This is a genomic window from Pseudomonas sp. 3JA (genome assembly GCF_036961705.1).
In the GTDB taxonomy this organism is placed as follows: Bacteria; Pseudomonadota; Gammaproteobacteria; order Pseudomonadales; family Pseudomonadaceae; genus Aquipseudomonas; species Aquipseudomonas fluorescens_Q.
This window is the reverse complement of the sequence record NZ_JBAMDJ010000009.1, coordinates 57,672-169,680: the sequence shown is the minus strand read 5'-3', so window position 1 is coordinate 169,680 and position 112,009 is coordinate 57,672. Positions and strand designations below refer to the sequence as shown.

At 59.0% G+C, this 112,009-nt stretch carries 105 protein-coding genes and 1 tRNA gene (2 of these 106 only partly in view); 57 read left to right on the top strand and 49 right to left on the bottom strand.

The genetic code is table 11. The features are described from left to right. From V7773_RS09835 to cynS, 3 genes are all read right to left on the bottom strand, one after another. Nucleotides 1-40: the 5' portion of a carbonic anhydrase gene (locus tag V7773_RS09835; protein WP_336073220.1), read on the bottom strand. 620 nt of this gene lie to the left of the window's left edge; only the first 40 of its 660 coding nucleotides appear in the window; its start codon is at nt 38-40; its stop codon lies off the left edge, out of view. A gap of 42 nt (nt 41-82) precedes the next feature. After that, on the bottom strand, nt 83-331 hold the full coding sequence (locus V7773_RS09830; protein WP_336073219.1) for a DUF2790 domain-containing protein: 249 nt from the start codon (nt 329-331) through the stop codon (nt 83-85). Between the two features lie 94 nt (nt 332-425). After that, entirely contained in the window at nt 426-893 is a 468-nt protein-coding gene (cynS, locus tag V7773_RS09825; protein ID WP_336073217.1) for a cyanase, read from the bottom strand. A gap of 227 nt (nt 894-1,120) precedes the next feature. Here cynS and V7773_RS09820 point away from each other — a divergent pair, with 227 nt between their 5' ends. Then, the gene (locus tag V7773_RS09820) at nt 1,121-1,621 is read left to right on the top strand and encodes a GNAT family N-acetyltransferase (protein ID WP_336073216.1); all 501 of its coding nucleotides are present in this window, start codon (nt 1,121-1,123) and stop codon (nt 1,619-1,621) included. A 158-nt stretch (nt 1,622-1,779) separates the two neighbouring features. On the opposite strand, the gene V7773_RS09815 is transcribed toward V7773_RS09820, so the two are convergent. After that, nucleotides 1,780-3,009, bottom strand: a complete 1,230-nt coding sequence (locus tag V7773_RS09815; protein WP_336073215.1) for an MFS transporter — start codon at nt 3,007-3,009, stop codon at nt 1,780-1,782. A gap of 148 nt (nt 3,010-3,157) precedes the next feature. Between V7773_RS09815 and V7773_RS09810 the strand changes: the two genes are divergently transcribed. Further along, nucleotides 3,158-4,090 carry a LysR family transcriptional regulator gene (locus tag V7773_RS09810; RefSeq protein ID WP_336073249.1) on the top strand — a complete coding sequence of 311 codons (933 nt, stop codon included), beginning with the start codon at nt 3,158-3,160 and terminating at the stop codon, nt 4,088-4,090. Between the two features lie 23 nt (nt 4,091-4,113). On the opposite strand, the gene V7773_RS09805 is transcribed toward V7773_RS09810, so the two are convergent. Both V7773_RS09805 and V7773_RS09800 read right to left on the bottom strand, forming a co-directional pair. Beyond that, the gene (locus tag V7773_RS09805) at nt 4,114-4,512 is read right to left on the bottom strand and encodes a VOC family protein (RefSeq protein ID WP_336073214.1); all 399 of its coding nucleotides are present in this window, start codon (nt 4,510-4,512) and stop codon (nt 4,114-4,116) included. Between the two features lie 91 nt (nt 4,513-4,603). Beyond that, nucleotides 4,604-5,560, bottom strand: a complete 957-nt coding sequence (locus tag V7773_RS09800) for a DMT family transporter (RefSeq protein WP_336073213.1) — start codon at nt 5,558-5,560, stop codon at nt 4,604-4,606. Between the two features lie 74 nt (nt 5,561-5,634). Here V7773_RS09800 and V7773_RS09795 point away from each other — a divergent pair, with 74 nt between their 5' ends. Beyond that, complete coding sequence (locus V7773_RS09795) at nt 5,635-6,489, top strand: LysR family transcriptional regulator (RefSeq protein WP_336073212.1); 855 nt, start codon at nt 5,635-5,637, stop codon at nt 6,487-6,489. Nucleotides 6,490-6,653: 164 nt separating this feature from the next. Here the strand turns inward: V7773_RS09795 and V7773_RS09790 are convergent, their stop codons facing one another. Continuing rightward, the gene (locus tag V7773_RS09790) at nt 6,654-8,360 is read right to left on the bottom strand and encodes an amidase (protein WP_336073248.1); all 1,707 of its coding nucleotides are present in this window, start codon (nt 8,358-8,360) and stop codon (nt 6,654-6,656) included. Nucleotides 8,361-8,604: 244 nt separating this feature from the next. Between V7773_RS09790 and V7773_RS09785 the strand changes: the two genes are divergently transcribed. The 7 genes from V7773_RS09785 to V7773_RS09755 are packed head-to-tail and all read left to right on the top strand — an operon-like array spanning nt 8,605 to nt 14,899. Beyond that, nucleotides 8,605-9,282 carry a thermostable hemolysin gene (locus tag V7773_RS09785; protein WP_336073211.1) on the top strand — a complete coding sequence of 226 codons (678 nt, stop codon included), beginning with the start codon at nt 8,605-8,607 and terminating at the stop codon, nt 9,280-9,282. Beyond that, nucleotides 9,272-10,753 carry an AMP-binding protein gene (locus V7773_RS09780; protein WP_336073210.1) on the top strand — a complete coding sequence of 494 codons (1,482 nt, stop codon included), beginning with the start codon at nt 9,272-9,274 and terminating at the stop codon, nt 10,751-10,753. The genes V7773_RS09785 and V7773_RS09780 overlap by 11 nt, the downstream gene beginning before the upstream one ends. Next, nucleotides 10,750-11,424, top strand: a complete 675-nt coding sequence (locus tag V7773_RS09775) for a TenA family transcriptional regulator (protein WP_336073209.1) — start codon at nt 10,750-10,752, stop codon at nt 11,422-11,424. Before V7773_RS09780 ends, V7773_RS09775 begins: the two co-directional genes overlap by 4 nt. After that, complete coding sequence (locus V7773_RS09770; RefSeq protein WP_336073208.1) at nt 11,411-12,220, top strand: SDR family oxidoreductase; 810 nt, start codon at nt 11,411-11,413, stop codon at nt 12,218-12,220. The genes V7773_RS09775 and V7773_RS09770 overlap by 14 nt, the downstream gene beginning before the upstream one ends. After that, nucleotides 12,217-12,861, top strand: coding sequence for a tetratricopeptide repeat protein (locus V7773_RS09765; RefSeq protein WP_092141799.1), 645 nt, complete (start codon nt 12,217-12,219; stop codon nt 12,859-12,861). The genes V7773_RS09770 and V7773_RS09765 overlap by 4 nt, the downstream gene beginning before the upstream one ends. Nucleotides 12,862-12,872: 11 nt before the next feature. Continuing rightward, entirely contained in the window at nt 12,873-13,535 is a 663-nt protein-coding gene (locus V7773_RS09760) for a response regulator (protein WP_003201124.1), read from the top strand. After that, complete coding sequence (locus tag V7773_RS09755; RefSeq protein ID WP_336073207.1) at nt 13,532-14,899, top strand: sensor histidine kinase; 1,368 nt, start codon at nt 13,532-13,534, stop codon at nt 14,897-14,899. Before V7773_RS09760 ends, V7773_RS09755 begins: the two co-directional genes overlap by 4 nt. A gap of 246 nt (nt 14,900-15,145) precedes the next feature. Here V7773_RS09755 and V7773_RS09750 read toward each other — a convergent pair whose 3' ends face one another. Genes V7773_RS09750 through V7773_RS09730 form a run of 5 tightly spaced genes read right to left on the bottom strand, consistent with a single transcriptional unit; the run spans nt 15,146 to nt 19,472 of the window. Further along, on the bottom strand, nt 15,146-15,565 hold the full coding sequence (locus V7773_RS09750) for a DUF6691 family protein (RefSeq protein WP_336073205.1): 420 nt from the start codon (nt 15,563-15,565) through the stop codon (nt 15,146-15,148). Nucleotides 15,566-15,567: 2 nt separating this feature from the next. Beyond that, on the bottom strand, nt 15,568-16,002 hold the full coding sequence (locus tag V7773_RS09745) for a YeeE/YedE family protein (protein WP_092221922.1): 435 nt from the start codon (nt 16,000-16,002) through the stop codon (nt 15,568-15,570). 43 nt (nt 16,003-16,045) lie between these two features. Continuing rightward, nucleotides 16,046-16,849, bottom strand: a complete 804-nt coding sequence (locus tag V7773_RS09740; protein ID WP_336073204.1) for a sulfite exporter TauE/SafE family protein — start codon at nt 16,847-16,849, stop codon at nt 16,046-16,048. Between the two features lie 28 nt (nt 16,850-16,877). Further along, complete coding sequence (locus V7773_RS09735) at nt 16,878-18,548, bottom strand: TIGR01244 family sulfur transferase (RefSeq protein ID WP_336073203.1); 1,671 nt, start codon at nt 18,546-18,548, stop codon at nt 16,878-16,880. Nucleotides 18,549-18,593: 45 nt separating this feature from the next. Continuing rightward, entirely contained in the window at nt 18,594-19,472 is an 879-nt protein-coding gene (locus V7773_RS09730) for an MBL fold metallo-hydrolase (protein WP_063321572.1), read from the bottom strand. Nucleotides 19,473-19,701: 229 nt separating this feature from the next. Here V7773_RS09730 and V7773_RS09725 point away from each other — a divergent pair, with 229 nt between their 5' ends. The 6 genes from V7773_RS09725 (at nt 19,702) to V7773_RS09700 (ending at nt 24,493) form a co-directional block, all read left to right on the top strand. After that, nucleotides 19,702-21,024, top strand: coding sequence for a sigma-54 interaction domain-containing protein (locus tag V7773_RS09725; RefSeq protein ID WP_336073202.1), 1,323 nt, complete (start codon nt 19,702-19,704; stop codon nt 21,022-21,024). 165 nt (nt 21,025-21,189) lie between these two features. After that, on the top strand, nt 21,190-21,366 hold the full coding sequence (gene cydP / locus V7773_RS09720; RefSeq protein WP_014338536.1) for a cytochrome oxidase putative small subunit CydP: 177 nt from the start codon (nt 21,190-21,192) through the stop codon (nt 21,364-21,366). Further along, nucleotides 21,363-22,934, top strand: coding sequence for a cytochrome ubiquinol oxidase subunit I (locus V7773_RS09715; protein ID WP_336073200.1), 1,572 nt, complete (start codon nt 21,363-21,365; stop codon nt 22,932-22,934). Before cydP ends, V7773_RS09715 begins: the two co-directional genes overlap by 4 nt. Beyond that, on the top strand, nt 22,927-24,063 hold the full coding sequence (gene cydB, locus V7773_RS09710; protein ID WP_336073199.1) for a cytochrome d ubiquinol oxidase subunit II: 1,137 nt from the start codon (nt 22,927-22,929) through the stop codon (nt 24,061-24,063). The genes V7773_RS09715 and cydB overlap by 8 nt, the downstream gene beginning before the upstream one ends. A 23-nt stretch (nt 24,064-24,086) precedes the next feature. Further along, a complete protein-coding gene (gene cydX / locus V7773_RS09705; protein ID WP_092221934.1) occupies nt 24,087-24,209 on the top strand; it encodes a cytochrome bd-I oxidase subunit CydX in 123 nt (40 codons plus the stop codon). Continuing rightward, the gene (locus tag V7773_RS09700; RefSeq protein WP_336073197.1) at nt 24,206-24,493 is read left to right on the top strand and encodes a cyd operon YbgE family protein; all 288 of its coding nucleotides are present in this window, start codon (nt 24,206-24,208) and stop codon (nt 24,491-24,493) included. The genes cydX and V7773_RS09700 overlap by 4 nt, the downstream gene beginning before the upstream one ends. Nucleotides 24,494-24,585: 92 nt before the next feature. Here the strand turns inward: V7773_RS09700 and V7773_RS09695 are convergent, their stop codons facing one another. Genes V7773_RS09695 through V7773_RS09685 form a run of 3 tightly spaced genes read right to left on the bottom strand, consistent with a single transcriptional unit; the run spans nt 24,586 to nt 28,845 of the window. Then, nucleotides 24,586-25,071, bottom strand: coding sequence for a hypothetical protein (locus V7773_RS09695; RefSeq protein WP_336073196.1), 486 nt, complete (start codon nt 25,069-25,071; stop codon nt 24,586-24,588). 42 nt (nt 25,072-25,113) lie between these two features. Next, nucleotides 25,114-27,861 (bottom strand): cation-transporting P-type ATPase, encoded by a 2,748-nt coding sequence (locus V7773_RS09690; protein WP_336073195.1) that lies wholly within the window; start codon nt 27,859-27,861, stop codon nt 25,114-25,116. Between the two features lie 60 nt (nt 27,862-27,921). Further along, a complete protein-coding gene (locus tag V7773_RS09685; protein ID WP_336073194.1) occupies nt 27,922-28,845 on the bottom strand; it encodes a universal stress protein in 924 nt (307 codons plus the stop codon). Nucleotides 28,846-29,101: 256 nt separating this feature from the next. Between V7773_RS09685 and V7773_RS09680 the strand changes: the two genes are divergently transcribed. Beyond that, the gene (locus V7773_RS09680) at nt 29,102-30,352 is read left to right on the top strand and encodes an MgtC/SapB family protein (RefSeq protein WP_336073193.1); all 1,251 of its coding nucleotides are present in this window, start codon (nt 29,102-29,104) and stop codon (nt 30,350-30,352) included. A 100-nt stretch (nt 30,353-30,452) separates the two neighbouring features. Beyond that, nucleotides 30,453-31,364: a universal stress protein gene (locus V7773_RS09675; protein ID WP_336073192.1), complete on the top strand. Its 912-nt coding sequence runs from the start codon at nt 30,453-30,455 to the stop codon at nt 31,362-31,364. 51 nt (nt 31,365-31,415) lie between these two features. Here the strand turns inward: V7773_RS09675 and V7773_RS09670 are convergent, their stop codons facing one another. Continuing rightward, nucleotides 31,416-31,979 carry a GNAT family N-acetyltransferase gene (locus V7773_RS09670; RefSeq protein WP_336073191.1) on the bottom strand — a complete coding sequence of 188 codons (564 nt, stop codon included), beginning with the start codon at nt 31,977-31,979 and terminating at the stop codon, nt 31,416-31,418. Nucleotides 31,980-32,224: 245 nt separating this feature from the next. Here V7773_RS09670 and V7773_RS09665 point away from each other — a divergent pair, with 245 nt between their 5' ends. Beyond that, nucleotides 32,225-33,118: a universal stress protein gene (locus V7773_RS09665; RefSeq protein WP_336073190.1), complete on the top strand. Its 894-nt coding sequence runs from the start codon at nt 32,225-32,227 to the stop codon at nt 33,116-33,118. Here V7773_RS09665 and V7773_RS09660 read toward each other — a convergent pair. After that, nucleotides 33,108-34,091 (bottom strand): zinc-dependent alcohol dehydrogenase family protein, encoded by a 984-nt coding sequence (locus tag V7773_RS09660; RefSeq protein WP_336073189.1) that lies wholly within the window; start codon nt 34,089-34,091, stop codon nt 33,108-33,110. The genes V7773_RS09665 and V7773_RS09660 overlap by 11 nt on opposite strands. Nucleotides 34,092-34,261: 170 nt before the next feature. Here V7773_RS09660 and V7773_RS09655 point away from each other — a divergent pair, with 170 nt between their 5' ends. The 3 genes from V7773_RS09655 (at nt 34,262) to V7773_RS09645 (ending at nt 39,047) form a co-directional block, all read left to right on the top strand. Continuing rightward, a complete protein-coding gene (locus V7773_RS09655) occupies nt 34,262-36,634 on the top strand; it encodes a phosphoketolase family protein (protein WP_336073188.1) in 2,373 nt (790 codons plus the stop codon). Between the two features lie 66 nt (nt 36,635-36,700). Then, the gene (locus tag V7773_RS09650) at nt 36,701-37,591 is read left to right on the top strand and encodes a universal stress protein (protein ID WP_092141728.1); all 891 of its coding nucleotides are present in this window, start codon (nt 36,701-36,703) and stop codon (nt 37,589-37,591) included. Between the two features lie 100 nt (nt 37,592-37,691). Continuing rightward, nucleotides 37,692-39,047: an MBL fold metallo-hydrolase gene (locus V7773_RS09645; RefSeq protein WP_336073187.1), complete on the top strand. Its 1,356-nt coding sequence runs from the start codon at nt 37,692-37,694 to the stop codon at nt 39,045-39,047. Nucleotides 39,048-39,231: 184 nt separating this feature from the next. On the opposite strand, the gene V7773_RS09640 is transcribed toward V7773_RS09645, so the two are convergent. From V7773_RS09640 to ftsH, 4 genes are all read right to left on the bottom strand, one after another. Then, nucleotides 39,232-39,771: an Hsp20/alpha crystallin family protein gene (locus V7773_RS09640; protein ID WP_336073186.1), complete on the bottom strand. Its 540-nt coding sequence runs from the start codon at nt 39,769-39,771 to the stop codon at nt 39,232-39,234. Nucleotides 39,772-39,859: 88 nt separating this feature from the next. Beyond that, nucleotides 39,860-41,353, bottom strand: coding sequence for an arginine-ornithine antiporter (gene arcD, locus V7773_RS09635; protein ID WP_336073185.1), 1,494 nt, complete (start codon nt 41,351-41,353; stop codon nt 39,860-39,862). Nucleotides 41,354-41,483: 130 nt separating this feature from the next. Further along, a complete protein-coding gene (gene fnr, locus V7773_RS09630) occupies nt 41,484-42,236 on the bottom strand; it encodes a fumarate/nitrate reduction transcriptional regulator Fnr (RefSeq protein ID WP_063321558.1) in 753 nt (250 codons plus the stop codon). 232 nt (nt 42,237-42,468) lie between these two features. Next, nucleotides 42,469-44,295: an ATP-dependent zinc metalloprotease FtsH gene (gene ftsH / locus V7773_RS09625; RefSeq protein WP_063321557.1), complete on the bottom strand. Its 1,827-nt coding sequence runs from the start codon at nt 44,293-44,295 to the stop codon at nt 42,469-42,471. 258 nt (nt 44,296-44,553) lie between these two features. Here ftsH and V7773_RS09620 point away from each other — a divergent pair, with 258 nt between their 5' ends. Then, nucleotides 44,554-44,817, top strand: coding sequence for an Lpp/OprI family alanine-zipper lipoprotein (locus tag V7773_RS09620; RefSeq protein WP_092141710.1), 264 nt, complete (start codon nt 44,554-44,556; stop codon nt 44,815-44,817). A gap of 78 nt (nt 44,818-44,895) precedes the next feature. On the opposite strand, the gene V7773_RS09615 is transcribed toward V7773_RS09620, so the two are convergent. Next, nucleotides 44,896-46,239, bottom strand: a complete 1,344-nt coding sequence (locus V7773_RS09615; protein ID WP_336073183.1) for an OprD family porin — start codon at nt 46,237-46,239, stop codon at nt 44,896-44,898. Nucleotides 46,240-46,549: 310 nt separating this feature from the next. Between V7773_RS09615 and V7773_RS09610 the strand changes: the two genes are divergently transcribed. From V7773_RS09610 to V7773_RS09600, 3 genes are all read left to right on the top strand, one after another. Then, nucleotides 46,550-47,281, top strand: a complete 732-nt coding sequence (locus V7773_RS09610; RefSeq protein WP_072347413.1) for a GntR family transcriptional regulator — start codon at nt 46,550-46,552, stop codon at nt 47,279-47,281. Nucleotides 47,282-47,403: 122 nt separating this feature from the next. Continuing rightward, on the top strand, nt 47,404-48,693 hold the full coding sequence (locus V7773_RS09605; RefSeq protein ID WP_063321548.1) for an MFS transporter: 1,290 nt from the start codon (nt 47,404-47,406) through the stop codon (nt 48,691-48,693). A gap of 28 nt (nt 48,694-48,721) precedes the next feature. Beyond that, the gene (locus V7773_RS09600) at nt 48,722-49,552 is read left to right on the top strand and encodes an amidohydrolase family protein (protein ID WP_336073181.1); all 831 of its coding nucleotides are present in this window, start codon (nt 48,722-48,724) and stop codon (nt 49,550-49,552) included. A gap of 110 nt (nt 49,553-49,662) precedes the next feature. Here the strand turns inward: V7773_RS09600 and V7773_RS09595 are convergent, their stop codons facing one another. Then, entirely contained in the window at nt 49,663-51,015 is a 1,353-nt protein-coding gene (locus tag V7773_RS09595) for a S8 family serine peptidase (protein WP_336073179.1), read from the bottom strand. 540 nt (nt 51,016-51,555) lie between these two features. On the opposite strand from V7773_RS09595, the gene V7773_RS09590 reads away from it, so the two are divergent. From V7773_RS09590 to V7773_RS09580, 3 genes are all read left to right on the top strand, one after another. Next, a complete protein-coding gene (locus tag V7773_RS09590) occupies nt 51,556-53,739 on the top strand; it encodes a PAS domain-containing sensor histidine kinase (RefSeq protein WP_336073178.1) in 2,184 nt (727 codons plus the stop codon). Then, a complete protein-coding gene (locus tag V7773_RS09585) occupies nt 53,736-54,137 on the top strand; it encodes a response regulator (RefSeq protein ID WP_336073176.1) in 402 nt (133 codons plus the stop codon). The genes V7773_RS09590 and V7773_RS09585 overlap by 4 nt, the downstream gene beginning before the upstream one ends. Nucleotides 54,138-54,248: 111 nt before the next feature. Then, a complete protein-coding gene (locus tag V7773_RS09580) occupies nt 54,249-54,692 on the top strand; it encodes an HIT family protein (RefSeq protein WP_336073175.1) in 444 nt (147 codons plus the stop codon). A 34-nt stretch (nt 54,693-54,726) separates the two neighbouring features. Here V7773_RS09580 and V7773_RS09575 read toward each other — a convergent pair whose 3' ends face one another. Then, the gene (locus V7773_RS09575; protein WP_336073174.1) at nt 54,727-55,584 is read right to left on the bottom strand and encodes a LysR substrate-binding domain-containing protein; all 858 of its coding nucleotides are present in this window, start codon (nt 55,582-55,584) and stop codon (nt 54,727-54,729) included. Between the two features lie 242 nt (nt 55,585-55,826). On the opposite strand from V7773_RS09575, the gene V7773_RS09570 reads away from it, so the two are divergent. The 9 genes from V7773_RS09570 to metC are packed head-to-tail and all read left to right on the top strand — an operon-like array spanning nt 55,827 to nt 65,973. Next, nucleotides 55,827-56,669: a transporter substrate-binding domain-containing protein gene (locus tag V7773_RS09570; RefSeq protein WP_336073173.1), complete on the top strand. Its 843-nt coding sequence runs from the start codon at nt 55,827-55,829 to the stop codon at nt 56,667-56,669. A 53-nt stretch (nt 56,670-56,722) separates the two neighbouring features. After that, nucleotides 56,723-57,574, top strand: coding sequence for a transporter substrate-binding domain-containing protein (locus V7773_RS09565; protein ID WP_336073172.1), 852 nt, complete (start codon nt 56,723-56,725; stop codon nt 57,572-57,574). Then, complete coding sequence (locus V7773_RS09560) at nt 57,571-58,995, top strand: FAD-binding oxidoreductase (RefSeq protein ID WP_336073171.1); 1,425 nt, start codon at nt 57,571-57,573, stop codon at nt 58,993-58,995. Before V7773_RS09565 ends, V7773_RS09560 begins: the two co-directional genes overlap by 4 nt. After that, a complete protein-coding gene (locus tag V7773_RS09555; protein WP_336073170.1) occupies nt 58,992-60,203 on the top strand; it encodes an aminotransferase class I/II-fold pyridoxal phosphate-dependent enzyme in 1,212 nt (403 codons plus the stop codon). Before V7773_RS09560 ends, V7773_RS09555 begins: the two co-directional genes overlap by 4 nt. After that, nucleotides 60,200-60,934 (top strand): amino acid ABC transporter permease, encoded by a 735-nt coding sequence (locus V7773_RS09550; RefSeq protein ID WP_092141674.1) that lies wholly within the window; start codon nt 60,200-60,202, stop codon nt 60,932-60,934. The genes V7773_RS09555 and V7773_RS09550 overlap by 4 nt, the downstream gene beginning before the upstream one ends. Then, nucleotides 60,924-61,712 (top strand): amino acid ABC transporter permease, encoded by a 789-nt coding sequence (locus V7773_RS09545; protein ID WP_336073169.1) that lies wholly within the window; start codon nt 60,924-60,926, stop codon nt 61,710-61,712. Before V7773_RS09550 ends, V7773_RS09545 begins: the two co-directional genes overlap by 11 nt. After that, complete coding sequence (locus tag V7773_RS09540; protein ID WP_336073168.1) at nt 61,699-62,535, top strand: amino acid ABC transporter ATP-binding protein; 837 nt, start codon at nt 61,699-61,701, stop codon at nt 62,533-62,535. Before V7773_RS09545 ends, V7773_RS09540 begins: the two co-directional genes overlap by 14 nt. A gap of 27 nt (nt 62,536-62,562) precedes the next feature. Beyond that, entirely contained in the window at nt 62,563-63,162 is a 600-nt protein-coding gene (locus V7773_RS09535) for a cysteine dioxygenase (protein ID WP_336073167.1), read from the top strand. Between the two features lie 45 nt (nt 63,163-63,207). Continuing rightward, nucleotides 63,208-65,973 (top strand): cystathionine beta-lyase, encoded by a 2,766-nt coding sequence (metC, locus tag V7773_RS09530; RefSeq protein ID WP_336073166.1) that lies wholly within the window; start codon nt 63,208-63,210, stop codon nt 65,971-65,973. Nucleotides 65,974-66,087: 114 nt separating this feature from the next. On the opposite strand, the gene V7773_RS09525 is transcribed toward metC, so the two are convergent. The 5 genes from V7773_RS09525 to V7773_RS09505 all read right to left on the bottom strand — a co-directional run bounded on the left by V7773_RS09525 (nt 66,088) and on the right by V7773_RS09505 (nt 71,166). Continuing rightward, complete coding sequence (locus tag V7773_RS09525) at nt 66,088-66,807, bottom strand: sulfotransferase domain-containing protein (RefSeq protein WP_336073165.1); 720 nt, start codon at nt 66,805-66,807, stop codon at nt 66,088-66,090. Beyond that, nucleotides 66,800-67,759 (bottom strand): hypothetical protein, encoded by a 960-nt coding sequence (locus tag V7773_RS09520; protein WP_336073163.1) that lies wholly within the window; start codon nt 67,757-67,759, stop codon nt 66,800-66,802. The genes V7773_RS09525 and V7773_RS09520 overlap by 8 nt, the downstream gene beginning before the upstream one ends. Before the next feature lie 3 nt (nt 67,760-67,762). Continuing rightward, complete coding sequence (locus tag V7773_RS09515; RefSeq protein ID WP_336073162.1) at nt 67,763-68,674, bottom strand: hypothetical protein; 912 nt, start codon at nt 68,672-68,674, stop codon at nt 67,763-67,765. Between the two features lie 62 nt (nt 68,675-68,736). Then, entirely contained in the window at nt 68,737-70,035 is a 1,299-nt protein-coding gene (locus tag V7773_RS09510) for a hypothetical protein (protein ID WP_336073161.1), read from the bottom strand. Nucleotides 70,036-70,074: 39 nt separating this feature from the next. Next, nucleotides 70,075-71,166, bottom strand: coding sequence for a hypothetical protein (locus V7773_RS09505; RefSeq protein ID WP_336073160.1), 1,092 nt, complete (start codon nt 71,164-71,166; stop codon nt 70,075-70,077). Between the two features lie 767 nt (nt 71,167-71,933). Between V7773_RS09505 and V7773_RS09500 the strand changes: the two genes are divergently transcribed. Together V7773_RS09500 and V7773_RS09495 are read left to right on the top strand one after the other, a co-directional pair. Continuing rightward, nucleotides 71,934-72,452 carry a hypothetical protein gene (locus V7773_RS09500; RefSeq protein WP_336073159.1) on the top strand — a complete coding sequence of 173 codons (519 nt, stop codon included), beginning with the start codon at nt 71,934-71,936 and terminating at the stop codon, nt 72,450-72,452. Between the two features lie 109 nt (nt 72,453-72,561). Continuing rightward, entirely contained in the window at nt 72,562-73,743 is a 1,182-nt protein-coding gene (locus tag V7773_RS09495; RefSeq protein ID WP_336073157.1) for a (R)-mandelonitrile lyase, read from the top strand. Here V7773_RS09495 and V7773_RS09490 read toward each other — a convergent pair. Continuing rightward, nucleotides 73,731-74,624 (bottom strand): LysR family transcriptional regulator, encoded by an 894-nt coding sequence (locus V7773_RS09490; protein WP_336073156.1) that lies wholly within the window; start codon nt 74,622-74,624, stop codon nt 73,731-73,733. The genes V7773_RS09495 and V7773_RS09490 overlap by 13 nt on opposite strands. Nucleotides 74,625-74,824: 200 nt before the next feature. Between V7773_RS09490 and V7773_RS09485 the strand changes: the two genes are divergently transcribed. Continuing rightward, a complete protein-coding gene (locus V7773_RS09485) occupies nt 74,825-75,544 on the top strand; it encodes a DUF1353 domain-containing protein (RefSeq protein ID WP_336073155.1) in 720 nt (239 codons plus the stop codon). Between the two features lie 402 nt (nt 75,545-75,946). After that, nucleotides 75,947-76,288 carry a DUF6124 family protein gene (locus tag V7773_RS09480; protein ID WP_253474162.1) on the top strand — a complete coding sequence of 114 codons (342 nt, stop codon included), beginning with the start codon at nt 75,947-75,949 and terminating at the stop codon, nt 76,286-76,288. Between the two features lie 113 nt (nt 76,289-76,401). Here the strand turns inward: V7773_RS09480 and V7773_RS09475 are convergent, their stop codons facing one another. Both V7773_RS09475 and V7773_RS09470 read right to left on the bottom strand, forming a co-directional pair. Next, entirely contained in the window at nt 76,402-78,261 is a 1,860-nt protein-coding gene (locus tag V7773_RS09475; RefSeq protein WP_336073153.1) for an ABC transporter ATP-binding protein, read from the bottom strand. Nucleotides 78,262-78,408: 147 nt separating this feature from the next. Further along, the gene (locus V7773_RS09470) at nt 78,409-79,293 is read right to left on the bottom strand and encodes a LysR family transcriptional regulator (protein ID WP_336073152.1); all 885 of its coding nucleotides are present in this window, start codon (nt 79,291-79,293) and stop codon (nt 78,409-78,411) included. Nucleotides 79,294-79,406: 113 nt separating this feature from the next. On the opposite strand from V7773_RS09470, the gene argC reads away from it, so the two are divergent. Continuing rightward, nucleotides 79,407-80,336, top strand: coding sequence for an N-acetyl-gamma-glutamyl-phosphate reductase (argC, locus tag V7773_RS09465; protein WP_092141637.1), 930 nt, complete (start codon nt 79,407-79,409; stop codon nt 80,334-80,336). Nucleotides 80,337-80,364: 28 nt separating this feature from the next. Here the strand turns inward: argC and V7773_RS09460 are convergent, their stop codons facing one another. Continuing rightward, nucleotides 80,365-81,156, bottom strand: a complete 792-nt coding sequence (locus tag V7773_RS09460) for a helix-turn-helix transcriptional regulator (protein WP_063321525.1) — start codon at nt 81,154-81,156, stop codon at nt 80,365-80,367. A gap of 138 nt (nt 81,157-81,294) precedes the next feature. Here V7773_RS09460 and V7773_RS09455 point away from each other — a divergent pair, with 138 nt between their 5' ends. The 3 genes from V7773_RS09455 (at nt 81,295) to V7773_RS09445 (ending at nt 85,024) form a co-directional block, all read left to right on the top strand. Next, nucleotides 81,295-82,398: a polyamine ABC transporter substrate-binding protein gene (locus tag V7773_RS09455; protein WP_336073150.1), complete on the top strand. Its 1,104-nt coding sequence runs from the start codon at nt 81,295-81,297 to the stop codon at nt 82,396-82,398. Nucleotides 82,399-82,550: 152 nt separating this feature from the next. Then, on the top strand, nt 82,551-83,879 hold the full coding sequence (tssI, locus tag V7773_RS09450) for a type VI secretion system tip protein TssI/VgrG (RefSeq protein ID WP_336073148.1): 1,329 nt from the start codon (nt 82,551-82,553) through the stop codon (nt 83,877-83,879). A gap of 437 nt (nt 83,880-84,316) precedes the next feature. Then, complete coding sequence (locus tag V7773_RS09445; RefSeq protein ID WP_336073146.1) at nt 84,317-85,024, top strand: class I SAM-dependent methyltransferase; 708 nt, start codon at nt 84,317-84,319, stop codon at nt 85,022-85,024. A 20-nt stretch (nt 85,025-85,044) separates the two neighbouring features. On the opposite strand, the gene V7773_RS09440 is transcribed toward V7773_RS09445, so the two are convergent. Then, nucleotides 85,045-86,811 carry a S8/S53 family peptidase gene (locus tag V7773_RS09440; RefSeq protein ID WP_336073145.1) on the bottom strand — a complete coding sequence of 589 codons (1,767 nt, stop codon included), beginning with the start codon at nt 86,809-86,811 and terminating at the stop codon, nt 85,045-85,047. A 168-nt stretch (nt 86,812-86,979) separates the two neighbouring features. Next, nucleotides 86,980-87,273: a hypothetical protein gene (locus V7773_RS09435; protein ID WP_336073144.1), complete on the bottom strand. Its 294-nt coding sequence runs from the start codon at nt 87,271-87,273 to the stop codon at nt 86,980-86,982. Between the two features lie 217 nt (nt 87,274-87,490). On the opposite strand from V7773_RS09435, the gene V7773_RS09430 reads away from it, so the two are divergent. Continuing rightward, nucleotides 87,491-87,796 (top strand): NIPSNAP family protein, encoded by a 306-nt coding sequence (locus V7773_RS09430; RefSeq protein ID WP_039011797.1) that lies wholly within the window; start codon nt 87,491-87,493, stop codon nt 87,794-87,796. 97 nt (nt 87,797-87,893) lie between these two features. On the opposite strand, the gene arsH is transcribed toward V7773_RS09430, so the two are convergent. After that, nucleotides 87,894-88,628 (bottom strand): arsenical resistance protein ArsH, encoded by a 735-nt coding sequence (gene arsH / locus V7773_RS09425; protein WP_336073143.1) that lies wholly within the window; start codon nt 88,626-88,628, stop codon nt 87,894-87,896. Between the two features lie 206 nt (nt 88,629-88,834). On the opposite strand from arsH, the gene V7773_RS09420 reads away from it, so the two are divergent. Continuing rightward, complete coding sequence (locus V7773_RS09420) at nt 88,835-89,551, top strand: class I SAM-dependent methyltransferase (RefSeq protein ID WP_336073247.1); 717 nt, start codon at nt 88,835-88,837, stop codon at nt 89,549-89,551. Nucleotides 89,552-89,574: 23 nt separating this feature from the next. On the opposite strand, the gene V7773_RS09415 is transcribed toward V7773_RS09420, so the two are convergent. The 3 genes from V7773_RS09415 to V7773_RS09405 all read right to left on the bottom strand — a co-directional run bounded on the left by V7773_RS09415 (nt 89,575) and on the right by V7773_RS09405 (nt 92,115). Next, entirely contained in the window at nt 89,575-89,736 is a 162-nt protein-coding gene (locus tag V7773_RS09415) for a DUF2986 domain-containing protein (protein ID WP_072347460.1), read from the bottom strand. A 298-nt stretch (nt 89,737-90,034) separates the two neighbouring features. Next, nucleotides 90,035-91,501, bottom strand: a complete 1,467-nt coding sequence (locus tag V7773_RS09410; RefSeq protein WP_336073142.1) for an FAD-binding oxidoreductase — start codon at nt 91,499-91,501, stop codon at nt 90,035-90,037. Further along, nucleotides 91,498-92,115 carry a YebB family permuted papain-like enzyme gene (locus tag V7773_RS09405; protein WP_336073140.1) on the bottom strand — a complete coding sequence of 206 codons (618 nt, stop codon included), beginning with the start codon at nt 92,113-92,115 and terminating at the stop codon, nt 91,498-91,500. The genes V7773_RS09410 and V7773_RS09405 overlap by 4 nt, the downstream gene beginning before the upstream one ends. A gap of 112 nt (nt 92,116-92,227) precedes the next feature. On the opposite strand from V7773_RS09405, the gene V7773_RS09400 reads away from it, so the two are divergent. Then, entirely contained in the window at nt 92,228-92,962 is a 735-nt protein-coding gene (locus V7773_RS09400) for a helix-turn-helix domain-containing protein (protein ID WP_336073139.1), read from the top strand. 29 nt (nt 92,963-92,991) lie between these two features. On the opposite strand, the gene V7773_RS09395 is transcribed toward V7773_RS09400, so the two are convergent. Both V7773_RS09395 and V7773_RS09390 read right to left on the bottom strand, forming a co-directional pair. After that, complete coding sequence (locus V7773_RS09395; RefSeq protein WP_336073138.1) at nt 92,992-94,020, bottom strand: alpha/beta hydrolase; 1,029 nt, start codon at nt 94,018-94,020, stop codon at nt 92,992-92,994. 25 nt (nt 94,021-94,045) lie between these two features. Next, the gene (locus V7773_RS09390; RefSeq protein WP_336073137.1) at nt 94,046-94,492 is read right to left on the bottom strand and encodes a cyclophilin-like fold protein; all 447 of its coding nucleotides are present in this window, start codon (nt 94,490-94,492) and stop codon (nt 94,046-94,048) included. A gap of 125 nt (nt 94,493-94,617) precedes the next feature. Between V7773_RS09390 and V7773_RS09385 the strand changes: the two genes are divergently transcribed. Then, nucleotides 94,618-95,511 (top strand): LysR family transcriptional regulator, encoded by an 894-nt coding sequence (locus V7773_RS09385; protein ID WP_336073136.1) that lies wholly within the window; start codon nt 94,618-94,620, stop codon nt 95,509-95,511. Between the two features lie 189 nt (nt 95,512-95,700). Here V7773_RS09385 and V7773_RS09380 read toward each other — a convergent pair whose 3' ends face one another. The 4 genes from V7773_RS09380 to V7773_RS09365 all read right to left on the bottom strand — a co-directional run bounded on the left by V7773_RS09380 (nt 95,701) and on the right by V7773_RS09365 (nt 101,611). After that, a complete protein-coding gene (locus tag V7773_RS09380) occupies nt 95,701-96,126 on the bottom strand; it encodes a hypothetical protein (RefSeq protein WP_336073135.1) in 426 nt (141 codons plus the stop codon). A 348-nt stretch (nt 96,127-96,474) separates the two neighbouring features. Next, on the bottom strand, nt 96,475-96,915 hold the full coding sequence (locus V7773_RS09375) for a hypothetical protein (RefSeq protein WP_336073134.1): 441 nt from the start codon (nt 96,913-96,915) through the stop codon (nt 96,475-96,477). Continuing rightward, entirely contained in the window at nt 96,915-99,740 is a 2,826-nt protein-coding gene (locus V7773_RS09370; RefSeq protein ID WP_336073133.1) for an RHS repeat-associated core domain-containing protein, read from the bottom strand. Before V7773_RS09370 ends, V7773_RS09375 begins: the two co-directional genes overlap by 1 nt. 17 nt (nt 99,741-99,757) lie before the next feature. Next, complete coding sequence (locus tag V7773_RS09365; protein WP_336073132.1) at nt 99,758-101,611, bottom strand: DUF6531 domain-containing protein; 1,854 nt, start codon at nt 101,609-101,611, stop codon at nt 99,758-99,760. A 90-nt stretch (nt 101,612-101,701) separates the two neighbouring features. Here V7773_RS09365 and V7773_RS09360 point away from each other — a divergent pair, with 90 nt between their 5' ends. From V7773_RS09360 to V7773_RS09340, 5 genes are all read left to right on the top strand, one after another. Then, entirely contained in the window at nt 101,702-102,184 is a 483-nt protein-coding gene (locus tag V7773_RS09360; protein WP_063321514.1) for a formate dehydrogenase subunit gamma, read from the top strand. Next, on the top strand, nt 102,178-103,737 hold the full coding sequence (locus tag V7773_RS09355) for a formate dehydrogenase beta subunit (RefSeq protein WP_336073130.1): 1,560 nt from the start codon (nt 102,178-102,180) through the stop codon (nt 103,735-103,737). The genes V7773_RS09360 and V7773_RS09355 overlap by 7 nt, the downstream gene beginning before the upstream one ends. Continuing rightward, the gene (fdhF, locus tag V7773_RS09350) at nt 103,734-106,610 is read left to right on the top strand and encodes a formate dehydrogenase subunit alpha (RefSeq protein WP_092222001.1); all 2,877 of its coding nucleotides are present in this window, start codon (nt 103,734-103,736) and stop codon (nt 106,608-106,610) included. The genes V7773_RS09355 and fdhF overlap by 4 nt, the downstream gene beginning before the upstream one ends. Beyond that, a complete protein-coding gene (locus V7773_RS09345; RefSeq protein WP_072347469.1) occupies nt 106,607-106,828 on the top strand; it encodes a formate dehydrogenase subunit delta in 222 nt (73 codons plus the stop codon). Before fdhF ends, V7773_RS09345 begins: the two co-directional genes overlap by 4 nt. A gap of 99 nt (nt 106,829-106,927) precedes the next feature. Beyond that, nucleotides 106,928-108,598: a hypothetical protein gene (locus V7773_RS09340; protein WP_336073129.1), complete on the top strand. Its 1,671-nt coding sequence runs from the start codon at nt 106,928-106,930 to the stop codon at nt 108,596-108,598. 99 nt (nt 108,599-108,697) lie between these two features. On the opposite strand, the gene V7773_RS09335 is transcribed toward V7773_RS09340, so the two are convergent. From V7773_RS09335 to V7773_RS09320, 4 genes are all read right to left on the bottom strand, one after another. Next, entirely contained in the window at nt 108,698-109,216 is a 519-nt protein-coding gene (locus tag V7773_RS09335) for an AidA/PixA family protein (RefSeq protein WP_063321509.1), read from the bottom strand. A gap of 308 nt (nt 109,217-109,524) precedes the next feature. Beyond that, nucleotides 109,525-109,836, bottom strand: a complete 312-nt coding sequence (locus tag V7773_RS09330; protein ID WP_336073127.1) for an isochorismate lyase — start codon at nt 109,834-109,836, stop codon at nt 109,525-109,527. A gap of 60 nt (nt 109,837-109,896) precedes the next feature. After that, nucleotides 109,897-110,415, bottom strand: a complete 519-nt coding sequence (locus V7773_RS09325) for an isochorismatase family protein (protein WP_336073125.1) — start codon at nt 110,413-110,415, stop codon at nt 109,897-109,899. Between the two features lie 389 nt (nt 110,416-110,804). After that, a complete protein-coding gene (locus V7773_RS09320) occupies nt 110,805-111,098 on the bottom strand; it encodes a fructose-bisphosphate aldolase (RefSeq protein WP_336073124.1) in 294 nt (97 codons plus the stop codon). Nucleotides 111,099-111,514: 416 nt separating this feature from the next. Between V7773_RS09320 and V7773_RS09315 the strand changes: the two genes are divergently transcribed. Continuing rightward, a tRNA-Lys gene (locus V7773_RS09315) sits at nt 111,515-111,589 on the top strand. A gap of 25 nt (nt 111,590-111,614) precedes the next feature. Continuing rightward, on the top strand, nt 111,615-112,009 hold the 5' portion of the coding sequence (locus V7773_RS09310) for a hypothetical protein (protein ID WP_336073123.1). It continues 1,912 nt past the right edge of the window; only the first 395 of its 2,307 coding nucleotides appear in the window; it begins with the start codon at nt 111,615-111,617; its stop codon lies off the right edge, out of view.

Below are 112,009 nucleotides of genomic sequence, written 5' to 3'. Positions count from 1 at the left end.
CCTGCTGGAACTTCAGGAAACCTTCGATCAGCGCTTTCATGCTGCTTGCCTCCAATGAATAGGGTGGTTGCCCAGCCGGGTATCAGTTCGTGCAGCCGGTGCCGATCAGGTTGTATTCAAGAATGTGGGTTTCGCCTTTGGAATCGCGATAGGTCATTTGCACTGGCGTCGGACCGCAGACATCGGCGGGGGTGGTGATATTCAACACCTGGGCGATGTCCAGATGCATGCCGTAGGCATAGGAAACGACCTCCGCAGGTGCGGTGGATGGTTGGGCATGGGCCGACAGCGAGGCGGTCAGCGACAGGGTCAGAAACAGGAATTTTTTCATGAGTCATGCTCCACGCAAGAATGAGTAGTGAGTTCAAATCAGCAATAAGTTGTTTGCAGCGAAGCCCCAGGTTCGCCTGGGGCCAGCGGGACGATCAGAACGGACGCAGGGGCAGGAACTTGCCGTCCAGCGTGATCACCGCACGCGAGCCGCCTTCAGGGTCTTCGACTTTCTTGATGTCGAGCTTGAAGTTGATCGCGCTGATGATGCCGTCGCCGAACTGCTCATGAACCAGGGCCTTGAGAGTGGTGCCGTAGATCTGGATCATTTCGTAGAAGCGATAGATCGTCGGATCGGTCGGCACGCCAGCGAGGCTGCCGCGCAGGGGAATGATCTGCAGACGGGCGACCGAATCAGCGGTCAGGTCCAGCTTCTCGCCAATCACCTTGGCCGCGTGTTCCGGCAATGGATGCTGGCCGAGCAGGGCGGCGGTGACGTAGGCAAGGCTCAGGCCGGTGCCATCGGCCAAGTCCTGCCAGGACAGGTGCTGGCGCGCCTTGGCATCCAGCACTTCGGTGGTCAGGGCCAGGCTGATGTCGTTGTAGGCGTGGGACTGTTGCATGGCGTAGTTCCTATCGGTTTGGATCGGGTTGATGTCGCTTGGTTGAAGCCATCATCTGCCGCTTTAGCTATAGCGTCCAAGACCGATATGCAATGCAATGTATTGGTGTTGCCTATGGGTTGGGGCCCATGTTGTCGAGTGATAAATCCTGTAATTGTTGACCTGTACTAATCTGTTGGCAGGCACGGTAGAAGTAGTCATTTAACTAGCCAGCAGAGATATCACGAATGACGAATCATGAAACCGATGTAGGCAGAGCCAATGAGGCCGACCTAGACGGGATCCTGGAGCTTCAGGCCGCGAATCAGATGGCCCGCGGCGGCTCGCTTTCTGCGAGCCTGCCAAGGGCCCGTGTGGCAGCGATGATGCAGGAAATGCCTCTGATTGTTGCGCGTCGAGAGGGTCGTATCACCGGTTTCCTGATGACTACTACGCGGGCGATGAATGCCGACCTGCCGATCGTACAAGCGATGTTCGCCGCTTATCATGGAGCGCCGGATGCCTATGTCTATGGCCCGATTTGCGTGGGCGAGGCGGAGCGTGGCAAGGGTTTGGCCCAGCGAATGTTCGCGGAGCTCCGGCGACTCGAGCGGGGGCGTGAAGGTATTCTTTTCATACGCAAGGACAATGAACCCTCGCTCCGTGCGCATTTGAAAATGGGTATGAAAGAAGTTGCTTCCTTTCCATTCAATGGGTTCGATTTTGCCGTTTACTCGTACATCGGTTAGACACGGAAAGCACCGATAATCGATCACCTGAGCGGCAGAAAGAGCGCGGTAATGCCTTGATCGCTTCGCCGTTAGGCACGATGGGTTGGTCCCCGCACATAAATCCAGGCGATAGTGTTCCGATGGCGTGGTGCGCGGGTCGGCGTGAAAGACTTGTATCACATCTTGGCCGGCGACTTGATCAGCCGACAAGTTCCCAGGAAATAAAACACACCACCGGCAACAATGAACAGGGCGAGCATGTAGAAGATGTAGTGAGGTGGCTGCGTTGCCAATACGACGCCACACAGCACCGGCCCGGAGGCGGCGCCGAGGTTGCCGAGATTCTGCGCCGCGTAGTACATGCCGCGCAGGTGGTCGGGCGCGATGTTGTCGATGAACATGTATTCAGTGGGGAAGACGATGATCTCTCCAACCGTGAACACCGCCATGGCGATCACCCAGAGCAGGAGGGTGTCGGCCACCGCGAAGCCGGCCAGGCCGAGGATGAACAGACTCAGCCCCGCTGCCAGCCACAGGTTCAGATGACGGTGGGAAATCTTTCGGCCAATGACGTATTGCAGGCTGATCACCATCAGCGCGTTGGTCGTCACAAGGGCGCTGATGATGCGGTAGGTGGACTGAGCTGTTGTAGTGACCACCAGGTACTGGGAGAGATAGGCCGTGAACTGGCCGAAGACCACCGCGCTGAGCAGGCCGCCGAGGGTGAAGCACACTAAGCGGTAATCGCGCAGCAGAAGCTTGCCCACGGCCAGGAAGGGCACGGGTTTAGCGCTTTCGCGAGCCAGCTCGCTCCTACAGTGGCTCGCATCGACGACCGCCAGGTCTCTGTCGCCCCAGACAAAATAAACCAGGCAGAACCCGGCACCCAGCATGCAGGACAATAGAAATGGCAAGCTGATGTCCAGATCGGCTATTCCCGCCCCGAGAAATGGCCCAACGGCATAGCCGATGTTGGTCAGGGTGTATTTGATCGAGAACGCTTCGCTGCGCTCGGCCACCGCGAGCAAGCTGCCGAATCCTGCCTTGACCGCGATATCGATGACGGCATAAGCCAGGTTGATCAGCACCAGGCAGCTGTAGAACAGCCAGAGATCGCGAGCCAGAAACGTTCCGAGAAACCCCGCCGTGAATAATCCGCTGAACACCAGAATGAGTCGGTAACTGGACACGTTGTCCACCAGGAAGCCACCGTAGAGGCTCAACAGGGAACCGATGATCAATGTGCTGCCGATCACCAGGCCGATGTCGGCAACGTTCAATCCAAAGTTGCCCGACAGGTAGATGACCAGGTAGGGCAGTGTGATTGCCCGGGCCAGCGTCAGTATGAGTGACGCCGAGAGCAGCAGATTGACTGACGCGGGGTAGTTTTTAAGGGTGGCGAGCATCCTTGCCTCATACGACCGGAGATGTTTATAGGGACCAGCGTCGTCGCGCGGACGGACACACGGCAACCAAGCTTACTGAGGAAGCCAGTTCTGATTTATGATGCTTTTTCTCCAGTTGATTGAATTCAGTTCATGAATAAGGATGTCCATGTTTTCCTCGGAGCGATTGAAGGGGATCGATGTATTTGTCTGTGTCGCCGAGTCCGGCAGCTTCAAGGCTGCCGCTGAGCGGATGAGCCTGACCAGTTCTGCGATCAGCAAAAGCGTTGCTCGCCTGGAGAGCCGACTTGGGGTTCGACTGTTCGAACGTACGACTCGACGTGTTTCGCTGACGGATGCAGGACGCGCCTTTCTTCGCACTTGCACAGGCGTGCTCGCCGACCTGGAAGAGGCTGAGTGGTCGCTGCACGCTGAAAACACCGAGCCACGTGGCAGAGTTCGGATCGACCTTCCGGGCGCCTTCGGCCGATCCCAGGTGCTGCCTATCGTCTTGCGATGCCTGCAGGACTTCCCGCAACTGGTACCACACCTTTCCTTCTCCGACGGTTTTATCGATCCTGTGCAGGAAGGCGTGGACATCGTGATCCGTTTGGGAGGCGCGGACATTTGGCCGGCCACCTGGGGGCATCGCCACCTTGGCAGCGAATGGCATATTTTCTGTGCGTCCCCTGCGTATCTGGCCAGGCATGGCACGCCCCTGATCGACCTCGATCTGGAACATCACCAGTGCATCGCCTACGGTTGGCCGGATGGAAACGTCAGCCCCTGGAATTTTGCCGGGCATCGGGGCGAAACGCTCAGGAAACAGGTCTCGCCAACGCTGGTGGTGGGCGATGGCGAGGGCCTGGTGATTGCGGTATTGGCGGGTTGCGGTATTGCCCAATTACCGTCCTGGTTGGTCCAGCGGCAACTGGATGAGGGGACGTTGGTTGAAGTGCTGCCGCAGTGGGCAACCGATGGAATGGCGATCAATCTTGCCTGGCAGAAAAACCGTGGGACGCTTCCCAAGGTCGCGGCTTTATTGGACGTGCTGACGGTCAGTTTGACTCGGACGGCAGCAGGGCGGGCGCAACGACTCTAGAAGTTCTGCCTGTGGTGCCACGACTAAGTCGACACCGAATCATGGCAACAGACACAAAGCTTGTTGCCATCGAGATCTCGAAAGTAGGCGCCGTAATAGTCGGGGTGGTAGTGGGGTCTCAAGCCGGGCTCTCCCTCACATGTCCCGCCCAGTACCAATGCTGTCGCGTAGCTGTTCCTCACGGCTTCCCGGCTGGGGGCAAGCAGAGCCACCATTTGTCCGTTGCCGGGTTCGTGCATCTTGCCGTCAAAGGGTTTTCCAATCACGAAAATCGGACGAGGTGAATGCTCGGCAATCCAGCCCGCCCAGCCTTTGTGAGCGTCGCTAAATTTCAATGTCAGGCCCAGCCCGGTCATGACTTTTGAATAGAACACGAAGGCGCGATCAAAATCGCCGATACCTAGAAACACGTGCGAGATCATAATGGCTACCGTTTTGCCTGTGGGCGTGAGGGTTGTTTGAAATTCCAGCCTACGCTGCCACAGGCATCATCCCGCTGCCAAGTCCGGGCGGTTAGTGCTTCGGCTCAGACGCTGGACGCCTGGCCTGCCGGGCTTCGGTGCCAACGACCAGCCAGATGCCAATCCCGGACACCGCCATCCCCGACACCATCTGCCATGAAAGCGGTTCGTCGAACATGACCCAGGCCCAGAGCATCGTAATGGGCGGGCTGAGGTACAGGACGCTGGCGACCCGGGTGGCGGTCGCGCGGCGCAGACACAGCCAGTAGAGCCCATAGCCGCCCATCGTCGACAGGCCCGCAGTCCACAAGACGCTCAGTGCAAAGCCGGTGCTGGGTATCGGGGCGAGGCTGCCATGGGCGGCTTCGACCAGGGCGAAGGCCAGGCCCGAAACGCAACATTGCAGCCACAGGTTAGGCAACAGGCCCAGTGATTGCGCGCAGGGTAGGTATTTCTGCCACAGAGTCGCGACGGCGAGCGAGAGCATGCCAAGCAGCGGCAGGCCATAGGCCCACCAGGGCGCGTTGCCCCACGCCAGCGCGCCTTGGGTCACCAGCATGACGCCGAGCAGGCCGATAAGTAGGCCGGCCCAGACCTGCCAGGCCAGTCGTTGCTTGAGTACGCTCGCAGCCAACAGCGCCAGGCCCATCGGCAGCAGATCAGCGACTAGCGCGGCCAGGCCCGCCGGCACACCCAGCGCAATGCCTTGGGTGATACCGGCCAGGTAGCCCGCCATCGCCAGCAGGCCGATGCCGGCATTTTTCAACAGCACGACGGGCGAGGTTCGGCGCAGCGCTCTGGCGACGAAGGGCAACAGGACGAGTGTGACCACGACGCAACGCCAGAACACCACCAGCAATGCTGGCGCGTAATCAATGGAAAAACGCGCGCCAACGAAGCCGGAGCTCCACGTCAGCAGCAACGCGGCTTCGAGCAGTGGCAATGGAATCAGCCAGTGCCAGTCGGGCTTGGGCAGTGAAGGGCAGTTCATCGATTTAGTCGGGGTCATGACCACAGGCTACGAAACCGACGTAATCTAATAAATCAAAATGTAATGCATCAGTACTTCACGAAGATTGAATCATGACGGCCATACTCGATATCGACTTGATCCGTACCTTTCATGCGGTGGCGCGAATCGGCAAATTCAGTGCGGCGGCAGAACAACTGCACAAAAGCCCGGCGGCGGTCAGCGTGCATATTCAGCGCCTGGAGGCGGTCGCTGGCGGGCGTTTGCTCAACCGGGACAATCAATCGGTATCCCTCACGACGTTGGGCAAGCGTCTGCTCGTGGCGACGACGGAACTGCTGAGCACCCATGACCGGGTGCTGGCCGATCTGCACGGAGCCCGGCTGGCGGGACGCATTACGTTGGGGGTGCCGGATGAATACGCCGAGCATGTCATCCGCGACATCCTCCCGGCCTTCGCCGCCGCGTGGCCCAACGTGGTGCTGGATCTCAAGACCGCGCCAAGCTACGCGTTACGTGACCTGGTGCAGCGCGGCCAGCTCCAGGCAGCGGTCGTTGTGCAGCCGAAGGGGCAGGCCAGTGCTGGAGGGCAAGTGCTGGTTTCCACCACGCCGGTCTGGGTTGGTCCGGTCCACACGACGATGGCCCCGATGGCGCCACTGCCGTTGGCGGTGCATGCGGCGCAATGCCCTTATCGGCAAGCGATGATGGAGGCCCTCAGGCAAAGCGGCCGCAGGACCCGAGTCGTTCTGGAAAGCCCCTCCAACCAGGCCGTCAAGGCGTGTGTGGAAGCGGGGTTGGCGGTCAGCCTGATAGACCGCGCGCGTGTGACAGATGCCATGCAGATCCTCGAAGGCCTTCCGGTCATCAAGGAGCACGAGGTGGTGTTCATGCGAGCCCAGGCGTCACACGGCGATGAGGCCGTGAACCTGCTTTCCCGTGCGATGCAACAGTATTTCCGGCTGTAGAAGCGGTCTAGGGACTGCTGCGCAGCCCAGCGGGAGCAAGCTCCCTCGCCACGGGGTTGCGCCCGTACTCAAAAATGCAGTCGAACGCTGCTTTTTGTGGCGAGGGAGCTTGCTCCCGCTGGGCTGCGCAGCAGCCCCAAGACAAGACCGAGCCTACTAAACGATCAAGCCGACAGCGGCGGCGTCCGCGGCGGGATCAGGCGTTTTGAACCGATCGATTCGAACGCCGAAGCCAGTCGCAATAACGTCGAATCGTCATAGGCGCGGCCAGCGAATGTCAGCCCGACGGGCATGCCGATATCCGCCATGATGCCCATCGGCACGGTGACCGTAGGCACGCCCAGATGGCGGATGGCAAGGTTACCGTTGGCGACCCAGACCCCATTGCTCCAGGCGATATCGGCAGATATCGGGTTAACATCCGCATCCGCCGGCCCGACGTCGGCGACGGTCGGGAAGATCACCGCGTCCAGGCCCAGCCGCTCCATCCAGTCCTCCAGATCGATTCGACGTGTCTGTTCAAGCCCACGCAGGCCGTCGGGCAGGGTCGGGATCTGGTCCCACGGCGTGATGCCCCGCTGGGCCATCTTCACGTACTCATCCATGCCGGCCGCCAGATCATCCTCCCGGTTGGGCAGGGTGCCCGGGTCGTGGGGGAAGATCTTCGGTCCGTCGACGTCGGCCAGGCGATTCAACTTCGGATCGCCGTTGGCCCGCAGGAAGTCATCGAATGCCCAGGCCGACAGGTCCCACAATTCATGGTGCAGGAACTCTTTGGAAACCAGGCCGCGGGTGAATACCGTAGGTGCGCCAGGACGATCGCCCTCGCAGTTGGACACCAGGGGGAAATCCACCTCGACCACTTCGGCGCCACAGGCCTCAAGCGCCTTGCGCGCTTGCTCCCAGAGCTCGATCACCGAGGCGCGGGTGATGATTCGCTGCCCCGTCGGGCCGCCGATACCGGGGGCTTGGGCCGTGCCCGCCTCAGGGTCGGCGTTGATGTACATCCGAGGAACGCCGAACCGAACGCCTGCCAGCGCACTTGGGTTGCTGGCAAGACTCGGATACGAGGCCGGACGAACTGAATCAACGCTCGGAATCGGTACCCAGGGTTGCAGGCGCCACAGGTCGCCACGGGTGTCCGGGTCCTCGGCGACCACCACGTCCAGCACTTCGAGCAGGTCGGCCATGGTCCTGGCGAAGGGCACGACGACGTCCATCGTCGGCGTCAACGGCCAGTTGCCACGCACCGAGATCACCCCGCGCGACGGCGTATACGCGCACAAGCCATTGTTCGACGCTGGACCGCGCCCGCTCGACCAGGTTTCTTCGGCAAGGCCGAACGCCGCGAAACTGGCGGCGGTTGCCGTGCCCGCACCGTTCGAGGAGCCGGAGGCAAACGGCGCGGTGAGGTAGTCGCCGTTGTACGGGCTCTCGGCACGGCCATACACCCCGCGCTGCATGCCGCCGTTGGCCATGGGCGGCATATTGGTCTTGCCCAGGCAGATCGCCCCGGCGGCGCGAAGCCGTTCGATGGTGAACGCATCGCGATAAGCAAGCAGGTCCTTGAACGCCGGGCTGCCGGAAGCGGCAGTGAGCCCCTTGACCAGGTAACTGTCCTTGGCCGTATAGGGAATGCCGTCAAGCGGCCCCAGGGTCTGGCCGCTGGCCCGACGGGTATCGGAGGCCTGGGCCTCTTTCAATGCATCGGGGTTGCGCACCACCACCGCGTTGAGGGCTGTGGGCGTGTCGGGGCCGTCGTAGGCATCGATCCTGGCGAGGTAGGCCTGGACAAGCGCCACCGCGGTCGTCTGGCCCGACTCCAGCGCAGCGCGCAATTGGCCAATGGAGGCTTCGGTGATTTCGATCATGCTGTTAGCGCCGCGGCAGAGGGATTGCGGGGTGTTCGGTTCCATTGAAGCTGCTCCTGAGACTTCAGGTCATCTCAAAGTGGATATTTATCGGACTTGCGCACTGTACTACGGAATAGCGATCAGGGGCAGTCAGGTTTGACCGGACTGCGTCTCGAACGAGCCAAAAATTTGCCACCTTCAGACTTCGTTAAGAAACGGCCTCGATACTTTCTCCCAATAGCCCGAGGGAGAACGTTGACCCATGCCCGATTTCGACTGGAACATCCACCTGCCGCTGGCCTTCGGTGATGCCGGCCCGCCGGTTCGGCACTTGCACCGGGCCTTGCCGGGACAAGCCCGGCGAGCTGAGTTCGAGGCGTTCATCCAGCAGCGTTTTCGCCAGGTCCACGGTGCCGATATTCGTCACTTCATGCCGGAGCTGTTCGGGCTCGACGATGTCCATGGCACGCTCTGCGCAGCCGCTGGCGTGCGCCGGGCCGCCCAGGGGCCGCTGTTCCTCGAACATTATCTGGACAGTCCCATCGAGCCTTTGATCAGTGCCGCCGCCGATCGAATGGTGGACCGCGCTGGCATCGTCGAGGTTGGCAACCTGGCCGCCAGCGACACGGGCAGCGCCCGGCTGAGCATCATAGCGATCACTTATCTGTTGGCCATGGGCGGCCTGGAGTGGGTTGCGTTCACTGGCAACATCGGCCTGGTCAACAGCTTCCATCGCCTGGGCCTCAAGCCTGTGACGCTGTGCCCGGCAGACCCGCAGCGCCTCGGCGAGGACCGTCATCTCTGGGGCCGCTATTACGAGAGCCAGCCGTGGGTTCACGTTGGAAACATCCGCGCCGGTTTCATTCATTTGCGCAATACCGGCGTGTTCGATCGCCTGGGACTGCCGACGGACCTCGGAGAAACCAGCCATGTCGCCTGAAATGGAACGCTTCAAGCGCACTCTGCGTGGTCATGCCGAGCGCAGGGGCCATGCCGTGGCACTGTGGGGCGACGGCTCGCAGCTCGACTACGCGACACTTTATTCCGAAGTGGTGTACCGCCAGCAACGCTTGCGCGATGAACACATCAGTGTTGTCGCCCTGGCGCTGGATAACGGCATCGAAGCGATGCTCTGGGACCTTGCCGCACTGTTCGAAGGGCTGACCTGCGTCATCCTGCCCGGTTTTTTCAGCCAGGCTCAACGTCGACACTGCCTGGAACAGAGCCAGGCCGAGCGGGTGATTGCCGAGCCCGCGTTCGAAGCGCAACTGCAAGCTGCCGGATACCAACACAGTGGCGAGTTCTGGCGACGGCACTTCGACGGACCGAGCCGTCTGCCGGCAGGCACCGCCAAGCTGACGTTCACCTCCGGCACCACCGGCACGCCGAAGGGCGTCTGCCTGAGCGCCGACAGCCTGTTGCGGGTGGCCCGCGAACTGGAGCAGGCCAGCCAACCGGTCGAGGCCAGGCATCACCTGGCGTTACTGCCCCTGGCGATTTTGCTGGAAAACCTTGGCTGCTACGCGGCGTTGTATGCCGGCGCCATGCTGAGCCTGCCCAGCCAGAAAACCCTCGGCATCCAGGGCGCCAGTGGGGTCGACCCGACGCGGCTGCTGGGATGCCTGGCCGAGCGTCGGGCGCAGAGCCTGATCCTGGTTCCGCAGCTGCTGCTGATGTTGGTCATGGCTGCCGAACAAAAGATGTTCAACCCGCACATCGTGCGATTCGCTGCCGTTGGCGGGGCACGGGTGTCCCACGATTTGTTGCAGCGGGCCCAGCGTGTTGGCCTGCCGGTGTTTGAAGGCTATGGGCTGTCGGAATGCGCCTCGGTGGTCTGCCTCAATCGGCCACAGGCTCATCGCGCCGGCAGTGTCGGCCAGCCGCTGCCCCATGTGGAGATCCGCTTGGCCGAGGACGGCGAAGTCCTGATCAAGGGCTCGACGCTGCTCGGTTACCTGGGTGAGCCACCGCACGCCAGCGAATGGTGGCCCAGCGGCGACCTGGGTGAGTTCGACGAAGACGGTTTCCTTTACCTGCGCGGTCGCAAGAAGCATCAGTTCGTGACCAGTTTCGGTCGCAACGTGAACCCCGAATGGGTTGAAGCCGAACTCACCCAGGGCGGTGACATTGCCCAGGCCTTCGTCTATGGCGAAGCCATGCCGCACAACCATGCACTGCTCTGGCCCGCCCGGGCCGACTGCACGGATAAAGCGCTGGAGCTGGCCGTGGCCAAGGCCAACGACACGCTGCCCGACTACGCGCGGGTCCATCGCTGGACGCGCCTGGACCAACCCTTCAGCGCTGCCAACGGCATGCTCACCGCCAATGGCCGGCCACGCCGGGAAGCCATCGTCGAGCATTACCGCGCGCAGCTCACTTCATCTGTCTTGTCCGAGGAATCCCCAACATGAGTTTTTTTGACACGTTGCAAGAAGCCACCCAGCAAGAGCGCCAGACCCTGTTCAATCTGCCGATCATCCGCGACGCCCTCGACGGCCAGGTCAGCCTCGCCAGTTACCGGGGGTTCCTGATCCAGGCGTATTACCACGTGCGCCACACCGTACCGCTGATGATGGCTTGCGGGGCGCGCCTGCCAGCGCATCTGGAATGGCTGCGCAAGGCCGTGTGTGAATACATCGACGAAGAGTACGGCCACGAGCAATGGGTGCTGGATGACATTGCCGTGTGCGGTGGCGATAAGGAAGCGGTGCGCAACGGTCAGCCGTCGTTGCCCATTGAGCTGATGGTCAGTTACCTCTACGACTTGATCGCCCGAGGCAACCCGGTGGGCCTGTTCGGCATGGTCAATGTGCTGGAAGGCACCAGTATCGCTCTGGCGACCCATGCCGCTGACAGCATCCGGCAGCGCCTGGAGTTGCCACCCACGGCGTTCAGCTACCTCAGCTCCCATGGTTCGCTCGACATCGAGCATATGCAGACCTATCGCGGCTTGATGAACCGGCTGGAGGATCCGGCGGACCAGGCTGCGGTAATCCGTGCTTCCAAGGTGGTGTACCGGTTGTACACCGACATGTTCCGCGGCCTGCCGCGTGACGGGGAGCATGAACATGCGCTTGTGTGATGCCCGTGTCGTGCTGACCGGCGCCAGTGGCGGAATCGGCCAGGCCATCGCCGCCGCCTTGTGCGCCAGTGGCGCGCGGGTGCTGGCCGTGGCCAGGCATCACGAAGCCTTGCAGCCGTTGTTGGAGCGTTATCCGCAGCACTTGAGCTGGGTCGAAGCCGACCTGACCTTCCTCGCCGACCGGCGCAAAGTACTGGTCGCCGCCGAGGCCCAGGGCGGTATCAACCTGCTGATCAATGCCGCCGGCGTGAACCACTTCGCCATGCTCGAACAACTCGACGACAGCGAGATCAACGCCATGCTGGCGCTGAACATCAGCGCGCCGATTTGCCTGACCAAACTGCTCTTGCCACTGCTCAAACAGGCTGACAGTGCAATGGTGGTCAACGTTGGCTCGACCTATGGATCAATCGGCTACCCGGGCTATGCCAGCTACTGCGCCAGCAAGTTTGCCTTGCGCGGTTTTTCCGAAGCCTTGCGCCGGGAGTTGGCCGATACCCGTGTCGGGGTGCTCTACGTAGCGCCCCGGGCCACCCGTACCTCGATGAACAGCCCGGCGGCCGATGCGCTCAACCAAGCCCTCAAGGCCAACGTCGACGACCCGCAAACCGTGGCGGCGGCGGTGATCCACGCGATTATCGGCGACCGACGCGAGTTGTATCTGGGCTGGCCCGAACGCTTTTTCGTCGGCCTCAACAGCCTGCTGCCCAACCTGGTGGACCGTGGCCTGCGCAAGCAATTGCCACTGGTGCGCCGTCTCAGTCACAAACCCGAAAACGAGCATCTCAAGCCATGAAAAAAATCCTCGCTTGCCTGTTGATCGGCACCCTGAGCCAAAGTGTCTGGGCGTTGGAGGCGGCCGACCAGCAACGTCTCAGCGACATCCAGCAGAGTTGGGCCCATATTCAATATGAAGTGCCCGAAGGCCAACGTGCCGATGCGTTTGAAAAACTCGCCGTCCAGGCCTCGGCGTTCAAGCAGGAGCGCCAATCGGTGGCCGAAGCGTGGATCTGGTCTGGCATCGTCAACAGCAGTTGGGCCGGTGCCAAGGGGGGGATCGGTGCACTGGGCAAGGTCAAGGATGCCAAGGGCGACCTGGAAAAAGCCCTGACCCTGGACCCCAAGGCCCTGCAAGGCTCGGCCTATACCAGCCTCGGCGCACTCTACGACCGGGTGCCGGGCTGGCCCCTGGGTTTCGGCGACTCGGACAAGGCCGGGCAATTGCTCCAGCAGGCGTTGCAACTCAACCCGAACGGCATCGACAGCCTGTACTTTTGGGGCGATCACCTCTACCGTCAGAAGCGCTATAGCGAAGCCAAGGCAGCGTTGCAAAAAGCCTTGCAGGCAGCACCGCGGCCGGGTCGGGAAACGGCTGATGCCGGGCGCCGCAAGGAGATCGACGCCTTACTGGTGGATGTGAACAAGCAACTGAACTGACAGGAGCGGATGTGCGTTTATTACTGATCGAGGATGACGTGGCCCTGGGCGAGGGCATCCATCAGGCCCTGAGTCGCGAAGGTTATACCGTTGACTGGGTGCAGGACGGCAGCAGCGCCTTGCATTCGTTGCTCAGTGAAACATTCGACCTGGCGGTGCTCGACCTGGGCCTGCCACGCATGGACGGCCTGCAAGTGTTGCGGCGCTTGCGTGACAGTGGCTCCAACCTGCCGGTGCTGATCCTCACTGCCCGCGATGCCACCGAGGATCGTATCGCCGGGTTGGACGCCGGGGCCGACGATTATCTGGTCAAGCCCTTCGATCTGGCGGAACTCAAGGCCCGGCTACGGGCCTTGTTGCGTCGTAGCGCCGGCCGCGCCCAAGCGTTGATCGAACATGCCGGCATCAGCCTGAACCCAGGTACCCAGCAAGTCAGTTACCAAGGCAAGCCGGTGGCCCTGACGCCCAAGGAGTATCAGTTGCTCCACGAGCTGCTCTCGCCGCCGGGTCGCGTCATGACTCGCGATCATCTGATGCAACTGCTCTACGGCTGGAGCGAGGAGGCCGAGAGCAACACGCTGGAAGTACACATCCATCACCTGCGCAAGAAATTCTCCACCGACCTGATCCGCACCATTCGCGGGGTCGGATACCTGGTGGAGGAGCGTCGATGAGTTCGATCCGGCGTCGCACCCTTACGTTGATTCTTGGCCTGCTGTTCCTTGGCCTGTTGATCATCACCGTATTCAACCTGCATGACAGCAACCACGAAATCGCCGAGGTCTATGATGCCCAGTTGGCGCAGAATGCCCGGCTATTGCAGGGCGTGATGCGCATGCCGATGGCGAGCAAGGAGCACGCCGAACTGTATCAGGCGTTCAATTCGGCGTTGGGGCAGGCAGTGCCCAAAGTCGACGGTCATCCCTATGAAAGCAAGATCGCTTTCCAGGTCTGGAACTCACAGGGTTCGGTGTTGGTGCATACGTCCAGCGCACCGTCGTTCACCTCACCGCCGAGCGCGCCTGGCTTCAGTGAGGTCGTGGACCAGAAAAACCGTAAGTGGCGGGCGTTCGTCCTCGACGACGCGCAATACGGCTTGAAGATCTGGGTGGGCGAGCGTGACGACGTGCGTGCCGACCTGGTCGACCGCATTGTTCGTCACACCGTCGTCCCCAACCTGATCGGCAGCGTGGTGCTTGCGGCCGTGATCTGGCTGGCCATCGGCTGGGGGCTCAAACCCTTGGTCGATATGGCGGCGAAGTTGCGAGCCAGGCATCCCGGTTCACTGGAACCCCTGCAAATGATGCCACTCCCTACGGAGCTTGAGCCCATGCAGGCGGCCCTCAACCGCGTCTTGGCGCAGATCCAGGAGGTGATGGGCCGTGAGCGGCGTTTCATTGCCGACGCCGCCCATGAAATGCGTACGCCGTTGGCGGTGCTGCGGGTGCATGCGCAGAACCTGATGGAGGCGGGGAGCGAGCAAAGCCGTTGCGAGTCCCTGGAACACCTGATCGCTGGCGTCGATCGCACCACGCGTTTGGTCAATCAACTGCTCACCATGGCGCGGCTCGAACCGCAGGCAGGTGTGCCGACGCCTGCGGTCATCGACCTGGCCGCCACGGTTCGGGCGAGCCTGGTGCAAATGACACCCTGGTTGTTGAGCAAGGGGCTCGAGCCGGTGCTGGATGTCAGCGATGACATCGGCCCGGTTCGAATCGACCCGGTGGCCATCGACATCGCCTTGAACAACCTGGTGACCAATGCGGCCAATTTTTCGCCGGCCAACGGCACGATCACCGTACGCCTGGCCAGGAAGGGCGATCACTACGAGCTGTCAGTCGAAGACCAGGGGCCGGGTATCGACGAGGCCGAGCGTGAGCGGCTCTTCGAGCGGTTCTACAGCCGCGGCAATGACCAAGGGGCGGGCTTGGGGCTGACGATCGTACGCACCATCGCGGATCGTCTGGGAGGGCACATACGCCTGGAGAATCGCACCGAGGGTGGGCTGTGCGCGACCTTGGAAATAGGGCGCATTTAAATGACGTTCCCGCCGCCATGACTTTTCTCCGGGCCAGAATCGGCGCCCCTGAATGATTGCCGCCCACCACCAGTAATGCTGTTCACTTAAGGCTTGTGTGAGTCATTGTGGCGAGGGAGCTTGCTCCCGCTGGGCTGCGCAGCAGCCCTTTTTTGTGAGCGCTTCGCACTCAAGCGGGAGCAAGCTCCCTCGCCACGGATTTATCTACTTTCTTACTGTGAGCGGGGCATAACGGTGAATTCACGATCAGCGGTGGCGCCGGGTTTCCAGCACGGTGAACAGCAACATGCCCGCCAACATGGCCAGCATGAACACAATGGCTTGCCAGTGTCCGGTCAGCAGGATGGCCACGGCGGGGCCAGGACAGATGCCGGCAATGCCCCAGCCGATGCCGAACACCAGGCTGCCACCGATCAGGCGTCGGTCCAGTTCTCGCTTGACCGGCAACTGCATGGGGCTGCCCAGCAGCGAATGAGTCTGTTGGCGTGCCCAAGCCAGGGGGACGATGGCGGTGCCGATCGCTCCGATCATCACCAACGCCAGGGACGGATCCCAGGTGCCGGCCAGGTCCAGGAAATCCAACACCTTTTTCGGGTTGGCCATGCCCGCCAGGAGCAGCCCGAAACCAAAGAGCAGGCCGGCGATGAATGCCGTCATTTTGCGCATGTTCAAACCCCCATCACGTGACGCAGGACAAATACCGTGGCGAAACCGCTGAGCATGAAACACGCCGTGGCGACCATCGAGCGCGGTGAAAGGCGTGATAGGCCACACACGCCATGGCCACTGGTGCAGCCCGAACCGTAACGAGTGCCGACACCCACCAACAGGCCCGCGACAGTGAGGCCGAACCAGCCGTTCTGGAACTCGATCGGCGGCAAGGTGGCAAACACGCCCCATACCAGCGGGGCGACGAGCAGGCCCAGGAGAAACAGGGCTTTCTCGCCCACCCCTTCGCTGCCTCGCTGCAGCAGGCTGCCGATCAGCCCGCTGATGCCGGCGATCCGGCCGTTGGCGACCACGAACAGGCCGGCCGCCAAGCCAATCAACATGCCGCCGGCCAGGGATGACCACGGCGTAAAGTTGAGCCAGTCAAGATTCATCAGCGTTCTCCAATGCACAATCATTGATATTCCACCAGGCGATTCAACCCAGGGCTTTTACCAGCAGCGCGACCGCTACCAGCGTGGACACCAGGGCGAAGCCTCTTTGCAGATAGGGTTCCGGCAACCTCGCGGCGACCAGGCGCCCGCCGAGCATGCCGACGATGGCCCCCATGGAAAAGGGTAGCGCTATTGGCCATTGCAGGTGCCCCATCGCCGAACTCGCCAGCACCCCTGACATGGAAACCAAGGCGATGACGGTCAGCGACGTGGCGAGCACCGACTGCGTGGTCAAATTGGTGTACCGCTGGAGCGCCGGAACCATGACGAAACCACCGCCCACGCCGAGCAGTCCGGAAAGCACCCCGGCGACCATGCCCGACGCTGCGAGCGCCCACGCACAAGGGCCGGTCCAGTTCAGCTTGCCGCGATTTTCGTCCAGGACACAGGGGGGCGGTTTGCGCGCGGCGGATGCCTTTGCCCCGGCACGAGCGGGCAGTGATTTTTGCAAGGCCCGAAACGCCACGTACATCAGCAACAAGGCAAACAGGATCGTCAACGGACGGTTGGGCGTGCGCTGCGCGAGCCAAAGGCCCAGCGGCGAGCAGATGACGCCGGCACTGGCCGTCACCAGTGCCGCCTTGTAGCGCACGATGCCATTGCGCAGGCCCATCACGGCGCCCAGAGTGGCGGCCAGGCCCACCGCCAGCAAACCAATGGGCCCGGCTTCGGCCATGCTCAAGCCCACGCCAAAAACCAGGAACGGGACGGCGAGTATGCCGCCGCCGGCTCCGGTCAGCGCCAGGATCACGCCCACCGCAAAGCCCAGTACCAGGACTGCAATCATCTCGGTCTCCTGGAGCAGAGGTTCGATTTCATAGGTCCGCCAGTTCAGGTTTCGCCAGCCACTCACGGCCCTTGAGCATGGCTTTCCAATACAGCGGCGGAAGAATTCGCTCTTTAAGTAGCCAGGCGAGTCTCGAAGGCCGAGTACCGTCGATCAGCCAGGACGGGAAGCTGGGGGCAAGCTTGCCGCCGTAGGTGAATTCAGCGAGCACGACCTTGCCTCGTTCCACGGTCAGCGGGCAAGAACCGTAGCCACCGTAATGGGCGCTGCCCTTGGCCTTGCCCATGGCCGCCAGCACATTATGGGCGACCACGGGCGCCTGCTTGCGCGCCGCCGCTGCGGTTTTTGCGTTGCTGGTATTGGTTGCGTCGCCCAGTGCGTGAATATTCGCCCAGGTTTTATGCCGCAAGCTGTCGGGATCGACATCGATCCAGCCCGCCCCATCGGCCAGCGGGCTTACGCGGATAAAATCCGGCGCGACCTGAGGGGGCACCACATGCAGCAGATCGAAGTCGTGCGTCACCCGGTGAGTACTGCCATCGGCCTTGACGCAGCTGAAGGTCGCCGTTTGTGCCGGTCCATCGACAGAGGTCAGCGTACTGCCGAAATTCAGGTCGATCTCATAGGCGCGGACGTACTCCATCAAGGCCGGCACGTAGTCGGGAACACCGAACAGGACTGCCCCGGCGCTGCAGAAGTCGATCTCGATATCGCCGAGTACGCCTTGGCGTTTCCAGTGGTCGGCGCACAGGTACATCGCTTTTTGAGGGGCTCCGGCGCATTTGATCGGCATGGGGGGCTGCGTGAAAATGGCCCGGCCACTGCGCAGTTGCTGCACCTGTTCCCAGGTGTAGGGGGCCAGGTGGTACAGATAGTTCGAGGTGACGCCGTTGCGCCCCAGTGTCTGCGGTAAGCCTTCAATGGCATGCCAGTCCAGTTTCAGGCCCGGGCATACGATCAACTGCTCGTAGCGGACCACGCGGCACCCATCGAGAATAATGGCGTCGTTTTCAGGTTCGAAAGCCGCGACAGCCGCTTTGATCCAATGCACGCCCCGGGGAATGGTCGCACCCATCGTGTGGGCGGTTTGTTGTGCCTCGAACACGCCACCGCCGACGAGGGTCCAGCCGGGCTGGTAATAATGCACATCCGCCGGATCGATGATAGCAATGTCCAGGCCTGGCTCGCGGGCCAACAGGCTCGAGGCTGTGGCGATGCCCGCCGCGCCGCCGCCGACAATCACCACGGCATGTCGGGCCTCGGCCACGCCAACAGGCGTGCGTCCCTCATTGGCAATTCTGCGAATGACGCCTTTCATGTCGAAGCCGGCTTTCCTGGCGGCTTCGACAATCTGTGGCAAGGGCTGCTGGCCGGCCTGGGACAGTGCCCACATCGTCGTCGAACGCATGCCGGAGCGGCAGTACGCCAACACTGGCTTGGGCAAGGACTCGAGCAATTTGCCGAAGGCAACGCCTTGCTCATCGGTCACCTTGCCGGACTCTGCGGCAAGGTAGTGCGCCTCGATGCCCATCGCTTGTGCCGCGCGCTGGATGTCGGCAAACAAAGGTTGATCGCTGCCTTCACCATCAGGGCGGTTGCAGATGATGGCGCGAAAGCCGCTGGTTTTGATCTCACTCATTTGCTCGGGTTGAATCTGCCCCGAGATCGAGAGGCCGGACGCAAGGTGGCGGATGTCCATGACTGTCTCCGTGATGACGGTTTTTCTTATAGGGGGGGCGGGTCTTCAGAGCCGATTGAGTGGGATTTTCAGGTAGCACGTGCCGTTCGATTCCGGCTCCGGGAAATGCCCGGCCCGCATGTTGACCTGGACCGATGGCAGGATGAGCGTCGGCATGTCCAGCGAGGCATCGCGCTGGGTGCGCATTGCCACGAATGCTTCTTCACTGATGCCGTTACGGACATGGACATTGTCGGCGCGTTGCTCGGCGACGGTGCTGGAAAATTGCACCTCGCGGCCACCGGGTTGGTAATCGTGACAGGTGTAGAGCAGGGTGTTGGCCGGCAGGCTCAAGACCTTGTTGATGGACCGGAACAATGTATGCGCGTTGCCACCGGGGAAGTCACACCGTGCGGTGCCGTAGTCGGGCATGAACAAGGTGTCGCCAACGAATGCAGCCGTTTCCTGGCCGTCGCTGATGACATACGTCATGCAGGCGGGGGTGTGGCCCGGCGTGTGAAGCGCATGGCATTGCAGCGTTCCAATAGTGAACGACTCGTCATTGACGAACAGGTGGTCGAACTGGCTGCCATCGCGGGGCATCTCCCCACCGGTGTTGAACAGCGTGCCAAAGACTTCTTGTACAGTCGCAATCTGGCTGCCGATCCCTATCGTGCCACCGAGCTTTTCCTTCAGGTACGGGGCGGCGGTGAGGTGGTCGGCATGGACGTGGGTTTCAAGAATCCATTGGACCTTCGCCTCCAGCTCGAGCACCCTGGCCATCAGCTTGTCGGCCGAAGTGGTTGTGGTACGGCCGGATTTGGGATCGAAATCCAGGACGCTGTCGATCAAGGCGCACTGGCGCGTCGTTTTGTCCAGCACCAGATAGCTGACAGTGTGGGTCTCCGGATCGAAAAATCCTTCGACGTACGGTTTTACGGTCATGAACGGTCTCCTTTGGGCTCTCATCGAACCGCTTGAAGAACAGACAGAGCAATAATGCTGCCAGGTGGATGCTGGGTCGTTTTAAAAGGCTAACCTTATGATTTTATTGATTTAACTTCATGAGTCCGCGAGGGTGCGGGCCGATGCCCAGATAATTTAACTGCCATTGGCAGTGTTTGTTGGCATAGTGGCAGTGCCACCTGGGCTGGATGAATTCACTGGAGCCGCGATGACACACCGCCTGCCGCCCACCCAAGACCCGCTTCCACGTGCAGACCAGGTGCAGTCCCTGGTCTCGTTTCTGGAGCATGAGCCCCAGCCGATGATCGTCCTCGATCCTGATTACAACATCCTGGCGGCGAACACGGCTTACTTGCGTCAGTTTGGCAGCGCCGACAAACCCTTCATTGGCCATAAGTGTTATCGGATTTCCCACCACTACGATGTGCCTTGTGACCAGGCCGGCGAGAACTGCCCGATGAAAAAGGCCAGGGAGATGCGCAGTCCGGACCGGGTCTTGCACATCCACCACACACCGCGCGGGCCGGAACACGTCGATGTGGAACTGCGCCCGATCCTCAATGAGCACGGCGTCATCACCGCTTATGTAGAGCGCCTTACCCAGGTGCGGAGCGCCTCGGCACGGCCCAGTAATGAAGGGCTGGTGGGCAGTTCACCGGCCTTTAATCAGGCGCTGTTGGAACTGCAGCGGGTAGCGCCCTCGATGTTACCGGTGCTGTTGCTGGGAGAGTCCGGCACAGGCAAGGAGCTGTTTGCCCGCGCCGTCCATGAAACCAGTGAGCGGGCAGCCGGGCCTTTTGTCGTGGTGGATTGCTCCGGCTTGACCGAAACGTTGTTCGAGAGCGAGCTGTTCGGCCACGAAAAGGGGGCATTTACCGGCGCGACCACGCGCAAGGTGGGCCTGGTGGAGACGGCCCAGGGCGGTACGCTGTTTCTCGATGAGATAGGCGATGTTCCCCTGGCCATGCAGGTGAAACTGTTGCGACTGATCGAGTCTGGAACCTATCGCCGTGTTGGCAGTGTAGAAACCCAGCACGCCGATTTCAGGCTGGTGGCCGCGACCCATAAGCCCTTGGAAAAGATGGTGGAGAAGGGTGAGTTCAGGCAGGACTTGTACTACCGCATCAGCGTTTTCCCTATCCATTTACCGCCCTTGCGGCATCGCCTTGAAGACATCGGCTTGCTGGTGGATTCATTCCTGCAACGTTCCGGGATCGGTAAGCGTCGGCTGACCATCGATCCAGAGGCGCTGATGCAATTGCAGCGGTTTGCCTGGCCGGGCAATATCCGCGAGCTGCGCAATGTCCTGGAAAGAGCCGCACTGTTTGCCGACGACGGCGTCATTCACGCCTTGCATCTGCCCGCGCCCCCCTTGGCGTTGTCCGCCCCAGCCTTGACGCCTGCCCGCGATAGCAGAGACCTGGAACAGCTCGTGGCCACTTTCAAAGGCACCCGCAGCGAACTGGCCAGGCACCTGGGCGTGAGTGAGCGCACGTTATACAGGCGGTTGAAAGAACAAGGCCTGGCCTGAACGTCATCGAGCCTGCACTGCCAATGACTGCCAGCCCCTGGCAGTTTGGCAGGTTTTATTCTCGCCAAACCAGGCAATGAGCTTCGTGCATCTCAGTAACTAATTGTTTTATCAGGATAAAAAATATATCCAGGCGTTGGCATGCGCCGTGCTAAAGCATGTCCCATGACTATTTCCGATAAACGATTGCGTCGCCATCTGCTCACAGCCGTGCTGATCAAACTGGTCGTGCTGACGGTGCTGTGGTGGCTGTTCATCAAGGATTCGCGCGTCAGCGTCGACTCGAACACCATCAGTGACAGGTTCGGCGTACCCACCTCGGCTCAAGGGGCAAGCAAGTGATCTCAGAACAACTGGTGGATCTGTCACGGCTGCAATTCGCAGCCACAGCGCTGTACCACTTTCTATTTGTACCGCTCACCGTGGGGATGGTGTGGCTGCTGGTCATCATGGAAAGCGTCTACGTGATGACAGGCAATGTCATCTGGAAAGACATGACTCGCTTCTGGGGCAAATTGTTCGGCATCAACTTCGCCTTGGGCGTGACCACCGGCATCACCTTGGAGTTTCAGTTCGGCACTAACTGGGCCTACTACTCGCATTACGTCGGGGACATCTTCGGGGCCCCGCTGGCCATCGAGGGTCTGATGGCGTTCTTCCTTGAGTCGACCATGATCGGCTTATTCTTCTTCGGTTGGGATCGCCTGAAGAAAGAACATCATTTGCTGGTCACGTTGTTGATGGCCATCGGTACCAACCTGTCGGCGCTGTGGATTCTGATCGCCAATGGCTGGATGCAGAACCCGGTGGGCTCGGAATTCAGTTACATCACCATGCGCATGGAAATGGTGGATTTCTGGGCCGTGGTCTTCAACCCGGTAGCGCAGGCCAAGTTTGTCCACACGGTGTCTGCCGGTTATGTCACCGGCTCGATGTTTGTGTTGTCGATTTCCAGTTGGTACTTGCTCAAGGGGCGTGATGTCGAGTTCGCCAAGCGCAGCTTTCGGGTGGCGGCCGCCTTCGGCCTGGCCTCTGTGCTGAGCGTCATCGTACTCGGGGATGAGTCGGGTTATACGGTGGGCGAGGCGCAGCAAACCAAGCTGGCGGCCATGGAGGCCATGTGGGAAACCAAACCCGCACCGGCGGGCCTGACGCTGGTGGCCAGCATTAATGAAGCCGAGTCCAGGAATAACTGGGAGTTCGATGTGCCGTGGGTGATGGGCTTGATCGGCACGCGCTCGGTCAGCAAGCAGATCCCAGGGATTCATGACATCAAAGCAAAAAACCGCGCGCGCATTCTGCGGGGCATTACCGCTGTCAATGCGCTTGAAGCGCTGCGCGCCGATCGCACCGATAAGGCCGCGTTCGATACCTTCGAAGCGTACAAGGCCGATCTGGGCTTTGGCCTGCTGCTTAAAAAGTACGTCGAGGATGTCAACCAGGCCACGCCGGCCATCATCGACAAGGCTGTGAACGATACCGTACCGCGGGTGACCCCGATGTTCTGGGGGTTCCGGATCATGGTCGGCCTGGGCTTTGCCATGCTCGTGCTTTTCGGGCTGGCATTCTGGAGCACCTTGAAATCCAGCGGCGCACATCATCGCGGGCTGCTGCGCTGGGCGCTCTGGATGCTGCCTGCGCCATGGCTTGCCTGCGAATTGGGCTGGTTCGTCGCCGAGTACGGCCGCCAACCCTGGACCATCTACGGTGTGTTGCCGACCCACATGAGCGTTTCCACCCTCAGCGTCGATAACCTGTATGGCTCTTTGGCTGGGTTCGTCGTTTTCTACACGGTGCTGCTGGCGGTGGAAATGTTCCTGATGGTCAAGTTCGCCCGCCAGGGCCCCGGCAGCCTCGGTACAGGTCGTTATGTCCACGACGCCAAGTTGAAGGAGCTTCACCATGCTTGATTACTTCACGCTCAAGATCATCTGGTGGGCGCTGGTCGGCGTCCTGCTCATAGGTTTCGCCATCATGGACGGCCACGACATGGGCGTCGGCTCACTGCTGCCGTTTGTCGGTCGCAATGACATGGAACGTCGCATCGTGATCAACACCGTGGGCCCGCACTGGGATGGCAATCAGGTCTGGTTCATTACGGCCGGCGGCGCCTTGTTCGCCGCATGGCCGGTGGTCTATGCCACGGCGTTCAGCGGGTTCTATTGGGCGATGATCCTGGTGCTCTGGGCGTTGTTCTTCCGCCCGGTGGGTTTCGACTACCGCAGCAAGATCCACAACCCGGTGTGGCGCAGTACCTGGGATTGGGGGCTTTTCGTGGGTGGGGCCGTGCCGCCGCTGGTGTTCGGCATCGCGTTTGGCAACTTGTTGCAGGGCGTACCGTTTCACTTCAATCAATACCTGGTGTCAACCTATACCGGCAGCTTCTGGCAATTGCTCAACCCTTTCGCGTTGCTGACCGGCCTGGTCAGCAGCGCCATGATTACGCTGCAGGGGGGCACCTACCTGGCCCATCGCACGGAGGGCGGCATCCAGTCCCGGGCGATAAAAGGCGCGGTAGGCGCTGCGATCGTACTGGTGTGTTCGTTCATCGCAGCGGGTATCTGGTTGCAATGGATCGAGGGTTATCGCATCACGTCGCTCGTCGATACCGCCGGGTTGCCTGACATTCTCGGCAAGTCGGTCGTGAGGGAGGCGGGGGCCTGGATGGCCAACTATGGTCGCTATCCTTGGCTGTGGCTGCTGCCCGCGCTTGGACTGGCCGGCGCAGCCGGTGCGGCGCTGTTGCTGATGAGGCGCCGTACCCTTTGCGCGTTCGTTGCGTCATCGCTTGCGGTGGTCGGTGTCATCGGTACGGCAGGGGTATCGATGTTCCCCTTTGTCATGCCGTCGTCATCGATGCCAGCGGCCAGTCTGACCGTGTGGGACAGTGTTTCCAGTCACCTGAGCCTGGCCATCATGTTCTGGGCCACGTTGTTCTTCATGCCGTTGATCGTGATCTATACCGGTTGGGCGTATCGCGTCATGCGCGGCAAGGTTACGGCCACCCAGATCAACGCCAACGAACACTCGGCGTACTAGTGTCGACAGAGGAGTGAAGCAATATGTGGTATTTCGCCTGGATGCTGGGAGTCGGTTTCGCACTGCTGCTGGCGATACTCAATGCGATGTGGGGCGAGAACGAGACCGGTCGAGCCATGAGCGACCGTGACGAGGCGCAGCCATGACGCTGAATGTCGCGGGTGTCCAGCCCACGTCACGGCTGCATCGCCTGAGCCTCGTCGTTGCGGTGACGATCATGTTGGCCTGCTCGCTCTACCCGCCACTGATGACGGCGCCGGACGGGAAAGCCGACCATGCCTTGGCAACGGCCTTGTTTATCGCCATGAGCGTGGCGTTTGTCAGGGGCGTGGGGTTCATTCCCCGCAGGCCTGTCTGGCGAAGGATGTTTTCAGGTTGGACCTGCCTGGTGGCTCTTGCGCTTGCCGGTGGGTTGAAGTTGTTGCACTGAAGCCTGATGAGAAGCCCGGCGATGGCCGGACGGTGATCAAGAAAACTCACCTGCCGACGCGGCAGGTGAGTAGGGCAGTCCTGGAGGCCGGCCTAGCGAGCTGGCGGGCTCATTTGCTGTTGTTGCATCATCTGCTCCATCATCATCTGTTGCATGCCCATGTACCTGTCCATCATGTACTGGTGCTGCTTCATCTGCTCAGGCGTCATCCGGGAATAGTGGCTGCCCATTTGTTTCCAGCCCATCATCGGGCCGTTCCCCTTCATGTGGCCGCCCATCATGCCTGCCCCGCAACACCCCATCATCCCATTCATCATCTGCATGCTTTGCCGCATCGTGGCCTGGTGATCTTGCATGAGCTTCTGGCGTTGCGCCGGATCGCTGGTGTTCTGGATCTGGGTCATCTGTTCCTGCATTTTTTTCAGGTTTTCCTGGGCCGTCGCCATCTGCTGGTCGAATTGCTCAACGCTCATTGACGGTGGGGGCGCCTTGGCGGCGTCGGTGGCTTGCTGGGCAAAGCTCAGCGTGGGGAAAAGCACCGCGGTCAGGGCGAGGGCGGCGAGTCTGGATGCGTTCATGATTCAGTTCCTTGCTGGCTGGTGGAGCGGGGAGTGGGATCGTCACGGTTGACGATCGGACTCGGTTAAACGCAGTCGAAGCTGTTTTTCAATTTCGATGATGGCGAACAGCGCAATGCCCACCGCGATGATCAGCAGTCCATCCATGAAGGGCACCGCTTGGGTCGCGAACACGGTTTGCAGCGGCGGCGCATAGGTGATGGCGAATTGAGCGACGGTCACCACCGCGATGGTCGCCCACACAACCTTCGTACCCCGAAGGCCCTTCCAGGTCAGTGACGTGCCGTAGAGATTGCGGATAAAGAACAGGTGGAAAATTTCCATCACGACCAAGGTGTTCACTGCCAGGGTGCGGGCCAGTTCGACGGAGTAGCCTCGGTCCAGGGCATAGGTAAAGATGCCGTAGACACCGCACAGGAACAGAATGGAAACGAGCACCATATGCCAGACCAATGCGCCGCTGATCAACGGCTCCTGTCGTGAGCGCGGTGGCCTGCGCATGGTGTTGTCTTCGGTTGGTTCGAACGCCAGCGCGATACCCAGCGTGATGGCGGTAATCAGGTTGATCCACAGGATCTGTATCGCCGTGACTGGCAATGTAAGGCCAAACAGCAGCGCGACAATGAGGGTCATTGTCTCGCCCGCGTTGGTGGGTAACGTCCAGCTCAGCACTTTCTTGATGTTGTCGTAGACCGTCCGGCCTTCACGCACAGCGGCCACGATGGAGGCGAAGTTATCGTCCGCCAGTACCAGGTCCGCGGCTTCCTTGGCCGCTTCACTGCCTTTGCAACCCATGGCGATGCCGGCATCTGCGCGTTTGAGCGCTGGCGCGTCGTTGACGCCGTCGCCGGTCATGGCTACGGTCATGCCGTTGAGTTGCAGCAACGTCACCAGCCGCAGCTTATGTTCGGGGCTGGTACGCGCGAAGATGTTCACTTGCTTGAGTGATTCCCTGAGGGTGGCATCGTTCATGGCGTCCAGGTCGCTGCCGGTCAGTACCTTGTCGGGGTTGTCCAGGCCGATCTGATCACCGATGGCGCAGGCGGTGCCGGCGTGATCCCCTGTGATCATCTTCACGACAATGCCGGCCGCCTGGCATTGCTTGATCGCCTGGATCGTTTCCGGGCGGGGCGGGTCGATCATCCCGACCAGGCCAAGCAAGGTCAGTGTTCCTTGCACATCGGCAAACTCCAGGATGGCGTGTTCGGGCGGGACGGATCTGACGGCGAGCGCCAACACGCGTTGGCCCTTGCGGGCGATGGCATTGGCCTGCGCGTGCCAATAGTCGGCATCGAGCGGGGCCGTTGCCCCCGTGTTGCTGCGCTGGTGCGTGCACATGGTCAGAATCTGCTCCGGCGCACCTTTGACATAAATGGCGGCTTGCCGGTCATGGTTGTGATGCAGCGTTGCCATGAAACGGTGTTTGGCGTCGAACGGAATGGCATCGGTGCGGGCCCAAGTGCCGCGTTCCTCTTCGCCGTTGATGCCGGCCTTGGCGCAAAAAACCAGCAATGCACCCTCCATGGGGTCCCCTTCGACTTTCCAGGTGTCTTCGTGCTGCCTCAAGCGTGCGTCATTGCAAAGGCTCGTCGCGCGCCCCAGTTCGGCCAGCACCGGGTGGTGGGAGGTGTCGATCAATTGATCGGCAAGGTTCATGTTGCCCGAAGGCTGGTAGCCGACACCGTCGACGGTGAAGGTCAGGTCACGGGTGACGACGGATGCCACCATCATCTCGTTACGGGTGAGGGTGCCGGTCTTGTCCGTGCAGATGACCGATACCGAGCCCAGGGTTTCGATGGCCGGCAGGCGCCGAACGATGGCGTTGCGATGGGCCATCGCCCGCACGCCCACCGCCAGGGTGATGGTGAGCACGGCGGGCAATCCCTCGGGTATGGCTGCGACCGACATGCCCACCACGACCATGAATATCTCGGTGAAGACGTAATGCCCGACAAAGTGGCCATAAGCGAGTAGCAGACCGGCGATCAGCAAAATCAATAGCGTCAGCCAGCGGGCGAAGACATCCATTTGCTTTATCAGGGGCGTCGTCAGCGGCTCCACTGCCGACAGCAGGTTGCTGATGCGCCCGATTTCAGTCGATGTCGCGGTGGCGACAACGACCCCTGTCGCTTGTCCGCAGGTCACCAGGGTGCCACTGAAGGCCATGCAGGCACGATCACCCAGGGCCGCTTCGATGCGCACCGGCTCGGTATTTTTTTCGGCCGGTGCGGATTCTCCGGTCAGGATGGCTTCCTGGACCTGGAGCCGGTTGGCATGCAGCAGGCGCAGATCCGCCGGGACCTTGTCGCCGGCCTCCAGCAAGACGATATCGCCGGGCACCAGTTCCTCGCCTGCGATGCCCAGGCGTTCGCCGGCACGTATCACCGTTGCCCGGGGCGCGAGCATGTTGCGGATGGCGTCCATGGCCTGTTCGGCCTTGCCTTCCTGGACATAGCCAATGATCGCATTGGCCATCACGACAGCGAGAATGACCACCGTGTCCCACAGGTGTTGCAGCGCAGCGGTGATTGCAGCGCAACCCAGCAGCACATAAATCAGGATGTTATGAAATTGCAGCAGAAATCGCCGCCACGCTGGCCGTCGGGCTGACGCCGACAACCGGTTGAAACCCGTACGCTCAAGCCGGGCCTGGACTTCGGCGATGTCCAGCCCGGCTTGCTCATCGACATCAAGGTGTTTGAGCGCCTGTTCGGCGGGCAACGTGTACCAGGCCAGGCCCTGCGAGGGCGTTGTCGGGTGCGCCGCTGGTAGGTTGCTCGGTCGGTTCATCAGCCGCGTTCCTGTGGATACGGAGCGGTTGTTCTACAGGCCATCGGCACAGGACTGCCCTCAGCCCATCTGCTGCGGCGCAATCACCCACAAGCTGCAGGGCAGCTTGTACAGCAGGCCTTCGACGGTGCTGCCGATCAGCTTGTCCAGGCTGCCGTAGCGCACGCGCCCCATGACGATGACATCAATGTCATGGGACGCGGCGTAGCTCGCCAGCACCTTGGCCGGGTCACCCATGATCATGCGTCGCTGGTCCGCGGCGATGCCATTGCGTTCGGCCAGTGCATTGAAGGCGGCGCCCTGGGACTCGTAGAGCTGGCGGGCCAGGGTCGAGGAGAAGAACATCGAACCGTTGCCGAAACCGTATTCAGCGGCGGTAATGGACGAAAGGTCATAGGCGTAGATGACTTCCAGCGTCGCGTCGCAGCGGGTGGCCAGCTTGTTGGCTTCGCTCAGGATCCGATCATTGAGGCCTTCGTAGCGTCCGTCCTGATGGAACGGGTCGATGGCGGCCAGGATCTTGCGCGGGCGGGCGTGGGCGACCTTGTTGACGAAGTGCAGCGGGACCTCGCATTCGCGCAGCAGATGCACGTCCAGCGGCGTGAACATCAGTCGGGAAAACCACGACTCAGGGTCCACCGACTTGATCAGCGCAGCCATCGGCGCTTCCTTGAGGTGGACCAGGATTTCCTGCAAGGGGCGCTCGACCCACGTCACTTCTGTCGTGACCTCAATGCCGAGGTTGCGCAGGGGCCTGGCCTGTTCCTCCAGCCACTGCCGGTGGCGCTCGATGTAGCCCAGGCGCATCTGCTCCAGCGCCTGCTCGTTGACCAGGCCCGCCGTGGCCAGGCCTTCGAGGTAGTCAAACGCGACAATATGCAGCGCCGCGCCTTCGGCCCTGGCCAGTGCGGCGGCCCGGTCGAACGCCGGGCTGTGTTCCATCAGGGGCGAGACGACCAGCATCAATCGTGATTGCGTAGACATGACAAACCTCCCGGGCAAGGACCTGTTGGCGCCGGGCGACGTTTCGCGCGGCGTGGTGTCTGTCATCGATCATGAACGTCATGGAGGCCGGTAACTTGATTTGCATCAAACACGCTTCAAAGCGTTGCATCGAAGGCGGCAACGGCGCGGCAATCGCGCTATGTTTGAGCATGATCAGTCGCCCCAGGGCACGAGCGCAGCCGGCTCGGCCCTCTGGATTGAGTGACAACCGCAGACAGTGCCAGAGAGCCGAACCATGACTGAAAGCCTGGCCTTCGCCAATGCCGCCGCCGCGCTGGGAATCGGCCTGTTGGTGGGGCTTGAGCGCGAACGACGCAAAGGCGAGGGCGACCGGCGCGACTTCGCCGGCCTGCGTACCTTCGCCATCACGTCCGTGCTCGGCTACCTGGCGGTCCAGGCGGGCGGTCCCTTGTTGCTGGGGGGCGTGACGCTCGCCCTGGGCGCATTGGTCACCGTGGCCTATTGGCGAAACCTCGACAAGGATCCGGGGATCACCAGCGAGGTGGCCTTGTTCGCAGTATTGGCACTGGGCGCGCTCTGTGCGAGCGCCCCAGGCCTGGCGACCTCGATTGGGGTGGTGATGGCCGGGCTGCTCGCCAGCCGCCAGACGTTGCACCACTTTGCCCGCAACCAATTGACGGCCACCGAGATGCGCGATGGCCTGGTGCTGTTGATCGCCGCGCTGGTCGTGCTCCCGCTGGCACCGGATCGATTCCTCGGGCCTTATGACGCCATCAACTTGCGCAACCTGTGCACCCTCACTGTCATGCTGATGGCGGTGGGTGCGCTGGGGCATGTCGCGGTTCGAACCCTGGGGACCCGCTATGGCTACGCCCTCAGTGCGATTGCCTCGGGGTTTGCTTCTGCCACGGCGACTGTCGCGACCATGGGCGGTATCGCGGCCAAAGAGCCGATCAATCTCAAGGTGGTGAGCGCTGCGGCGATGTTATCCAATCTGGCGACGGTGACTCAAATGGGCCTGATTCTCGCAGCCGTGGACCCCGCGCTGCTGCGTTGGATGTGGGGGCCGTTGGTGTGCGGGATGCTGATGGTATTGCTCTATGCCGGCGTGCTGATGTTTCCCCGGCCAAGGGCGCGGGCCGATGAAACCATCAAGCACAGCGGCGCCTTCAGCCTCAAACTGGCGATGACGATGGTCCTGGCGATGGCCGCTATCACCGTCCTCTCGTCGGCGATGCTCGATGTGTTTGGCCAGGCCGGGGTGACCGTCACCGCGATTTTCAGCGGGTTGCTCGACGCCCATGCCTCGACGGCCTCCATCGCTTCCCTGGCCAAGGGCGGGTTGTTGCCCTTCGACGGCGTCGCCGTACCGGTGCTGATGGCGCTGAGCAGCAACTCCCTGAGCAAATGCGTCGTCGCCTGGCTCAGTGGCGGGCGAAGGTTCGCCGGGTATGTGATTCCCGGCCAGGTGCTGGTCACGCTGGCGATGTGGGCAGGGCTGTTGCTCCCGAGTTTGTCAGCCTGAATGATGGCTGTTTGATGAAGATCAAGTCCTGTCTCGGGCAGGCGTCCATTCTGGAAACCTCAATCCTTTAAGTGGCTGTCGCCACGTGCCGAGGTGTTCCATGTCCCAGACTCAACGTTTATTGCTAGTGGCGCCTGACGCCATGATCCGTACGCCGGCGTTCGACCGCGCCACCGAGTTGGCCCTGGCGCTGGACCTGCCCCTGCACATTGTGGCGTTCGACTACCTGGAGTTGCTCTCGGTGGCCGGCCTGTTCGCCCCGGAACAGGTCAAGCAAGCGCGTGAGGGCTATCTGGAAACCCATCGGCATTGGCTGTGGCAACAGGCCGAACTGGCACGTCGGCACGGCGTCGAGGTGACCTGCGAGGTGGTGTGGAGCAAGGATGCCTTCCAAGCCTTGCAGCAATACGTCAAGGAGATGCCGATGGCGTTGATCATCAAGGACGCGCAGCCGGAACCGGCGATGAAACGGGTGTTTTTCACGCCCCTGGACTGGCGCTTGCTGCGCGACTGTCCGGTGCCGGTGCATCTGGTCACGGACGCTCGTAACCCACGGCCTCGGCGGGTCCTGGCGATTGTCGATGTGCTGCGCAGCGAGGAGCAGGACCTGGTGTTCAACGACCGGATCGTCGACGCCGCGGTCAAACTGGCGGAACAATGCAACGCCCAGGTCGAGTTGCTGCACGCCTTCGATTGGACGGCTGTCTACGCCTCGGATATGGGCATTGGTGCGCTGCCCCTGGCCACCGGGCTCTATGAAGCGTTGGGCCAGGCACAGCATGAGGTGTTCGAGTCCCTGGCCGAGCGCCACGGGGTCGCACCGCAGCAGTGCCACTTCATCGAAGGGGCGCCGCTGAACAGCATTTGCACGTTCGCCACCGATCACCAGATCGATGTCATCGTCATGGGCACCACGGCGCATCATGGCCTGGACAAGCGCCTGGGCACCACCGCTGAGTTCCTGCTGCAACGGGCGCCCTGCAGCGTATTGGCGATCAAGCCGCAAGCGTGATTGGCGCAACGCTGCGCGAGGCCATGCCAAGGCCTCGCGCCGCGTCCGGGATCAAAGGTAGAGCCGGTGGATGACCTGCCGGGTATCGTCGGGATCGCTGCGGGTTTCAAAACCCAGGCTATGGGCCAAGTCCCGCATCGGGGCATTGCTGGCCGCATCGACGGAGTACATCTGGCGATAGCCGTTTTTACGCGCGGTGTCGATCAGGTGCTCCATCAACAACGTCCCCAGTCCCAGGTGTTGCCAAGGGTCGGCGACCGTCACCGCACACTCGCATTCGTGTTCCTGGGTCGCGCAATAGCGGCTGACACCGATCTCGATCAACTCGCCGTTGTCATGGACCAGGGCGATGTAGGCCATGCGCGTCTTGCAGTCGACGTCCATCAAATTGTCGAGCAGCGCCGCGCCCGGCTCATTGATCTGCGCCAGAAAGCGCATGTGCCGGGACTCCGGTGACAGGCGCATGATGAAGTCGTATTCGCGCTGGCGATCCTGCTCCCTGAGCGGGCGGATCAAGACATGCCGGCCGTCCTTGAGTGCCTGGATCCAGTGTTTGCCACTGATGCTGGCATACAGGGCAGCGGCGCGTTCGTTGTGGTCTTTGACAGTGAGCATGGTGCGATCCTCCCTCGGATGTGCACGTGCGGTGCGATAAAAAGCTACGCATTCGGTACTGTTCTACGCCCGCCACGGCGATCGATTCTGATCTGGATCAGTGCCCGCGTATCCGCCCGTCGATTGCCCGGCCTTTGATTCAGATCAAACCGTCCGGGGCCTTGATGGGCGCACGCTGAAGATCGCTCCGGAAAGGCCGGTGCAAGGTTCTGGATTTCGTGTGGGTAATCCGATGGAGGTGTGCGATGGGGCAATACCAGCGTCTGCTATTGATCGTCGAACCTGATCTGCACCCCTCCGCAGCGATGCGCAGGGCCTGTGCCCTGGCCCGGGCCAGCGGCGCCGCACTGCACTTGTGCGCGTTCGTCCAACCGCCGGCGCGCACCCACTTATGGGGTGAAAAAATCGATGAGGCGGGTGTGCAGCGCTATCTGCACCGCTACCGTCGCTGGATGGTGGAGGAGGCGGCGCTGCTCAAGGAGGAAGGCCTGGACGTGACGACTCACGTGGTATGGACGCTCCATCCGTTGCTGGACATCCTGCGCTATGTCGAGCAGTTCCAGCCTGACCTGCTGATCAAGGACGTTACCCTCGAACCTTTGCTCAAGCGCGTGTTCGCAACGCCGCTGGACTGTCATCTGTTGCGCGACTGTCCGGTGCCGGTGCATCTGGTCAACCAGGCGGTGCATGGCTTGCCGCACCGGGTCGTGGCGGCGGTGGACCCTTCGGACCCCGAGGCCAATGCCTTGAACGAGCACATCGTCCAGACTGCTGCCGCGATGGCCCGGCAATGCGATGCCTCGCTTCATCTGTTGTACGCCTGCGACCTGTCGCCGGCCTTCAACGGCGAAGCCTCGTTGCTGGCCGGGGCTTGGGATGACGACTTTGCCGACGCCCTGCGCGAATCGCTGCATGCGGCGTTTATCAGCCTGGCCGGGCGCTGTGGCGTACCGGCGGAGCGTCGGCACTTCGTCGTTGGCCTGCCAGTGCCGGTTATCCAGGAATTCGTCGACGAATTCGAGGCCGACGTGGTGGTGATGGGCACTGTGCACCGCGCCGGTCTTGAGCGTTTGATTGGCAGCACGACAGAACGGGCCTTGTACTCGGTGCCGGGCAGTGTGCTGGCGGTCAAGGGATGAGCACGATGGCCCCGTTGACCTGTCCGCTCCTCAGGTGTTCCAGCGCTTGGTTGGCTTGGACCAATGGGTAGCAGGTCACGTTGCAATGCACGGGTGTGCGCTGGAGCTGTTCGAAAAACGCCAGGCCGTCCGCGCGGGTCAGATTGGCCACTGAGCGCACGCTGCGTTCCTGCCACAACAGGCGATAGGGGAAGGCAGGGATGTCGCTCATGTGAATGCCGGCGCACACCACGCAACCGCCTTTGGCGGTGGCTTGCAAGGCCAGCGGCACCAGTTCGCCGACGGGGGCGAAGATCAGGCTGGCGTCCAGCAGATGGGGCGGGAGCTGATCCGATGCCCCGGCCCAGGTCGCGCCCAGCGAACGGGCATAGGCCTGGCCGAGGTCGTCACCGGGCCGAGTGAAGGCATAGACTTCCTGGCCCCGGCCCACGGCGACCTGGATCGCCAGGTGCGCAGCGGCGCCGAAGCCATAAAGGCCCAAGTGAGGGGCGCTTTGCGCCATCTGCAAGGCCCGGAAACCGATCAGCCCTGCACACAGCAGAGGCGCGGCTTCGGCGGCCTCAAGCGTATCGGGGAGGGGGAAGCAGAATCGCGCATCGGCGACGGTGTAGTCGGCATAGCCGCCGTCCAGCTGGCAGCCAGTGAACAGTGCCTGGTCGCAGAGGTTCTCCCGGCCCGAGCGGCAGAACTCACACACGCCACACGTCCACCCCAGCCAGGGCACGCCCACCCGTCGGCCGATCCAGTCCGGGGCCACCTGCGCGCCGACGGCGGTGACCTCACCGACGATCTCGTGGCCCGGCACCCGAGGCAATCGAGCCTGGGGCAGTTCACCGTCGAACAGATGCAAGTCGGTGCGGCACACACCGCAGGCTTGCACCTTGATCAGCAGTTGCCCGGCGGTAGGCGTCGGTTGAGGGCGTTCTTCCAGTCGCAAGGGCTGGCCAATCGTGTGCAGGACCATGGCGCGCATGAGCATTCTCCTGTGTGAGCGGGCGCTCGCCATGCCAGTGAGCGGCGCCAGGGCATCAAGCAATCACCTTGTATGACCTTAGCGTCCCTGGTTCTGATGTAAATCAAGTCACCCTTATTCCCGCGTTCCAGAATCAGGCATGGCAACCCTGTGTTTTTGCGGAGGACGTGATGAGCGATTTTCTCAGCCCCGACCAACTGGAAGGTATTGACGCCTACTGGCGTGCGTCCAATTACCTGGCCGTAGGTCAGATCTACCTCAAGGACAACCCGTTGTTGCGCAAACCACTGCAACAGGAGCACGTCAAACCTCGCTTGCTGGGCCACTGGGGCACGACGCCTGGGCTGAATCTGATTTACGTGCACCTCAATCACCTGATCAAGACCCGTGACCTGAACATGATCCTGATCACCGGCCCCGGTCATGGCGGCCCGGCCATCGTCGCCCAGAGCTACCTGGAGGGTAGCTTCACCCAGTGTTATCCCTCGGTGGAGCAGAACGAAAACGGAATGTTGCGCCTGTTCCGGCAGTTTTCCTGGCCTTATGGCTTATCCAGCCATGTCTCGGCGCAGATTCCCGGCTCCATCCATGAAGGTGGGGAGTTGGGGTATTCCCTGGCCCATGCCTATGGCGCGGCGTTCGACAACCCTGACCTGATCGTGGCCTGCGTCATCGGCGACGGTGAGGCGGAAACCGGGACGTTGGCGGCGAGCTGGCATTCCAATAAATTCCTCAACCCCAGGCGTGACGGCGCCGTACTGCCCATTCTTCATCTCAACGGTTTCAAGATCGCCAACCCCACGCTGCTTTCGCGCATCAGTGAAGACGAGCTGTCGGCGCTGATGTATGGCTACGGCTACGATCCTTATTTTGTCGAAGGCGACGACCCGCAAGCGGTGCACCAACAGCTGGCCAGGACCCTGGACGGCATGTTGCTCAAGATTCGCGAAATCCAGCGCATGGCCCGCGCGGATTCGTCGGGACGTACCCTGGAACGCCAGCTCTGGCCGATGCTGGTGCTGCGCACGCCCAAGGGTTGGACCGGTCCGAAATTCGTCGATGGCCAGCAGGTCGAAGGCACCTGGCGCGCCCATCAGGTGCCGCTAAGCCACTTCGAGCTGCCCGTGCATTTGACGCAACTGGAACAATGGCTCCAGAGCTACCGTCCGCAGGAGTTGTTCGACGACAACGGTGCGTTGCTGCCGGACATTGCCGCGTTGGCGCCGACGGGACATCGGCGCCTGGGCGCCAATCCTCATGCCAATGGCGGCGTGCTGCTCAAACCCTTGGAACTGCCCAGGTTCACCGATTACGCCGTGCAATTCAGCGCGCCCGGCAGCGTGCAGGCAGAGGCCACCCGGGTGTTGGGTGGTTTTGTGCGCGATGTGATGAAGCACAACCTGGGGGCAGCCAATTTCCGCCTGTTCGGCCCCGACGAAACCGCCTCCAATCGCCTTGATGCGGTGTACGAGGTCAGTGGTAAAGCCTGGATGGCGGCCCTGGAGACGGGCGATACGAACCTGGCGTGCGACGGCCGGGTGATGGAAATCCTCAGCGAGCAAGTGTGTGAAGGCTGGCTGGAGGGGTATCTGCTGACGGGGCGGCATGGGCTGTTTTCCTGCTATGAGGCATTCATCCACATCGTCGATTCGATGTTCAATCAGCACGCCAAATGGCTCAAGACCGCTGCCCAGATCCCGTGGCGCGCCTCGATTGCTTCGCTCAATTACCTGCTCACGTCCCATGTCTGGCGACAGGACCACAATGGCTTTTCCCATCAGGACCCGGGGTTCATCGACCTGGTGGCGAACAAGAGCGCCGACGTGGTGCGCATCTACCTGCCAGCGGACGCCAATTGCCTGTTGTCCGTGGCCGATCACTGCCTCAAGAGCCGCGATTACATCAATGTGATCGTGGCCGGCAAACAGCCGGAATGGCAATGGCTGGACATCGATTCGGCCGTTCGGCACTGCTCGGTCGGGATCGGTCGCTGGGCCTTTGCCTGCAACAACGACGAAGACCCGGACGTGGTGATGGCCTGTGCCGGTGACGTGCCAACGTTGGAAACCCTGGCCGCTGTCACGCTGCTGCGTGAATACGTGCCCGACCTGCGGGTGCGGGTGGTGAATGTCGTCGACCTGCTGGCCCTGCAACCGCCGCAACAGCATGCCCACGGGTTGCCGGACGCCGAGTTCGATGGGTTGTTTACCGTGGACAAGCCAGTGATTTTCGCCTTCCACGGCTATCCGTCGCTGATCCATCGGCTGGTCTACAAGCGTCACAACCACGATAACTTCCATGTCCGCGGTTTCATGGAGGAGGGCGCCACCACTACGCCGTTCGACATGACGGTCATCAATCACCTGGATCGCTACCAGCTGGCGCTCGATGTCATCCAGCGCGTGCCACGGTTGCAGCCGCTGGTGGACAGCGCTCGGGATCGCTACTGGGCAACCATGGAAAAGCATCAGCTGTACCTCATCGAGCATGGGCAGGACATGCCTGAAGTCTTGAACTGGCGCTGGACGCCGACGCCGCAATGACGGCCAACATGCCTCATGGCATCGACGCTGCGCCGTGGCGTTCGAGCCCGACTTTGGAGACCCATCATGAGCCAGTACCAACGCCTGTTGCTGATCCTCAACCCGGCACAACGCCATTCACCCGCCCTGCATCACGCCGCGGCCCTGGCGGCGGCCAGTGGGGCGCACTTGCATGTCACCGCCTTGATTCCCTCGCTGGACATTCTTTCGCTGCTCGAAGAGGGGCCTCGTGAGGAAGCGCGGCAGAACTATCTCCAGGACCATCGTCATTGGTTGGAGGATGAGGCGGACAAGTTGCGCCGCCGTGGCCTGCGGGTCACCACTGAGGTGGAATGGGCCCAGAAGATGGGCAAGCAGATCCTGCAACACGTTACGCAGATCCAGCCGGACTTGCTGATCAAGCAGGTACAACACGAGCCCATGCTCAAGCGGGCATTTTTCACCCCGCTGGACTGGCAACTGCTGCGCAACTGTCCTGTTCCGATGTACCTGGTGGGGGCCACCGGTCATGCGCTGCCGCGCACAGTGGTCGCGGCGGTGGACCCTTCCAGTGCGTTTGCCCAGAACAGCGGGCTGAATGACCGGATCATCCGCCAGGCCATGGGGCTGGCCTTGCAGTGCGACGCCGAGCTGCATCTGGTTCACGCCTATGAGGTGTCGTCAGTCTATCTGGGGGATGCGGGTGGTGGCGGCCTGTCGCTGTCGCAGCTCAGCAAGGAACTGCGCAGGAGCCTGGAAAAAACCTTCCTGGAACTGGCGAACCTGTTTGGTGTGCCGGCCGAGCGCAGGCATTTTCTACTGGGGCATCCGGTCTCGGCCCTGAGTGAATTTGCCCTGGAGCATGAAGTGGACGTGATCGTCATGGGGCGATTCCAGCACGACGATCTGTATGGGCTACTGGGCAGCACGACCGAGCACATCCTGTACCAGGTGTCGTGCAGTGTTCTGGCGGTGTGATGAATCGGACTTGACCGCTGGGTTGTTGACAAAGATCAACGGCAACGAGGTCAAACAATGTGACCAATAGGCTTATGATCGATTGTCCAGGAGCACCGCCATGCGCATGACATTTCTCGGGGCCGCCGGTACGGTCACCGGCAGCAAGTACCTGCTGGAACACGACGATCAGCGCATCCTGATCGATTGCGGCCTGTTCCAGGGCTACAAGCAGTTGCGCCTGCACAACTGGGACCCCTTCGAGCTGCCGATGCGTGACCTGGATGCGATCGTACTGACCCACGCTCACCTGGACCACAGCGGCTACCTGCCGGTGCTGGTGCGTAATGGCTATCGCGGCCCCGTCTATGCAACGCCGGCGACCTGCGAGCTGGTGAAGATCCTGCTGCGCGACAGCGCTCGCTTGCAGGAAGAAGAAGCCGAATACGCCAACCGCAAGGGGTTTTCCAAACATGCGCCGGCCTTCCCGCTGTACACCCGTGAACACGCTGAACGAGCGCTGAAACTGCTGCGCCCGATTGCATTCGAACACCCGGTGGAGATCGCCCGGGGGATCACCATCTTGCTGCGTCGCGCCGGGCACATCCTCGGTGCCGCGACGGTACAGGTCCAGGCTGGTGGGGTGACGCTGGTGTGTTCCGGGGACTTGGGGCGACCCGAGGATCCGGTGATGTTCGCGCCGAAAGTCATCGAGCAGGCGGATGTCCTGCTGGTGGAGTCGACCTACGGCGACCGTCGACACCCACACGAGTCGCCGGAAGATCAATTGGCTGAGGTGATCACTCGCACCGCGCTGCGCCGTGGCATCACGTTGGTGCCCTCGTTCACGGTTGGCCGTGCCCAGTTGCTGATGTACCACCTGTACCGCCTGAAACAACGCCGGGAGATCCCCGATATCCCGATCTACCTCAACAGCCCCATGGCCATCGACGTCACCCGGTTGTACCAGCGCTTTGGTGACGAGCATCGTCTCTCCAGGGAAGAGTGCGAAGGCATGTGCCACATCGCCCATCCTGTGCGCTCGGTCAAGGACTCCATGGCCCTGGACCTGCAACGTACTCCGGCGGTGATCATCGCCGCCAGTGGCATGGCCACCGGCGGGCGCGTGCTGCACCACCTCAAGAGCCTGGCGCCCAACCCCATCAACACCTTGCTGATGCCCGGTTTCCAGGCTGGCGGTACGCGAGGTGCGAGAATTGTGGCGGGTGAGCCTGCGGTGCGCATCCATGGCAAGGACGTGCCGATCAATGCCGAAGTGGTGCCCATGCAAACGCTCTCGGCCCATGCCGATGCCGACGAAATCATGCAATGGCTGCGCGGCTTCAAGACACCACCCCGGCACACCTATGTCGTGCATGGCGAACCCAATGCGTCCGACGTCTTGCGCCATCGCATTGGCGACGAACTGGGGTGGTCGGTGTCGGTGCCGGAGTACCGCGATAGCGTCGAACTCTGAACGACCGCCTTGGCGAGCAAGGGGATTTTCTGTGCCCACCGGATTTGTGCGCGCCACGCTCCAGAGTGGGAGCCAGCCTGCTCGCGAAGGGGCCGGCCGCGTCAACGACGCATTCGGCCTGAAATAAGCACAGGCGTGAAAAAGCCCCTCGTCGTTGGCCGGCGAGGGGCAGGGTTCAAAGCGATCAGTCGGCCTTGATCGGCACGACCTTTTCCGCTTTCAGTGCTTCCGGTTTTTTTGGCAGTGTCAGCGTCAGCAGGCCTTTGCTGAACTGGGCTTCGATCTTGTCGCTGTCGACGCCTTTTGGCAGGTTGAACACGCGTTCGAAGGAGCCGTAATGGCGCTCGGACAGGTGATAACCCTTTCTTTTTTCTTCCTTGGTGTCTTTTTTCTCCCCCTTGATGATCAGGTTGCCGTTGGCCAGACGGATTTCGATGTCTTTCTGATCCATGCCGGGCAACTCGGCGGTGATTTCAAAGCTCTTTTCCTTCTCGCTGATGTCAACGGCCGGCAGGCTGCTCATGGAGAACTCGCGACGCCAGAAGGGCTCGACATCGAACAATCCGCGACTGAAAGGAGAAAGCGCTGTGCCCCGATTGAAGTCATCGAACAGGCGATCCACCTGCTGGCGGAGCTTTTCAAATGGATGCCTGAGGTCAGTCTTGGCGGGATGCGGAGCGTTGTCTTCGGTTTTGACCGGCATCTTTTTCACTGAATTGGACATTTGATTTTCCTCTTGGGTGATGTTCGGGCGGGTACCTGAACAGATGACCAGATACCGTTGCCGAACGGGTCAATGCACGCTTGCGAACTTACAAAGACAGTTGGCCGGACCAGAGCATCCAGCCGGCGAAGATCGCCGCCGCCCAGATCACCAGCAGCAGGCCCCAGCCAAAACCAGTGAGGGCCCGGCCCGTCCTGGCCCGTTGAGCGCTCAGGTAGATCAGCGAGCCGGGCGCATAGAGCAGGGCACTCAGCAGCATGTAGCGGGGGCCGGCGGCGTAGAGCAGCCAGACGCAATAGCCCGTCGCGACCACAGCGATGGCCATGTCGCGCAGTTGCAGGCCGCGATGGCCGGCGTAGGTCTGGCCTTGCCAGGTCATTTTCAGTGCATACAGGCCACTGAACAGGTAGGGCAGCAGGATCATCGAGGTGGCAAGAGAAATCAGCGCCAGGTAGCTGGCACTCGAATACAGGGTCAGCAACAGGAACAATTGGATGCAGCCGTTGGTGATCCACAACGCGTTGGCCGGTGCGCCGTGTTGGTTTTCCGTGGCCAGCAGGCGCGGCATGACCTTTTCCTTGGCCGGGGTGAACACCGATTCGGCTGCCAACAGCGTCCAGGCCAGCAGCGCGCCGCCCACCGACACAATCAGGCCAATACTGATCAGCACCGCGCCCCAAGGCCCGGCTACCGCTTCCAGTACACCGGCCATGGAAGGGTTCTTCAGCGCCGCCAGTTCGGGCTGTCTGAGGATGCCCAAGGACAATAGGGAAACGGCGATCAGCAGCATCAATGTCAGGATGAAGCCAATCACCGTGGCGCGGCCGACGTCGGCCCGTTCGGCGGCCCGGGCGGAGAATACGTTGGCGCCTTCAATACCGATGAACACCCAGACCGTCACCAACATGGTGCTCTTGACCTGGTCCAGCGTACTGCCCAGCGCCGGCGTGCCCCAGAAATCCACCATGAAGGTGTCCTTGGAGAATGCGGCAATGACCAGCCCGATGAACAACAGCAACGGCAGCACCTTGGCGATCGTCGTCAGGGCGTTGGCCTTGGCGGCGGTGCGCATCCCGCGCAGGATCATCCAATGCAATGCCCACAGCACCACGGACGCGCCGATGATCGCGGCTTTGTTATTGCCTTCGCCAAACACGGGGAAAAAGTAGCTGAGCGCAGCGAACAGAATCACCAGGTAGCTGACATTGCCGATCCAGGCGCTGATCCAATAGCCCCACGCCGAATTGAAACCGAGGAATTCGCCACCCAGGGCACGGGCGTAGGCAAACACACCGTTGTCCAGTTCCGGTTGGCGGTTGGAGAGAGTCTGGTAGACCAGGGCCAGCGAGAGCATGCCCACCCCGGTGATGAGCCAGCCGATCAGGATCGCTCCGGCACCGGCGCTGGCTGCCATGTTCTGGGGCAGGCTGAAGATGCCGCTGCCGATCATCGAACCGACGACCAGAGCGATCAACAAACTCAGCGACAGGCGTCTGGGCTCGACCTTTCGCAAACTGCCGGCCAAAGGGTGAGGTGTGACGGTCGGGATGACCGGTTCTGTACCTTGCAGGTGCGTTGCCATGATCAAAGCCTCCATGAGACGGGAGGTTCGGTAACCTTCGTCGATGCAAAGGTTCGAACGCTGAGTCTTAATCTCGGCTTGAAGGCGTGGAGGGGTATTGACGTAGATCAGATGTCATGCAGAGCAGGCATCACAGTTCCGCATGACGATGACAACCGGCGACTTTTTGCTTGAGGCCGGGCAAGTCCAGAATCGTGACATTGCGCCCATGCATGTCCACCAGTTCCTCCTGGCGCAGGTGGGCGATGCCCCGGCAGATGGTTTCCAGGCGCAGGCCCAGGTAGGAGCCGATGGCTTCGCGGCTCATGCGCAGCACGAATTCCCTGGAGGAATAACCTCGCATGTTAAGCCGCTGGGACAGGTTCAATAGAAACGCCGCCAGGCGTTCGTCGGCGTTCATGTTGCCGAGCATCAACAGCATGCCGTGGTCGCGCACGATTTCCTGGCTCAGGAGTTTGTTCAGGTTGTGCTGCAACGACGGTAAGTCGTGGGCCAGTTTTTCCAGGAGGTTGAAGGGTAGCGGGCAGACTTCGCTGTCTTCCAGGGCAATGGCATTACAGGCGTAGCGATCGGTGCTGATGGCGTCCAGGCCAAGCATTTCGCCTTGCATCTGGAAACCGGTGACCTGTTCGCGACCGTCTACCGAAAGGACGCTGGTCTTGAAGAAACCCAATCGCACCGCATACAACGAGCGCAGCGGGTCGCCGGTGCGATACAGCGCTGCGCCTTTCTTGACCTTCACTCGCTGGGCGATCAGGGTGTCGAGGCGCTCGACTTCACCGCCCGTCAGGCCAATGGGCAGGCACAGCTCAAGCACGCTGCAGTTCGAGCAAGCGGTCTTGAGAGCATGCACGTGCAGAAGTCGCGGTTCGGACTCGGCCATGGGGAAAATTTCCTATAGTTGGGGCAAGCATAGAACAACAACTCAGCCGTGCCTGTTTTTTGTCACCTAAAGCCATACCGGCTATCGATAGACGCAGAACGGGTACAAAGGATGGGGGTGCAAACCTTCACTATGGGACTTGTAGATGACGCTATTGCGTCGTGGGTGGGCGTACAGGGGGGGGCGTTGGATTCGTTCACGCCGTGACCGATCGATCAACGGCCAGGCGCTGTCAAACCAGTCGCAAAGCCAGCGCAGCGCGTTTGAGTGGCAGGAGCGGGGCAAACTCTTCAGGTGTCAGGGTTTCCTTTTCCACCAGCAGATGGGCCCCGGCGTCGAGGTCTTCCCGATGGCTTTCCAGCAGTGTCCTGGCGCGTTGATAGGCTTCAGCGAGCAAGGCGCGGATACCCAGGTCGACTTCCCTGGCGGTTTGTTCCGAGTAGTCCTTGTCACCCATTTCCGTGCGCTCGCCCAGGTAACTGGCACTTTTGCGTTCCAGCACCGCCAGGCCCAGCTCTGTGCTCATGCCAAAGCGGGTGATCAACTGTCGGGCGATGTCCGTGGCGTGGGCCAGGTCATCGGCGGCCCCGGTCGAGACTTGGCCGTAGGCAAGGCATTCGGCGGCACGTCCCGCCATCAGCACGACCATGCGGTCCTTGAGCATCTGGCAACTGACGAGAAAATGATCTTCCGTCGGTCGCTGCAGGGTATAGCCCAGCGAGCCAATGGCGCGCGGCACGATCGATACCTTATGGACCGGGTCCATGTCCGGGAGGTTGCTGGCCGCCAACGCATGCCCCATTTCGTGGTAGGCCACCACTTGGCGTTCATCGGGATGTAACAGGCTGCTCTTGCGTTCGATCCCGGCAACGATGCGCTCCACGGCCGCGGTGAAATCGTCGAGGCTGACCGTTTCGGCACCGCGTCGAGTGGCGATGATGGCGGCCTCGTTGACCAGGTTGGCCAGGTCTGCGCCAGTAAAACCCGTGGTGATGTCGGCGATACGCTCGCTATCGAGGTCCTGGCCAGTGACGATCTTCTGCAGGTGAACCTTGAGGATCGCTTGCCGGCCTTTACGGTCGGGACGATCGATCAGGATCTGTCGATCGATCCGGCCGGCTCGCAACAGCGCCGGGTCTAATACCTCGGGGCGGTTGGTCGCCGCCAGCAGCACGACCCCTTCACGCGGGTCGAATCCATCCAGTTCTGCCAACAGCTGGTTGAGGGTCTGCTCTTTTTCGTCATTGCCGCCCAGGACGCCGACGCCGCGCATTTTGCCCAGCGCATCGAGCTCGTCGATAAAAATGATGCAGGGCGCGGCCTGTCGGGCCTGTTCGAACAAGTCATGCACGCGAGCGGCGCCGACACCCACGAACATCTCGACGAATTCCGACCCTGATATCGAGAAGAAGGGCACGCCGGCCTCTCCAGCGATGGCTTTGGCAACCAGGGTCTTGCCGGTGCCTGGCGGACCGACCAGCAATGTACCTTTGGGAATGTGCGCCCCCAAGCGTGCGTATTTCGCCTTGTCCTTGAGGAAAGAAACAATCTCCACCAGCTCGACCTTGGCTTCGTCGATGCCGGCAACGTCGGCAAAGGTCACGCCGGTATCGCGTTCGACGAACACCTTGGCGCGGGACTTGCCGATGTTCATCAAACCACCCATGCCCTGTTTTTCCGCCAGCCCACGAAACAGGAAATGCCAGATCACCATGATCAGCACGAAGGGCAGCAACCAGCCCAGCAGGCCACTCAGGAAGGTGTTTTCGTTGATGCCGGTGAACCCGACCCCCGAGTGGGCGAGATCCGCCGCCAGTGCCGGTTCCACCCTCACGGTCGCGAACTGGGTGTGGCCGTCGATGGGTTCCTGCAACTGGCCGCGGATCTGGTCCTTCTCTACCCGTAGATCGCTGACCTGCCGATTGTTCAGCAATTGCAAAAACTGGCTATAGGGGATGACCTGCACCGCGGGGCGTTCGAAAAACAGGAACTGCACCAGGCTGAACACGGCCAGTGCAATGAAGAAGTAGGACAGGTTCCATTGGTGGTTTTTTTTCATGGCCTCGACTCAATAAAAGGCCTCGGACGAACAGGCCGCGCATAAATGGTCGGGGAGATCGCCGGCTCCCTGGTTTGCTTTTTCTACGCCTGAGGGCTGCAAAGACATTGAGCTAAATCAACTCGGTTCAAGTGAGTCACGGTGTGGGCGTCGGACGAGCCATGCAGTTGACAAGGATCAGAGTGGGCAGGGGGTGTTGCCAGATACTCGAGCCAGTTGCTAGCCGTTTTCCTGCTGTGCTTAACCGAGGAAATAACCATGGCCTTGAATAGATACTTACCTGTCGTATTAATGAGCATTTTTCTGGCAACCACTGCCGGGTGCTGTAACAAGCTCGCCCAAGAAGTGGATGCCCGACTGGAATCGGCGGAAAATAACGCTGCAACGGCAAGGCTCAGGGCGGATGAGGCCTACAGGAAGGCTGAGCAGGCCGAGACAATGTCCGAGCAGGCCCAACGTACCGCCGAGGAGGCAAGCATCCGGGCCACTCGGATGACCGACGATAAGGCCTCGCGCAAGTAATCAGCGGATATATGGGGCATGGGCAACAGGCGGGCGCTGCGCGTGTTCGTCCACCTTCGGTTTCCTGACGCGCGAAGGTCAGAACGGCCCCAGCTTGAGCGGGTACTGGATGACGATATACAGCCGGTCGATGTCATCGCCGCCCTGGCTGCTGTTGGCGCGATGGGTGACGTGGGACAGTTGCAACGACAGGTCCTTGGCCGGGCCTGACTGCACGATGTAGTGCAGGTCCAGGTCGCGCTCCCAATGGTGTCCGCCAGCGCCTTGTTGCGGACTGTAAGTGCCGGTGTCGCTGTCGAACGGGTTGTAGGCGCCGCCTTGGGGGGCATGGCTGCCGTCGATCCCGCGTCCAGTCACATAGCGGGCCATGAAGCTCAGGCCGGGGATGCCCAAGGTGCCCAGGTCGAGGTCGTAGCGCGCTTGCCACGAGCGCTCGCCGGGGCCGTTGAAGTCGGCATATTTGATCGAGTTGGCCAGGTAGATGGAGTCGCCGCCGACGAAATCGAAGGGTGTGTCGCCGTTGATTTTCTGATAGGCCAGGGTGAACGCCTGGGCATTGAACCGGTACTTGCCGCTCAGGCTATAGGCTGTGGTGTCGATGGCCCCGGCAATGGCCTTGCCATCGTCGCGGGTGTGATACAGGTTGCCGTCGAGGAACAGTTCGCCAACGGTGGCATGCAGGTTGGCATAGTACTGGCGCCAGGTATCGCTCAGTTCGGAGGCGTAGAGCGCGCCGCCCAGGGCTTGGCCGCTGAGCAGGTCGGCGCCGATGAAGTCGATGACGCCGTGGCGCGTCGTCGCTCCATACCCGGAAAAATCACCCTTGCTGGTCGAGGCGTCCTGATTCTTGAACGCACTGAAGTGACCCGCTTGCAGGTCGACCCCTTCGAACTCGCGGCTGGAGAGTAGCAGGCCGCTGGCGTATTCGGGTTGCAGGCGCTTGTCTGCGGTATCGAATACCGGGCTCTGCACCGTCATTTCGCCGACCGCCAGGGTGGTGCGTGAGGCGTTGAATTTCAGCGCACCGCCGGCACTGGAGTAGTGGTCCTCGCTTCGCCCGTTCTCATCCAGCGGCAATAATCCCGTTCCGGAGTGCCCCTTGCCGCCGTCCAGTTTCAACCCCAGGAACCCGTGGGCATCGATACCTACGCCGATTGTGCCGGGGGTGAAACCGGACTCGAACGAGGCGATGAAGCCCTGGGCCCATTCCTGTTTGTAGCTTTTGCCTGCCGGGGTCGGGGCGCGATAGTCATTGTTGAGGTAGAAGTTACGGCTGAGGACTTGCAGCGTCGCCCCGTCGAGAAAGCCAGGCGTGCTTTGCGCGAGTTCCGCTGCCATCGCCGGTGCGGTGCCGCTTGTGAGCAGGGCAAGCAGCCAGAGCGGCTTCAGGGCGGCGGTTGAGTGGTGTGGTGCAGGCAACATGCTTCATTTCCATGTGAAATTGGGCGGGCGAAGGGGCGGCACTACGCGCAGCCAGGTGGGAAGCGTCCGGCGCGGCGCAGGGTGACCGAGCAGCTTGGCGCTTGAGAAACCAGGTCTGGGCAGAGGGCTTCATTCTTGGGCGTGGGGCGCGAGCGTGCGAGTTAAACGTTGTTAATTGCGGGCCGCTACATCATTGGCTTTACCATTCGTCAACGAGCCACCCTGGCATTTCTTGACAGCCATCGCGCCTAGGTAAATACTCGCCACTCATATTCATATATATGACTAGATAACAAGGTGAATAAGGTCGATGAAATCTCTCTCCAGTGATGCCCGCCTGCCGCTGTATCAACGTTTACGCGACCAATTGGCTGAGCAGATCGCCAATAACCGTTGGCGTCCGGGGGAGGCGATTCCTACTGAGGCGGCACTTTCAGCCGAATACCAGTTATCTACCGGCACGGTGCGCAAGGCCATCGATGCGCTGGTCAGCGAGGGCGTCCTGGAGCGCCAGCAAGGGCGCGGCACCTTCATTCGCCGGCCGCAATTCCAATCGTCGCTGTTCCGTTTTTTCCGCTTTCAAAGCGCTTCAGGCGAACGCCGGGTTCCCGAGAGCCGGATCCTGTCCGTGGAGCCGGTGGCCGCGCCTTCGGCGGTGGCCCAGGCACTGGGACTGCCGACGGATGCGCCGGTGATTCGCATCGTGCGGGTGCGTCTGCTGGATGTGGCGCCGGTGCTCGCCGAAGAAATCTGGTTGCCCCGTAGCCGCTTCCAAACCTTGCTCGAAATCGACCTGAGTCAAAAGGGCCCGTTGCTTTACCCCATTTATGAAGAGGTTTGCGGCCAGGTTGTCGCCTATGCCGAAGAAACCCTCACCGCCGAATCGGTGAATGAGGTGTACGCGCGATTGCTGCAAGTACCGGTCAACAGCCCGGTGGTGGTGATCGAGCGTCTGGCGCGGGACTACGCCGGCAATCCCCTGGAGTGGCGACGCTCGCGCGGGCACGCCGAGCATTTCCGCTACCGCGTGGAAATCCGCTGACTCCACCTGGCTAGCGGCGAGTCGGTCGCCGCTGTCCCTACCGTTTTGTTTGTCATGACTGGCCCTGTAGCGGCGCGGTTCGCTCTCGGCTGCCTTTCGTTCCACCCATAAGGATAACAATCATGTTCAGTTGGTATCGCCAAGTCACTGCGCGGGAGCGCAAAACGTTTTGGGCCTGTTTCGGCGGATGGTCGCTCGACGCCTTGGAAGTACAGATGTTCGGCCTGGCGATCCCGGCGTTGATCGCCGCGTTCGCCTTGAGCAAGGGCGATGCCGGGCTGGTCAGCGGCGTGACCCTGGTCACTTCGGCCATTGGCGGCTGGGTCGGCGGGACGTTGTCGGACCGTTACGGTCGGGTGCGCACGCTCCAGTGGATGATCTTGTGGTTTTCGTTCTTCACCTTTCTGTCGGCATTCGTCACAGGCTTCCACCAGCTGTTGATCGTCAAGGCGCTGCAGGGCTTCGGGATTGGCGGGGAATGGGCCGCCGGCGCTGTATTGATGGCCGAAACCATCAACCCCAAGTATCGCGGCAAGGTCATGGGCACGGTGCAAAGCGCCTGGGCGGTGGGTTGGGGGCTGGCGGTCGGCGTCTTCACGCTGATCTACTCCCTCGTGCCGCAAGACATGGCCTGGCGGGTGATGTTCGTCGTGGGCCTGCTGCCGTCGTTCCTGATCATCTGGGTGCGGCGCAACGTTGAAGAGCCCGACAGTTTCCAGCGCCTGAAAAAAGACAACGTCATCCCGCAAAGTTTCTTCAAATCCCTGGCCGGTATCTTTCGCCCCGAGTTGATCCGCGTGACCTTGTTTGGCGGGTTGCTGGGGCTCGGGGCGCACGGTGGTTACCACGCCGTGATGACCTGGCTGCCGACCTTCCTCAAGACCGAGCGCAACCTGTCGGTGCTCAACTCCGGCGGCTATCTGGCGGTGATCATCTTCGCCTTCTGGTGCGGCTGCGTAGTCAGTGGCCTGTTGATCGATCGCATTGGACGGCGGAAGAACATCGTGTTGTTCGCGTTGTGCTGCGTGGTCACCGTGCAGTGTTATGTGTTCCTGCCGTTGACCAACACCCAGATGCTGTTTCTGGGGTTCCCGCTCGGCTTCTTCGCGGCCGGTATTCCGGCGAGCCTCGGAGCGTTTTTCAACGAGTTGTATCCGGCGGATGTGCGCGGTGCCGGCGTGGGGTTCTGCTACAACTTTGGCCGGGTGCTCTCGGCGATGTTCCCGTTCCTGGTCGGTCACATGAGCGATTCCATGTCCTTGGGCTCGGCCATTGGCATCGACGCCGGGATCGCCTACGGCGTGGCGGTGATCGCGGCGCTGTGCCTGCCGGAAACCCGCGGCCGCAGCCTGGAAGCCACTGCGGCATCGGCGCCTGTGGTGGAGAGTGACGGCCAGGGCGCCCGAGCCTGATTTTCCTTATTTTCGATAGATGAAACCCATGCTTGATATCCGTACTACGCCGATCACCGGCATTGACTGCCACGCCCACGTGTTCAGCCGCGGGCTGGAACTGGCGGCTGTCCGGCGCTACACGCCTGACTATGACGCTACGCTCGCTCAATACCTGAGCCACCTGCACGTCCACGGCTTGAGTCATGGGGTGTTGGTGCAGCCGAGCTTTCTTGGCACCGATAACCGCTACCTGTTGGCTGCATTGCGGCAAGCACCGCAGCAGTTGCGCGGGGTCGTGGTGGTGGAGCGAGACGTCAGCCGGGCCGAGCTGGACGACATGGCCCTGCTGGGGGTGGTCGGTGTGCGCTTGAACCTGATGGGCAAGGCGTTGCCTGATTTTCGTGACGTTGCCTGGAACGTTTTTTTGCGTCATCTCGCCGAACTGGATTGGCATGTCGAGCTGCATGCCAACCTGGCGGACTTGCCGGGGCTGATCGGTCAACTGTTGCCGTTTGGCGTCCGGTTGGTGGTCGATCACTTCGGTCGCTCGGATGCGCGTCTGGGGTTGGATCAACCTGGCTTTGCCCAATTGATGGCGCTGGGGCAGGGTGGGCAGGTGTGGATGAAGGTGTCCGGTATCTATCGATTGGGTGCAACGGCCCCGCGAAACCTTGAATTCGCCCGCGCTTCGTTGGCGGTGCTGGAACGCAGTTTTGGCCCCGAACGCCTGGTGTGGGGCAGCGATTGGCCGCACACTCAGCATGAAGCGCATGTCGGCTTCGAGACGGTCATGGCGCAGTTGCGCGCATTGGAATGTTCGGCGTCGCTGATGCATGCGTTAATGCTCCAGGCACCCCAGGCGCTCTTCAAGTTTTGAGGCGCGCAGAAGTGTAGGGGGCGGCACTTGCCATTTCACCGTATTGCGGCACCAGCATCGTCCGCGTGGTCACGGCAGCCAGCGGATCGAGCTGGCTGCCACTGGTCTCTTTAGATCGCCGACGCCGGCAGTTCGGCCGCAGACTGTGAAGCAATGGCGTTCACGATATGGGGAAGTGGACCGATATGCCCACCTGTTCCTTGAGGTGACCCCGTCCGAATTAATAGCTCTCTCATGTGTCTTGGCGTTATTACCGTGCCCTTTCTTTTAAACCATGACTGCACCGCAATGACGGCCCCCGCTACAACTGCCGTGGCCGCAGAGGTTCCGGCAAAAAGTGAGGTGTAAGTCTTCGTCCGCCCCTCATTAAAAAGATCACCCACGCCGCAAGTAGCTACGTAGCCATCACCCCACCCCTGTAAATGTATCGGGCTGCCATATGTAGAAAAATAGAACCAATTACGGCCTGTCCGCGTTCCAGCGCCGACGCGAATGCTCCCATTATCCCCACGGCCTCTATATTCATCATAGAACGGATGGTCTAAATCTTCACCACTATTACCGGCGGCGGCGACAACAATAATTCCAGCATCGGTGGCCTGTTTCGTTATATCCCAAACACCTCTATTGAAATCAGCGGGTACAAGTTCGTTCTCACGGCCGCCAGTTTGCATTTCATATATAAATACGTCCCCGGCTCTTAAATGTCTCAAGCCCTCAGCTATACCGCCAACACGGCCAAGAGGCCCCTGCGAAATCCCGTAAAATACATCAATGTCATAGGCGATGCCCAACATGCCAAATGCATTGTTTCTAGCAAAGACGATACCAGCAACTGCAGTCCCGTGGTCATTAGTATTCTCACCGGGCATTGGAACGAGCTCTACAAAATTAGAGCCTTCCAGATCTTCATGGTCGTAAGCAAAATGGCCGTTTTCGATATCTGCACATCTAATTCCTCGCCCTGTGGCCTCAAATAATCGCCAGGCATTCATGGCATCTATACCGATAACATTTGATCCCGAATCACCTTGGAGATAATCTTGCCGATCAACAAAATTCGGCGTTGTACTCGTGGGGCCTGCTGACATGCATTCGCCTGACGGCGTCGGAGCAGGCTCGACTGGATCAGGCACAGGTTCGACTGGCTCGATCTCGACATATTCTACAATGGCCATATTCTTCAACGCGGTTGCGAGGCGCTGCACTTCTTCGAATGGCATGCAGGGGGCGTTTTTAATATAAACGAGCCCCTTGTATTGAGAGAAGTCAATGCTGTTTTCTTCGTTTTTTATTTCGCCTGTCTCTGCCAAATCCGGAATGGCATGGCGATATTCTAAGTTAGATAAAAAACTCGCATCCTTTGATATTTTTTCTGATTCATTGAAAAATATCTTTCCATTTACTACGTTGGAAATACTGGCTGGAGTGAACTTCACAAGCAAATTATAGGTTTTGTTCATCACGCACTCTCCATGGGGCTATCCTGAGAGGTGCTGTTGTGAAAACTACAACCAAGGCTGGGTATGTTCAGCTTCAGCCCGACTTCTGGTCCCACAGCAGTGGCGCTCTTGCCGCTCTCAACTGCTCGCTCGTTATCGTCATTTAAGCCCTTAGGTAAGAGGTAAGGGCGCGGATCATGGCCAATTCAGAGAATAGTAGAGGTTTGTCCGCCGTCAAGCGCCGTGAAGGCTCTCGATTTATGGCTTGGCGAGTTTCCGGACATCGCGCATCTGCGCGCCCGGAAGGAAGCTGATCGACTGGCCGTACAAGCGGCATGAAGCGAATATTGGTTTCGAAACGGCGATGGAGCAGTTGTGTGCGTTGGAATGTTCGGCGCCACTTATGCGCATGCGGATGTTAATGGTCCAGGAACCTCAGGCACTGTTTCAGGGTGCGAGGTTGTGACGTTGAGTTTTTCCTGAACTCGCTCGGTGAATAGGGATCTAGACATCCATTGATGCCCTGTGAAAGGTTTCAGCCAGGCGGCTTGAGGATGACTGATGTCGAACATTGAAGAGCTACCCAGGGAAACGCGTACACCAAGCGAGTACGAAAGCTTGATCGCGATGGGGACGAGCGCACTTGATGCCATTCCTGGTGCGGTGTACCTCTGTGATCGCGAGGGGTGGCTCGTCAGGTACAACGGTGAGGCGGCCGAGCTATGGGGAAGGGCGCCGGCACTTGGGGAGAACGGTGACCGTTTCTGCGGCGCCCATCGACTGTTCCTGACCGACGGTAGGCCGCTGGCATTCGAACACTGCCCGACAGCCTTGGCGCTCAATACCGGCATTGCCTCGCGCAATCAGGAAGTGCTCATCGAGCGCCCGGATGGCTCGCGGTTCGTGGCGCTGATGAACATCCGCGTGCTCAAGGATTGCCGAGGCGTCATTCAAGGGGTGATCAACTGCTTCCAGGACGTTTCGGCGCACCACGCCATGGCCGAGGAGCTTCGGCGCAAGAGCGCCGACCTGGAAGACTTTTTCGAAAACAGCGCGGTGGGCCTGCATATCGTCAGCGGCGAAGGCATTATCCTGCGCGCCAACAAGGCGGAGCTGGCGCTGCTGGGCTACTCGGCCGACGAGTACATCGGCCGCCACATCACCGAGTTTCATGTCGACGAACCGGTTATCGGCGACATCCTCGCCAAGCTGGGCAGCGGCGACTGCCTGCAAAGCTACCCGGCGCGGCTGAGAGCAAAGGACGGCTCAATCAAGCATGTCATGATCACTTCCAATGGCCGGTTCGAAGACGGGAAACTCTTCAATACGCGCTGCTTCACCATAGATCGGAGCGGTGTCCATGCAGCCGAGGCGGCGCGCCAGGACAGCGATGACCGACTTTCGGCGACCTATGAAGCGGCGACCATCGGTATTGCCGAGGCCGACGTCGACGGTCGCTTGCTCCGCGTCAACGACGCCCTGTGCAACATGCTGGGCCGCTCGCGGGAACAGCTCTTGTCGATGACGTTCCTGGACTATACCCACCCGGATTGCATCCCGCAGGACGCCGGGTTGTACGCCCGCCAGGTGGCCGGTGAACTTGATAACTACGTGCTTCGCAAGCGCGCGGTGAAGCCCGATGGCGAGGTCGTTTACCTCGACATCCACAGTTCCTCGGTGAGGGACGCCAACGGTACGTTTCGTTATGGCGTGCGAGTGCTGCAGGACGTCACGCTGGCGCGACGGATGGAAAACCAGGTCCGCGAAAGCGAACGGCACATGCGCAATCTTCTCGAGGCGTTGCCTGCTGCGGTGTACACCACCGACGCCGATGGCCGCATCACCTTCTACAATCGCGCCGCCGTGGAACTGTCGGGACGAACACCGCAGTTGGGCGACATGTGGTGTGTGACCTGGAAGCTGTTCAATACGGACGGAACCGCGCTGCCTCACGATCAATGCCCGATGGCAGTGGCCCTGAAGGAAAACCGGCCGATACGCGGCGTCGAGGCCGTTGCAGAACGGCCGGACGGTAGCCGCGTTCCGTTCACGCCTTATCCCACGCCTTTGCATGATGCCGATGGAAACCTGGTGGGCGCCATCAACATGCTGGTCGACATCTCCGAGCGAAAGCAGGCGGAAAATCGGCAGAAGACGCTGATCGATGAGCTCAATCACCGGGTCAAGAACACCCTGGCCACGGTGCAATCGCTGGCAGCCCAGACAGCACGCAACGCAGAGGATGCGAAAGACGGCTACAGGCGTTTCGAGGCAAGGCTTTTGGCCTTGTCACGGGCACACGATCTCTTGACGAAACGGCATTGGGGGCAGACGCCGCTCGACACCCTGGCCCACGAAGTGCTGATGCCGGTGTTTGGGCATGAGCCTGGCCGCATCGTGATCGAAGGCCCTTCTGCAGACGTCGGCACTCGCGTGGCGCTCAATCTTACGATGACCCTCAATGAATTGGCGATCAACGCGCTGAAATATGGTGCGATGTCGGTCGAGAGCGGGACGCTTGCCGTCACCTGGCACCTGCAAGCCCGGGCGGGCGGAACATTGCTGACCTTCGACTGGCGCGAACAAGGAGGACCACCCGTGTCACCGCCGGAACGGGAAGGGCTGGGTTCTCGCTTGATGCAGCGTTGCATCGAGCGCGACTTGGCCGGCAAGTTCGACCTTACCTACGCTCCGCAAGGCGTTTGCTGCCGCTTTTCGTTCCTGATTGGGGTAACCGGGGCATGACCCCATTTGTAGGCGTCAGGGTGCTGGTCGTCGAGGACGAAGGCGCGGTTGCCCTGTTGATCGAGGACATGCTGGAGGAGTTCGGATGCGAAGTGGTGGCCTCGGTCGCCCGGCTCGCGGCGGCACGTGACATGGCCGGCTCGGCGCAGGTCGATCTGGCGATCCTGGACGTCAACCTGGCTGGCGAGCGCGTTTTTCCGGTGGCCGAAATCCTTCGCGGTCGCCATATTCCCTTCCTGTTCAGCACCGGATACGGCGCCAGCGGACTGCCAGCCGAATACGCCGGCTACCCGGTCTTGCACAAGCCGTTTTCGCAAAGTGAGCTGCAGCAAAAAATTGCCGTTACGCTGACGGGGGCTCGTGAAAGCGGCTTGGCTGCCAGCACTGATGGCGGCTGAGCCGCGGCCATCGCGAGCAAGCCCAGCCCTTGGCTTCAAGTGGGCCTCTGACTGTGTTAAATCTCTTACCGGCAGCCCACCAACCTATCTAAACCCATTCAAGGAGTGATCATGAGTCTCCACGGTCATTACGATCCGCAGAACATCTTTGCGCTGATCCTTCGCGGCGATGCGCCGTGCTACAAGATTTACGAAGACGCCGATGTGTTGGCCTTCCTGGATCTCTTCCCTCAATCGCGCGGCCATGTCCTGGTCATCCCCAAAGCCTCCCAGGCGCGCAATATCCTCGAGGTCGAGCCCGCCGTCCTGGGTGCGATGATGTCTGCCGTGCAGCGCCTGACGCGGATCATCGTGGACGAATTGCAGCCGGACGGGGTTCAGGTCGCGCAGTTCAATGGTGCTGTGGCCGGGCAAACGGTCTATCACATTCACATGCACATCATTCCTCGTTGGGACGGTGAGGCGCCCGGTGTGCATGGCAGGGGCAAGGCCGATCCGGATGAGCTGGAAGCACTCCAGGCGCGTCTGGTCGAGCGGATTCGCTCGCAAGCCTGACGCTGGGCAAGAACTCATAAGGGGTAACGGCACATCAGTTCCCGTGCCCCTGGCTGTTGCGGATCAACTCATATGCCCGGCGCACTAATGGGTTGACGGTATTCGGTCGAATCCACAGGTGATAAGTCACGTCCGGCAGTCGCGGTAAACCATCGTTTTCGCCCAATACCCGCATGTCCGGACCGAGCATTTCCATGCTCCGGGGCGTGACACCCAAGCCTGCGCGGGTCGCGGCCTTGATGCCGATCAGGTTGGAGGCCAGGTAGGCCTGGCGCCAGGGAATCTTGGCGCGTTCGAGCGCCTCGAGGGCATAGCGGCGATAGATGCTGGGCTCATCCACCAGAATCAGCGGCAACGGTTCGCCGGGGTTGTGCAGGTACTGGGCCGAGCAGATCCACCACACCGGCGAGGTGCGCAAGGCGAAGCCTTCAAGGCTCGGATCCTGGCGGGTGGAAATGATCATATCCACCTTGCCTCGATGCAAGTCGTCCATCAGGAACGGACTGCGTCCGACATCGATTTCCAGGCGCAAGCGCGGGGCCGAGCGGGCGATGTGACTGAGGATCGGGGGCAGGATGGTGTCGGCGATGTCGTGGGGCGAACCGATGCGCAGCACGCCGCTGAGGCTGCTCTCACGCAGCGAACTGAGGACGTCGTCATTGAGCGATAGCATCTGTCGCGCATGCCGCAGCAATTGCTGGCCGGCTTCCGTGAGCTGTTTTTGCCGTCCGCGTTTTTCGAACAGGCTTACCCCGACCTGCTGTTCCAGGCGTTGCATGTGCTGGGTCACTGAAGATTGTGTGCGAGACAACTGGGCGCCGGCTTCGGCAAAGCTGTGGTGATCGACCACGGCGATGAAGGTGCGCAGTAATTCAAGATCGAGGGTCGACATGGCGGTTGCTTTACATCAAGGGGGCAAACCTAAACATTACAGATTTTTATGAGTTGAGGGGAGCATTGCGACGGGGTCATGACTTTAAGCCAGTAAAACAGCGGTTATAAGATTTTCGCCTGCAAACCAAACCCTGAGAGTTATAACGATATTAGATATTTGAATTTCCTTTGCCTCCAGGGGCTACCTAGGATGCCCACTCATCAGGTCGGGGGACGCCGGCCATCCATGAGGGGAAATCCATGTTGCTCGAGCGCTCACCCGTAAAACGATTGTTGCCTGTCCTGCTGGGCGTCTTGATTTCATTGTCAGCCGTCAACATCGCCCAGGCCGATGCCACCCTGGACAAGATCGAACAGCGCCACGAACTGGTGGTGGGTGTGCTGCTGTCCGGTGGCCCGTTCGGCGGCATCGACCCCACCACCCAGAAACCGCGCGGCTTGAACGTCGACCTCGCCCAGGAATTGGGCCGGCAACTCGGCGCCGAGGTGCAACTGGTGCCGGTATTGCCCGCCAACCGCGTACAGTTCCTGCAGCAGGGCAAAGTCGATGTGCTGATTGCCAATATGGAGTGGACCGCCGAGCGCGGTGAAATCCTCGGGTTCGTACCCACGCCGTTCTACCGCGTCGGTGGCACCGCGGCGGTGCTCAAGGACAGCACGATTAGCCGCTGGGAAGACCTGAAGAATCAACCGGTGTGCACTTCCCAGGGCAGCAGCTACATCAAGCCGCTCACCGAGTTGGGCGTCCAGATCAAGGCCTTCAAGAGCTCCTCGGAATCACTCCTGGCACTGCGTGGCAATAACTGCGTTGCGGCGGTGCACGACGCCACACTGATCAATCCACTGATTGCCGACAACGCCGAATGGCAGGGCTACCGCGCGCTGAGCCCGGAGCTTAACCCGGCCCCCTCGGTGATCTGGACGCGCAAGGGCGAAAGCGATACCCAAGCCAGGCTCGACCCGATCATCAAGCAATTGCACCGCAGCGGCTGGCTGATCGACGCCCAGACCCGTAACCGTATCACCCCGGCATCGCCGGCCCTGGTGGAGTTGCAGAAACAGTTCCAGGCCAGCGGCGCCTGAGGGGCATCACGCCTGCCTTTTCTCCCAACGACCGACGCTCAAGGTAATCGCCCATGACTTCATTTTTCGCCCGTCGAACCCTGATCAGCCTGTGCCTGGCGTGGTCCGTCGGCTGCGTTGCCAGCCTGGCCCAGGCCGATGCCACGCTGGACCGGATCGAGCAACGCCACGCCATCAGCGTCGGGGTGATGCTCAGTGGTGCGCCGTTCGGCACCATCGACCCCAAGACCGGCGAGCACCAGGGCTACAACGTCGAGTTGGCCCAGGGCATCGGCAAGGCGCTGGGCGTGGAGACCCAGACGGTGTCGGTGCTGGCGCCGAACCGCGTGCAATTTTTGCAACAGGGCAAAGTCGACATCCTGATCGCCAACATGCAGTTCACTGAGGAGCGTGGCGAGATTCTCGATTACGTGCCGACGCCTTATGAAGAGGTCGGTGGCGCGGCGTTGATTCGCAAGGGCTCAGGCATCAGCCAGTGGGCCGACCTCAAAGGCAAACCCGTGTGCGTGTCCCAGGGCAGCAACTTCATCAAGCCCCTGCAGGAAACCTACGGCGCGCAGATCAAGGCATTTCGCAGCCAGTCCGAGTCGCTGTTGTCGTTGCGCGGCAATGGCTGCGTGGCGGCGGTCCATGTGAGCCCGACCCTGCATGCGCTATTGAGTGAAGCCGAATGGGCAGGCTATGAAATCCCGCTGCCGGGGGATCTGATCCCGTCGAATTCGGTGATCTGGCTGCGCAAGGGCGAGCACGATACCCAGGCCAAACTCGATGCCATCGTGCGCGAGTGGCACCGCAGTGGCTGGTTGATCGAACTGGGCGAGCGCACCGGTATGGCGCCGTCCCAGGCCCTGCGGGATCTGCATGCGAAGTACAGCAATACCGCCCCCTTGGCCGCGCAGCCATGAGCCAGTCGTTGTTCGTGGCATTGCAGGCGCTGGTGGGCGCCAGGCATGTGCAGGACGGTGAAGAGGCCGCGCCGTACCTGACCGATAAGCAGGGCCGTTACGTTGGCCAGGTGATTGCCGCCGTACACCCGGCCAGCACCGAAGAGGTCGCAGCGGTAGTCCGGGCTTGCGCTGCGGCCGATACGCCCGTGGTGGTGCAGGGCGGCAACACTGGACTGATGGGCGGCGCCACCCCGGACGCCAGCGGCCGCGCCGTGTTGCTGTTGCTCGATCGAATGAATCGGGTACGCGCCGTGGACACCGACAACGACACCCTGACCGTCGAGGCGGGTTGCATCCTGCAAACCGTCCAGGACGTTGCCCGCGAAGCCGGTCGCCTGTTTCCCTTGAGCCTTGGCGCCGAAGGCAGTTGCACCCTCGGCGGCAACCTGGGCACCAACGCCGGCGGTACCGCGGTGCTGCGCTACGGCAACACCCGCGAACTGACGCTGGGCCTGGAAGTCGTGACTGCCCAAGGTGAAATCTGGAACGGCCTGCGTGGCTTGCGCAAGGACAACACCGGCTACGACTTGCGGGACCTGTTCATCGGCAGCGAAGGCACCCTCGGCATTATCACCGCTGCGACGCTGAAGCTGTTCCCACTGCCCAAGGCCCGGGCCACCGCGCTATTGGCGTTCGACTCGTTGGAGCAGGCAGTGGCCTTGCTGTCCCACGCCCGCGCCGGCTTTGGTGCCAGCCTGACGGCGTTCGAGTTGCTCAGTGCCGAGTGCCTTGCGCTATTGCGCGAGCAGTTTCCCGACGGGCCGCGACCTTTCTCTGGCACTCGCTGGCCTTGGTTCGCGCTGTTGGAACTGTCCGATAACCACAGCGAAAGCCGTGCACGGGAAGTCTTCGAACAGGTGTTGGGTGAGGCCTTCGAGCAGCAGCTGCTGGCCGATGCACTGATCGCTGAAAACCTCGTCCAGAGCCAGGCGTTCTGGCAATTGCGCGAAAACATGAGCGATGCACAAAAGCGCACCGGTCGTAACATGAAACATGACATCTCGGTGCCGATTTCCCAGGTCGTGGCGTTCGTTGCCCATACCGATGCGCTGCTGCAACAGCATTTTCCCGGCGTGCGGCACTACACCTTCGGGCACCTGGGCGACGGCAACCTGCACTACAACGTTGCCCATCCGCTGGACTCCACGGTTGATGCGCACATGGCCCATTACCCGGCGCTCAGCCAGCTAGTCCACGACAGCGCCCATGCCCACGGTGGCTCGATCAGTGCTGAACACGGTATCGGCCAGCGCAAGGTGAATGTACTGGGTCGCTACAAAAGTGCGGTGGAACTGGATCTGATGCATCGGATCAAGCAGGCGCTGGATCCGCGCAACCTGCTCAACCCGGGCAAGGTCCTGGAGGAAACGCGGCCATGACCCTTTACCTGTCCAAGCGCGTGCAGCGTGTCTCGCTGTCAGCCAATGCCGCTGCCAAGTCCCGGGCCACGGCCCTGCGCGAGGCCGGTCGCGATATCCTCGACCTGACCACCGGTGAGCCGGATTTCGATACGCCGACGCACATCAAGCAGGCCGCCCATGCGGCCATTGCCGCTGGCGCCACCAAGTACACGCCGACGCCGGGGGTGAAGGCCTTGCGAGTGGCGGTGCAACGCAAGCTGTGCACGGAAAACCAGTTGGACTATCCGCTGGAGTCCATTGTGATTGCCAACGGTGCGAAACAGATCATCTTCAATGCCTTCGCCGCGACCCTCGATGACGGCGACGAAGTGTTGGTGCCGACTCCGTACTGGCCGTCCTTCCCGGACAGCGTGCGCTTCAACGGTGGTGAGCCGGTGTTCATCGAGTGCGGGTTGGAGCAGGGCTGCAAGCTCACGCCGCAACAGCTTGAGCAACACATCGGCGAGCGCACGCGCTGGCTGATCCTCAACAGCCCCGGCAACCCCAGCGGCGCGGTGTACAGCGAGGCAGAACTGCAAGGCTTGGCCCAGGTGCTGCGCCGGCATGCCCACGTGCTGATTCTGCTGGATGAACTCTACGAACATATTCGTTTCGACGGGTGCGCGGCCCAGAGCCTGCTCAACGTCGCACCGGATTTGCAAGCACGCTGCCTGCTGGTGGGCGGGGTGTCGAAAACCTATGCCATGACTGGCTGGCGCATCGGTTTCGGTGCCGGGCCGCAAGCGCTGAGCGATGCCATGACCGTGGTGCAATCGCAATCCACCTCCGGGGCGTCCTCGGTCGGCCAGGCGGCGGCCTTGGCGGCGTTCGAGGGCGGGCTGGAGTTCTTGCCGGAACAGGTCGCGGCCTATCGTCAGCGCCGTGATGGGCTGGTGAGCACCTTGCGCACTGTCGAGGGCCTTGAAGTCCTCGAGCCTCACGGTGGTTTTTTCGTCTTTGTGCGCTGTGCTGGGTTGCTGGGGCGCTATCGCCCGGACGGCCTGCGCCTGGAGCACGATGCCGATGTCGTGGCGTACCTGCTGGACGCGGGCGTCGCCGGCGTTGCGGGCAGTGCCTATGGCTTGTCGCCGTGGTTTCGCCTGTCCATCGCCACGGCGACCGAAACCGTCGCCGAAGCAGGCCGCCGTATTGCCTTCGCCTGCGGGCAATTGAGGGGCGAGCCATGAGCCATTGGCTGGAACAATTCGTTCATTGGAGCGCCGGGCTTGGCCTCAATTACAATTTTTTGCTCGATGCCTATCAGCGCGGCACGTTGGAGCAGGGCGCGTTGACCACGGTGCTGTTGTGCCTGCTGACCATTGTCGGCAGCCTGCTGGCGGGCGTCGGCCTGGCGGCGCTGTTGACCTCGGGCAAGCCCTGGCTCGCCAGGCCTGCGCGGGTGTTTGTCGAAGTCACCCGCAACACGCCGACCCTGGTGCAGCTGTATTGCGCCTTCCTGGTGCTGAACATGTTGCTGACCGAGGCCGTCGGTGCGGCCAACCCACTGACACCCTTCGCCTGGGTGGTGATCGTGATCTCGCTGCACAAGGGCGCGTTCCATGCCGAGGCGTTGCGGGCCGGCATTGAAGCGGTGCCCGCGGTGACCCTGGAGGCGGCCAGTTCGCTGGCCTTCAACAACCGCCAATTGTTATGGAACGTGCAACTGCCCCTGGCCCTGCGTTTTGCCTTGCCGTCGCTGATCAACAACCTGATCGACCTGGTGAAAATGACCGCCGTGGCCTCGGCCATCGCCGTGGGCGACATCACCTACGCAGCCATCATGATCTGGACCCAGAGCGATAACGTGCTGGAACTGATGATCCTGATCCTGGGTTTTTTCGGCCTGTTGAGTTTCACCGTCAATTGCGTGGGCCGCTACCTCGAAGCGCGCCTGAGGATGCCCGGCTATGGCCATTGACTCGTCCGTCATCGCGCCGCTGACTTGGCCGCGTAGACATTTCGGTAAAGTGCTGCTGGGGGTGGGGGCGCTGTCCTGGCTGGTGTATTTCGCCCCGCACAGCCCGGTGTTCAAGGCGTTACTGCAATGGTCGCCGGCCCTGGCCGCAGGGTTCGGCCAGAACATTCTCATCAGCCTGCTGGCCATTGGGCTGGGTTCTGCGGCGGGGTTGTTGGTCGGTGCCATGGTCCTGTCGCCCCTGCGCTTGCTACGCTGGCCGGCGCGGATTTGGGTGCAGGTCTTTCGCAATGCACCCTGGCTAGTGCTGATCTACTTCACCACGTATGTGTTCCCGTTCGAGATTCGTATCGGCAGTGCCTATGTCGCGTTCCCCGACTGGGTCAAAGTCACCCTCGGCCTGGCTTTGCCGGCCAGCGCCAATGTCGCGGAAATCTTCCGTGGCGCCATCGCCTCGATCCCCAGCACCCAATGGGAAGCAGCGCGCTCCCTGGCGTTCACCGGTGGGCAGATTTTCCGCTCGATCATCCTGCCGCAGTGCTTCAAGCGCATGTTGCCGCCGTGGATGAACCTCTACGCGGTGATCACCATGGGCACCGCACTGGCTTCCCTGGTAGGCGTGCACGACGTGATCGACACCGCGCAGATCGCCAGCAACACCGTGAACCTGACCGGCTTCACGGTGGTGATCTACCTGAGCCTGCTGGTGCTGTTCTTTGCCTATTGCTACCCGATTTCCCGCCTTACCCAATACCTGGAGCGACGTTATGCCTTCTACTGAAACCGTCGCCGAACCCGTGGTCAGCCTGCGCGACCTGCACCTGTCGTTCGGCAGCAACCCGGTGCTCAAGGGCATTGACCTGGACGTGCGCCGTGGTGAAGCCGTGTCTATCATCGGCCCGTCCGGCTCGGGCAAGTCGACGATCCTGCGCTGCATCACCGGTCTGTTGCAGCCCCAGCGGGGCAGTATCCGCGTCGGTGCCACCGAGGTTCATGCGCTGGCTCAGGAAGCCCAGCGTATCGAACTGCGCAAGCGCGTCGGGTTTGTGTTCCAGCAGTACAACCTGTTCCCGCATCTGTCGGTCCTGGAGAACCTGGTGATTGCGCCGCGCAAGGTCCTAGGCCGCAATCGGGCCGCCGCCGAGAAAGACGCCCGTGCTTTGCTCGCCAAGGTGCGCATGGAGCACAAGGCTGACGCCTACCCGGGGCAGCTCTCGGGCGGCCAGCAACAGAGGGTGGCGATCGCCCGCGCCCTGGCGATGCGTCCGGAGCTGATTCTGTTTGACGAAGTGACCTCGGCCCTGGATCCGGAAACCGTTGGCGAGGTGCTGACGGTGATTCGCGAGCTGACCGAAGAGGGCATGACCTGCGTACTCGTCACCCATGAAATGCGCTTCGCCGAGGAGATCAGCGATGTCGTCTATTTCACCGAAAACGGCGTGATCGTCGAGCACGGTAGCGCCGCGCGGATTTTCCAGCACCCCACCAGCGAGCGCACCCGGGAGTTTCTGCGCCATGCCTTGGGTGACCCGGGGCGGCGGCCGCCCATCGCCGATGATCCTTACCTGTTGACCAACCTGAGTCGCTACAGCCTGTCCGTCTGACTTTTTGTAAAAAATGGAGCCCGCCTCATGAGTATTTTCAACCGCCCAGATGTCATCGAAGACTTTCTGCAGAAAGTGCGCGTCATCCACCAGCGCGATGTCGACCGCGCCGCGCTGACGGAGATCGTCGCCCTGCTGGAAGGCCTGGCCGAGCGCCGCGACCTGTTCAACTTCGACGCCTTCCCCGCACCAGTGCCGGGGCAGGGCAGCACTGCGTTTCGCTATCGCCTCAATGACGACGGCGACTCCCCGACGCTGTATTTGAACTCGCTGTTGCCGGGTAAAAGCACGCTGCCCCACAACCACGAAACCTGGGCGATCATCAGCGCCGTCGAAGGCCAGGAAATCAACTTCGTCTACACCCGCGACGATGAAGGTCGCGAACCTGGCTACACCACGTTGCACCTGGAAAAAGAAGTGGTGGTGCAGCCCGGTACGTCCATCGCGTTCCTGGGTGACGACCTGCATGGCATTCGGGTCGCAGGCGAACAACCGACCCTGCATTTCCACCTCTATGGCTTGCCACTGGAATCGCTCAACGGCCGTTACGGCGTCGAGGAAGACGGGCGCATCCTCAATTACAACGCCTCGCAAATGGCACCGTCGATCAAGGCCTACGCCCACTGACGCCACCTCGCGTTCCAGTCATTCCATTTTTCCAGCGGGACTCTCATGAGCCAGACCCTAACTCCCCAGCAACTGCAGCAGTGGCTGTTCGACGGGCAGGAAATCGCCCTGTTTGATGTGCGCGAGCACGGCCAGTATGGCGAAGCCCATCTGTTTTTCGGGGTGAACCTGCCCTATAGCCGTTTGGAGTTGGAAGCGCGGCGGCTGGCGCCGAACCTCCGAGTGCGGTTGGTGCTCCATGACCAGGATGGCGCAGGCCTGGCGGCACGTGCGGCGCAACGCCTGCAAGCGTTGGGCTACGCCAATGTGCACATCCTGGAGGGCGGCGCCGATGGTTGGCAGGCCGCCGGCTATCAGCTGTTTGCCGGTGTGCACGTGCCGTCCAAGGCCTTTGGCGAGCAGGTAGAGGCAGTCCGGCACACGCCTCACGTCAGCGCCCGCCAACTGGCGCAATGGCAGGCCCGGGGTGAACCGCTGGTGATACTCGACGGTCGGCCGTTGGAGGAGTATCGCAAGATGACCATTCCCGGTTCGATCTGTTGCCCCAATGGCGAACTGGGCTACCGTGTGCACGACCTGGCGCCGGACGAGCACACACCCATCGTGGTCAATTGCGCCGGCCGGACCCGCAGCATCATCGGCGCCCAGACGCTGATCGACCTGGGGTTGAAAAACCCGATCTATGCCTTGGAAAACGGTACGCAAGGCTGGCACCTGGAGGATCTGCAACTGGAGCACGGCAGCGAGCGTCGCTATGCCGATCAGGTGTCGAGCAGCACGCTGCCGGGGCAGCGTTTGGCGGCGACACGACTGGCCGAACGGGCCGGTGTGCCTACCGTCGAGGCTACCCAGGTCGAGCAGTGGGCGGCGGACGCTGGGCGCAGTCTGTTCCTCTGCGACGTGCGCACCGCCGAGGAGTTTGCCGCCGGCACGCTGCCGGGAGCGCAACACACGCCGGGCGGGCAATTGATTCAATCCACCGACCTGTATGTTGGCGTGCGTCAGGCGCGAGTGGTGTTGTTTGACAACGACGGCGTTCGCGCACCGATCATCGCCAGTTGGTTGCGGCAGTTGGGGCATGAGGCTTTTGTATTGTCGGGTGGGTTGAGCAGTGGCTTGGCATTACCGGTTCCAGCAACCGTCGCATCCGAAGAACTGCCGCTGATCAGCGTGCTGGCCTTGGCTGATGCCCTGAAGGATGACGCGGTGGCATTGATCGACCTGCGTTCGAGCAGGGCGTTTCGCAAGGGGCATATTGCCGGGGCGCGTTGGTCGATCCGGCCGTTATTGGCCCGTGAGCTGGCGGGGGAGCAGCGGCCGCTGGTGTTGGTGGCCGATGATCCCCGACTCGCGGCCCTGGCGGCCCTGGAGTTGCCTCACGCTGAGGTCCGTTTGCTGGACGGCGGTCCAGATGCCTGGCGCTCGGCGGGCCTGGCGCTGCAAGAAGGCGCCGACACATTGCCGGATGCACAGTGCATCGATTTCCTGTTCTTCACTCACGACCGCCACGCTGGCAACAAGGACGCGGCGCGCCAGTACCTGGCGTGGGAAATCGGTCTGCTGGCGCAAATGAGCGAGGAGGAGGTCGCCAGCCTCAAGCCATTGCAGGAGCTGCCTCAAAGCACTGTCGCTGGGCGGCTGCGGACTCGTCTGGTCCACGGCGCGCGCACTGAAAAGGGCACCGGTGCCAGGGCCGTTAACGTACCCGTCAGCCGCCTGAGCACGGTGCTGTTCGACAACCTGGCACAGATGCGTGACGCCCGCTCCCGGCGCGACAGCGAGCGAGTCCTGAGTTATGGCGCCCGGGGCAATCCGACGGCCTTCGCCCTGGAAGACCTCGTCACTGAGCTGGAAGGTGGTTATCGCACACGGCTGTTTGGCACCGGGTTGGCTGCCGTGGCGCAAACCTTCCTGGCCTACCTGCGGCCTGGCGATCATGTGCTGATCACTGATGCGGTGTATGCCCCGGTACGACGTGTGGCCAGGGACTTCCTCGAAGCCTTCGGCATACAAGTCGGCTACTTCGCCCCCGACGGCAGCGACCTGCCCGGACGGCTGCAAGCCAACACCAAAATGGTCTACACCGAAGTGCCCGGTTCATTGCTGTACGAACTCTGCGACTTGCCGGCTATCGCCGCACTCTGCAAGCCACGGGGCATCCTGCTGGCAGTGGACAATACCTGGGGTTCGGGCGTGCTGTACCGGCCGCTGACATTGGGCGCCGACATCTCGATCATGGCCCTGACCAAATACCTGAGCGGCCACAGCGACGTGGTCATGGGCAGCGTGTGCACGCGTCAGGAGGCTTGGCCGGCACTGGCGGCCATGAGCGACACCTTCGGCAACACCGTCAGCCCCGACGATGCCTACCTGGTCCTGCGTGGCGCCCGCACCCTCATGCCGCGCCTGGAGACGCATGAGCGCCAGGCCCTGGAAGTCGCCCATTGGCTGCAGGCGCAGCCGCAGGTGAAACGGGTCTTCCATCCGGCACTGCCCGAGCATCCCCGTCATGCGCTGTGGCAGCGGGATTTCAAGGGTAGCAATGGGTTGCTTTCCTTTGAACTACGTGAAAATGACGACGCCTATCTGCAGCGATTCATCGACGCATTGCAGGTGTTCGGGTTGGGTGCATCCTGGGGTGGGTTCGAGAGTTTGGTGACCGTCGCTGATACCAAGGACCGGCAAAGTGTCGAGGATCGGGCGTTGAATCCGGTGGTGCGCTTGCATGTGGGGTTGGAGGATGTGGATGTGTTGGTTGAGGATCTGCGGCAGGGGTTTGCAAAAGCAGTTGCCAGTGCATCAATGACTTGAAGCGCCGCGTGGTCAGGCTGGGGCGCCTTGCGAGCAGGCGCTCCCGCAAACCCCCGTCTTAGCGGTGCGCCGGACACGTCGCTGGACTGCTATGAGCAAGAGCGTCACCCGCTGCTAAACTGAAAAATTGCCAGACAACCGGGGTTTCAAGTTATGTAAGTTTTCATAATGCGACGCCGCAATCTTCAGCTTGTTTTTATCAAAAAAGAATTTTCTCTTTTCGATGTTTTCAGCCTTGTATTCCTGGCCGCTAAGCGCTTTCTTGAGTAGCCCGGATACTTGGAAGCCAGGCGGGTCGTTCGGTTTAATGTACTGGCCATACTGGTCAGGAAGTGGGACGCTGCCCATGGCCTTTCTGATCAGGTTTATTTTATTGCGGCAGTCTGCTTCGTCTTCCAGGATTAAAGAAACCGAATCCATTCGCTGAAGATATTTTGTATGCACCCGTACGGTGTTTTCATAGGCTTGCGATAGGCGTATTGCTGCCTCATCCGGAGTGACTTTAAAAGAGGCAAGCCATGATGAAAAACAGTCGACAGGGTTGCGAAGAATAGTGATCAGCAGGATTTTTTCAAGGTTGAGATTGTTCGCCAAAAGTTCTACTGGATCATAGGTTGCTTCCGAGGCAAGGTATGGACCAAAGGCCTCTTTGAGCACCAGCCGTTTGCCAGCAAAATCCCGGAGTGAGAGGGTGGGATCGATTTTCATGTGCTCGCATCTTAAGATGTGCTTTAAGGGTTGGAAAATTCCTATGTAATGAGAGGACGCCAGTGCGTTGAAGAGGAATGTAGTGCCGCTTCTGCAGGGGCCAAGAATCAGCACGCAATCATACATTTAATATCTCCTTCTCGATTTGTCGCGTTAAGCCCTCTAGATCAGAATAACGCCAGTGGATACAAACAGTGCTTACCTTCTCGAGCAGCGACGCAAGTGGGAAATCTTGAGGGGCGCTAAAGCCTAGCCATTTGGGGCGCTGAGGATCTATTGGAGAAAGCATCTGGCTTGCGACAATTTCCGCCGGTGATGAGTCGCTTTGGATACGGGTTGGAAGAATTATTTTCTTCAGGTACACAGGTTTTTTTTGTATGCGCGATGGATCTACGTAGTCGGTAACACGGACAACTTCTTTTTTTGTGCTGCCTGGGATGACTAAACGGATCTCCTCAAACCACCCTAGAACTTTGAATCCTTCCCCGCTTGGAATGATGGGTAACCTGTCATTGGTCAGGTAGCCAACGTCGGGTATCTGGAGAGATTGAAGCAAACTTGTTGTTTTTCCTTGACCTTTTTCCCCTACGAAGCAGAATCCGTAATCGCCGAAGGAGACGGCAGAGGCGTGGAGTATTGCGCCACCCTGGCGTTCTATCTCTGTAACAATAAGCTGTTTCAGTAAGCGTTGAAAATCTTTGGTGAATGAGCTGTTGTTGCGATACAAGACTTCAATGGTGTTCTTGTCTATTGAGAATAGTGTTCCGGAGTTGGGGTTGTAGATTGTGCGGGAAGTATCGGAGCTGTGCTTCACAAAGCCAGTACCAAAATCGCTTATGGCATTGTCGGTAAGGGGGTTGAAAAAAACAGTTTCTGACCAGTCAGAAAGGTCTGCTTTAAAGTCGGAGGTATTTTGGCGCAGGTTGATTTTATAGTCGAAGGTGTCGCGGGGAGACTCGCTAATGGATAGGAATGGAAAAAGGTTCGCTTCATAGAGGTCTAAAAAGGCTAGTTTTTCTGTGGGCGAATGAAAGGTTACCAGGAAAATAAACTCATCGTAGTAATTCAGGTATAACATGATTCACGCCACCTTGTAGTTGGATAGTTGGTCGAGATGCATATCTATGAATTGCATGAGGCAGGTGTCGGTGCAACGCAGATTTTTTCCCAGCAGTGGCACGCCAATGAAATAGGTGGAGCCACTCGGGGTTACAACGCAAACCTCAGCGTGAATCACGCTATGGATGTTTTCGTTTAAATTGGATAAGGTTTGCATAATCGCCAATGCGCATGAATAGGAAGAGCTATTGACGACAGTATGGTATCTCTGGATTTTCCACCATTTATGGATGTCATTCTCCAAGAATGTGGAATGCAATTTTTCAAAGTCGCCACTGCTCACGTAGTCGTCCTGCTGGTTGCGAGCCTCAGAGTAGACCTTTGTAGACTTGAAACCATCAAACAGAAGTTGTTGACTGTTATTGAAATAACACTGCTCATTCAGGTTGTGTGCCCCCATCACAAAGTCGACATGCGGGCACTGAAACTTCAGGCGATTGAAGTCATTTTGAACACCAACACCTACGATGAAGGCGTCAAGTCTCTGCCCTAAATAGGTGCCTAATAATGTCGTTGGATTGGTGACCAAAATTACGTTCTTGTGATTCAAGAAGTCCAAGTAAGGGTCAATGACTTCCTTGTTGAGCTGGTAGAGGTCGCTTTTTCCGCTTCCTCTACTGGTTCGTTTCCCAGCTATCAGGATAATAGTGTCAGCCTTCTGAATGGCTTGTGGAGATCTACAGATTTCAAAATCGACCAGATTGTCCTGGAAGCTAGCTCGGAGCTTGCATTCTTGCTCGTAGCTTTCAGCGTAAAATACGATCGAGAGTTCGTTGGCTGTTCTCAGGAAAGAAACCAGCGTTTGGCCTACTTTGCCCGTGCCACCGATGATGCAAACTCGTTTGACTGGGTATCCTTCCCTGAGTAACTTCATGTTTATCCTTTGTCACAGGCTGTAGATATGTGGATTTTTCAAACTTTTTCATTGGAAAATGTCTACAGCGATGGCTGTAGTTGTTTTGCCTGGAAATAGTGTACGTTGGCGCCTAGAAATAAGAAGCTCAATAGATAGCAGAGTGAGTAAGTGGTTAACAAGGTGGAGCCTGACATGCTTGAGTCGGCATACCTGAAAATGTAACCCACATACCCTATGTAAACGACGGCGTTCATGACTATTTGGGTGATGATAGTATTGCCCAGTGCTCGAATGTGAGCCGATACGAGCATCATCAGGCTTGTGCAGCAAAACATGAAAATCAGGCTAGGGTTCAACCAGGGGTCTGTCTTATACATGTGAGCAGTAACGCCAAAAAGCTGACCGATTTCAATGCCCCATGTCACAAGGATGGCGATAGGTATAAGCATGCTCAGCGCGAGGTAGCGAAAGACCATCGACGAAAGACCTGGTTGGCCATTTCTAGATACGTAGATGCTGTGAATCTGAGTAAATGCTGAAACCGGGATTATTAGTAGGGTTGTTATGCTTACTGCAATTGAAAAAATAGACACCAGGTCTTTGTCAATTAAGAATAGTTTTTTATTGGCCATGAAAAATGCGAATCGCTGGGATGCAAGGCCAAGTCCGTTGGGGCTGCCAATTATAAAAAGGTGCCGAAGTACCGAATAATTGAAGCAGAGTCGCCAAAGCTTGAGAGTGCTGCTTTTATAGATGTAGTAGGCCAGTTCCAGGCATTCACAGCCAAGCATGAGGTACGCAATAGTGAGCGAATAATTTTCTTTGTCGCTCAGCACAAACGCCGCGCCTGAAAAAAACATGAACGGGAAGAAGTTTATGAATCGGGCGATGCTGCTGCTGTTGCCTTTTACGTGAGCCTCAAAATATGCGTTAAAGAAGCTTGTAAGAATGTATATCGATATATAAATAAGGTACACATGGCAAAACGTCAGCGCCTTATAGCTTTTTGAAAGGCTGTCTATTTCACGATCGGATGTGATTGTGATCAGGTAACAAGCGGCTGCTACCAGGAATGAACAGGCAATGACCATAAGAAAGGATGACATGAAGATATTCTCACGTGTGCGTCCTCCCTCCAATGCCAGGTTTCCCACCGCCCTGAACATGAAGGTGACAACCGTCGCGGGAAATATAAATGCTGATGTGATGTAGCTGAAAAAGGCGAACTCATCGAAGTTTTTGTTTGCAACCAGAATTCCGGCAAATGCCATGCTGACAAAGGGGAAAAAACGATTTGCAGAAAACTTGAGTATGCTGGAATAGTAAAAGTTGGCGTAACTTTGGCGCGTCGCAGCTGCTTTCATTTGGCGAAAACCCATTTTCAAATGATCTGGTACCCATAAGCCGTAGGCAGGTAATTATATTGCTCTGTGGCTTTTAGGTATTTCAAATGAGTGCGAGCTGATTGCCTTGGCTGCGGCCAGTGCATCTAAATACTCAAGACAAACATTGTCGGTTATTTTCAGGTGCTCTTTTGCACGATCAATAATCATGTCCACTGATTGTGCGTTGTCTATTAATGCCCAAAAAAGCGCGGCCGAACTGGGGAGCTCCAGGATCGCTTTAGACTCGATCGTGAGGTACCATTTTGACATATGAAACATGACGCGGGCATCCGGATTTTTGAGAATCAGCGGTTCATCACTCAGTTGATCAGTATCAACCAGCCTGGATTCAACAAAAAAAATCTCTTCCGGTACGATGTCGGCAATGATTTTGTAATCGGTGATCATTTGGTGAAATTTTTTGACAGAGATCAAATATTTTTTACTTTCAACTGTCGATGAAACTGGAATGGAAGAGGCGAGTTCAAGAAATCTACGGAAGCCAAGATGGTGCTCTCCCAGGTATCGAACTGCGTAGCGTACATGCCATTTTTCCAAGACTGATGTCGATCCGCGTATTGCCAGAAGGACACTGAGACTGTGCCTGAGTGCTTTATGTGCACTGAAGAGTGCTGAGCGCAGGTCATTAACCAACTTGAACCCCTGCGATACCTTGAGTTCACGCTCAGCGTTGAGTAAAGACAAGTCAGCGAGCCGAGTCCTGAATGTAGTAACATCAAATTCTTTTTTTATGCTGTCGAACACTGATTCCCCGCTAAGGGCAATGCCGGAATACACTCGATGGCAAATTAACATTTCATAGGCGCCGACGGACGCGAGATTTTCACCCTTTGAAATGAATTCCATTATTGAGTGTATTTTTGCGAGCGAAATTTTCGTTAGTTCTACAGGACGATCGAGTTCCGAAATCAAGACTTCTTCTTCTGTACAGTTGTCAAATACTGCATAGATGTCGTAATCGGAATTGGGTGTAGAGATTCCCTCCGTGATGGACCCTGACAAAAAACTGAAAATGGGTTGTGCCGTTGAGTGGAAATAACCTTTGACTAAGTTTTTTAAGGTGTCGAGCTCTTCAGTAGAAAGGTCTGCTGATGTTTGTTGCATGACATACCTCCATGTATGACTCAGTCCATCATCCAACTATCGATGATTTTTAATGCGTGTAAGGCTGTAGGCTCTAACAGGAATCGTGCACTTCCATGTGCGCTGGCTATCCTTGCGTTACTATTGACTACGCCGTGGCTTATTAAGCCACGCCGCCACCGCCACCGCCGCCACCACTTTTGGTAAAGGCAGCAGATGCACTGATGGCTTTCTGCTCTTGTGCACTAAGTACACGAATTGTCGTCGTCATAGTCTAATTCCTTCTAGTAAAGTTTTGTTCGAAGCAAAATCACTTCGAGCCCAAAACCTAGTCGTGGAAGAAATATTTGTCAAACGTCAGTGTGGAAAAAAGTTAAAACTTTTTTTTGGCTGAAGTGAACTGGCGCGTTGGTCGATAATTATGATATGTGCCTGAGTGGTATTATCTAGCCATCATTTTTAATTGTATTTGATTTGTAACCGGCAGGTCCGCATGATTGTTATGTCTGGGCTCTCATGCGCCTTGATTTTTAAAGAATCAGGATCATTGCAATAAGGTATTTAAGGTCGTCAGAAAAAAACGTTGAGACACGTGATACAAATTACTGTCTTCAATTCAACGCTCGGGGTATTCGGCAGCGCGTCCAACCTCAATGCCCACTGGCCCAGCGCTTTTCGCGAGCAAGGTTGTGCACTCCACCGCAAAACCTATCAACAATGGGCTACCAAATCCCTGGCCAACCGCTACCATTGCGCGCTGATCTCCCAATACCCCGGACCTCACTTCCATGAAATTGCGCCTGTGGACCGCTGCCTTGTTTTTCACCTGCACCCTGACTCACGCCGTTGAATCGAAACCCGTTCCGAAAGCCCTGGAAGAACAGATCGGGCACTTGGTAGCGCTCATCAAGGACAGCTATGCCACCGGCTATCCTGAAGCGACGCTGGTGCAGACGCTGGACACCGGCGAGGACAGCCAGGTCACCCTTGCGGTCTTCACCGTCGAGGGTTTCGGTATGGGCAACAACTACAGCCAATACCTGGCGGCCTTTACGCCCGAAGAGAACGAAGAAGGTGCGCCGCACTACAGCCTGTTGGACGTGATGCGCATCGGTGGCGACAGCTGGCGTGCTATCGACAAACTGGACGCCAAGCTGGTCAGCGACCCGACGGGTGAGCAGACGCTTATCGACATTCCTGTGATGGAGAATACCGATGACGATGCGCCGAACTTCCCAAGCAAAGCCGCGGTGATTCACCTGTCGCTGGACGGATCACAGGCAGTGCGGTTGGTTGAGATCAAGTAAGTCGGATTTATGTGATTGCGATATGAGTGCTATGTAATTGGCATGGTTTATCGATTAATGCGGCAAGGTTAATTTGTTTCTCTACGATATCAATCGAGAGGAAAGCCAAATGACTCTGCGTTCAACCGGTAGCCTTTGTTTTGCGCTATGCGCAGCGGCGCCTTTTGTCGACGCCGCCAGTACAGAAAGCACCAGCGCGTCCCGGACTTCGCAACAGATTAGTCGGGCCGGCAGCCAAGCGTCGGACGCAGGCCCGGCAGACTCTTTCACCGGGCGCGTGCGGGTCGATCCGCTGTTCCTGGCAACCGATGAAATCAATGCGTTCGGCGCCTACGTCAGCTTCGAACCGGGCGCGCGTTCGGCCTGGCACACCCATCCCGCTGGGCAGCGCTTGGTGGTGGTTTCCGGTGTCGGCCTGACGCAGGAATGGGGCAAGCCCGTGCAGCAGATCCTCCCGGGCGACGTGATCGTCTGCCCACCGGGCGTCAAGCATTGGCATGGTGCCGCGCCGACAAACGCCATGACCCACCTGGCCGTCACTGGCACGGTGGAGGGCAAAAGCGTGGAGTGGCTGGAGAAGGTCAGCGAAGAACAGTACGGCGCCACTGGAGTGTCGATGCCATCGACCAAGCCGGAGGCCGTGGCAGTTTCGCCAACCCTATCGGCCAAGCAGCAAGCCATCCCGTTGATTGCCGCCGCCATGGCGACGAGCAACATGCCCGGCCTCAATACCGCCTTGAATCAAGGGCTGGATGCCGGCCTCACCGTCAGCGAGGCGAAGGAAATCCTGGTGCAGCTTTACGCCTACAGCGGCTTTCCCCGCAGCCTCAACGCTCTCGGCGAATTGATGGAAGTGGTGGAGGCGCGCAAGCAACGCGGCGTCCAGGACAACCCGGGGCGCGAGCCCGCTCGCCTGATTCCTACCGGCGATGCGCTGCTGGCGGCGGGCAGGGCCAATCAGACGCGCATTGCCGGTGCGCCCGTCCAGGGACCGTTGTTCGACTTCGTCCCGGTCATCAACCAGTACTTGCAGACGCACTTGTTCGGCGACATTTTCGAGCGTGACAACCTGGACTGGCAAAGCCGTGAGCTGGCGACAGTCGCCGCGCTGGTGGTCACCCCCGGCGTGGAGTCGCAACTGCGCTCGCACATGGCCGCCAGCCTGCGAGTCGGCCTGAGCGCTGCGCAACTGCGGCAACTGATCCAGCTACTGGGCGAGCAGAGCGACGCCGCGGCGGCCAAGCGTGCCAGTGAAGCATTGGACACCGTTGAGGCCAGTCAACCCTCGTAGCGCAAGGCTTCGCGCAGCAGCGTGAAGGCCGGTGAACTTTGGCGGCGACTGGGATAGTAGAGGTGGTAGCCGGAAAACGGCTCGCACCAATCTTCCAGCACCCGAATCAACCGGCCTTGCGCGACGGCGTCCTGCACCAGGTCCTCTGGCATGAAGGCCAACCCCAAGCCTTGAAGCGCAGCCTCCAGGCGCATCGCGATGGTGTTGAACACCAACTGGCCTTCCACCCGGACTTTCAGTTCCTGTCCGTTTTTTTCGAACTCCCAGACGTAGAGGCCGCCATGGGTCGGCATGCGCAGGTTGATACAGTTGTGCGCCGTAAGGTCGTCTGGGATGACCGGCTTGGCATATCGGCCGAAATACGCGGGCGAGCCCACTACCGCCATGCGCATGTCAGGGCCGATGCGCAGGGCAATCATGTCCTTGGCCACCTGCGGGCCCAGCCGCACACCGGCGTCGAAACCCTCCGCGACGATGTCGGTAAAGCCATAGTCGACGATGATTTCGATGTTGAGGTCGGGATGGTCAGGTAGCAGCCTGGCGAGAACGGATTGCAGGATCGTGATCGCGGAGTGCTCACCGGCAGTGATGCGCAACTTACCCGCCGGCTTATCGCGAAACTCACTGAGCATCGCCATCTCGTTATCGATCTCTTCGAACCGCGGCGCGACCACCCGCAGCAGGTGTTCACCGGCTTCGGTCGGGGCGACACTGCGAGTGGTTCGCGACAACAACCTGACCCCCAGCCGCTCCTCCAACTGACGCATCGCCCGGCTCAGCGCCGGTTGCGACATGCCCAGCTTGGCCGCTGCGCGGGTGAAGCTGCGCTCCTGGGCGACGGCGGCGAAGATGGCGAGTTGGTCGTAGCGTTCGGTGGTCATTGATCCGTCTCTGGTATGAGCAGGGAGGGATTATGGCATTTGCCGGATTAATTGGCTGGGCCATTTGGCGCGAGGATCTGCCTGGAAAATTGACTGCTATAGTCAACTGGCAGCCCTTATGTAAGTGAAGTTCTTAGCGCCAAGCGCCATAAGACGTGATGTGAGTTGGCTGATTGCTATATCGACAAGGATAGGGTGATATGCTTAAGGCAATAGCGCTTGTGGTGCTGTTAATGGGTGTCTCAAGTACACTTTTTGCGAGTCAGTTTACAGGGGAGCTGACATTGCTCCCTGAAGGTTGCCAATTGACCAAGGAGCGAAAGTGTCAGTTAGGCTCCATGCTTACGTTCAAGGCGCCAAATGGCTTGGTTTGGCAAACCGATATTTGGAAAGCAGGCAATCATGAGTCAGGAACCACGGATGGCGCTTCGATCCCGAAATGGGCGCAACCTATAATCGGCGATGCTTACGACGAGTCTTTCTTGAAGGCGGCAATTGTTCACGATCACTATTGCTATAAAGAGAATCGGGTTCGGTCGTGGGTTGAAACGCATCGGATGTTCTATTACGCGCTCATCGATCTTGGTATTGATAAAGCCAAGGCGAAGACCATGTACTTTGCTGTCTTTACTTTTGGACCTCACTGGAAGGATGTTGTCGCTGGAGAGGTGTGTGGGGAAAATTGCATCAAGACGTTAGCGCCTTCTGGACTGGTTTCAGAAGAAAGTCAGCTCAATTGGGAGCGCTCAATAACGACGACACAGAACTTCATGGCGGCTGTTGAGGCGGATCCGAACATGAGTCTCGATGAAATCGAAGCGTATGCCGAGGCGGCCAAGCCAAATGATTTTTACGTTGGTCAGGGGAGTACGTATGTCGCCGAGGGCGTGAATGATCCCAATTTGTTACAGAAGTACTAGCTTGGTCAGGATACACGTCACATCGCACCCGGCGCGCAGCGCTTCGGTGGTGGAAGGGTTGAACGAGCTTGTCGTAGCAATCGACGGAACGAATATTCCCCATTGACTTGCAGGACATTTCCTAGAAAATTCCAGCCTCTTGCGCCTGCCGATTTCGCTGCCTAGTCTTTGTCCACCGCCACCAATTGAGCGGTCGGGTTTAGCAGCTCGGAATCACGTTAGGCGCACGGCAACTGCCTTCAGTGCGGGCATTTTTATTGCTCGAATTCTTATGGCGGCTGTGCGCAGGGCATCCTCGGGTGCGCCGGTTTCCTAACGTACCGGTCTGCTAACCTGCGCACGGCTGCCACCCACTCGTTTAGCAGCGAACGTGGCGGCTCCCACTAACGTTAGGAGCATTCCATGGACAAACTCATCCCCGACCCACCCGTTCCACCGCTGCACCTGGACATCGCAGCCGACGCCAACGCCGAACGTGTCATCGATTCCTATCTGAACCCCAAACCCGCCCAGCCTGACAAGAAGCCACCCCCGGACCAGTTGTTCACCGTCGTGGAGGGCGTCGATGCTGAAAGCCTGCTGGCCAACCTCAGCGAAACCTTGGCCTCCGCCAATGCCATGGCCGGCGATTTGGCGTTCGACCTGGAGGATTCTCGACGGCATGTTGCACTAGGGCTGCAGCAGTTGATCGAACTGGGTCTGCTATTGGCAAACCGGGCACTGGATGTCATCGACCCTAGATAGACGTTCGTAACCGGTATGGGATAGACCACTTTTTTCCAAGATATATAGGGTCGGAAGCAGGGCTGCTTCCGACCCAAAACACCCACTTGAAGATCACCCCAGGCCATCCACGCTCATACCTGATCCATCGCCTCAGTCACCCACTGATCCTCACCCAGAAACCCGCCACTCTGATGCTGCCATAGCCGCGCATAGAGGCCGTTTTTGGCGAGCAATTCAGCGTGCGTGCCCTGTTCAATGATGCGTCCATCGTCCATGACAATCAGTCGATCCATCGCCGCAATTGTGGACAGCCGATGGGCGATGGCGATGACGGTTTTGCCCTGCATCATTTCATCGAGGCTTTCCTGGATGGCCACTTCGACTTCCGAGTCCAGCGCGCTGGTCGCCTCGTCGAGGAGCAGGATCGGAGCGTTCTTGAGCATCACTCGGGCAATCGCGATGCGCTGGCGCTGGCCGCCCGACAGCTTGATGCCGCGCTCGCCCACCAAGGTGTCGTAGCCGGAGTGACCTTGGCGGTCGCTCAGTTGGCTGATGAACTCGTCGGCCTGGGCATTGACCGCGGCACGGCGGATTTGTGCGTCGCTTGCATCGGGTCGGCCATAGGCGATGTTGTCGCCAATGGAGCGGTGCAGCAGGGACGTATCCTGGGTGACCATGCCGATGGCGCTGCGCAGGCTGTCCTGCGTCACATGCGCAATGTCTTGCCCGTCAATGCGAATCTGCCCGCTGTCGACGTCATAGAAACGCAGCAGCAAGTTGATGAGCGTGGATTTGCCCGCGCCGGAGCGACCTACCAGGCCGATTTTCTCGCCCGGGCGAATGTTCAGGCTCAAGCCATCGAGCACCTGGCGTTCACCGTTGTAGTTGAAGCTCACATTGTCGAAGGTGACCGCTCCGCCGGAGGTCACCAACACCCCGGCGTCCGGCGCATCCTGCACCTTGGGGCCGCGGGTCAGGGTGGCCATGCCGTCCTGCACGGTGCCGATGCTCTCGAACAGCGAGGTCATTTGCCACATGATCCAGTGCGACATGCCGTTGATACGCAACGCCATGGCAGTGATCGCCGCCACGGCACCGGCGCCGACTTCGCCCTGGTGCCACAGCCAAAGGGCATAACCGCCTGCGGCCATGATCAAGCCCACCACCAGCGCCTGGTTGACGATCTCGAACTGGCTGACCAGGCGCATCTGGCGAAAGCCGGTCTGTTTGAAGTCCTCCATGGCCGCGCGCGCGAAATGCGCTTCACGATTGGAGTGGGAAAACAGCTTTACGGTCGTGATGTTGGTGTAGGCGTCCGAGATGCGTCCGGTCATCGAGGAGCGCGCATGGGCCTGTTCCTGTCCGACTTTCCCCAGGCGGGGGACGAAGTAGAGCATGGCCAGCCCGAACAACACGATCCAGGCAAGGAAAGGCAGCATCAGTTTCAGGGCGAAGCCGCCGGCCAGTGCGATGATCGCGATGAAATACACGCCGATTCCGGGGGCGATCTCGATCAGGGTGAACAGCACGTCACGCACGGCCAGCGCTGTCTGCATCACCTTGGTGGTGACCCGACCGGAGAACTCATCGGAAAAAAACGACAGGCTTTGCCGCAGCATCAGACGATGAAAGTCCCAACGCAGGCGCAACGGCAGATTGATCGCCAATACCTGGTGCTGCACCATGGTACGCAACGCTACCAGTCCGATGCTGCCCAGCATGACGATGCCCATGCCCCACAGCACGCGACCTTCCTGCGCCGCCGCCTCACCACCGGCTTGCCAGGTCGAGAGCAGGTCTACGACCTGACCGAGGAAAGAAAACAACCAGGCTTCGTAGATCGACACTCCGGCGCTGAGCAGCGCAAAGGCAAGGATGTAGCCGCGGGCGCCCCGTGTGCACGCCCAAAGAAACCGAGCCAGGCCTTCGGGTGGCGGCGGTACCTCGTCGGGCGGGAAGGGGTCGAGTCTTTGTTCAAACACGCGAAGCATGGAGGGTCTCCGAAACGATCGATTAGGGAGATTCTGCCACTTAAAGGCTGCTTTGAGGGTTATGTGGCGCTGTGGTCGAATTGACCGCTCTCAGGAATTGGCTCTCATCCGGCGCCGGATCGCCGTGCGCAGACGCATTCGAGGGCATCACTGCGCACTCAATTCCCACAACACATCCAGCACATGTTGCGTAGACCGCTCGATGTCCAGACTGCGGTGGGCGATACCCAGTTGACGCCACAATAAGGGCTTCAATGGCCGCATGACGATCCTGTTATCAAGCAATGGCGTGGCCGCCTCATGGGGCAACAACGTCGCACCATATCCTGCCGCCACCAGGCTTTTTATCGCGTCGTTGTAGTTCAGTTGGATACGCGGCGCAGGCTGTTGCCCATCACTGGCGAACCACTCCGCCGTCAAGCGCGAAAGACGCGTGCTGGCGTCATTCAAAATCAACGGCTGGGCGGACAACCAAGTGGGGGTCACAACCTCCGGGGACTCCCAGCGAGCCGGCAGGAACGCCATGACCGGGTCCCGTCGCCACGGCTCGATCCGCAAGCCCTTCACCGGGGACTGCGGCAGCGCAACCAAACCAACCTCCAGGGAGCCCTCGGCCAGTTTCTGCAAGGTTTCCTGGGAGGTCAGCACCGCGACTTGTACGTCGATAGCGGGGTGGCGTTGGCTCAACGACTCCAAAGCATGGGGCAGCAACTGCGCGATGGCCCCTGTGGAGGCGCCTAGCCGCACACGCCCGGCCAACCCTTGCACCTGACGTTCGATGTCCTCTAGCGCCTGCTCTGCGTCTGCCAACAGGCGCCGCGCGCGTTCTACCAGCGTGTTCCCTATCGCTGAAGGCTGAACGCGCCCGCGCGTGCGCGACAACAGCTTGCCGCCCACGCGCGCCTCCAGGTCGGCGATATGCAGACTGACGGTGGGTGGTGCAAGGTGCAGCGCACGGGCGGCCTCGGCAAACGATCCCAGGTCGGCAATCGCCACCAACGTGCGCAGACGGTCCAGGCTGATTTCGCGCATGAAAATTTCCTTGTTCAGAAAAACTGAATTTCATCGTTTGTAAATTCAACTTTTCCTATCTTAGAGCCTCGCTGAAGATTGGGCTCCTGATTTCCAATGGCCGAGAGCACTCCATGGCAAGTCCCCTTGTATTCATCGATGGCGACCAAGGCACCACCGGGTTGCAAATCCATCAACGTCTGCGCGAACGCAACGATCTGCGGCTTTTCACACTCAGCCCCGAACATCGCAAGGATCCGCAACGTCGCGCCGAAGCCATCAATCACTGCGACATCGCGGTTCTCTGCTTGCCCGACCAAGCCGCACGCGACGCCGTAGCGACCATCGAAAACCCCGCCGTTCGGGTGATCGACGCGAGTTCGGCGCACCGCACCCAGCCAGACTGGACCTATGGTTTCGCAGAGATGAATCCGCAACAGGCCCAACGCATCGCCGCTGCGCGACGGGTCAGCAATCCCGGTTGCTATCCAACGGGGGCGATCGGGCTGCTGCGCCCATTGCTGGAGGCCGGATTGCTGCCCAGGGATTACCCGCTGAACATTCATGCCGTGTCGGGTTATTCCGGAAAAGGACGTGCCGGCGTGCAAGAGCATGAGGGAGTAGGCGCAGCACAGGCGTCGGCGTTTCAGGTCTATGGGCTGGGGCTGGCACACAAGCATATTCCGGAGATTCAGCAGCAAAGCGGACTGACGCAGCGCCCGATGTTCGTACCGGCCTATGGCGCTTTCAGGCAGGGGATCGTGTTGACCATACCCTTGCACACCCGATTGCTGGCGCCAGGCGTGAGCGCGGTGCAGTTGCATGGGTGTTTGATGCAGCACTACGCCGATGCGCGCCATGTACAGGTGATGTCGATGCAAGAAGCGAAAGCGTTGACGTCCCTTGATCCTCAAGCGCTTAACGGAACTGATGATTTGCGATTGTCGGTGTTTGATAACGATGAGGCCGGGCAGGTTTTGCTGGCTGCGGTGTTTGACAATCTTGGGAAGGGCGCCGCTGGCGCGGCGGTGCAGAATCTGAACTTGATGCTTGCAGGCGCATGACCGAACAAATCAGCCCGGTGTCCTGGCTTCAATGGGTAGCGGGAACATTCTGTTTGGGCATGAAGAATCGAGCAAATAGCTCAGATTGCGACTTGATATTCAATTTTGCATAAATGTTGCGGCGGTGAACTTTTATGGTCTCCGCCGAGAGGGACAGCTTTCCGGCTATTTCCTTATTGGAGAAGCCGCTGAGTAATAAACGGAGTACGTCACTCTCGCGTGCGGTTATTTGGGTGCCAAGCTGATTGACCGTTTCCGGCCACAGAGGCGGCTCAGTCAATGTTTTCTCTACGTCAACTTCAAAACCCATGCGCTGATGCATCAATGCTGTCACCCACGGTTTTATGATGTCCAGCATGGTTATTTGTTCTTGGCTAAAGCGGACTTTGCTGCCGATGGAAATGCATAACGTTCTGTCGGCGTCGAGTTGGACATTGAACTGTGCCTCATCCATGGAGATGTACTGTGCAAAGTACTGATGGTAATACTCAGTTTCAAGAAAGTATTCCGGTGCTATATCCAGTAGGTGGAAGAAACCACTCTGTGGATTTTCCCGATTGGCTATATAGAACGGATCCAGCAAGTAAAGACCCTTCACATAGCGATGAATGAATGCGTCGACTTCTTCCGCGTCTGCTATCTCGGGAAGGCTAACAACCTGCACGTGTTGATTGCTGAAAATCAATACAACCCAATTATCGATTTGTACATATTCATTTAAGGTGCGAACAAGTGAACTCCAGAAATCTGGACGATTCAGCTGCATGATCAGCTTTCCAATCGATCGATGCCAAGCCAGGCTGTGGAGGTCAAACGGCATTTTCTACCCCTTTAGGGTTAGGGATTCGCAGGTCAAAGGTAAGTATTCGTAGGTATTTACTATTCGGTAACACCCGGTATATTCGCTGCCAGGGTTAACGATGGCCATGAGGGCGTATCGTCTTGACAAGGATGTTGCATGAGAAAGTCACATTTGCGAACCATTTTTTCCGCCTCGCTTCTCTGTGCAGGGATAAGCACATCAGTAGCGGCCGTAGAGCCCGGGATGTATCTGTATAACTGGTTCGGGTTGCTTGCGCCGGAGACGCCAAAGGAGTTTGAACAGGAAACTGGCACGCGCGTGCATATGGATGCGTTCGACAGCGCTGAAATCATGCAAAGCAAGGTCATGGCCGGGCGCACCGGGTATGACGTGGTTGTGGCGACCTCCAATGTGTTGCCCAGCCTGATCCGGGCGGGAGTCCTTCAGCCGTTGGATCGTAGTCAACTGAGTAACTTTTCACACATCGATCCTGATCTCCTGTCCCAGCTCGCAGTCAATGACCCTGGTAACCGCTACGCCGTACCTTATCTATGGGGCACTACCGGCATTGGTTATGACGTTGACAAAGTCCGGGGCGCGTTGGGTGACAATGCTCCGGTGAATAGCTGGGACCTGATCTTCAAAGAGGAAAACATTAGCAAGCTACAGTCGTGTGGTGTGGCAATGCTTGACTCGCCAAGTGAGATCATTTCGATTGCGTTGAATTACCTTGGACTCCCTAGCAACAGTAAGAACCCGGATGATTACCAGAAAGCGCAAGCCTTGCTGTTGAAAATTCGTCCTTACGTCCTCTATTTCGACTCCTCCAAAATCGACGCTGACCTGGCCGATGGCAATATTTGTGCAGTTGTGGGATGGGCTAACGGTGCCCTTGCTGCGCAGGCCATCAACGAGAAAGCCAACACGGGGCGCAAGATCGCCTACAGCCTTCCTCGCGAAGGAGCGCTGTCCTGGTCAGAGAATCTGGTTTTGCTGAAAGATGCTCCCCATCCCAAGGAAGGCATAGCGTTCATTAATTATATGATGCGACCAGAAGTTATCGCCAAGACCTCAAATCACACGCTATACCCTAACGCCAATAAGGATGCCGCTGAGTTCGTCGAGCAGAAGCTGCGAGACAATCCTTGGATTTATCCAGACAAAAAAACGATCGCGACACTTATTCCACTTGAGCCACTGCCGTTGAAGTTGGAGCGGATCCGCACGCGAATCTGGACCAAAGTGAAGAGTGGTGTCTGATCTGACTTGATTTGTATGTCTGGAAAGTAAGACGCAAACGCCGATATACAGGAACGCTGGGCGGGTGGGTTAGTACTTGTTAATCCATCAGCCCAGTATTGTTCGGGGTCTTCCGGTCCATTGCGCCGCCTTATGTAAGAAGAGAACAGCGGATGTTCAGCCCAGCCAATCAAACGCACTTCAGTTTGACCATCGAAGGTTTTGAGCACGATTTTCAAGTGCTCGCATTCACTGGAAAAGAGGCGATCAGCAGGCCTTACCTCTTCAATGTGGAGTTTGTTAGCGAGCGGTCTGACCTTGATCTCAAGAGCCTCTTCGACGTAGAGGCTTTTCTGACCTTCGACTCGAAGGGCAACGGCATTCATGGACGGGTCTACCACATCGCTCACAGCAGTAACGGTGAGTGTTTGACGCGCTACAGGCTGGCCCTCGTACCGCACCTGGCCTACTTGCGCCATCGCATCAACCAGAGGATCTATCAACAGTTCTCGGTGCCGAAAATCGTCGCCTTGATACTGGAAGAGCACGGCATTCTGGGCGACGCCTATCGGTTTCATCTGGGGGCGACCTACCCCGAGCGTGACTACTGTACCCAGTACGACGAAACGGATTTGCACTTCATTCAGCGCTTGTGCGAAGAAGAGGGTATCCACTTTCACTTCCAACACAGCACTCAAGGCCACGTGCTGGTCTTTGGCGATGATCAGTCGGTTTTTCCCAGTATTGGCCAACCCACTGCTTATCGGCATGAGAGCGATAGGGTGGCCGACGAACCCCTGATCAAGCGCATCAACCTGCGTCTGGGACAACTCACCAGTCGCATTTCGCACCGCAACTATGATTTCGAGCAACAGCTGGACATTGAAAAAGATGACAGTCCGCAGCGTTTTACCGGTCATGAGCATGGCAAGCAGATACGTCTTCGGACTATGGAGCGCCGCCATGCGGCCTATCGACAAGCTGAAGGGCAAAGTGACCAGACTCGGTTAGTCAGCGGCCATGTGCTGGAAATCTCAGGCCATCCGCGCCAGGAGTGGAACACCCTATGGCTACTGACCCAAGTCATCCACGAAGGCCGGCAACCACAGGTATTGGGTGAGAACGTCGCCCGTGGCAACACTGTGAACGAAGATGACTTTCATCAGGGTTACCGCAACCGCTTTGTCGTTCTTCCGTGGAATGTTTCCTATCGTCCGCCGTTGGCTCACAAGAAACCTCAGGTGCCAAGCATGCAGACCGCTGTAGTCGTCGCTTCAGAAGGCGAGGAGATCCAGAATGATCGGTGCTTCGGGCGGATCAAGGTCAAGTTCCCCTGGGACCGTGAAGATAGATTTGACGACAAGAGTCATTGTTGGCTGAAGGGAGCCACCGACTGGCGTTGTGAGATTGGGCCGCCTCGGATGGGCATGAAAGTCGTGGTCACATTTCTTGAGAACGACCCTGATCAGCCGGTGGTCAGCGGTTGCCTGTGTTGTCGGTGAGGGGACCGTTTTTTACGTCTTAGGCATGGGTTGCCGATCCAGTAGATTCTACTCGAGGTTTATGCAGACCTGTTCGAACCAAACTGCAAAAGTTGGCCAGCTTTCGTTCGTGCTTGCGTTGTGTGACCTGTATCGAGCCACGCCAGCCTTTGATATGCAGTAGTAGTCGCTATTGGTTGCTGACACTTCGCCAGAAAGCACTCGTCATCGATAGGGTTTGTGCTCGCCCGGCGTGTGAATACGAGTGGGGGGGACATGTGATGGCCTTCGCACAGGCTGCCGGGCTTTCCAAAAAGGATGTGATCGTGAGGGCGCGCGGGAGCTATGAAAAGGTGCGGACCTTCGACACCTATGGGGCTTGACAGCCCTGGCATACTCAAAGCGTAGCCACATCCATCGCGGTACATCCCATCACGACGCAAAGGAAGGTGCTCTCCATGCGCAATGAAGAACTCAAGGCCTTATTCGACCAGCAGGCCGCCGGCTATGACAAGCAATGGGCGGGAATGGCGCCTATTCGTGATGCCCTGTACAGCCTGCTCGACGCCGTATTCGCTGACTTACCGGAGAATGCCCGGATTCTCTGTGTCGGCGTGGGCACCGGTGCGGAACTGGTCCACCTGGCCAAGCAGAACCGCGGCTGGCATTTCACCGCGGTTGACCCCTCGGACGCCATGCTCGATATCTGCCGGCAGAAGGCGGTACAAGAAGGCTTCCTGTCGCGTTGCAGCTTTCACCAAGGTTACCTCGACGCGCTGCCTGCCGAGCCTGAGCACGACGGCGCTACCTGCTTTCTGGTGTCTCAATTTTTGCTCGAGCCACAGACCCGCATAACTTTCTTCCACGAGATCGCCCGCCGGCTCAAGCCGGGCGCAATACTGGCAAACGCCGACCTCGCCGCCGACATCGAGTCACCTGCCTATGAGGCACTGCTGCGCAACTGGATGACGCTGATGTCCTCGGCAGGCGTACAGCCGGAGATGCTGGCCAGAGCTCGTGCCGCCTACGCCCGCGACGTGGCTATCTTGCCGACACAGCAGGTCGCCGGTCTCATCGAGACCGCTGGGTTCGAGGCTCCGGTACAGTTCTTCCAGGCGGGGCTGATGCATGGCTGGTTCTGCCCGCGCAAGCAGACATCGTCTTGAGTTGGACGGGACCTTGGCTTTTAACGCACGCGGTCGCGGCTTTGTGCGGCCAGGTCCAGGGCCTTTTGCATGTCCAGCCGCGCTGAGCGGCCGACGTCTTTGTCGTTGAGTTGATAGCGACGCTCCGACGGCAGGATGGGCGCGGTGAGGTCTTCGGCGTCCATCTGTTCGAAGTCGTGGTTGTCGCCGATGGTCATGGCGCTGCGGCGTAGCAGCATGCGCAGTTGCTCGGGTTGCAGTTGCGGGTTGATGGACAGCATTGCCGCCAGCAGTCCCGCGACCATGGGCGTGGCGTAGGACGTGCCGCAATGCACTGCGCCTTGCTGGTCGGCGTTGGTCGTCGAGGCGTGGGCGCATGCGGCGGCGGTGATGTCGACGCGCATGTCGATGTTCGAGGAACTGCGCTTGACTGCATAGGCCGGGTCGTCGACGGCGACGTCGGTATGCTCGCTGCGCTGGTGCCCGCCGACCACCAGTAATTGTTCGGTGATGAAGGAGGAGGGCAGGCGATATTCGTCGCTGCCCGAGAACGAAGCGCCATTGCCGGCGGAGTTCACCACGATGACGTCGGGATGTTCCTTGCGCAGCCAGAGGAAGAATTCCTCCAGCAACTCCTCGTATCCACCCATGGCGATGCCCGAGCGCAGCAGTGAGTCGACGTCATCGCCTTTGACGTCTTTGGCGCCGACGCGGTGGATGCCCCAGCTCCAGTTGAGCACGCGCGCACCGTCCTCCACGAGGTTGACGGAGGCGGCGATGTTGGCGGTGATCCCGGCATCGGAATTCCGCTCGACGATGACTTCGAAACCGCCGCTGGCTTTGTCCAGGCCACGGAGAAAACCAGTGTTGCCGTTGTCGTCCCAGCGCGCGGCGAGAATGCCGGCGACGGTTGTGCCATGGTTGTCCGGCTTGTCTGCATCGCGGGCGTAGACACAGGTGCGCGGCGGTGAGCAGGCGCCGAGGTAGTCTGCGAAATCCGTCGTGTCGAAATCCACATCACGCTCGATCAGGCCGATGCGTACCGGTTGCGGCTGGATGGGCGGCTGTCGTGCGGGGATGCGTCGTTGGTAATAATTCACCGCGTCGAGGAAGCGATTCGCGGCCCACTCATCGGAGTCCAGGGCAGGCTTCTTCGGTTCTTCAGGATGGTCTGCGGCTTGCTCGGTTTCTTCGGCCGAGGACTCTTCGATGACCACGGCGTCCACGCTGGTCTCGCTGCCCAGGCGCAACACCAGGGCGTCACGCTGCACCAGGTCCTTGGCCGGCAGGCGAAGTTGGTACAGGTTCAGCGGCGCGATGCTGCCGACCACCGTTGCCCCATACCTGCGGGCCAGGCGCTCGGCTTCCTGACGGCCGTCACGGTCTTCCTCGATCAGCACGCTGACCAGGTCGAGGTAGGTGGTCAGGCCATCCATGTTCTTCGCTACTTCGTGCGCTCCGGCGGCCAGTACGTGACTGTTGCGCAACGTCAGCCAGGCGGCATTGCTGGCGCGTGGGCCGTCCTGCAGCGAGAGCGGGCCGCTCTGGTAGTCGGTGCTGTCCAGGCGCAAGCGCAGGTTGTCCCCTTCGCGTTGGATCGTGTCTGCCGGTATCACCTTTGCGCCCAGTTTCAGTTGCGGCGTTGCGTTGCCCAGTCCGCGCACGGTCAGGCACCAATCCTGGCGCTGGCTTTGCAGCAGGTCGCCGCAGCGTTTCAGGCTTTCCAGGCACAGCGGTTCAGGCACTGCGACCGCCGCGCTGGCAGCCAAAGAGAACAACGTAGCGAGGGCAGCGGATCTTAGAGGCATGAGCCAGGTTTCTTTGCCGAGGGTCTTGTTGCTCCGACTGTTACCTTGCTCGCTTTGTTCAGCGGGATAACGCTTTCAGAAGCTATCGAGGCGCACTTTAACAGCTGCTTGCCGCGCCAGCTCGATCATGTTTCCTTTCCTCGATTTTTCCATTTTTCCAGCCAACCGTTACACGCGCTCAACATGAACTCGATACCTGATATCTCGATCAAAACTGTCTTCCGGGTTTTCATAAGCTTCCAGTGTTTCCAAGAACCCTGTGCACTCAAGACTCGCCAGATCCTCAAGGGTCCAATCAAAGGGGAAATCGCTGGAAAAGCTTTCACCCTGATATTCAACCCATCGGAAAACCGGGAAGGGCAGGTAACCGAGCCACTCTGACCGATAGGTAATCTCGTCGGATTCGCCGCTCGTCACCACGGCGTGGATCTTGTTCTTGATGGTTGCTTGGCGTTCATCCATGGTGTTTCGATCCTGGTTGATGATTGATCGCGGGCGTCAGGCACTGCGATAGCAAGCGCCGCATTTGTTTTTTGAGCGCTCGATCCTGACAGGGAAGTAATGATCCGGGGGATGAGCGGGAGCGAGCAACGAAGTTGTTCGGCCAATGGCAATCATCGACGACATGCCTCATATCCTGTGTAGAATCCGTTTTTTTAGTTTTCAAAGGATTGAGCCCATGATTACTTGCCATGTCAGGTATGTCATTGACCCCTACCAGATCCCAGCTTTCGAGAGCTACTCGCGCCAATGGATCGAAGTGGTGACCCGAATGGGGGGCGTTCATCATGGCTACTTTCTCCCCGCCGAAGGCGCCAACAACATCGCCTACTGCCTGTTCAGCTTTGCCAGCCTGGCCGACTACGAAAACTATCGAAGGAAAGCCGAACAGGATCCAGCGTGCGTTGAATTGGTGACCCAGGCGACGGAACAACGATTCATTCTGAGTTATGAGCGTAGTTTCCTGCGCCCTGTCCTGGATTGAGCGGGTGGATGCTTGAATCAATGCCAGATTTCAAGCCATGAGCCAACGTCCGTTAAAGTTCTACATCACACCGAAGAACCTATCACTATCGCTGCACCTAGATAGACCTCTGGTTAACGCGTTTGGAGAGCGCTTCGGCGCTTTCCTTGCGCTCGGAGTAGCGGTCGACCAAATAGGTTTCTCTGCCGCGCACCAGCAAGGTGAACTTCATCAGTTCCTCCATGACATCGACGACCCGGTCGTAATAGGGCGATGGCTTCATGCGCCCGGCTTCGTCGAACTCAAGGAAGGCTTTGGGGACGGAGGATTGATTGGGGATCGTGACCATGCGCATCCAACGCCCCAGCACACGAAGTTGGTTCACCGTGTTGAAGGATTGTGAGCCGCCGCATACCTGCATCACCGCCAATGTCTTGCCTTGGGAAGGACGAACCGCGCCCAGCGCGAGCGGGATCCAGTCGATCTGTGCCTTGAACACCGCCGACATCGAGCCGTGGCGTTCTGGCGAGCACCAGACCTGGCCTTCCGACCACATCACCAGGTCGCGCAGTTCCTGCACCTTGGGGTGATCGACGGGGGCATCGTCCGGCAATGGCAGCCCGGACGGGTCGAAGATCGCGGTTTCGGCGCCCATGAGCTCCAGCAGGCGCGCCGCTTCGCGGGTCAGCAACTGACTGAAAGAGCGCTCGCGGGTTGATCCATACAGTAAAAGTATGCGCGGTTTATGTTCTGGTTCTGCGCCCTTTGCGAGTTTTTCCGCTGTTGGTAAGTCGAAGAGTGACAGGTCAAGGTTTGGGAAGTCATGCGGGGTTTCGCTGGAGAACTCAGTCATTACACAGCTCCAATTCGGTCCAGAACATACGGAAAAAAGCATATTCGTATTTCCATATGTTTATCGCAAGTCGCAATTGGTTGGCCGCGCAAAATTTTGCCGATGGAAAACGATATTCCTTATGGGAATGCTGCGCATAAAATTAATGAATTTTTATTATTCCTAAGCGAGGTGTAGCTTGATTTCAGCACATGGAGAACTGCGCTTTGAAATCATCCTCGTTTAATTCAGCGGAAAAATTTGATACCTCACGGGCCAACGAGTACGGCCGGCAGAGCCGCATTGCGCTCGCGGGATACGACGCCTGCCAGGACCTGGCGGCGTGCATGCTGGCGGCGACCCTTGGGAACGTGGGTTCGGCGAAAATACTGGTGGTGGGCGCCGGCGGTACGGCGCAAGAGATCATTGCAATGGCCAAGTTGGAGCCGGGTTGGCACTTCACTGCCATCGACCCCTCCGAGCCTATGCTGGAGGCCGCGAAGCAGCAATTAGCCGCAAACAACTTGCTCGGAAGAACCGCCCTGCATCTTGGGCACGTTGAAGACCTGGTAGCCAACGGATCGTACGATGCTGCCACCTTGATCGGTGTACTCCATCATCTCGACGGGGATGAAGCCAAGTCGAAAATATTGCGGTCCATCCAGGCTCATCTAAAGCCGGGGGCGCCGCTGATTGTCGCCGGGAACCAATATGCGTATGCCAGTCAACCGTTACTCCTTGCGGCCTGGGGGCAACGGTGGCGACAGCATGGCGCCAGCCCGGAAGAAGTGACGGTCAAGCTTGGCAAGATTCTTCAAGGCGCCGATCCTCCACATTCCGAGGCTGCGGTTCAAAAACTGTTGAGTGATGCGGGATTCGGCAGTGCTACCCGGTTCTTCAGCAGTCTTTTCTGGAGCGCCTGGTTAACGTGCAAAACGGCCTGAGGATGGAACTTCAGCGACGTGGATCAGCTTTCCGGCGGCGTGATGGGGGCGTCGCTGGCTTCAGCCGCCAGTTTCAGTCGGTCGGCTTTGCTGATGTATGGAGTCTTGTTTTTGGGGGCGAGCTTGGCACTGGCTTTTTTGGCGTTAGCCTTCAATAACTGGTTTATTTTCTTGCGGCGATTCATGGTGTTCTGCTCAGCATGTCAATTTTCCGGATGGTATCAGCTTTCCGTTTTTCCAGGCTTTTTCCTGACTTGGCTATGGACTTCACGCGGTGCTCGATAATGATCGAGTTATTTGGGGCCTCTAAGCGGATCGCCGAAGTTTGAAGGTAAAAAACTTCTTGAAATGTCGGTCTTCAGACTGCCTTAAGACTTTGCCTGCAAGTTGGCAGCATCGGTTCCCAGCGACCGGATCGAGGCTGGCGAATGAGGTAGCAACCGGATTGCGCGTCATTGGCAGTAGTTGCCATTCGGCCGGACGCTACCCCACGTAGTACTTATCCCAAAGTTTGTTCCGGAATCGTTTGTCTGGATCGAACCGTGCCTTGAGTGCGAACAACTGTTGTGCACCAGGGTAGGCACGCGAGAATTGCTGTCGCGTCGCATGCAATTGATAGGGCAGGTAGTAAGTGCCCCCGAACGCCAAGGCAATATCGATCAGCTCGCGCGTCCATACGCCGACCTTCTCGCGGTCGGCCACGCCGACGTGTTGCCAGTAATAAAGTACGAATGAAAAGACTTCCTCCCGCGCCCAGGACAGGCACGTATGAGGGTCGGGCGGCGAGTGTCGGATGGAGATGTTGATGGCATCAACGTCATGGGCTTTCAGTAGATTGGCCATTTGTATTGCAAACGCGTTGAAGTGGGCTACTGGTACGAAATATTCCTGCAACGCGTAGGTACTGTTGTGGGTAGCGATCGGCCCGAGCGAGGCGACGTCCCTGCTGGCCTCGTAATTGCGGCGTACCACTGGGTGGCTGAGGTAGCGCAATGGGTCGACGACATCCTTGCGAATCAGCGGGCCAACGGGGAGTCTGGCCACGCCCCACATGATGGTTTGATCCAGGGTGTACGATTGTCCCGGTGCGACCAGCCGATCTTCGACGGTCAGCTCTTTTTCCGTGGTGCGCCAGGTGATGGCGGTGGCTTGGTCAAAGTGAGGCGGCGCCAGATCGGCGTTGTGCAAGATTGCCTGGTCGTTTCCGCGGATCTGGTCATTGAAGAACTTGGGGTAATCGGCAACCGGCATAGGATGTACTTGGCGCTCCATCGTGACGTTGGGTGCCAGGTCCAGTTCGATCTCTGTGATGACCCCCAACGCGCCATAGCTACCGATGGCTGCGTGAAACAGATCGGTGTTTTCGGAGCGAGAGGCTTCCACTACAGAACCGTCGGCGAGCACCAGTTGCAGGGCTCGTACCGAGTTGCTCAGCGGCCCGGCACCGACGTAACGCCCATGAGCATTGACTGACAGCGCCCCGCCGACCGTGAAGTTGGCATAGCTCTGCATGATCTTTACCGAAAGGTCATGGGGGTCGATGACGGTCTGCAGATCGCGCCAGCGTATCCCTGACTGCACGCGTATGACCTTGTTCTCAGGCGAATAGCGTATGACCTGATTGAACTGACGCATATCGAGGTGCAGGCTGTCCTCGGTGGCAATCTGTCCGCCCATGCTATAGCGACCACCACCGATGCTCACCGGGCCAGTCCACAGGGTCAACGCCTGACATATCTCATAGGTGGTACATGGAGCAAGCTGACGGCTCACCCAGACTGGGTTGAGCAATGTCACGTCGTTAACTAGCACACCCGAAGGTGCTGCCCATGACGACCAGGGAGACAGTACGCCGAAGGCAATCCCGGTCATGCCAGCCTGAAGCAGGCTGCGCCGGGTGAGACAGGGCGACGATCCTGAAAGGGTGGGTGCTCGCGCGTCGTTGATCATGCAGTGCCACTCAATTGGGAATCGAAGACCACGCGTACGTGCGGACTTCGAAGCAGGCTGGCCGGAGTGACAGTACGACGTCGCCACGGAATTCGACCGAAGTACCACAGTCGCCAGAAAGCGAGATTCGGATTGGCGTTATTTTGCAGCAAGGTCGCGAATGTCTCCTCTTCACCGAGCTGGATGTTCGTCGCTTCACCGATGACCTCACGAACGAAACGAGAACAGAACTGGCGCCGCGAGCTTAAGTTGAAGCCTGCGTCATAGAACGTACCTAAGCGATGACCAGCGGCGTTCTGGAGTGCTGTGCGTTGGGTGTCCGTGAGGGGTAACGCGAGCCTCGCGACTGCGCAGCGTCCATGCTCGGAGCGTTTGAGAAACTGGGTCATTGAGGTGGTTCGCGCAAGCGGAAACGTACTTTCCGCAATCAACGGTTCATCGCCAAGGTCGTCAACCACCACTCCCACATGATTCGTCCATGAGTTCGTCGCGCTGGCGACTTCGAGGAAGGGCCGGGCGGTGACGCGGATGAACACAATATCTCCAATTCGCAAATCGCCAGTGGGTGGTTCGCCGGGTGTGTGGGGAACGTGCGCTACGGTTTTGATAGACATGCTGACTTCTCGGCTCTTCTGAGTCTCAAGCATCGGAGGAGGTGGCGAAATTCGCAACTTGTTCGTTAATATTTCGCTAAGCTGATACTAGTAGTATCGGAAATCAATACTTATGACCCAGATTGCCCAGCTCATCTCCACCCTAAAACAACGCCTCAAGGCCGCCGGCATGACCTATCGCGACGTTGCTCAAGCGCTCGATCTGTCGGAGCCCAGCGTAAAGCGTCTGCTCACCAACGGTCGCCTGACGCTTGAACGCCTTGCCCAGTTCTGTGAGTTGCTGGGCCTGACGATGGCGGAATTGCTTCAGGAGGCAGAGCGATCGACCCCACGCCTGCAAATGCTGACATGTGAACAGGAAGCGCAACTGGTCTCGAACGAAAAGTTGTTGCTGGTGGCGGTGTGTGCACTGAATCACTGGTCGCTGGAAGACATCGTGTCCGCCTACTGCGTGTCAAAAGCTGAGTGCATCAAGAGTCTGTTGGTGTTGGAGCGGATGGGGCTGGCGGACCTGAAACCGGGAAATCGTATCAGGTTGCTGGTCGCGCGAGATTTTGATTGGCTGCCGGACGGCCCTATCCGACGGTTCTTCCTGCGGCAGGGGCTGCCGGATTTCATGGCGAGCCGATTCGACGTCCCCGATGAAACCCTGCACTTTGCCCATGGCATGCTGACCAAGCCCGCTTACGCCCAGTTGCAAGTCGAAATCCACAAGTTGCGCAGCAAACTGGCGGCGCTTCACAACGAATCGTTGAGCGCACCGCTGTCAGAGAAACGAGGGACTGCGCTGTTGCTGGCGATGCGGGTTTGGGAGCCGCAAGTATTCAGTAAGCTTAAGCGGGGGTAGGTCGATAGGCCACTCGACTGGGCCAGATATTACTTCAGATGGCTCTGGAAGAAGTTCGTCAGCTTATCGAACGGAATGAGGTCGACCCGATCATAAAGATCGATATGGCCTGCCCCGGGAATGATGACAAGTTCCTTGGGTTGACCGGCGAGCTTGTAAGCCTCCTCGCTGAACTCCCTGGAGTGCGCATCGGCGCCAGCAATGAATAACATCGGATGAGGCGAAATGGTCTTGATGTCATTGAGGGGATAAAAAATCATGAACTTGACGTTGCTTGTCAGCGTCGGGTGCGTGGTCAGGTCTTTGGACGAGCTCGATGGCGTGAACTCACCGCGCGGGGTGCGGTAGAAGTCATAGAACTCACGTTGGATAGGGTGCGTATTGTCGTCCAACTGATGCACCGTACCGCTGGTGTAAAGCGTTTCACCGCCCGCGAACTCCACATTACGCTGTTGTGTGGCCTGCGCGATGATAGCCCGGCGCTGTTCAAGCGTTTGGGAGTGCTTCAAACCGTTGCGATTGACGGCTCCCATGTCATACATGCTCACCGTTGCGATGGCTTTCATGCGTGGGTCAATCTTGGCTGCACTGATCACGAAGCTGCCACTGCCGCAGATGCCGATTGCGCCAATCCGCTCTTTATCGACAAAAGGCTGGGCGCTGAGAAAGTCCACTGCGGCGCTGAAGTCCTCGGCATAGATATCCGGCGAAACCGCATTGCGCGGCTGCCCCTCGCTTTCGCCCCAGAATGACAAGTCCAGGGAAAGGGTCACGAAGCCTCTTTCCGCCATTTTCGTGGCATAGAGGTTGGCGCTCTGTTCCTTGACCGCGCCCATCGGGTGGCCTACGACAATCGCCGGATTTCTGGCCTTGCCATTGAGTTTCTTGGGAATGAACAGGTTGCCGGCTACGTTCATTTGGTACTGGTTCTTGAAATTGACCTTTTGTACGGTCACGTCGTCGCTGGTGTAGAAGTTATCTGCGCCGTTGGACATATCGGCTCCTATTGCTGAGAGCGAACTGATAAGAAGGGTTAATAAAACGATGATCTTTTTCATTGGGAGTCCTGTCGATGTGGAGTAATCAGTTTTTGGAAAACGTCACTTGCACACTCCGCCGACCCAGCGCTTGAGCCAGTTTCGCGGTGTCATCCACTTGCCCCAGACGGGTGTAGGCGTAGGTAGAGTTGAAGTTCGTGTAAAAGACGACCAAGGTGTCCGGGCCGTACAGCATCAGGTCGCCATTGCGGATCGTTCCTGGCTGGTTTGCTTCGGCAGGTAGCGCTTGGGGCAAGGTGGCGTATTTCTCGTTATGGTTGAGATCGTTCATTTCCAACGTCAGCGGCAAAAACGTGACAAACGCGCGGGTAGCCGCGTTGTTGGCCAAGGTGATGGCGAAGCGTTGTTCGCCGACGGTCATCCACATTGCGGTTTGCTCCGTTTTCGAAGATGCCGACGCGGCACCATTCGTCGTTGCGTAGCTGCCAAGCACGAGCATCACCGCCAGCAAACCAAGCCGGACCGATTTCATCGCAGTTGCGCATTTATTCCTGTTCATGGCGTTAATGGTGACTTGGGAACGGTTATGCGACTATCTAATGAATGCTTAACAAGGTTATAAGCAAGGCTAATTAGTTGGCTTGGATGTGTTTCGCCATGATCAAAAGAAATCTCAATGACCTGCTGTCTTTCGTCACGGTCGCGCGCGAAGGCAGCTTCACGCGCGCTGCCGGGGCATTGGGTGTCACACAATCTGCACTGAGCCAGGCAATCAATGGCCTGGAAGCACGCTTGCAGATCCGGTTATTGACGCGGACCACTCGCAGCGTTTCGCCGACCATCGCTGGCGAGCGGCTGCTGCAAGCGATAGGCAATCGCTTCGATGAAATAGAAACGGAGCTGGATAGGCTGACGGAGATGCGCGACAAGCCCGCAGGCACCGTACGCATCACCTGCGGTGATCATGTCTTGCGCACGACCTTGTTACCCAAACTTACCGGGTTGCTGCACGACTACCCGGATATAAACGTTGAATTTGACGTGTGTTACGGATTTCGAGACATCGTCTCGGATCGGTTTGATGCGGGTGTGCGCCTGGGCGACACCATCGATAAAGACATGGTTGCCGTTCCGATAGGCCCTCCATTGCGGATGGCTGTTGTCGCTTCGCAAGCGTACTTCGCTGCCCACGCCATTCCCAAGGCCCCGCGCGACCTGATGAGCCATCGCTGTATCAACCAGCGCATGCAGACATCAGGCGGGCTCTATGTCTGGGACTTTGAGCGGCGAGGCAAACAGGTGAACGTGCGAGTGGACGGCCAGCTGATTTTCAATACGTCGACCCATATCGTGCAGGCGGCAGTGGCCGGGCTGGGCGTTGCCTACCTGCCAGAAGAAGAGTTTGAACCGTACCTGCAAGAAGGCCGGCTGGTGCGCGTGCTGGAAGATTGGTGCCCACCGTTTTCAGGCTACTATTTGTACTATCCCAGCCGGCGGCAACCTTCGCCTGCATTTACGCTGGTTGCCAACGCATTGCGCCAAGCCCATTAAGGACGAGTGCCGGTTCAAATAAGCGGATCCGGCGTATGTCTTGCTCGTTCAGGCAGCGCTGATTCACGGGTACGGCTTTCAAGTAGTCGCTTTCAGTGCTGTTGCATTGAAACCGGGCGCTCAAATACCTCTAAAGAAACGTTACGGCTTGGGGCAAGCCGTAACGTTTAGTAACTCACATGCTAGTCCTCATGAGAATCTCGATATCCACCAAGTGATATAGGTTTCAAGGTGATTGTTTGACCATGATATGTATTTCAATCCCTGGTGGTTGGTCAGGTGTTTTACAGTCAGCGTCTCGGATTTACTTGCTGGATGCCTTTCGAATACGGCGTCTGATGCTTTCGGAAAGTAGGATATGGCAAATAATCGTCCGTTTATAAAGCTGAATTGCGCAGGGCCGGTGCTATTGTTCATTTTGTAGTTGGGTACTTCAAGTATTTTTAAAGAGAATTTTTTTCGAAGAAGGCCGCTGTTCTTTTCTGAGCTTTCTAGGAGTACAGGTTTGTAGCCTTCCGCTTCAAGGAAATCCAATGTTTGATCAACAAGACTACAGCTATTGAAGTTGTTTATTAGTGGGGGTGGAGAGTCCTCGCAAACACGTTCAATGTTCACGGATTCCTGGTGTCTGAGTCCAGCGGCCGCAAAAAACACAGTTGCCAGAGCAATCAGTACTGCTAATGTTTTCGACAGCTTAAGAATAGTATTAATGGTATGCACCTTCAGAGCTTGCCTTTGTCCCAGGCTGCGTCGGGAGTTTCGTACCGCTTGGCCATCGTGGGTTCCTGCCTTTGATGGCCGCGGACTTTGAGTCCCGACGATTGCTGGGGTCAAATGAGTTTCAGCTGATTTCGTACAGAGCCTAGTCCGCCTTGTCTGAAGAGCGTGCACAAAGCTGTTTTAACGCAGATGAGTAATCGCAAAACTAAACTCTTGTCACAGGTTGCTGATTTTTAAATAGAATTAAGCACTACATTTGGCGGCAACTCGCTGCCGCCAAGTTACAGAGAGCGTGTAGAAGCCTAGGTCTGGGTTGAACTCAACCTCTGCATGCAATGCGCCCTTACAGTACTCGCTGATGAGGCCACTACCATTTATCGGATGCCATCCAGTTGACTCGAGACCTGATTTGTAATAATCAAAAACCTGGCTTTGAGTCAGTGAGGTCTTGTATCGTTTTGAAGCTATTGCTGTGCTCATCTTATGATTGCTCGATTCGTTTATGAGTGCAGCGCCGTCAGGAGGAGCTATTTTTTCAACTTCGCGAATAAGCACTGAAATATTAACGTAGCTATTTTTTTGCTCTCTTTGAGCAGTGGCCCAATAAAAAACAATGGATAGGACAATCAAGACAAGAATAGCTTTGGCCGACAGGATAAGGTTGTTGCTTGCTTTTTTCTTCATTATTTGTTTGTCTGGCTGTTAACTGACCCAGGAGTTATCGCACCACCAATCCCAACTCCGATATTAATTGCTGCGCCGGCAGCGTTTCCAGCAAAAGCGCCGCCAAAACCGTAGTAATAGCTAGTCGATGCTCCATAACCAGTCAAATAGTTATTCAACTGAAGTTTTGATGGTATGAGTGGAGATAGAAGAAAACCAGCTGATGCATTTATGCCAAACCCACTGCTCGGGTATCCGCGTGTAACACCGCAGCCACAAAATCCGTCACCGTATCTGGTATAAGTCACACTGCATGTCATCATGTAAGCACTTGCCTCGGCGGAGACATAGTCTGGTGCATAAAGATTCCGCCATGTTGAGGCTTCCCTTGCTTGTGCAGCCTGAACTGCAGGCGAATTCATAGTGAACTGCGCTTTCCCGTAGTTAGAGAGTTGATCAGCACTCATGCCACTTACTCCTGGGAATGCTGATTGCAGTCCCCAGAAATCGAACTTAGAAATTGGGTTCCCCTCTGCGTACATATAGGTATTAAGGCCGCCATTGAGTCCAATCGGATCACTCTGCACATAGCGCCCAGTCTCCGGGTCGTAATCCCGAAAATAGTTGTAGTGAAATCCAGTCTCTGCATCGTAGTACTGCCCGGGAAAGCGCAGGTTAATTGTTAAAGTTCCGCTGGCTGCTCTCCCACCGAATGCGGGGGAATTCCACTCCCATACCTCTAATCCCGCCGCGTTCGTTGCGCTACGCGGTGTATTGAGATGGTCACTGTGGAGATGGAACACGGTGCTGTTTGCAGGTGCGCCGTTTGCGCTGTAGGTCACACTGATTCCACCCAAGGGCATCCCTTCGAGCCAGATATAAAACTGACTTGTCCGCTTGTTACCCTGCTTGTCGAACAGGGTCTCCCCAAGAAGTTCTCCACTCAGTCCATAGATAAACCTGGTGGTACCCTGCGGCGTACTTTTTTCCGTTCGTTGTCCGAGAGGGTTGTAGCGGAACCAAGCCTTGTTTTCTCCATTGATTTCCACCCTGCTCAGGCGATTCTGTTCGTCGTAGAAAAATTGGCGGGTGACGCCGTAGGTGCGGTCTCCGGTCAGGTTGCCTGACGCATCGGTATCCACTGAATAGTGGCCTGCCTGCACCATCCGATTACTGTTTGCCCCATATTGATAAGACGTGCTTGCGGTGAGACCAACCTCGCCGTCAACCAGGAAATCGAGTGCTGTCCCAGTGCGGTTGCCTGTCGCGTCATAAACATGAGTCAGCCGTTGGGAAGCTGTTGCTACTTCTATCAGACGATCCAGCGCGTCATAGCTGTAATCAAGGTTGCCGAGTGAACCGCGCCGCATTTGGGTGATATTTCCATGGGCATCATAGGTGTAGATCTTGCTCTGGCCGGCAACGGTTTGAGCGGTCAGCCGGTAGTCCAGATCGTAGGTACGTTGAAGCGTAGTCCCGTTGGCCCAGGTCAGGCTTTTAAGCGGACCGAAAGGTTGATACGTGATGTTACTGGCAAACGTGGTCAGTTGCCCTGTGCCGCGCCGGATCTGCACTTGGCTGATCTGTCCAGCGGTGTTGCGTGAGTAGACGATGCCGAAATCCGCCGGATAGTCGATCTTGCTCAATCGATTGGCTACGTCGTATCCGTAACCTACTCGTTCTGGCTGAATCACTGTATTTGCGGGCGCTGTTTGCCGCTGGGCTGTAACGTTGCCTTGGGCGTCGTAGGTGTAATTCAGTACCCCCGTGGCGTCCTCCAAGGCGGTCAGTCGGCCGATGCCTTTGTTACCGGCGGCAATTGAATCGTAGTGGAACTGAACGTCCAGTGCCGGGTTCGTCGGATAGCGGCGGGCGGTCAGGCGATTGAGCGCATCGTAGGTAAAAGTCGAGACCACACCACGCGCGTCCACCTGTTGCGTCACGTTGCCTGCGGCATCGTATTGGTAGTCAGTGGCGCCGCTGTCAGGGCTGTTCACCCGCGTCAGGTTTCCCAGGCCGTCGTATTGATATTGAGTGGTTGCACCACGTGGGTCGCGGACTTGCGTGAGGTTATCTTGAACGTCGTACTCAAGTTGAGTGATGCCATTGAGCGGGTCAGTATTCGTCACCCATCGGTTCAATGAGTCAAAGGCCCGTTGATGGCTGTGATTGCGGGGGTTGGTCAGCATGATCGGATTATCGTTAAGGTCGTACTGGGTCCGGCTTGTCTGGCCGGCAGCACCCACTGAACGCAGCAAGCGACCCAGTTCGTCATACACCCATTGATGTTGTCTGGTCAGATGACCGGTCTTGTCCTTGATCCTTACCGCAGTCCGGTTCCCCATCGGGTCGAGATCAAATTCGATCTGTTCCCCTGCGTTATTGCTCACTCGAATGAGCCGCCTTGCGTCGTCCCAGGTGTAAGCCGACCAGCTATTGTCTGCGCGAATTATCTTTGTGATGTCGCCCACGGCATTGTGTTCAAGGCGAACTGTGCCGGTAGCGTTACTCAGTGATTTCACCCAGCCTTGTGGTGCATAGGTCAGGTTTGTAATAACACCATTGGAATCGACAACTGTCTTAGGATTGCCGGCGACATCAAAGTTGGAAAATCTGGTGGTGTGGCCGAGCGCGTTGATAATGCGTACCAGATGTCCTTTGGCATCGTATTCATAGCGGGTAATGTCACTTACATCTGTTCGGGGCCCATCTGACGACTCCAGCAGCCCCTGGGTATTGTAGGTGAACGACCAGCCACGTTCGGCAGCTTGGCAAAGGGGAAGGGTGGTAATGGTTCCACCGAAAGCGAGAGTGAGCAGAGCAACCCTGCATGTCAATATGTTCATATTCAGATCCTTCTGAATTAACGTGAGATTATTGTTTTACTGAGCTGGCGCCCTTGAGTGTCGTAGGTGTATTGAATGGAGCGATCCGGTTCGTTGATGCGCACTGGGGAATACAACGTCGGGTGCCATTCGGTGGTGATTGTTCTCGCTTGAGGAGTGCCGCTCGCTTCCGTGCGAGAGGTTTCCAGGCCACGGTCGTTGTGGAGATAGGTGGTTATATTGCCTTTGTTATCTGTTTTTGTTGTCAGCAGACCGCGGGTGTCGTAGGTGAAAGTTGAGTTGCTATCGGGACAGGTGGCCGATGGAAAACCTGTAATGGATTTGATGCGTTTGATGCCTTGAATCAATTCAAATTGATAGTGCGTCTGCTTGCCCAAAGCGTTAGTGACTGTGGACGATCCATCACTGTTGTAGTTGACCAGGACTTTTTCAGCTCCAGCAGCGTGCTCACCTGAAATGGCGCGTCCTTGTTCATCATAGGTCCATGTGGCGTAACGTACCCCGCGTTCATCGATAATGCCGGTCAGCAGTCTGCGGTCGTTGGGGTCTTGATAAAGGTATTGTTTGTTTTCTGTATGGTTTGGATGGTTTTTGATCATCGAAGTAAGCTGTTTGTAATCATTGTAGGTGTAGCTAATGTTTACGTTGTTCGCTGTGACGGTAAGAGGTTGCTTCTTTGCGTCCTCGGTAAACGTTAAGGTGTTGCCAAAGCCGTCAGTGACAGTTGCAATGGTATTTAAGTATGTGATGTTTAGTGCGATACCCGATTTGATGAGCGCTATGAGCCTTCCGTCGCTGTCAAACTCAAGTACGTGATTGTTGGAGGCATGATAGCTCCAGCGGTTTGACAGGCGGGTGAGCTTGCCCGTTTCTGGTGGTTTACCCTTATACGACGTACCTTCCTTTTCGAAATAGGAGAGGTTTCCATTATGATGAATAAGCGTGATCAGGTTCTCTTCGAAACTTAGTCTGGATGAATAACCATGTCGCCATATTCCATCGGTGCTTCTATAGGACTTTGAAAACTCGAGTGGATTTAAAGATGAATGTGAGTTCGAAACAGAGTAGTCACTTTCGAGTTGTATTTTATAGCCTGTTGCGAAATTTATCGGATTTCCCGTTAGGCTTGAAGGGCAGCTGTTGTCCACCCCTTGGGCTTCGCATTGTTCGGTGAAGTTATTAAAAGCTTTCCCGCCTTCGCATGAGTTGCCATGCCGGTATATCGATATGGCTAGATTATCATCGGGCCCGTCACCATAGAAAAGGTTACAGGTCCATTGGTTTTCCCTTGAGGTGGGAGTGGCAGAGCCGTATTCATACATTTCGTACTCAGTGTTTTCGTGCAGAAATCGACAGGCTAGTTCTGGGGATAGATGATTTTTCTGTGGTCCCTGCCAATCCCAAGCTTCCGGTTGAATATGCCAGTAATATTCCTCTGCTGTTGTGTTAAAGCTAGTGGCAAGCAGTGAGAGTGTCAGAGAGTATGAGGCGAGTATTTTGGGCAACATTGGGCGTCCTTGCGGTTTTTTAGGTTTTAAACTCCCTTGATGATCTCTTGGTGCGACGCTGTGAAAAAGATACATATATAGTGTGTTTGTAACCTTGTGTTGTGATCCAACAAAGCACTCGCCACGCTGCCAGTCAGGAAAACGACCAATAGCCACCGATCGCTGCGGGTCGCCTACACTCACTTGTGTATTTGACTTCCCGCGGACGCAGGGCAACTTTTCACGCCTAGTCGCTTTCAGAACACGTTTCGTCGTCCATGTGCAATCGCCAACCCCCGGGAGTGGCAAGCTGTGAGGATGCCCCGGATCAGGTGCGCCAAAGACACCTGGCCGGAGAGCGAGAATGGCGATCGGATGTGCCACGCGACCGTGACGTGGGCCGGCCGCCGCAGCCAAGACTCCGGACGGCTGCCGCTATGCGGTGGTGTCGTTCGAGATGCCGAGGTACGTTATATGCCCGATGAGACGCTTCACCTGCCTTTGATTCACAGCGTGCTTGCGCGCGAAAAGGACACCCCCGGTGCCTTGCTGCCTATTCTCCATGCCATCCAGGCAGGCTGCGGGTATGTCCCCGACAGCGCCGTCCCGGAGATCGCCCACGCCCTCAACCTCAGCCAGGCTGAAGTGCGCGGGGTCATCAGCTTCTACCACGATTTCCGCACCACGCCGCCGGCGCGCCATACCCTGCGCCTGTGCCGGGCCGAGTCCTGCAAGAGCATGGGCGCCGAGACCCTGGCTGCGCAGTTGCGCGAGCAATTGGCGCTGGACGATCACGGTACCAGCGCCGATGGAAGCATCAGCCTGCGGCCAGTCTATTGCCTGGGCGCCTGCGTCTGCTCGCCGGCCCTGGAGCTGGACGGGGAGTTGCATGCGCGGATCACGCCTGAGCGTCTGCGTCAGTTGGTTAATGATTGCAGGGAGGAGGGCGCATGCTGACGCTCTGTATCCCCCGCGATTCGGTAGCCCGTGCCGTGGGCGCGGACAAGGTGGCCGATGCGTTGGTCCTTGAGGCTGAGCGTCGACAGCTGCCGTTGACGGTGTTGCGCACCAGTTCCCGAGGCCTCTATTGGCTGGAACCGCTGGTGGAGCTTGAAAGCGCCGGCGTCCGGTTGGGCTTTGGCCCTGTCACACCGGCCGATGTGCCGGGCCTGCTGGATGCGCTGGCAGGCGATCCTGGCAGCCATCCGCTGGCCCTGGGGCCGGTGGAGGAGCTTCCCTATCTCAAGAGCCAGCAGCGCCTGCTGTTTGCGCGCGCCGGCATCACCCAACCGCTGTCCCTGGACGATTACCGTGCCCAGGGCGGTTTCCTGGGCCTGGCCCGGTCCATCCAGATGGATGGCGCTGACGTGGTCGCCAGCGTGCTCGATTCCGGCCTGCGCGGTCGGGGCGGTGCGGCGTTCCCGGCGGGCATCAAGTGGCGCACGGTGCGCGATGCCGTGGGTGCACAGAAGTATGTGGTGTGTAACGCCGATGAAGGCGACTCCGGCACCTTCGCCGACCGCATGTTGATGGAGGGCGATCCCTTCCTGCTGATTGAAGGCATGATCATCGCCGGCCTCGCCGTAGGCGCGACGATGGGCTACATCTACGTGCGTTCGGAATACCCGGCCGCCATCAGTACCCTGAACGATGCGTTGCGCATTGCTCGCGACGCCGGCTATCTGGGGGCGAACGTGAGCGGTAGCGGCCGCACCTTCGACATTGAGGTTCGTGTCGGGGCCGGCGCCTATATCTGTGGCGAAGAAACCGCACTGCTCGAATCCCTCGAGGGCAAGCGCGGCACGGTTCGCGCCAAGCCGCCACTGCCAGCGATTCAAGGCCTGTTCGGGCTGCCGACGCTGGTGCACAACGTGGTGACCCTGGCCTCGGTGCCGATCATCCTGGAGAAGGGCGCGCAGTTCTATCGCGACTTCGGCATGGGCCGTTCCCTGGGCACGATGCCGTTCCAACTGGCCGGCAACGTCCGCCAGGGCGGTCTGGTGGAGCGCGCCTTCGGCCTGAGCCTGCGTGAACTGGTGGAAGGCTACGGCGGCGGTACCGCCAGCGGTCGCCCCCTGAAAGCCGCGCAAGTGGGTGGGCCGTTGGGGGCCTGGGTGCCGCCTTCGCAATTCGATACGCCGCTGGACTACGAGGCGTTCGCCGCCATGGGCGCGATGCTTGGCCACGGTGGTGTGGTGGTCGCCGACGACAGCCTGGACATGGCCCAGATGGCCCGGTTCGCCTTGCAGTTCTGCGCCGAGGAATCCTGCGGCAAGTGCACGCCATGCCGGATCGGCTCCACCCGTGGGGTGGAAGTGGTGGATCGCTTGATCGCCAGCACCGAAGCCGGTGCTCGTCAGGAACAGGCCCTGCTGTTGCAGGATCTGTGCGACACCCTGCAATACGGTTCGCTCTGTGCCCTCGGTGGGATGACGTCCTACCCTGTCGCCAGCGCCCTCAAGCATTTCCCCGCCGACTTCGGTCTGGCGACCACGGAGGCCGACCAATGATCAACATCTTCGATCCCAGCACCGACATCGACCTGGGCACCCCGGCGCGTGAAAGCGACGTGCAGGTCAGCCTGACCATCGACGGGCGTGAAATCAGCGTCGCCTCCGGCACCTCGGTCATGCGTGCCGCGGCCTTGCTCGGCACCACCATCCCCAAACTCTGCGCCACCGACAGCCTGGAGGCGTTCGGTTCCTGCCGCATGTGCCTGGTGGAGATCGACGGCATGCGCGGCTATCCCGCGTCCTGCACCACGCCGGTAACCGAAGGCATGGTGGTGCGCACGCAAACCTCCAAGCTCGCCACGCTGCGGCGCAACGTGATGGAGCTGTACATTTCCGACCACCCGCTGGACTGCCTGACATGCCCGGCCAATGGCAACTGCGAATTGCAGACCGTGGCGGGGCAGGTGGGCCTGCGCGAAGTGCGCTACGGCTACGAAGGCGCCAATCACCTGGCTGAGGCCAAGGACGTTTCCAACCCGTATTTCGACTACGACCCGAGCAAGTGCATCGTCTGCAACCGCTGCGTGCGTGCCTGCGAGGAAATCCAGGGCACCTTCGCCCTGACGATTACCGGACGCGGCTTCGATTCCCGGGTGGAAGCGGCCGGCGGTGACAACTTCCTCGATTCCGAATGCGTTTCCTGCGGCGCCTGCGTGCAGGCGTGCCCGACGGCGACCCTGATCGACAAGAGCGTCGTGGAGATCGGCCAGCCGGAGCGTAGCGTCATTACCACGTGCGCCTACTGCGGCGTGGGTTGCTCGTTCCGCGCCGAGATGAAAGGCGAACAACTGGTGCGCATGGTTCCGGACAAGAACGGCCAGGCCAACCACGGCCACTCCTGCGTCAAGGGCCGCTTCGCCTGGGGCTACGCCACGCATCCTGACCGCATCACCAAGCCGATGATCCGCAAGCACATCAACGACCCATGGCAGGAAGTCAGTTGGGATGAGGCGGTCACTTACGCCGCCAGCGAGCTGCGCCGCATCCAACTGAAGTACGGACGTGACTCCATCGGCGGCATCACCTCCAGCCGCTGCACCAACGAAGAAACCTACCTGGTGCAGAAACTGGTGCGCACCGCCTTCGGCAACAACAACGTCGACACCTGTGCCCGTGTTTGCCATTCGCCCACCGGTTATGGTCTCAAGCAGACCTTGGGCGAGTCCGCCGGTACCCAGAATTTCGACTCGGTGATGAAAGCCGACGTCATCCTGGTGATGGGCGCCAACCCGACTGACGCGCACCCGGTGTTCGGCTCCCAGCTCAAGCGCCGCCTGCGCCAGGGCGCACGGCTGATCGTCATCGACCCGCGGCGCATCGACTTGGTGGATTCGCCTCACGCCCGTGCCGAGCTGCACTTGCAACTGCGTCCGGGCACCAACGTGGCCATGCTCAACGCGTTGGGCCATGTGATTGCCACCGAAGGCTTGATTGACCAGCCTTTTGTCGACGCTCGCTGCGAGGCGGCGGACTTCGCGCGCTGGCGCGATTTCGTCAGCCAGCCGGAAAACTCCCCCGAGGTCCTGGGCCCGGTGTGTGGCGTGCCTGCCGAGCAGATCCGCGCCGCGGCACGGCTCTACGCCACCGGCGGCAATGCCGCCATCTACTATGGTCTCGGCGTCACCGAACACAGCCAGGGCAGCACCTCGGTCATGGGCATTGCCAACCTGGCCATGGCCACCGGCAACATCGGTCGCGAAGGTGTCGGGGTGAACCCGCTGCGTGGACAGAACAACGTCCAGGGCTCCTGCGACATGGGTTCGTTCCCCCACGAACTGCCCGGCTACCGGCACGTTTCCAACGAAACCGTACGCGCCCAGTTCGAACAGGCGTGGAACGTGACCCTGCAACCCGACCCGGGCCTGCGTATTCCGAACATGTTCGAGGCCGCGCTGGACGGCACCTTCAAGGCGCTTTATTGCCAAGGCGAGGACATCGCCCAGAGCGACCCCAATACCCAGCATGTGACGGCCGCGCTGTCCGCTTTGGAATGCGTGATTGTCCAGGACATCTTCCTCAACGAGACGGCCAAGTTCGCCCACGTGTTCCTGCCGGGCAGCTCGTTCCTTGAGAAGGACGGCACCTTCACCAACGCTGAACGTCGCATCTCCCGCGTTCGCAAGGTGATGGATCCACTGGCCGGCAAGGCCGACTGGGAGGCCACCATCGCCCTGGCCGACGCCCTGGGCTACAAGATGCACTACAACCATCCTTCGCAAATCATGGATGAAATCGCCCGCCTGACGCCGACTTTCAGCCGCGTCAGCTACGCCGAACTGGATCGTCACGGCAGCCTGCAATGGCCTTGCAACGATGCCGCGCCGGACGGTACGCCGACCATGCACATCGACCAGTTCGTACGTGGCAAGGGCCGTTTCATGCTCACCGGCTACGTGCCCACCGAGGAAAAGGTCAACAGCCGCTATCCACTGCTGCTGACCACCGGACGCATCCTCAGCCAGTACAACGTTGGCGCCCAGACCCGACGCACCGACAACGTGGCATGGCACGAGGAGGACCGGTTGGAGATTCACCCAACCGACGCCGAGAACCGCGGGATCGTCGACGAAGACTGGGTGGGCATCGGCAGTCGTGCCGGGCAGACGGTGCTGCGTGCGAAGGTGACCGAGCGGGTGGCACCGGGCGTGGTCTACACCACGTTCCACTTCCCTGAATCGGGCGCCAACGTGATCACCACCGACAACTCCGACTGGGCCACCAACTGCCCGGAATACAAGGTGACCGCGGTCGAGATCGTGCGGGTCAGCCAGCCTTCGGAATGGCAGAAGCGCTACCAGGCCTTCAGTGATGAACAGGGACGCTTGCTCAGGGAACGTCGCCATGCCGAGAAGGCGGAGGTGCGTCGATGAGCTCTGACAGCTTGATAAAGATGGCCAACCAGATCGCCCAGTATTTCGCCAGCGAGCCGGATCATGCGTTGGCGGTGAATGGCGTGCGCCAGCACATCAAGAGCTTCTGGACGCCGGGCATGCGCCGGCAATTGCAGGGTTGGCAGCAGATGCATCCGGGGGCCGTCCTGCACCCCCTGGTGCTGGAGGCACTGGCGGAGCCGGAGGAGACGACCTAGCGCGTTTTACTGGCGTCAAGTTATCTGCGTTGCGCTGATCAGGTGGCTGTCCTACTCTCCGAGACAAGGCATTGTGCCAGCAACGACTAGGGGAAAGGGATGTTCACCGAAAACGCACCGGTTCAGGTAGGGAAGGCGTTGCGCGTAGCCTTCGGCGCTCGATTCGCATGGGTATGCGGATTGTCACTCTTCATCGCGGGTTGCGCCGTTCCAACAGGAACGGCGCATCTTTTCAAGGTTCAACCTGCTCGTCCCTCGACCGTCGTCGATAAGCAGTTCGAAGATGCAGCAGCACTAAAGCTCAAGTGGCAACAAGCCCAGGAGGCCCACGCTGCCCTTGTGAAAAAAGGGGCGACCTCCGCCGAACTCGCTGCTACCGATGCACAAACGCAGCAAGCAAGAAAAGAATTCCAGGATGCCATCCGCAATTTGAAAGCCGAGCGCCTGCGTATCGATGGTGACATCTTCAGCGCCGATAAAGCTGGCGCCATTCGTAAACCTGACAGCAACGGCAACGGTGGCGATGTGTTCGCTGTCTATTTGACGGATGCTTACTTTAAATACCTCAAGGATCTCGGTGGGGTGAACGAAGTCGTGATCGTTGCCGAGTTCACCGAAGTGGGGGGCGAGAATAAAAGCGAAACGGTGACCAAAGTACTTGGGCCGTTCCTTGGGGTCGCCGATAACGCCAAGCCGAACCTGCTGAATAAATTGTTGTACGGCCCCAAAAAGCTTGAGTCTGATCACCTGTCGATGAAACTGACCGTACTGGAATACGACCAGGGCGAGAACGAAGACTCCGCTGCATTTCTCGATTTTATCGGCTCGGCCAGCAAGACATTGTCCCTGGCCAATCCGATAACAGCCGCTGAGCAAGTATTTGCCAAAGAAGTCGCCAAGAGTCTGCTGGCCCTCAACAAAGACGATATTGTGTTGCAGATCGACGTGGATCTGGTGGCTGGCCCCGACGATGAGGCATTGGAAGATAACGGCTCGGTCTTGGCGCTCAGGCCTGGGAATTATGTGCTGATCAACCAGGAGCGCTGTGCCCCCACCAATTGTTATTTCTATTTGACGAATCGTGGCAATAAAGAGAACCCGCTGGCTTGGCTGGGGGATACGTTGATGTTGGTGCCCACCGCCATGCGTCGCGGTTGGACTGACACGCCAGACGGTGCGTCGTTGGAGGATATCCAGGCTGGAGAGATCGAGTACGCCAATCACGGTCTGCAACAGCGCGGCAAGAACGAGACGTTCCTAGGCAAGACCTGGGTGTCGTTTGCGGTCCGCAAGGGTGGCGATGACGTGCTCTGGGGACGGCGACGTGCGTTGATCGAGGCAGAGAAAGCCGTCCAATACATCAATAGGCAAGAGACGAGTGCGCTGTTGAAGAGTGCCGACTATGAACGTGCCCGGACGGCCCTGGATGCGGCCCAGCAGGCCGAGCAAGAGAGCCGCAGCGGGATAGCTTTCGTTTCCCCCTTGGATGCCAAGGGTCGATTCGCGCCTTCAGCCAAGAACGACTCGTTTTGCCTTACGCATGCCAAGCCGGTCAGCAACCCCCAATATTCGTTCTACCAATTGAACGGGACTGCTGCGCCTACGCCGATCAAGAGCGTGGCTATTGTTCCGGGTAAGTCCACCTCCAGCGTGTCGTGCTTCAGCTATCCTGCAAACACTTTGCTTACTGGCAAGTATCAATTGGTCGTGACCACGCCAGGGGTGATGATCCCGGTGACCCAGACTGCGACCTTTGAGATGTTGCCATGAGTTGAAGAGGGAAGCGCAAGTGCGTCGATAAGCAACCCTGGCCGGCATCGTCATGGCGAATAGCAAGCCGGCCAGGGTTGTTTACAACTCAGCGAACAGTCAATTGACGGTGATGTACGGGTCCCACGTGTTGGTTGGGCCAATCTGGTTCAGGTTACGGTCCAGCAGAACGAAGACGATTTGGTACCAGAGCTTTCCCGGGCTCAGCGCAGTGGACTGCCAGATGGTATAGGTCACATCGGTCTTGGCAATGCCTCCGGGGGCACCATTGTCCAGATAGGGCACTGGAATGCCTGGGATATTGAAAGATTGCGGGGTCGAGATGGTGCCCTTGTAATCACCGCCCTGATGAGGGTCGCCGATCAGGACGTTTTTGATCAAGGCGATGCGGTCGAAGTTGCGCGACAGCGTGGTGGCGCGCCAACGAATGATGTCACCGGGGTTTACGTCGAACCACAACTCGTTGCCGCCTTCGCCGGTGTTGCCGGTGGCATGGCTGTCGACGGCACTGCGGGTCACCAGCATGGCAATCGCGCCGCCTACGTCGTTGGGGTGGGCGAGCAGGTAGTCGGCGTCAACGTTGACGAGCACATCAATAGTTTGGGTCGCTCCAGACATGTTGTTGCTCCTTGAGAGTAATGACATTGACGACCGCCCTTGCAAAGGGTGTCCGGGCCACCCGGTCCCTGGGTGCGGTCTCGGGAGGAACGATAGGTGATGGCCCTGTAGTGTCAAATTTCCAATTCTTGACGCTGGCGAAACGGAGCGAAGCGCAACACAACCAAGCCTTTGATTTGCCTTTGTCGTGGTCGATCTCTTAACGGACTTCTGGTTGTCTTCTGAGGGTCTCAGAGGGCAAAGGCGCACAACCGTTGTCGGTGACTGCTTCTGATCTTGCGGAGGATGGGAGCCATACCGACCGCAGTTCAGTTGTGGGGTTGATTCGCCGTCCAGCGCTTCATCTCTTCGGCAATGAAGTGATGCACCAGGTCGCTGTACATCTTCTCAATGGCATCCGGGCTCAAGCCTTCGGCCTCGGCCCACTCGCGTCGTGTCGCCAACATGGCCTTCAAACGCTCCGGTGCCTGTACCGAAGTTACCGATGTCTTGAATTTCGAGGCAGCGAGCACGTATTGATAGCGCTTGCCCAGCAGCGTGATGACGGCCTGGTCGAGGGCATCGATTTCGCGTCGGATGTCCTCCATGTTTGCGCATTGTGAGGGTTGTAACGGGTCCATGCCGTGAGCTCCGCTTGTTGAACAAGATCGGCCCGACGTGAGCCGATCTTCTGATGGAGTTTAGAAGCGCCAGTCTTCAGCGCGAACGACACGACAGAAGGCGCCTGCCAGGGTTGCGTTGTGATGGGCAACGATCATTTCTGCCTTCAATTCAGGCGTGTCGGAACAGGTATGACCGTCGGCGATCAGGACCGCGTCGAACCCCAGGTCCCGAGCGGCTCGGCAGGTGCTGTCGATACAATACTGGGTTTTCATACCGGTGATGACCAGGCCTTCAGCATCGCAAGCCTTTAGCCGCGCTGCCAGGCCCGTCTGGGTGAAGGCGTTGGGGCGGTTTTTTTCGAAGATGATTTCGTTCCCTTCCAAATGCAGTTCCTGCACCAGTTGCGTCAGCGGGCTTGCAGGGTCGATGGGCGAGCCAGGCGGGCCTACGTGGCGAGCCAGGAAAATCGGTGCGCCAGCTCTCCGGGCCTTGAGCAGCAAGCCATTCAACGTGTCCAGCAACGCTTCGCCGGCCCAGGGGGTATCCGGGCCGTGAAACAACCCAACTTGCATATCGAGAATCAACAGAGCGTGCATGGTGCTTTCCTTGCGTGTGGGCCAGCGACGCAAGGGCAAAAGAAAAGGCCCTTACCATCACTGGCGGGCCTTTGGGATTCGTTTGTCAGCGACTCACGACATCTCGCACGACCCGCCTTGGGCGGTCGTGGTTGTGGTGATCAAGGTCATCTGAGAATGATTCATGGCCTGACAGTACCTGCAGGCCATCCGGCTTGGCAAGCCTTGCTTGCGCAGATATATGCGGCCCCTGTTTGGATGGGGGGACACTGTGGCGAGGGAGCTTGCTCCCGCTCGGCTGCGCAGCAGTCGTAAAACCGGTGTTTGCGGTGTGCCTGGCGAAACGCGGTGACTGGTTTGGGGCTGCTTCGCAACCCAGCGGGAGCAAGCTCCCTCGCCACAGGGGGTGGTTAGCCTTCTAGTCCGCGCCGTTCGATCACGCCGAACACATCCGCCACATCCTGCACCAGAATCCGGGCGACGTTGGTGATGGTGTTGATGTCACTCGATGCCGAATCACTCAGGCTGGTGCAGGCGACCAGCGTCAGGTAATCGAGTGTGGCGTGCAGGCGTTCGCTGGCACAAGCATGGAGTTCGGGCAGCGGGGCTTGGGTGTCGATCAGCAGGACGGGGTGGGTGGTAGCTGCGTGTGGGTTCGCAGACCGAGGATACGAAGGAACCCGGCAGACCCGAAGATCTCCCACACACAGCCACCATAAAAGGACGTCGACCGCCAAAGGCACCCATTGTTACTTTTATGATGCTTGGTTGCTATCGTATCTGTTGGGCTGCGAAACCCAATCACCGGCCAAAGCCAGCGACGACCCCAACTATAGAAGTCGGCAGAAGTCGATTCCAGCCGCAACAACCGACCTGTAGGACACCCCAGCCCCCTGTGGCGAGGGAGCTTGCTCCCGCTCGGTGGCGCAGCCGCCGTAAAACCGGTGCCTGCGGTGTACCTGGCGAAACGCGGTGGCCGATTTGGGGCTGCTTCGCAACCCAGCGGGAGCAAGCTCCCTCGCCACGGGAGGTAAATTCCTACACGGTTTTAGGACGCCCCAGTCCTCTCTGCCAAAACGCTTCACATCCTGGCGATGCTGACCGACAATGCCGGTTCCGCTCCGGGGTAGTTCAGCGGTAGAACACCTGGCTCTTACCCGGGTGGGCGCTGGTTCGAATCCAGCCCCCGGACCCATTACATCGCAAGGTCATGAGGACGCATGTTCAGGGACGATACTCGATCTGATGGAACACCTGGCATGGGCACGGGCTATGCGATCTTTCAATTGTCGAAAGCGCTCATCGCCCAGCGCGCTGATCCTGAGTCAGAAGCGTACGCCAAAGCGGCTCAGCGGATTGCCCGCTGGCAGCAGGTATTGGCGCATGCAGTGCAGGGCACTGCGCAGTACGGATCACGTATGCCGCTGGCGGATGTTCCCGTCTGGGTGACGCTGGAGGTCGCCACTGGCGGCTTTGCCACGGGGCACCTGCTGGCGGGCGGCGACCTGAATGAGCACGAGCGAGAGCTGGCCGCATCGATCCCAGGCATCCGTCCGGGCCTTGAACGCCTGGATATCAATGCGTGGTATCTGACGGATGAAGGCCTTGAAGTATT

What these genes read in the sequence shown, in the direction of transcription:
- V7773_RS09830 (WP_336073219.1), bottom strand. Translation starts at nt 331, where the DNA reads ATGAAAAAATTCCTGTTTCTGACCCTGTCGCTGACCGCCTCGCTGTCG.
- cynS (WP_336073217.1), bottom strand. Translation starts at nt 893, where the DNA reads ATGCAACAGTCCCACGCCTACAACGACATCAGCCTGGCCCTGACCACC.
- V7773_RS09820 (WP_336073216.1), top strand. Translation starts at nt 1,121, where the DNA reads ATGACGAATCATGAAACCGATGTAGGCAGAGCCAATGAGGCCGACCTA.
- V7773_RS09815 (WP_336073215.1), bottom strand. Translation starts at nt 3,009, where the DNA reads ATGCTCGCCACCCTTAAAAACTACCCCGCGTCAGTCAATCTGCTGCTC.
- V7773_RS09810 (WP_336073249.1), top strand. Translation starts at nt 3,158, where the DNA reads ATGTTTTCCTCGGAGCGATTGAAGGGGATCGATGTATTTGTCTGTGTC.
- V7773_RS09805 (WP_336073214.1), bottom strand. Translation starts at nt 4,512, where the DNA reads ATGATCTCGCACGTGTTTCTAGGTATCGGCGATTTTGATCGCGCCTTC.
- V7773_RS09800 (WP_336073213.1), bottom strand. Translation starts at nt 5,560, where the DNA reads ATGACCCCGACTAAATCGATGAACTGCCCTTCACTGCCCAAGCCCGAC.
- V7773_RS09795 (WP_336073212.1), top strand. Translation starts at nt 5,635, where the DNA reads ATGACGGCCATACTCGATATCGACTTGATCCGTACCTTTCATGCGGTG.
- V7773_RS09790 (WP_336073248.1), bottom strand. Translation starts at nt 8,360, where the DNA reads ATGATCGAAATCACCGAAGCCTCCATTGGCCAATTGCGCGCTGCGCTG.
- V7773_RS09785 (WP_336073211.1), top strand. Translation starts at nt 8,605, where the DNA reads ATGCCCGATTTCGACTGGAACATCCACCTGCCGCTGGCCTTCGGTGAT.
- V7773_RS09780 (WP_336073210.1), top strand. Translation starts at nt 9,272, where the DNA reads ATGTCGCCTGAAATGGAACGCTTCAAGCGCACTCTGCGTGGTCATGCC.
- V7773_RS09775 (WP_336073209.1), top strand. Translation starts at nt 10,750, where the DNA reads ATGAGTTTTTTTGACACGTTGCAAGAAGCCACCCAGCAAGAGCGCCAG.
- V7773_RS09770 (WP_336073208.1), top strand. Translation starts at nt 11,411, where the DNA reads ATGCGCTTGTGTGATGCCCGTGTCGTGCTGACCGGCGCCAGTGGCGGA.
- V7773_RS09765 (WP_092141799.1), top strand. Translation starts at nt 12,217, where the DNA reads ATGAAAAAAATCCTCGCTTGCCTGTTGATCGGCACCCTGAGCCAAAGT.
- V7773_RS09755 (WP_336073207.1), top strand. Translation starts at nt 13,532, where the DNA reads ATGAGTTCGATCCGGCGTCGCACCCTTACGTTGATTCTTGGCCTGCTG.
- V7773_RS09750 (WP_336073205.1), bottom strand. Translation starts at nt 15,565, where the DNA reads ATGCGCAAAATGACGGCATTCATCGCCGGCCTGCTCTTTGGTTTCGGG.
- V7773_RS09745 (WP_092221922.1), bottom strand. Translation starts at nt 16,002, where the DNA reads ATGAATCTTGACTGGCTCAACTTTACGCCGTGGTCATCCCTGGCCGGC.
- V7773_RS09740 (WP_336073204.1), bottom strand. Translation starts at nt 16,849, where the DNA reads ATGATTGCAGTCCTGGTACTGGGCTTTGCGGTGGGCGTGATCCTGGCG.
- V7773_RS09735 (WP_336073203.1), bottom strand. Translation starts at nt 18,548, where the DNA reads ATGGACATCCGCCACCTTGCGTCCGGCCTCTCGATCTCGGGGCAGATT.
- V7773_RS09730 (WP_063321572.1), bottom strand. Translation starts at nt 19,472, where the DNA reads ATGACCGTAAAACCGTACGTCGAAGGATTTTTCGATCCGGAGACCCAC.
- V7773_RS09725 (WP_336073202.1), top strand. Translation starts at nt 19,702, where the DNA reads ATGACACACCGCCTGCCGCCCACCCAAGACCCGCTTCCACGTGCAGAC.
- cydP (WP_014338536.1), top strand. Translation starts at nt 21,190, where the DNA reads ATGACTATTTCCGATAAACGATTGCGTCGCCATCTGCTCACAGCCGTG.
- cydB (WP_336073199.1), top strand. Translation starts at nt 22,927, where the DNA reads ATGCTTGATTACTTCACGCTCAAGATCATCTGGTGGGCGCTGGTCGGC.
- cydX (WP_092221934.1), top strand. Translation starts at nt 24,087, where the DNA reads ATGTGGTATTTCGCCTGGATGCTGGGAGTCGGTTTCGCACTGCTGCTG.
- V7773_RS09700 (WP_336073197.1), top strand. Translation starts at nt 24,206, where the DNA reads ATGACGCTGAATGTCGCGGGTGTCCAGCCCACGTCACGGCTGCATCGC.
- V7773_RS09695 (WP_336073196.1), bottom strand. Translation starts at nt 25,071, where the DNA reads ATGAACGCATCCAGACTCGCCGCCCTCGCCCTGACCGCGGTGCTTTTC.
- V7773_RS09690 (WP_336073195.1), bottom strand. Translation starts at nt 27,861, where the DNA reads ATGAACCGACCGAGCAACCTACCAGCGGCGCACCCGACAACGCCCTCG.
- V7773_RS09685 (WP_336073194.1), bottom strand. Translation starts at nt 28,845, where the DNA reads ATGTCTACGCAATCACGATTGATGCTGGTCGTCTCGCCCCTGATGGAA.
- V7773_RS09680 (WP_336073193.1), top strand. Translation starts at nt 29,102, where the DNA reads ATGACTGAAAGCCTGGCCTTCGCCAATGCCGCCGCCGCGCTGGGAATC.
- V7773_RS09675 (WP_336073192.1), top strand. Translation starts at nt 30,453, where the DNA reads ATGTCCCAGACTCAACGTTTATTGCTAGTGGCGCCTGACGCCATGATC.
- V7773_RS09670 (WP_336073191.1), bottom strand. Translation starts at nt 31,979, where the DNA reads ATGCTCACTGTCAAAGACCACAACGAACGCGCCGCTGCCCTGTATGCC.
- V7773_RS09665 (WP_336073190.1), top strand. Translation starts at nt 32,225, where the DNA reads ATGGGGCAATACCAGCGTCTGCTATTGATCGTCGAACCTGATCTGCAC.
- V7773_RS09660 (WP_336073189.1), bottom strand. Translation starts at nt 34,091, where the DNA reads ATGCGCGCCATGGTCCTGCACACGATTGGCCAGCCCTTGCGACTGGAA.
- V7773_RS09655 (WP_336073188.1), top strand. Translation starts at nt 34,262, where the DNA reads ATGAGCGATTTTCTCAGCCCCGACCAACTGGAAGGTATTGACGCCTAC.
- V7773_RS09650 (WP_092141728.1), top strand. Translation starts at nt 36,701, where the DNA reads ATGAGCCAGTACCAACGCCTGTTGCTGATCCTCAACCCGGCACAACGC.
- V7773_RS09645 (WP_336073187.1), top strand. Translation starts at nt 37,692, where the DNA reads ATGCGCATGACATTTCTCGGGGCCGCCGGTACGGTCACCGGCAGCAAG.
- V7773_RS09640 (WP_336073186.1), bottom strand. Translation starts at nt 39,771, where the DNA reads ATGTCCAATTCAGTGAAAAAGATGCCGGTCAAAACCGAAGACAACGCT.
- arcD (WP_336073185.1), bottom strand. Translation starts at nt 41,353, where the DNA reads ATGGCAACGCACCTGCAAGGTACAGAACCGGTCATCCCGACCGTCACA.
- fnr (WP_063321558.1), bottom strand. Translation starts at nt 42,236, where the DNA reads ATGGCCGAGTCCGAACCGCGACTTCTGCACGTGCATGCTCTCAAGACC.
- ftsH (WP_063321557.1), bottom strand. Translation starts at nt 44,295, where the DNA reads ATGAAAAAAAACCACCAATGGAACCTGTCCTACTTCTTCATTGCACTG.
- V7773_RS09620 (WP_092141710.1), top strand. Translation starts at nt 44,554, where the DNA reads ATGGCCTTGAATAGATACTTACCTGTCGTATTAATGAGCATTTTTCTG.
- V7773_RS09615 (WP_336073183.1), bottom strand. Translation starts at nt 46,239, where the DNA reads ATGTTGCCTGCACCACACCACTCAACCGCCGCCCTGAAGCCGCTCTGG.
- V7773_RS09610 (WP_072347413.1), top strand. Translation starts at nt 46,550, where the DNA reads ATGAAATCTCTCTCCAGTGATGCCCGCCTGCCGCTGTATCAACGTTTA.
- V7773_RS09605 (WP_063321548.1), top strand. Translation starts at nt 47,404, where the DNA reads ATGTTCAGTTGGTATCGCCAAGTCACTGCGCGGGAGCGCAAAACGTTT.
- V7773_RS09600 (WP_336073181.1), top strand. Translation starts at nt 48,722, where the DNA reads ATGCTTGATATCCGTACTACGCCGATCACCGGCATTGACTGCCACGCC.
- V7773_RS09595 (WP_336073179.1), bottom strand. Translation starts at nt 51,015, where the DNA reads ATGAACAAAACCTATAATTTGCTTGTGAAGTTCACTCCAGCCAGTATT.
- V7773_RS09590 (WP_336073178.1), top strand. Translation starts at nt 51,556, where the DNA reads ATGTCGAACATTGAAGAGCTACCCAGGGAAACGCGTACACCAAGCGAG.
- V7773_RS09585 (WP_336073176.1), top strand. Translation starts at nt 53,736, where the DNA reads ATGACCCCATTTGTAGGCGTCAGGGTGCTGGTCGTCGAGGACGAAGGC.
- V7773_RS09580 (WP_336073175.1), top strand. Translation starts at nt 54,249, where the DNA reads ATGAGTCTCCACGGTCATTACGATCCGCAGAACATCTTTGCGCTGATC.
- V7773_RS09575 (WP_336073174.1), bottom strand. Translation starts at nt 55,584, where the DNA reads ATGTCGACCCTCGATCTTGAATTACTGCGCACCTTCATCGCCGTGGTC.
- V7773_RS09570 (WP_336073173.1), top strand. Translation starts at nt 55,827, where the DNA reads ATGTTGCTCGAGCGCTCACCCGTAAAACGATTGTTGCCTGTCCTGCTG.
- V7773_RS09565 (WP_336073172.1), top strand. Translation starts at nt 56,723, where the DNA reads ATGACTTCATTTTTCGCCCGTCGAACCCTGATCAGCCTGTGCCTGGCG.
- V7773_RS09560 (WP_336073171.1), top strand. Translation starts at nt 57,571, where the DNA reads ATGAGCCAGTCGTTGTTCGTGGCATTGCAGGCGCTGGTGGGCGCCAGG.
- V7773_RS09555 (WP_336073170.1), top strand. Translation starts at nt 58,992, where the DNA reads ATGACCCTTTACCTGTCCAAGCGCGTGCAGCGTGTCTCGCTGTCAGCC.
- V7773_RS09550 (WP_092141674.1), top strand. Translation starts at nt 60,200, where the DNA reads ATGAGCCATTGGCTGGAACAATTCGTTCATTGGAGCGCCGGGCTTGGC.
- V7773_RS09545 (WP_336073169.1), top strand. Translation starts at nt 60,924, where the DNA reads ATGGCCATTGACTCGTCCGTCATCGCGCCGCTGACTTGGCCGCGTAGA.
- V7773_RS09540 (WP_336073168.1), top strand. Translation starts at nt 61,699, where the DNA reads ATGCCTTCTACTGAAACCGTCGCCGAACCCGTGGTCAGCCTGCGCGAC.
- V7773_RS09535 (WP_336073167.1), top strand. Translation starts at nt 62,563, where the DNA reads ATGAGTATTTTCAACCGCCCAGATGTCATCGAAGACTTTCTGCAGAAA.
- metC (WP_336073166.1), top strand. Translation starts at nt 63,208, where the DNA reads ATGAGCCAGACCCTAACTCCCCAGCAACTGCAGCAGTGGCTGTTCGAC.
- V7773_RS09525 (WP_336073165.1), bottom strand. Translation starts at nt 66,807, where the DNA reads ATGTATGATTGCGTGCTGATTCTTGGCCCCTGCAGAAGCGGCACTACA.
- V7773_RS09520 (WP_336073163.1), bottom strand. Translation starts at nt 67,759, where the DNA reads ATGTTATACCTGAATTACTACGATGAGTTTATTTTCCTGGTAACCTTT.
- V7773_RS09515 (WP_336073162.1), bottom strand. Translation starts at nt 68,674, where the DNA reads ATGAAGTTACTCAGGGAAGGATACCCAGTCAAACGAGTTTGCATCATC.
- V7773_RS09510 (WP_336073161.1), bottom strand. Translation starts at nt 70,035, where the DNA reads ATGGGTTTTCGCCAAATGAAAGCAGCTGCGACGCGCCAAAGTTACGCC.
- V7773_RS09505 (WP_336073160.1), bottom strand. Translation starts at nt 71,166, where the DNA reads ATGCAACAAACATCAGCAGACCTTTCTACTGAAGAGCTCGACACCTTA.
- V7773_RS09500 (WP_336073159.1), top strand. Translation starts at nt 71,934, where the DNA reads ATGAAATTGCGCCTGTGGACCGCTGCCTTGTTTTTCACCTGCACCCTG.
- V7773_RS09495 (WP_336073157.1), top strand. Translation starts at nt 72,562, where the DNA reads ATGACTCTGCGTTCAACCGGTAGCCTTTGTTTTGCGCTATGCGCAGCG.
- V7773_RS09490 (WP_336073156.1), bottom strand. Translation starts at nt 74,624, where the DNA reads ATGACCACCGAACGCTACGACCAACTCGCCATCTTCGCCGCCGTCGCC.
- V7773_RS09485 (WP_336073155.1), top strand. Translation starts at nt 74,825, where the DNA reads ATGCTTAAGGCAATAGCGCTTGTGGTGCTGTTAATGGGTGTCTCAAGT.
- V7773_RS09480 (WP_253474162.1), top strand. Translation starts at nt 75,947, where the DNA reads ATGGACAAACTCATCCCCGACCCACCCGTTCCACCGCTGCACCTGGAC.
- V7773_RS09475 (WP_336073153.1), bottom strand. Translation starts at nt 78,261, where the DNA reads ATGCTTCGCGTGTTTGAACAAAGACTCGACCCCTTCCCGCCCGACGAG.
- V7773_RS09470 (WP_336073152.1), bottom strand. Translation starts at nt 79,293, where the DNA reads ATGCGCGAAATCAGCCTGGACCGTCTGCGCACGTTGGTGGCGATTGCC.
- argC (WP_092141637.1), top strand. Translation starts at nt 79,407, where the DNA reads ATGGCAAGTCCCCTTGTATTCATCGATGGCGACCAAGGCACCACCGGG.
- V7773_RS09460 (WP_063321525.1), bottom strand. Translation starts at nt 81,156, where the DNA reads ATGCCGTTTGACCTCCACAGCCTGGCTTGGCATCGATCGATTGGAAAG.
- V7773_RS09455 (WP_336073150.1), top strand. Translation starts at nt 81,295, where the DNA reads ATGAGAAAGTCACATTTGCGAACCATTTTTTCCGCCTCGCTTCTCTGT.
- tssI (WP_336073148.1), top strand. Translation starts at nt 82,551, where the DNA reads ATGTTCAGCCCAGCCAATCAAACGCACTTCAGTTTGACCATCGAAGGT.
- V7773_RS09445 (WP_336073146.1), top strand. Translation starts at nt 84,317, where the DNA reads ATGCGCAATGAAGAACTCAAGGCCTTATTCGACCAGCAGGCCGCCGGC.
- V7773_RS09440 (WP_336073145.1), bottom strand. Translation starts at nt 86,811, where the DNA reads ATGCCTCTAAGATCCGCTGCCCTCGCTACGTTGTTCTCTTTGGCTGCC.
- V7773_RS09435 (WP_336073144.1), bottom strand. Translation starts at nt 87,273, where the DNA reads ATGGATGAACGCCAAGCAACCATCAAGAACAAGATCCACGCCGTGGTG.
- V7773_RS09430 (WP_039011797.1), top strand. Translation starts at nt 87,491, where the DNA reads ATGATTACTTGCCATGTCAGGTATGTCATTGACCCCTACCAGATCCCA.
- arsH (WP_336073143.1), bottom strand. Translation starts at nt 88,628, where the DNA reads ATGACTGAGTTCTCCAGCGAAACCCCGCATGACTTCCCAAACCTTGAC.
- V7773_RS09415 (WP_072347460.1), bottom strand. Translation starts at nt 89,736, where the DNA reads ATGAATCGCCGCAAGAAAATAAACCAGTTATTGAAGGCTAACGCCAAA.
- V7773_RS09410 (WP_336073142.1), bottom strand. Translation starts at nt 91,501, where the DNA reads ATGATCAACGACGCGCGAGCACCCACCCTTTCAGGATCGTCGCCCTGT.
- V7773_RS09405 (WP_336073140.1), bottom strand. Translation starts at nt 92,115, where the DNA reads ATGTCTATCAAAACCGTAGCGCACGTTCCCCACACACCCGGCGAACCA.
- V7773_RS09400 (WP_336073139.1), top strand. Translation starts at nt 92,228, where the DNA reads ATGACCCAGATTGCCCAGCTCATCTCCACCCTAAAACAACGCCTCAAG.
- V7773_RS09395 (WP_336073138.1), bottom strand. Translation starts at nt 94,020, where the DNA reads ATGAAAAAGATCATCGTTTTATTAACCCTTCTTATCAGTTCGCTCTCA.
- V7773_RS09390 (WP_336073137.1), bottom strand. Translation starts at nt 94,492, where the DNA reads ATGAAATCGGTCCGGCTTGGTTTGCTGGCGGTGATGCTCGTGCTTGGC.
- V7773_RS09385 (WP_336073136.1), top strand. Translation starts at nt 94,618, where the DNA reads ATGATCAAAAGAAATCTCAATGACCTGCTGTCTTTCGTCACGGTCGCG.
- V7773_RS09375 (WP_336073134.1), bottom strand. Translation starts at nt 96,915, where the DNA reads ATGAAGAAAAAAGCAAGCAACAACCTTATCCTGTCGGCCAAAGCTATT.
- V7773_RS09370 (WP_336073133.1), bottom strand. Translation starts at nt 99,740, where the DNA reads ATGAACATATTGACATGCAGGGTTGCTCTGCTCACTCTCGCTTTCGGT.
- V7773_RS09360 (WP_063321514.1), top strand. Translation starts at nt 101,702, where the DNA reads ATGCCCGATGAGACGCTTCACCTGCCTTTGATTCACAGCGTGCTTGCG.
- V7773_RS09355 (WP_336073130.1), top strand. Translation starts at nt 102,178, where the DNA reads ATGCTGACGCTCTGTATCCCCCGCGATTCGGTAGCCCGTGCCGTGGGC.
- fdhF (WP_092222001.1), top strand. Translation starts at nt 103,734, where the DNA reads ATGATCAACATCTTCGATCCCAGCACCGACATCGACCTGGGCACCCCG.
- V7773_RS09345 (WP_072347469.1), top strand. Translation starts at nt 106,607, where the DNA reads ATGAGCTCTGACAGCTTGATAAAGATGGCCAACCAGATCGCCCAGTAT.
- V7773_RS09340 (WP_336073129.1), top strand. Translation starts at nt 106,928, where the DNA reads ATGTTCACCGAAAACGCACCGGTTCAGGTAGGGAAGGCGTTGCGCGTA.
- V7773_RS09335 (WP_063321509.1), bottom strand. Translation starts at nt 109,216, where the DNA reads ATGTCTGGAGCGACCCAAACTATTGATGTGCTCGTCAACGTTGACGCC.
- V7773_RS09330 (WP_336073127.1), bottom strand. Translation starts at nt 109,836, where the DNA reads ATGGACCCGTTACAACCCTCACAATGCGCAAACATGGAGGACATCCGA.
- V7773_RS09325 (WP_336073125.1), bottom strand. Translation starts at nt 110,415, where the DNA reads ATGCACGCTCTGTTGATTCTCGATATGCAAGTTGGGTTGTTTCACGGC.